Origin of the sequence: Salmonella sp. 5800, assembly GCF_046558195.1 — a bacterium.
Classification (GTDB): domain Bacteria; phylum Pseudomonadota; class Gammaproteobacteria; order Enterobacterales; family Enterobacteriaceae; genus Salmonella; species Salmonella enterica.
Genome location: NZ_JBGDOX010000009.1, coordinates 56253 through 171595, shown reverse-complemented (window position 1 = coordinate 171595; position 115343 = coordinate 56253). Strand labels below are relative to the sequence as shown.

General features: G+C 54.3%; 84 protein-coding genes and 4 pseudogenes (1 of these 88 only partly in view). 57 read left to right on the top strand and 31 right to left on the bottom strand.

Annotated features, from left to right (window positions below; genetic code table 11):
• The 5 genes from dtpD to hmpA form a co-directional block, all read right to left on the bottom strand.
• A protein-coding gene (dtpD, locus tag ACLJZ5_RS17055) for a dipeptide permease DtpD (protein WP_000856793.1) crosses the window boundary here: on the bottom strand, positions 1-565 show its beginning. 896 nt of this gene lie to the left of the window's left edge; the window shows 565 of its 1461 coding nt (coding positions 1-565); the start codon lies at positions 563-565; its stop codon lies beyond the left edge, outside the window.
• Between the two features lie 55 nt (positions 566-620).
• Positions 621-2765, bottom strand: a complete 2145-nt coding sequence (gene cadA, locus ACLJZ5_RS17050; RefSeq protein WP_001100652.1) for a lysine decarboxylase CadA — start codon at positions 2763-2765, stop codon at positions 621-623.
• A gap of 82 nt (positions 2766-2847) precedes the next feature.
• Entirely contained in the window at positions 2848-4179 is a 1332-nt protein-coding gene (cadB, locus tag ACLJZ5_RS17045) for a cadaverine/lysine antiporter (protein WP_000100008.1), read from the bottom strand.
• Between the two features lie 360 nt (positions 4180-4539).
• Entirely contained in the window at positions 4540-6081 is a 1542-nt protein-coding gene (gene cadC, locus ACLJZ5_RS17040) for a lysine decarboxylation/transport transcriptional activator CadC (RefSeq protein WP_001187135.1), read from the bottom strand.
• 181 nt (positions 6082-6262) lie between these two features.
• Entirely contained in the window at positions 6263-7453 is a 1191-nt protein-coding gene (hmpA, locus tag ACLJZ5_RS17035; protein ID WP_000883152.1) for an NO-inducible flavohemoprotein, read from the bottom strand.
• 324 nt (positions 7454-7777) lie between these two features.
• On the opposite strand from hmpA, the gene glyA reads away from it, so the two are divergent.
• The gene (gene glyA, locus ACLJZ5_RS17030; RefSeq protein WP_000919178.1) at positions 7778-9031 is read left to right on the top strand and encodes a serine hydroxymethyltransferase; all 1254 of its coding nucleotides are present in this window, start codon (positions 7778-7780) and stop codon (positions 9029-9031) included.
• A 195-nt stretch (positions 9032-9226) separates the two neighbouring features.
• Positions 9227-10366: a 3-phenylpropionate MFS transporter gene (locus tag ACLJZ5_RS17025; RefSeq protein ID WP_024797667.1), complete on the top strand. Its 1140-nt coding sequence runs from the start codon at positions 9227-9229 to the stop codon at positions 10364-10366.
• Here the strand turns inward: ACLJZ5_RS17025 and csiE are convergent.
• Positions 10361-11638: a stationary phase inducible protein CsiE gene (gene csiE, locus ACLJZ5_RS17020; RefSeq protein ID WP_000982963.1), complete on the bottom strand. Its 1278-nt coding sequence runs from the start codon at positions 11636-11638 to the stop codon at positions 10361-10363. The two genes, ACLJZ5_RS17025 and csiE, sit on opposite strands and share 6 nt — an antisense overlap.
• Positions 11639-11763: 125 nt before the next feature.
• Here csiE and ACLJZ5_RS17015 point away from each other — a divergent pair, with 125 nt between their 5' ends.
• A complete protein-coding gene (locus ACLJZ5_RS17015) occupies positions 11764-12402 on the top strand; it encodes a DUF1007 family protein (RefSeq protein ID WP_001653455.1) in 639 nt (212 codons plus the stop codon).
• A complete protein-coding gene (locus ACLJZ5_RS17010; protein ID WP_000111024.1) occupies positions 12393-13379 on the top strand; it encodes a nickel/cobalt transporter in 987 nt (328 codons plus the stop codon). The genes ACLJZ5_RS17015 and ACLJZ5_RS17010 overlap by 10 nt, the downstream gene beginning before the upstream one ends.
• Here ACLJZ5_RS17010 and asrC read toward each other — a convergent pair whose 3' ends face one another.
• The 5 genes from asrC to suhB form a co-directional block, all read right to left on the bottom strand.
• Positions 13380-14393, bottom strand: a complete 1014-nt coding sequence (asrC, locus tag ACLJZ5_RS17005) for a sulfite reductase subunit C (protein WP_000020685.1) — start codon at positions 14391-14393, stop codon at positions 13380-13382. It abuts the gene before it with no gap.
• A 10-nt stretch (positions 14394-14403) separates the two neighbouring features.
• The gene (gene asrB / locus ACLJZ5_RS17000; protein WP_024797666.1) at positions 14404-15222 is read right to left on the bottom strand and encodes an anaerobic sulfite reductase subunit AsrB; all 819 of its coding nucleotides are present in this window, start codon (positions 15220-15222) and stop codon (positions 14404-14406) included.
• A gap of 3 nt (positions 15223-15225) precedes the next feature.
• Entirely contained in the window at positions 15226-16269 is a 1044-nt protein-coding gene (gene asrA, locus ACLJZ5_RS16995; RefSeq protein WP_024797665.1) for an anaerobic sulfite reductase subunit AsrA, read from the bottom strand.
• 181 nt (positions 16270-16450) lie between these two features.
• Complete coding sequence (locus ACLJZ5_RS16990) at positions 16451-17329, bottom strand: alpha/beta hydrolase (RefSeq protein ID WP_024797664.1); 879 nt, start codon at positions 17327-17329, stop codon at positions 16451-16453.
• Positions 17330-17473: 144 nt separating this feature from the next.
• Positions 17474-18277: an inositol-1-monophosphatase gene (suhB, locus tag ACLJZ5_RS16985; RefSeq protein WP_023214306.1), complete on the bottom strand. Its 804-nt coding sequence runs from the start codon at positions 18275-18277 to the stop codon at positions 17474-17476.
• A 118-nt stretch (positions 18278-18395) separates the two neighbouring features.
• On the opposite strand from suhB, the gene trmJ reads away from it, so the two are divergent.
• From trmJ to sseB, 11 genes are all read left to right on the top strand, one after another.
• Positions 18396-19127 carry a tRNA (cytosine(32)/uridine(32)-2'-O)-methyltransferase TrmJ gene (trmJ, locus tag ACLJZ5_RS16980; protein WP_000940032.1) on the top strand — a complete coding sequence of 244 codons (732 nt, stop codon included), beginning with the start codon at positions 18396-18398 and terminating at the stop codon, positions 19125-19127.
• Positions 19128-19320: 193 nt separating this feature from the next.
• A complete protein-coding gene (iscR, locus tag ACLJZ5_RS16975) occupies positions 19321-19815 on the top strand; it encodes a Fe-S cluster assembly transcriptional regulator IscR (protein WP_001241346.1) in 495 nt (164 codons plus the stop codon).
• Between the two features lie 180 nt (positions 19816-19995).
• Positions 19996-21210 (top strand): cysteine desulfurase, encoded by a 1215-nt coding sequence (gene iscS, locus ACLJZ5_RS16970; protein ID WP_024797663.1) that lies wholly within the window; start codon positions 19996-19998, stop codon positions 21208-21210.
• Between the two features lie 27 nt (positions 21211-21237).
• Positions 21238-21624, top strand: coding sequence for a Fe-S cluster assembly scaffold IscU (gene iscU, locus ACLJZ5_RS16965; protein WP_024797662.1), 387 nt, complete (start codon positions 21238-21240; stop codon positions 21622-21624).
• Between the two features lie 28 nt (positions 21625-21652).
• A complete protein-coding gene (gene iscA, locus ACLJZ5_RS16960; RefSeq protein ID WP_000028952.1) occupies positions 21653-21976 on the top strand; it encodes an iron-sulfur cluster assembly protein IscA in 324 nt (107 codons plus the stop codon).
• Positions 21977-22171: 195 nt separating this feature from the next.
• On the top strand, positions 22172-22687 hold the full coding sequence (hscB, locus tag ACLJZ5_RS16955; RefSeq protein WP_024797661.1) for a co-chaperone HscB: 516 nt from the start codon (positions 22172-22174) through the stop codon (positions 22685-22687).
• Positions 22688-22699: 12 nt separating this feature from the next.
• The gene (hscA, locus tag ACLJZ5_RS16950) at positions 22700-24550 is read left to right on the top strand and encodes a Fe-S protein assembly chaperone HscA (protein ID WP_001196659.1); all 1851 of its coding nucleotides are present in this window, start codon (positions 22700-22702) and stop codon (positions 24548-24550) included.
• Position 24551: 1 nt separating this feature from the next.
• A complete protein-coding gene (fdx, locus tag ACLJZ5_RS16945; protein ID WP_001124466.1) occupies positions 24552-24887 on the top strand; it encodes an ISC system 2Fe-2S type ferredoxin in 336 nt (111 codons plus the stop codon).
• 11 nt (positions 24888-24898) lie between these two features.
• A complete protein-coding gene (gene iscX, locus ACLJZ5_RS16940; protein ID WP_000523621.1) occupies positions 24899-25099 on the top strand; it encodes a Fe-S cluster assembly protein IscX in 201 nt (66 codons plus the stop codon).
• 177 nt (positions 25100-25276) lie between these two features.
• Positions 25277-26560, top strand: a complete 1284-nt coding sequence (pepB, locus tag ACLJZ5_RS16935; RefSeq protein WP_024797660.1) for an aminopeptidase PepB — start codon at positions 25277-25279, stop codon at positions 26558-26560.
• A 109-nt stretch (positions 26561-26669) separates the two neighbouring features.
• Positions 26670-27446: an enhanced serine sensitivity protein SseB gene (sseB, locus tag ACLJZ5_RS16930; protein WP_001522413.1), complete on the top strand. Its 777-nt coding sequence runs from the start codon at positions 26670-26672 to the stop codon at positions 27444-27446.
• A gap of 36 nt (positions 27447-27482) precedes the next feature.
• On the opposite strand, the gene timP is transcribed toward sseB, so the two are convergent.
• Both timP and ACLJZ5_RS16920 read right to left on the bottom strand, forming a co-directional pair.
• The gene (gene timP / locus ACLJZ5_RS16925) at positions 27483-27599 is read right to left on the bottom strand and encodes a small toxic inner membrane protein TimP (protein ID WP_242627550.1); all 117 of its coding nucleotides are present in this window, start codon (positions 27597-27599) and stop codon (positions 27483-27485) included.
• A gap of 415 nt (positions 27600-28014) precedes the next feature.
• On the bottom strand, positions 28015-28683 hold the full coding sequence (locus ACLJZ5_RS16920) for a DUF5066 family protein (protein WP_024797659.1): 669 nt from the start codon (positions 28681-28683) through the stop codon (positions 28015-28017).
• A gap of 42 nt (positions 28684-28725) precedes the next feature.
• Between ACLJZ5_RS16920 and ACLJZ5_RS16915 the strand changes: the two genes are divergently transcribed.
• Positions 28726-28950 (top strand): hypothetical protein, encoded by a 225-nt coding sequence (locus ACLJZ5_RS16915; protein ID WP_165801136.1) that lies wholly within the window; start codon positions 28726-28728, stop codon positions 28948-28950.
• Here ACLJZ5_RS16915 and sseA read toward each other — a convergent pair.
• Positions 28930-29772 (bottom strand): 3-mercaptopyruvate sulfurtransferase, encoded by an 843-nt coding sequence (gene sseA / locus ACLJZ5_RS16910; protein ID WP_000205241.1) that lies wholly within the window; start codon positions 29770-29772, stop codon positions 28930-28932. The genes ACLJZ5_RS16915 and sseA overlap by 21 nt on opposite strands.
• Before the next feature lie 208 nt (positions 29773-29980).
• On the opposite strand from sseA, the gene ACLJZ5_RS16905 reads away from it, so the two are divergent.
• The 21 genes and pseudogenes from ACLJZ5_RS16905 to ACLJZ5_RS16805 all read left to right on the top strand — a co-directional run bounded on the left by ACLJZ5_RS16905 (position 29981) and on the right by ACLJZ5_RS16805 (position 73615).
• A complete protein-coding gene (locus tag ACLJZ5_RS16905; RefSeq protein ID WP_024797658.1) occupies positions 29981-34921 on the top strand; it encodes an alpha-2-macroglobulin family protein in 4941 nt (1646 codons plus the stop codon).
• The gene (gene pbpC / locus ACLJZ5_RS16900) at positions 34922-37237 is read left to right on the top strand and encodes a peptidoglycan glycosyltransferase PbpC (protein ID WP_024797657.1); all 2316 of its coding nucleotides are present in this window, start codon (positions 34922-34924) and stop codon (positions 37235-37237) included. It begins immediately after the preceding gene.
• Positions 37238-37396: 159 nt separating this feature from the next.
• Complete coding sequence (locus tag ACLJZ5_RS16895; RefSeq protein ID WP_024797656.1) at positions 37397-39775, top strand: DMSO/selenate family reductase complex A subunit; 2379 nt, start codon at positions 37397-37399, stop codon at positions 39773-39775.
• Positions 39772-40401 carry a DMSO/selenate family reductase complex B subunit gene (locus tag ACLJZ5_RS16890; protein WP_024797655.1) on the top strand — a complete coding sequence of 210 codons (630 nt, stop codon included), beginning with the start codon at positions 39772-39774 and terminating at the stop codon, positions 40399-40401. The genes ACLJZ5_RS16895 and ACLJZ5_RS16890 overlap by 4 nt, the downstream gene beginning before the upstream one ends.
• Entirely contained in the window at positions 40394-41203 is an 810-nt protein-coding gene (locus ACLJZ5_RS16885; protein WP_024797654.1) for a dimethyl sulfoxide reductase anchor subunit family protein, read from the top strand. The genes ACLJZ5_RS16890 and ACLJZ5_RS16885 overlap by 8 nt, the downstream gene beginning before the upstream one ends.
• Positions 41203-42066 carry a 4Fe-4S dicluster domain-containing protein gene (locus ACLJZ5_RS16880; RefSeq protein WP_024797653.1) on the top strand — a complete coding sequence of 288 codons (864 nt, stop codon included), beginning with the start codon at positions 41203-41205 and terminating at the stop codon, positions 42064-42066. The genes ACLJZ5_RS16885 and ACLJZ5_RS16880 overlap by 1 nt, the downstream gene beginning before the upstream one ends.
• 120 nt (positions 42067-42186) lie before the next feature.
• Positions 42187-42618, top strand: coding sequence for a nucleoside-diphosphate kinase (ndk, locus tag ACLJZ5_RS16875; protein ID WP_000963846.1), 432 nt, complete (start codon positions 42187-42189; stop codon positions 42616-42618).
• Positions 42619-42824: 206 nt separating this feature from the next.
• Complete coding sequence (locus ACLJZ5_RS16870) at positions 42825-43991, top strand: bifunctional tRNA (adenosine(37)-C2)-methyltransferase TrmG/ribosomal RNA large subunit methyltransferase RlmN (RefSeq protein ID WP_000003206.1); 1167 nt, start codon at positions 42825-42827, stop codon at positions 43989-43991.
• A 292-nt stretch (positions 43992-44283) separates the two neighbouring features.
• Entirely contained in the window at positions 44284-45294 is a 1011-nt protein-coding gene (gene rodZ / locus ACLJZ5_RS16865; RefSeq protein ID WP_023219898.1) for a cytoskeleton protein RodZ, read from the top strand.
• A 26-nt stretch (positions 45295-45320) separates the two neighbouring features.
• Positions 45321-46439, top strand: coding sequence for a flavodoxin-dependent (E)-4-hydroxy-3-methylbut-2-enyl-diphosphate synthase (gene ispG, locus ACLJZ5_RS16860; RefSeq protein WP_000551832.1), 1119 nt, complete (start codon positions 45321-45323; stop codon positions 46437-46439).
• A gap of 110 nt (positions 46440-46549) precedes the next feature.
• Positions 46550-47824, top strand: a complete 1275-nt coding sequence (gene hisS / locus ACLJZ5_RS16855) for a histidine--tRNA ligase (RefSeq protein ID WP_001107139.1) — start codon at positions 46550-46552, stop codon at positions 47822-47824.
• A 13-nt stretch (positions 47825-47837) separates the two neighbouring features.
• Entirely contained in the window at positions 47838-48458 is a 621-nt protein-coding gene (locus ACLJZ5_RS16850; RefSeq protein ID WP_024797652.1) for a YfgM family protein, read from the top strand.
• Positions 48459-48468: 10 nt separating this feature from the next.
• Positions 48469-49647: an outer membrane protein assembly factor BamB gene (gene bamB, locus ACLJZ5_RS16845; RefSeq protein ID WP_001177072.1), complete on the top strand. Its 1179-nt coding sequence runs from the start codon at positions 48469-48471 to the stop codon at positions 49645-49647.
• A 116-nt stretch (positions 49648-49763) separates the two neighbouring features.
• Entirely contained in the window at positions 49764-51236 is a 1473-nt protein-coding gene (gene der, locus ACLJZ5_RS16840; RefSeq protein ID WP_023196046.1) for a ribosome biogenesis GTPase Der, read from the top strand.
• Between the two features lie 87 nt (positions 51237-51323).
• The gene (locus ACLJZ5_RS16835; RefSeq protein WP_024797651.1) at positions 51324-51545 is read left to right on the top strand and encodes a zinc ribbon domain-containing protein; all 222 of its coding nucleotides are present in this window, start codon (positions 51324-51326) and stop codon (positions 51543-51545) included.
• A gap of 346 nt (positions 51546-51891) precedes the next feature.
• Complete coding sequence (gene sinH, locus ACLJZ5_RS16830) at positions 51892-54087, top strand: intimin-like inverse autotransporter SinH (protein WP_024797650.1); 2196 nt, start codon at positions 51892-51894, stop codon at positions 54085-54087.
• 57 nt (positions 54088-54144) lie between these two features.
• A complete protein-coding gene (locus ACLJZ5_RS16825; RefSeq protein ID WP_024797649.1) occupies positions 54145-55113 on the top strand; it encodes a SinI family autotransporter-associated protein in 969 nt (322 codons plus the stop codon).
• 119 nt (positions 55114-55232) lie between these two features.
• Positions 55233-60821 carry a DUF823/DUF824 repeat adhesin RatA gene (ratA, locus tag ACLJZ5_RS16820; protein ID WP_071991565.1) on the top strand — a complete coding sequence of 1863 codons (5589 nt, stop codon included), beginning with the start codon at positions 55233-55235 and terminating at the stop codon, positions 60819-60821.
• A gap of 187 nt (positions 60822-61008) precedes the next feature.
• On the top strand, positions 61009-68319 hold the full coding sequence (ratB, locus tag ACLJZ5_RS16815; RefSeq protein WP_024797647.1) for a DUF823/DUF824 repeat adhesin RatB: 7311 nt from the start codon (positions 61009-61011) through the stop codon (positions 68317-68319).
• Positions 68320-68420 (top strand): annotated as a pseudogene (locus ACLJZ5_RS16810) (IS1 family transposase); the annotation flags it as partial. It lies immediately after the preceding gene.
• Positions 68421-68953: 533 nt separating this feature from the next.
• Positions 68954-73615, top strand: a pseudogene (locus ACLJZ5_RS16805) (autotransporter outer membrane beta-barrel domain-containing protein).
• A gap of 161 nt (positions 73616-73776) precedes the next feature.
• Here the strand turns inward: ACLJZ5_RS16805 and xseA are convergent.
• Complete coding sequence (gene xseA, locus ACLJZ5_RS16800; RefSeq protein WP_024798333.1) at positions 73777-75126, bottom strand: exodeoxyribonuclease VII large subunit; 1350 nt, start codon at positions 75124-75126, stop codon at positions 73777-73779.
• Positions 75127-75286: 160 nt separating this feature from the next.
• On the opposite strand from xseA, the gene guaB reads away from it, so the two are divergent.
• The 3 genes and pseudogenes from guaB to ACLJZ5_RS16785 form a co-directional block, all read left to right on the top strand.
• Positions 75287-76753, top strand: coding sequence for an IMP dehydrogenase (gene guaB / locus ACLJZ5_RS16795; protein ID WP_000944174.1), 1467 nt, complete (start codon positions 75287-75289; stop codon positions 76751-76753).
• Between the two features lie 69 nt (positions 76754-76822).
• Positions 76823-78400, top strand: a complete 1578-nt coding sequence (guaA, locus tag ACLJZ5_RS16790; protein WP_000138296.1) for a glutamine-hydrolyzing GMP synthase — start codon at positions 76823-76825, stop codon at positions 78398-78400.
• A gap of 135 nt (positions 78401-78535) precedes the next feature.
• Positions 78536-78855, top strand: a pseudogene (locus ACLJZ5_RS16785) (DDE-type integrase/transposase/recombinase); the annotation flags it as partial.
• Positions 78856-78931: 76 nt separating this feature from the next.
• Here ACLJZ5_RS16785 and ACLJZ5_RS16780 read toward each other — a convergent pair.
• Together ACLJZ5_RS16780 and ACLJZ5_RS16775 are read right to left on the bottom strand one after the other, a co-directional pair.
• Positions 78932-79261: a DUF1493 family protein gene (locus tag ACLJZ5_RS16780; RefSeq protein ID WP_023994424.1), complete on the bottom strand. Its 330-nt coding sequence runs from the start codon at positions 79259-79261 to the stop codon at positions 78932-78934.
• A complete protein-coding gene (locus tag ACLJZ5_RS16775) occupies positions 79246-79707 on the bottom strand; it encodes an STM2901 family protein (RefSeq protein WP_000381628.1) in 462 nt (153 codons plus the stop codon). The genes ACLJZ5_RS16780 and ACLJZ5_RS16775 overlap by 16 nt, the downstream gene beginning before the upstream one ends.
• A gap of 139 nt (positions 79708-79846) precedes the next feature.
• Here ACLJZ5_RS16775 and ACLJZ5_RS16770 point away from each other — a divergent pair.
• Positions 79847-79966 (top strand): annotated as a pseudogene (locus ACLJZ5_RS16770) (hypothetical protein); the annotation flags it as partial.
• A gap of 78 nt (positions 79967-80044) precedes the next feature.
• On the opposite strand, the gene ACLJZ5_RS16765 reads toward ACLJZ5_RS16770, so the two are convergent.
• On the bottom strand, positions 80045-80236 hold the full coding sequence (locus ACLJZ5_RS16765; RefSeq protein WP_000075924.1) for a YfgG family protein: 192 nt from the start codon (positions 80234-80236) through the stop codon (positions 80045-80047).
• Positions 80237-80414: 178 nt separating this feature from the next.
• On the opposite strand from ACLJZ5_RS16765, the gene ACLJZ5_RS16760 reads away from it, so the two are divergent.
• Together ACLJZ5_RS16760 and ACLJZ5_RS16755 are read left to right on the top strand one after the other, a co-directional pair.
• Positions 80415-80552, top strand: coding sequence for a hypothetical protein (locus ACLJZ5_RS16760; RefSeq protein WP_001540598.1), 138 nt, complete (start codon positions 80415-80417; stop codon positions 80550-80552).
• Positions 80553-80648: 96 nt separating this feature from the next.
• A complete protein-coding gene (locus ACLJZ5_RS16755) occupies positions 80649-82862 on the top strand; it encodes a sensor domain-containing phosphodiesterase (protein WP_023240587.1) in 2214 nt (737 codons plus the stop codon).
• Positions 82863-82897: 35 nt separating this feature from the next.
• Here the strand turns inward: ACLJZ5_RS16755 and ppx are convergent, their stop codons facing one another.
• From ppx to purM, 4 genes are all read right to left on the bottom strand, one after another.
• Complete coding sequence (gene ppx, locus ACLJZ5_RS16750; protein WP_023181768.1) at positions 82898-84439, bottom strand: exopolyphosphatase; 1542 nt, start codon at positions 84437-84439, stop codon at positions 82898-82900.
• A gap of 4 nt (positions 84440-84443) precedes the next feature.
• Complete coding sequence (ppk1, locus tag ACLJZ5_RS16745; RefSeq protein WP_000529555.1) at positions 84444-86510, bottom strand: polyphosphate kinase 1; 2067 nt, start codon at positions 86508-86510, stop codon at positions 84444-84446.
• A 188-nt stretch (positions 86511-86698) separates the two neighbouring features.
• Positions 86699-87337, bottom strand: a complete 639-nt coding sequence (gene purN / locus ACLJZ5_RS16740) for a phosphoribosylglycinamide formyltransferase (protein WP_001028589.1) — start codon at positions 87335-87337, stop codon at positions 86699-86701.
• On the bottom strand, positions 87337-88374 hold the full coding sequence (gene purM / locus ACLJZ5_RS16735; protein ID WP_000130477.1) for a phosphoribosylformylglycinamidine cyclo-ligase: 1038 nt from the start codon (positions 88372-88374) through the stop codon (positions 87337-87339). The genes purN and purM overlap by 1 nt, the downstream gene beginning before the upstream one ends.
• Before the next feature lie 413 nt (positions 88375-88787).
• Here purM and upp point away from each other — a divergent pair, with 413 nt between their 5' ends.
• The 3 genes from upp (at position 88788) to ACLJZ5_RS16720 (ending at position 91587) form a co-directional block, all read left to right on the top strand.
• A complete protein-coding gene (gene upp, locus ACLJZ5_RS16730) occupies positions 88788-89414 on the top strand; it encodes a uracil phosphoribosyltransferase (protein ID WP_000706208.1) in 627 nt (208 codons plus the stop codon).
• A gap of 87 nt (positions 89415-89501) precedes the next feature.
• Positions 89502-90791, top strand: a complete 1290-nt coding sequence (gene uraA, locus ACLJZ5_RS16725; protein ID WP_000198344.1) for a uracil permease — start codon at positions 89502-89504, stop codon at positions 90789-90791.
• 94 nt (positions 90792-90885) lie between these two features.
• The gene (locus ACLJZ5_RS16720) at positions 90886-91587 is read left to right on the top strand and encodes a DnaA inactivator Hda (RefSeq protein WP_061835882.1); all 702 of its coding nucleotides are present in this window, start codon (positions 90886-90888) and stop codon (positions 91585-91587) included.
• Between the two features lie 26 nt (positions 91588-91613).
• On the opposite strand, the gene arsC is transcribed toward ACLJZ5_RS16720, so the two are convergent.
• A complete protein-coding gene (gene arsC, locus ACLJZ5_RS16715; RefSeq protein ID WP_000132650.1) occupies positions 91614-91973 on the bottom strand; it encodes an arsenate reductase (glutaredoxin) in 360 nt (119 codons plus the stop codon).
• A 39-nt stretch (positions 91974-92012) separates the two neighbouring features.
• Positions 92013-93476 carry a beta-barrel assembly-enhancing protease gene (gene bepA, locus ACLJZ5_RS16710; protein ID WP_000489631.1) on the bottom strand — a complete coding sequence of 488 codons (1464 nt, stop codon included), beginning with the start codon at positions 93474-93476 and terminating at the stop codon, positions 92013-92015.
• A 207-nt stretch (positions 93477-93683) separates the two neighbouring features.
• On the opposite strand from bepA, the gene ACLJZ5_RS16705 reads away from it, so the two are divergent.
• The 4 genes from ACLJZ5_RS16705 to ACLJZ5_RS16690 all read left to right on the top strand — a co-directional run bounded on the left by ACLJZ5_RS16705 (position 93684) and on the right by ACLJZ5_RS16690 (position 98696).
• The gene (locus ACLJZ5_RS16705; RefSeq protein ID WP_000892056.1) at positions 93684-94751 is read left to right on the top strand and encodes an AI-2E family transporter; all 1068 of its coding nucleotides are present in this window, start codon (positions 93684-93686) and stop codon (positions 94749-94751) included.
• A gap of 276 nt (positions 94752-95027) precedes the next feature.
• Positions 95028-96215, top strand: coding sequence for a sugar diacid recognition domain-containing protein (locus tag ACLJZ5_RS16700; RefSeq protein WP_001533732.1), 1188 nt, complete (start codon positions 95028-95030; stop codon positions 96213-96215).
• Positions 96216-96282: 67 nt separating this feature from the next.
• On the top strand, positions 96283-97551 hold the full coding sequence (locus ACLJZ5_RS16695) for a GntP family permease (RefSeq protein ID WP_000200859.1): 1269 nt from the start codon (positions 96283-96285) through the stop codon (positions 97549-97551).
• Between the two features lie 5 nt (positions 97552-97556).
• A complete protein-coding gene (locus ACLJZ5_RS16690) occupies positions 97557-98696 on the top strand; it encodes a glycerate kinase (RefSeq protein ID WP_000706377.1) in 1140 nt (379 codons plus the stop codon).
• A gap of 46 nt (positions 98697-98742) precedes the next feature.
• On the opposite strand, the gene bcp is transcribed toward ACLJZ5_RS16690, so the two are convergent.
• A complete protein-coding gene (bcp, locus tag ACLJZ5_RS16685) occupies positions 98743-99213 on the bottom strand; it encodes a thioredoxin-dependent thiol peroxidase (RefSeq protein WP_001068686.1) in 471 nt (156 codons plus the stop codon).
• Positions 99213-99785 (bottom strand): glycine cleavage system transcriptional repressor, encoded by a 573-nt coding sequence (locus tag ACLJZ5_RS16680; RefSeq protein WP_000189061.1) that lies wholly within the window; start codon positions 99783-99785, stop codon positions 99213-99215. Before ACLJZ5_RS16680 ends, bcp begins: the two co-directional genes overlap by 1 nt.
• Before the next feature lie 145 nt (positions 99786-99930).
• On the opposite strand from ACLJZ5_RS16680, the gene dapA reads away from it, so the two are divergent.
• The 5 genes from dapA (at position 99931) to tmcA (ending at position 105776) form a co-directional block, all read left to right on the top strand.
• Positions 99931-100809 carry a 4-hydroxy-tetrahydrodipicolinate synthase gene (gene dapA / locus ACLJZ5_RS16675; RefSeq protein WP_000494020.1) on the top strand — a complete coding sequence of 293 codons (879 nt, stop codon included), beginning with the start codon at positions 99931-99933 and terminating at the stop codon, positions 100807-100809.
• 16 nt (positions 100810-100825) lie between these two features.
• Positions 100826-101860, top strand: coding sequence for an outer membrane protein assembly factor BamC (gene bamC / locus ACLJZ5_RS16670; protein ID WP_000331873.1), 1035 nt, complete (start codon positions 100826-100828; stop codon positions 101858-101860).
• A 174-nt stretch (positions 101861-102034) separates the two neighbouring features.
• The gene (purC, locus tag ACLJZ5_RS16665; RefSeq protein ID WP_001171630.1) at positions 102035-102748 is read left to right on the top strand and encodes a phosphoribosylaminoimidazolesuccinocarboxamide synthase; all 714 of its coding nucleotides are present in this window, start codon (positions 102035-102037) and stop codon (positions 102746-102748) included.
• Between the two features lie 130 nt (positions 102749-102878).
• Positions 102879-103742: a neutral zinc metallopeptidase gene (locus tag ACLJZ5_RS16660; protein ID WP_001267523.1), complete on the top strand. Its 864-nt coding sequence runs from the start codon at positions 102879-102881 to the stop codon at positions 103740-103742.
• 15 nt (positions 103743-103757) lie between these two features.
• Complete coding sequence (tmcA, locus tag ACLJZ5_RS16655) at positions 103758-105776, top strand: tRNA cytosine(34) acetyltransferase TmcA (protein WP_024798115.1); 2019 nt, start codon at positions 103758-103760, stop codon at positions 105774-105776.
• Positions 105777-105802: 26 nt separating this feature from the next.
• Here tmcA and ACLJZ5_RS16650 read toward each other — a convergent pair whose 3' ends face one another.
• From ACLJZ5_RS16650 to ACLJZ5_RS16640, 3 genes are read right to left on the bottom strand one after another with little or no spacing between them, the layout of a single operon-like run.
• On the bottom strand, positions 105803-106003 hold the full coding sequence (locus tag ACLJZ5_RS16650; RefSeq protein ID WP_000383839.1) for a YpfN family protein: 201 nt from the start codon (positions 106001-106003) through the stop codon (positions 105803-105805).
• 27 nt (positions 106004-106030) lie between these two features.
• Positions 106031-107158: a succinyl-diaminopimelate desuccinylase gene (dapE, locus tag ACLJZ5_RS16645; RefSeq protein WP_001277825.1), complete on the bottom strand. Its 1128-nt coding sequence runs from the start codon at positions 107156-107158 to the stop codon at positions 106031-106033.
• Between the two features lie 3 nt (positions 107159-107161).
• Entirely contained in the window at positions 107162-107518 is a 357-nt protein-coding gene (locus tag ACLJZ5_RS16640) for an ArsC family reductase (RefSeq protein ID WP_000631923.1), read from the bottom strand.
• A 412-nt stretch (positions 107519-107930) separates the two neighbouring features.
• Here ACLJZ5_RS16640 and ypfM point away from each other — a divergent pair, with 412 nt between their 5' ends.
• A complete protein-coding gene (ypfM, locus tag ACLJZ5_RS16635; protein ID WP_001386977.1) occupies positions 107931-107990 on the top strand; it encodes a protein YpfM in 60 nt (19 codons plus the stop codon).
• Between the two features lie 100 nt (positions 107991-108090).
• On the opposite strand, the gene acrD is transcribed toward ypfM, so the two are convergent.
• Positions 108091-111204: a multidrug efflux RND transporter permease AcrD gene (gene acrD, locus ACLJZ5_RS16630; protein WP_024798114.1), complete on the bottom strand. Its 3114-nt coding sequence runs from the start codon at positions 111202-111204 to the stop codon at positions 108091-108093.
• Between the two features lie 184 nt (positions 111205-111388).
• Positions 111389-113089, bottom strand: a complete 1701-nt coding sequence (narQ, locus tag ACLJZ5_RS16625) for a nitrate/nitrite two-component system sensor histidine kinase NarQ (protein ID WP_000216812.1) — start codon at positions 113087-113089, stop codon at positions 111389-111391.
• 185 nt (positions 113090-113274) lie between these two features.
• Between narQ and aegA the strand changes: the two genes are divergently transcribed.
• Positions 113275-115236, top strand: coding sequence for a formate-dependent uric acid utilization protein AegA (aegA, locus tag ACLJZ5_RS16620; protein ID WP_024798113.1), 1962 nt, complete (start codon positions 113275-113277; stop codon positions 115234-115236).
• Positions 115237-115343 lie beyond the last annotated feature (107 nt).

Here is a 115343-nt window from a genome sequence, read left to right as displayed (position 1 = left end):
GATGACCGCTTAAAAAGATGAGCAGGCCGATGAACATTCCGACGCCCGCCAGCGCAAAGCCGACATGCCAGCCATACCACTGCGCCGCCAGACCACAGGCGATCGGCGCGGCTATCGATCCAATATTCCCGGCGGCGTAGAGCAGCGAGAATCCCCCGTCGCGGCGGTTGTCATCAGGGGCGTAAAGTTCGCCCAGCAGACAGCTAATATTGGATTTAAACAAGCCGTAGCCGCAGATAATAATGGCCAGCGCCGCATATAAACTCAGCGTTGAATCAGATTCTAAGCCCAATACCACATGACCCAGCGTCATCAATAAGGCGCCGGTGATAACCGCCACGCGGTTGCCAAGCAGGCGGTCGGCAAGCCAGCCGCCAAGAATAGGGGTAACGTAAACTAAAGAGGCGTAGGCGCTGAAGAGGTTGATCGCGTGGCTGTCATTAAAACCAAGCTGGTGGGTAAGATAAAGGATGAGTAAGGCACGCATGCCGTAAAAGCTGAAGTATTCCCAAATTTGAATCGCCACGATGTAAAAAATCGCGCGCGGTTGTGAGGGTGTTTTCATAAAGTCTCCTTGCTGCGTGAAAAAAGGGAAGTGGCAAGCCACTTCCCTTTGGTACTTATTTCGTATTTTCTTTCAGCACTTTAACGGTGTAACGTCCGTCTGCCTGACGATAGGCGCCGTGGATATCGGTTTCGAAGCCCGGATAGTGGGCGCCGATTTCGCACAGCATTTGCAGGAATTCCAGTACCGGACGGCTTTCCTCGGTGATCATTTCACCAGGCATCACCAGCGGCACTCCCGGAGGGTAAGGAAGGATCATGTTGGCGTTGACGCGACCAACCATCTCTTCAAGATACACCTCTTCCGTTTCGCCATGCAGCTCTTTCTGGAACGCAGTATACGGCGTCATCACCATTTTCGGCAGCACTTCAAACGCACGGTACATTAAGTCCGGCAGATTATGGTGTTCGACCAGTTTATGAATATTCTGCGCCAGTTCCTGGATGCGCATATTTTCATAAAACTCAGGCGCTTCGCGGTACAGTGCTGGCAGAATGTTTTTGACGCGCAGGTTCAGGTCAAAGGCGCGTTTAAATTCAGTGAGCGCGCGCAGCAGGCTCAGAGCTTTGGTTTTGTCGATACCAATGCTGAACAGGAACAGCAGGTTGTATGGACCGGTTTTTTCTACGATGATGCCACGTTCATCGAGATATTTGGCGACCAGACTTGCCGGAATACCGAACTCATCCATCGTACCGTCTTTTTTCATCCCCGGCGTCAGGATAGTGACTTTGATCGGGTCGAGGTACATGTGTTCGTTATCGATATTTTTGAAGCCATGCCATGCGCTATCTGAACGCAGCGGCCAGCACTCAGCCCCATCGATATGTTCCGGCTGCCATACGTCAAAGAACCAGCCGTCGGATTCGCTTTTCAGGCGTTTAATTTCTTTACGGAATTTAATCGCACGTTCAATAGAACCGTTAATCAGGCGTTTACCCGCATTACCTTTCATCATCGCCGCTGCGGTTTCAGTAGACGCTACGATACCGTAGTGCGGAGAAGTGGTGGTATGCATCATGTAGGCTTCGTTAAAGGTTTCTTCGTTAATGTCGCCTTTAACATGAATCATGGATGCCTGTGAAAACGCCGCCAGCAGTTTATGCGTGGACTGGGTTTCATAAATGATTTTGCCTTCTACACGGTCGCCGCTCATACCGCATTTACCCTGATAAATAGGGGAGAAATTGGTGTAAGGCACCCAGGCGGAGTCAAAATGAATGGACTTCACATCCAGAGTTTTCTTGATGTAGTCAGTGTTATACAACAGACCGTCATAGGTTGAGTTAGTAATAACTGCATGGACCGGCCAGGTTGCGTTAGGCGTCTCTTTTACCCGTTTAGCGATAGTGGCGTGCTGGAACTCGCTTTGCGGAATACCGCCAAGAATACCGTAGGCGTTACGGGTTGGGCGGAAATAAATCGGCGTAATGTCGCTCATCATCATCAGATGGGTCAGCGATTTATGGCAGTTACGGTCAATCAGTACCGTGCTGCCTGCCGGCGCGGAGTACATACCGACGATTTTGTTCGCCGTAGAGGTGCCGTTCGTTACCATGTAGCTACGCTCGGCGTTAAAGACGCGGGCGATATACTCTTCCGCTTCTTTATGCGGGCCGGAGTGGTCCAGCAGCGAACCCAGTTCGGAAACGGAAATCGAAATATCGGATTTCATCGTGTTCGGGCCGAAGAAATCATAAAAGATGCTGCCGACGGGGCTTTTCTGGAAAGCGGTCCCGCCCATGTGGCCAGGCGTACAGAAAGTATATTTCCCTTCGCGCACATATTTGAACAGTGCTTTTGTCAGCGGCGGCAGAATATTGTCGATGTATTCATCGGTATTCTGGCGAATTTTCGCCGCGATATCGGCTGCGGCGCCTAAAGCATATTCAAAGAAGCGAACCTGCATTCTCAGATCGTTGAGGCTGACGTCCAGCGTAGAGTAGCTGTTGGCGAAGGCGTACAGCGGCATATACTCGTTCAGCTTGCTAATCTCTTCGCAAAGCTCAAGGTTATATTTATCCCAGTCGAAAATGACGCCGCAAAGGCGGGAGTTATTTTCAATCAGCTTCAGCAGGTCTTCTCGGTCGTTTGGATAGACGATACGGAAATTTAAACCTTCCAGTGCACGATGCAGTTCACGAATAGGCTCTTCTTTAAAGTAGACGCCCATGTGGTTCATGATAGCAATAACGTTCATAGTCTTGTTCCTGGTAAAGTGGGCCCCTCCCGCTACGCTATAGCAGGTGACGAAAGGGGCTTTGAGAAAAAGGAGTTAGCGGTTAAAGCGCTTCAGCCGTATTGTTGTCGCTGTCGTTGTTCTGGCGCTGGTGCATTTTGCGACCGTAGAACATCAGGATGATCAGACTGACGATAAAGGTGCCGGAGAGTTCGAAGGAGCTGGCGCCCATCAGTGCGATGAAGCAAAATGCGCAGCCCAGTACAGAACAAATCAGGCTTACCGAGTTACGGATGTTGAACCCTTCGAAGCGAATCAGGTCAACACAGGAGTAGAAGTACGGCAGCATGGTAAGCAGTACGGCAATCCCGGTCAGTTCGCCGAACAGGTCGGACGCTTTACCGCCGCTGGAGTTCATGATGGTGATCAGAATCATCAGCGCCGTCATTTTCACCGCAGCCAACAGCAGACCTTTTTTCGGAATACCGTTTTTATCCATTTCGCCGTAAATTTTCGGGAAGTTGCCGTCGTTGGCGGCGCGAACCCCAGCCTGGCCGACCAGCATCATCCAGGAGCCCAGAGACGTCAGGCAGGCGAAAGCGGTAAAGGCGGAAACCAGCGGCGCAGCCCAGCCACCCAGAATCGTGGAGGTACTGATAGCGAACGGCGCGCCGGAAGAGGCCATAACGGAAGCTGGGAACATCCCGGCGATAACCTGAGTCGCAGCGATATAGATGATGCCTGCCAGCGCGGTACCCAGCATGGTTGCCAGCGGTACGGTGCGTTTCGGGTTTTTCACCATGCCGGTGCTGACGGCGGCAGACTCAACGCCAACGAACGCCCACAGGCAGAGCAGAATACTTTTAACAATGGCGTGAGAGTCGGTCGTCGTAGACGTGTTCCAGTTCGCGTGATAGGTCGCGATATCGAACCAATGCCAGCCGGCGACTGCGGTCAAGACTACCGGGATCAGCACCAGGAATAGGCCAATCGTTGTTAAGCGGCTGACCCAGGCCCCGCCCAGCATATTAATAAAGGTGAACAGCCAGACGATAGCAATACAGGCAATACCTGCCGGTATTGGATTATTTAATGCCGGGAAGAATGTAGAAAGATAAGAAACAGCGGTAATGCCGATGGCTAAGTTACCAATCCAGTTTGCGTGATAATAAAGAACACCGGTCTGGAAACCAAACGCCGGAGATATTTCCCCAGCATAAGCGATAGGGCCACCCTGTTGAGGGTTTTTGGTTGCCAGCCTCGCATAAACATAAGCCAGCGACATTGCCCCAATAATAGAAATTACCCAGCCCCAGATGGCAATGCCACCAATACTGGCAAGGTTGGCGGGTAATAATGCAATCCCGCTCCCCATCATATTACCGGCAACGACGCCAGTACAGGCAAATAGCCCGATCTTTTTGACAGAACTCATGTTTATTTCTCCTGAGCTGTATTTTTAAGAACCGGGCTTATGCTTCATATATGCTGCGTGCCCGTTCAACTGTCGACAAGATTAACGAATGGGTTGAGATAAGTCCTAAAGAAAAAGTGAAATAAACACAAACATGAAAAAACTGATAGATTGATTTTTTTGAATTAACATATAAATATCATGAAAAATATCATGAAAGGATAAACATCGTTTAATTACAAAGAGTTATATTTACATTTCTTTGCGATGAATATGTTGCCAAAATTAACATAAGCTATTTTTGGCAACATGTTTTTCACAAAATAAAAGCGAAAAATTTAATATCTTTTCGCTTTTATTCGTCATGGTTCAGCGTTAAATTTAGTCTTCTGCCAGAAAACTATTAAGATAAGGGACAATTTTCTGAACGGATGTCTGAAATACGCCATTTTCGATCCAGTACAGCGTGTTTTCACCTGGACGTAAATTAAAGGCGGTCAGATAGGCATCAGCGGCCAGACGATTCTCACCTTTCATTTCGTAAACTTTCCCCAAAAGGACATAGTTAAACCACGACATTTCAAGCTCGATGCTTTTATTGATTTCCTCATACGCTGCATCGATATCACCTTTGCCTAACAGATCGACGGTCTTGATTTTATAATAAACAGACGTTTTCTCAACGCCCGGAATTTGATCTATTTTTTTAAACTCTTCGTTCAGCGCAGCCACTTGTTCTTTATCAAACGGCTGTTGTGATTGCCGTAATACATCTACCAGCACTTTATATTCATAGGCATAGTTGAAATCAGGCGTTTCCTTAATAATGCCATTCAGAATATCGCTGGCTTTACTTAGCGCCTGCGCATCGCCGCTCAGAATAAGCTGGCGCGCCTCATAAAAACGCATCAGCGCGGTATTTTGCGGCGTTCTGAACAGGGCCAGTTGTTCTCGCATACGATTAGGCCAGGGCTGTGTTAAAACGAAAGACAGGCTATTAAACAGATCATCCTGGATGGACAACTGGTTAGTATTGGTGACGAAATAACGCTTATCCAGCATGGTTGAACCATCGGCGTTATCAATGAGCACCACAGACATAAAGCACTGCTGCGCCCGATAGTGGCGCTGATTGACAAACTGAATGGTTAACGTCTTACCGGAGCTGCTTGGCTCATTGACCCGGTAATTGGTTTTATCGTGCACCATAAAGGTCGAGTAGGTGTTCAGCAAGTCGGTGATTAAGCCGCCCAGACCGATGGCGTAGGACTCCTGCGAGACCCAGTTATTACAGGAATTGCCGCCTTCAAAACGAACATCTATATCTCGTGGGTTAAGTAATAACCGCGTTTTTGTTACCGCGGCATTATGATCTACCACCGACATCACGATAAACACCACCAGCGTCGCCAGCGAGAGTAGGAACATTACCCACGTCCAGAAAGCGGCGATACGCGGCTTTTTCGCCTTTTTAGTCGGCGTTTGCAAAGAGGCGGGCGGCACAGGCGCAGCGGCAGGAACCCCCTCCGTCGGTTCTGCATTCGTCGCTGCGATCGGCGGCGGCGACGTTGATGAATTATCGATCTCATCGCTATTTTCTTCGCACCAGATAACCGGCGCCGTCAGCTTATAGCCGCGTTTAGGTACGGTAACGATGTATTCAGCATTGCTGTCTCCGCCATCTCTTAACGATTTGCGTAGTTCAGAAATGCTTTGGGTGACAACATGGTTGGTCACGATGGTGCGCATCCAGACATGATCAATAATGTTATCCCGGCTTAACACTTCATCCGGATGATGCGCAAAATACATCAGAAGATCGATCAGCCGTGGTTCAAGAGTAATCTGGCGTCCCTGACGACTGATCTGATTAACAGAAGGTGTAACCAGCCACTCTCCAATGCGTACAACAGGTTGCTGCATAAAAAGATGCCCTAACGAGCTAAGTCAAACGTTAATAATAACACGATTTGCACAGACTTTTTTTATTCCCCTTTTTTGTAAAAGAAAGGCATAAAAAGCAGCGCAATAAGCAGGGGAACGGGGAGGAAAACGGGCGTTCGCCTTAACGATAACGCCCATTTTTTCAGAGGATTTCTTGCAATTACAGCACTTTATGCGGGCCGAAGCATTCGTAATGAATGTTTTCGTTATTCACGCCAAGTGAAACCAGTTGTTTTGCGGCAAACTGCATAAAGCCTACCGGGCCGCAAAGATAGAACTGCATTGCCGGATCGCTGATTGCGGCTTCCAGTTTGCTTAAATCCATCAGCCCTTCGCTGTCAAAGACGCGTTGGGCGCGATCGGCCTCAGTCGGCTCGCGGTACCAGGTATGGGCAGTGAAACGCGGCAGTGTACGGCCCAGCTCGCTCACTTCGTCGGCAAACGCATGAACGTCGCCGTTCTCCGCCGCGTGGAACCAGTTCACCTGCGCGGTATGCTGTCCTTTTGCCAGCGTATCGAGCATCGCCAACATCGGCGTCTGGCCGACGCCAGCGGAAATCAGCGAAACGGGGGTATCAGCGGCGACATTCATAAAGAAGTCACCTGCCGGCGCAGCCAGATGCACCACATCGCCCACGCTGGCGTGATGGTGTAACCAGTTTGATACCTGGCCGCCGTCTTCACGCTTCACGGCAATACGGTACCCTTTGCCATCGGGTTTACGGGTCAGTGAATATTGGCGGATCTCCTGATGCGCAAAACCTTCCGGCTTCAGCCAGACCCCCAGATACTGCCCGGGACGGTATTCCGCCACCGTACCGCCGTCGACCGGTTCAAACTCAAAGCTGGTGATCAGTGCGCTACGCGGGGTTTTCGCAACGATGCGGAAGGGGCGCGTGCCTTCCCAGCCGCCATCTTTGCTGGCGTTCTCGTGATAAATCTCGGCTTCCCGATGAATAAAGACGTTAGCCAGTACGCCATAGGCTTTGCCCCACGCGTCCAGCACTTCCTGGCCCGGGTTGAACATTTCGTCCAGCGTCGCCAGCAAATGCGTCCCGACGATGTTGTACTGCTCCGGCTTAATCTGGAAGCTGGTGTGCTTCTGCGCGATTTTTTCTACCGCCGGCAGCAACGCCGGTAAATTTTCGATATTGCTGGCGTAGGCCGCGATAGCATTAAACAGGGCTTCGCGCTGATCGCCGTTACGCTGGTTGCTCATATTGAAGATTTCTTTGAGCTCCGGGTTATGCGTAAACATACGGTCGTAGAAGTGGGCGGTCAGTTTCGGTCCTGTTTCAACCAGCAGGGGAATGGTGGCCTTTACTGTAGCGATGGTTTGTGCGTCAAGCATACGTGCTTCCTTTATGTGAAAATCTAATGATGTATATCAAATGCATCTTATAAAAATACCCTTGCATTGTAAATGGATCTTCTCTGCTTTACGTTATGGATGTAACAACGTGAAAAATCTGCATCACAAAGCTGAAAAGAAATCCGTTGAAATTCGTCAGGCTCTCGTTCAGGAAACCCTTATCTGACGCACAGGTAATCGTTTGCGTAAAAACCTTTGTCAAGACCTGTTATCGAAGAATGATTCGGTTATACTGTTGGCCGAAGTCCCACGGACTGCCTTTTCAGGCACAAATTTTATTGTTAGCTGAGTCAGGAGATGCGGATGTTAAAGCGTGAAATGAACATTGCCGATTATGATGCCGAGTTGTGGCAGGCTATGGAGCAGGAAAAAGTACGTCAGGAAGAGCACATCGAACTGATCGCCTCCGAAAACTACACCAGCCCGCGCGTGATGCAGGCGCAGGGGTCTCAGCTGACCAACAAATACGCTGAAGGTTATCCGGGCAAGCGCTACTACGGCGGTTGCGAATACGTTGATGTCGTTGAGCAGCTGGCTATCGACCGCGCGAAAGAACTGTTCGGCGCCGACTACGCTAACGTGCAGCCGCACTCCGGTTCTCAGGCTAACTTCGCTGTTTACACCGCGCTGCTGCAACCGGGCGATACCGTTCTGGGTATGAACCTGGCGCAGGGCGGCCACCTGACTCACGGCTCCCCGGTTAACTTCTCCGGTAAACTGTACAACATCGTACCTTACGGTATCGATGAGTCCGGTAAAATTGACTATGACGAGATGGCGAAGCTGGCCAAAGAGCACAAGCCGAAGATGATTATCGGTGGCTTCTCTGCCTACTCCGGCGTGGTTGACTGGGCAAAAATGCGTGAAATCGCTGACAGCATCGGCGCATACCTGTTTGTCGACATGGCGCACGTGGCGGGCCTGATTGCCGCAGGCGTTTACCCGAACCCGGTTCCGCACGCTCACGTTGTCACCACCACCACCCACAAAACCCTGGCGGGTCCGCGCGGCGGCCTGATCCTGGCGAAGGGCGGCGATGAAGAGCTGTACAAAAAACTGAACTCCGCCGTGTTCCCAAGCGCGCAGGGCGGCCCGCTGATGCACGTGATCGCGGGTAAAGCGGTAGCGCTGAAAGAAGCGATGGAGCCGGAGTTCAAAGTTTACCAGCAGCAGGTGGCGAAAAACGCCAAAGCGATGGTAGAAGTGTTCCTGAACCGCGGCTACAAAGTGGTGTCTGGCGGCACTGAGAACCACCTGTTCCTGCTGGACCTGGTGGATAAAAACCTGACCGGTAAAGAAGCTGACGCCGCGCTGGGCCGTGCTAACATCACGGTGAACAAAAACAGCGTGCCGAACGATCCTAAGAGCCCGTTCGTGACCTCCGGTATCCGTATTGGTTCTCCGGCGGTTACTCGTCGCGGCTTCAAAGAAGCGGAAGTGAAAGAGCTGGCTGGCTGGATGTGTGACGTGCTGGACAACATCAATGATGAAGCCACCATTGAACGCGTGAAAGCGAAAGTACTGGATATCTGCGCCCGCTTCCCGGTTTACGCGTAAGCGTTTGTGTTGTGTAAATGTCCCGATGGCGCTGCGTCTGTCGGGCATTACTTATGCGCCATAACGTGACGCCGCCGGAAGTCATTATCCGGCGGCGTTGCCGTTTGAACTTCTCCCTCCGCCTGTTAACCTTATGTTACCCTTGCCAGCGCAACCGTTTACCGCCAGACTATCGCCTCCAAACGGGAGGGAATCATGGCATTGCATTCCACGCGCTGGCTGGCGCTCAGTTATTTCACCTACTTCTTTAGTTACGGTATTTTTCTGCCCTTCTGGAGCGTCTGGCTCAAAGGTCTTGGGCTAACGCCGGAAACCATCGGTCTTCTGCTGGGTGTGGGTCTGGTCGCGCGTTTTCTCGGCAGCCTGCTCATTGCGCCTCGCGTAAGCGATCCTTCGCGGTTGATCTCCGCGCTGCGTGTACTGGCATTGCTGACGCTGGTATTTGCGCTGGCATTTTGGGCAGGAACGCATGTCGCGTGGCTAATGGTGGTGATGGTTGGGTTTAACCTCTTCTTTTCACCACTGGTGCCGCTGACCGATGCGCTGGCCAATACCTGGCAAAAGCAAATTACCCTGGACTATGGTCGGGTGCGGCTGTGGGGGTCCATCGCCTTCGTGATAGGGTCGGCGCTGACCGGTAAGCTGGTGAGTTTATACGATTACCAGGCGATTCTGGCGCTACTGACGCTCGGCGTCGCCTCGATGTTGCTGGGTATGTTGTTACGTCCCAGCGTGCCGCCGCAAGGGGAAAGCCGTCAGCAGGAGAGCGCAGGCTGGCCCGCCTGGCGTACGCTGGTGGTACAAAGTTGGCGTTTTCTCGCCTGCGTCTGTTTGCTGCAAGGGGCGCACGCCGCCTACTACGGTTTTAGCGCCATCTACTGGCAGGGGGCTGGCTATTCAGCATCGGCGGTCGGCTATTTATGGTCGTTGGGCGTGGTGGCGGAAGTGATCATTTTCGCCCTGAGTAAAAAGCTATTTCGCCGGTTTAGCGCCCGCGACTTGCTGTTGCTTTCTGCTGTGTGCGGCGTGGTACGCTGGGGACTGATGGGCTGGAGTACGGCGTTGCCGTGGCTGATTGTGATACAAATCCTGCACTGTGGCACGTTTACCGTTTGCCATCTGGCCGCTATGCGCTATATCGCTGCGCGTCAGGGAAGCGAGGTGATTCGTTTGCAGGCCGTCTATTCCGCTGTGGCGATGGGCGGCAGTATCGCGATTATGACGGTATTTGCCGGTTTTCTGTATCAACATCTGGGCGGCGGCGTATTCTGGATTATGGCGCTGGTGGCATTGCCCGCTATCTTCCTTCGGCCCAAAGTGGTTGCCGCGTCATGATTCCAGGATCTTGCGGATCTGCTGCTGCTGGTGCTCTGTGAGGGTGCGATCCGCATGAATTAATGGCGGTGAGAAGAGCGGTAGCGGCGTGGCGTAAGGGGTAACAATCAGCGCTACGCCGCGCGGGCATCCCTCTTTTTGAAACGCCTGGAGCGATATCCGTCTGATATTCAGCGGCAACAGGGTCAGTTCACGCAGTTGCTGCTCAATATGCGTCTCCAGCGCATCATTTTTATCCGCTAACAATACGATCTGTCTCTCATGCAAATCGTTATCCTGCATTAGCCAGGCGCCGAAAATCACTGCCACCAGCCCCGTCTCTTCCTCGGAAAAGTGGATACCATATTCGGCTTCAAACCCGGCGAGCGCCTCACGTGTGGTGCGAACCAGACGCGGATAAAGACGGTTGAACTCTTCCGGAAGCGTATTATCGATGCCAATCGTGAATAAACTTCGGTTCAGCGCCTGGGCGAGATGGACATACAGCTGATCGTTAAGCCCTTGTTCGTCGCTGAAGCGTACGTTCCCTTTTTCTCGAAAGCGCAGCACCAGCCGCGCCACCTCCAGTCGCAGTTGCTGCGCCCGTTGATGCGTGTCGCGAATCGGGTCGGGGAGGCGAATCATTGAAAACAGTAACGCCATAAACAGCGCTTCATTGAGCGGTGCGGCCTGCATCACGTGGCGCTGCCAGTGACGACCAATTTCTTGGGCGAGTGGATATTCCGCGCACGACTGCGCCCAAATCTGCTGCACAGGGTTGAATTCCGGGGTGATGCCAGCATGGTGTTGTAGCAGACAATACTGTAAAAAGAGACGCAGGAACTGCACGTCGCGATGTTCAAATGGTTTTTGCAACCGGCGGGCGCACAGATTGATGAGCGCGTGAAGATTAATATCATCATACAGCGGACGCGCGATACCGCGCTGTTTTAGCGCGTTTTTTAAGGCCGGGGTAAACTGTTGCGTGACGAAGGTCGGGCATAAACGCAGGCCGCGCCTGAGCCAGTGTAAAAGGCAAAGGCGCTGATCGAGTGCTGTACCTTCGATCCGATAGCAACCGTTCTGGCATGTTGTGATGGCAAGGCGATGATAGCGCTGGATCTCCAGGCTTGTCTCAGTGATATCCTCACGGGCAGTATCATCATCAACGCCATTAAGCGCGCTGAAGATTTCCACCGTGGCAATTGGCTCCGGCTGGAAAAGCGTCAGCAATACCTGACAGCGGCGCTGGGGAGCGGAAAGTACAGATGGTGGGGCAATTGTCGGCATCATCTGTCAGGTCTCCCGTTAGTTTGTCTGGTAAGGATAGCTAAAGTTTGCGTGTGAAAAATGTGATAAGCGTGCTTTTAGGCCAGGAATGCTGAGGAACGTCACAGAATTTTTATCGCGAGGAACAGATGAAGCCAGTGAAACGCAGCGCCTTAACACTATTTCTTGCCGTTTTATCTTTCGTGGCGGCGGCGCATCCGCACAGCTTCATCCGTCTGCAAACGCAGGTGGTCAGTGAAAATGAGCAATTTGTGGCGTTAAAAATGCGCTGGACAATGGACGCGCTGACGTCCGCAGATCTGCTGTATGACGCCGGAAACGCGGCACCGGGGTCAGAAATATGGAAAAAGTTGGCGGCGGAAGTGATGGCTAACGTACTTGGGCAGCACTACTTTACAGAAGTGTGGCGCAATGGCGCGAAAGTGAAGTTTAAAAACAGGCCGACAGAATACGGTATGACGCGTGACGTGCATCAGGCGGTATTGACCTTTACGCTACCGCTGGCTGAACCGCAGCCGTTAAGCGGACAGACTTATACCTTTTCAACGTTTGATCCCTCTTATTATGTCGATATGCATTATGACCAGGACAGCGATATCACGATGCCGGAACCGCTGCGCGAAAAGTGTCGGATTCAGGTTTATACTCCTGCGCCCGGCGAAGAGACGCTACGTTTCGCCCAGTCGCTGGATAAAGAGGACGCGCCGCCGGAGGATATGGATTTAGGTAAACAGTTTGCCCAAACGGTGACCTTGCAATGTCAGTAATTTTTTCTCAACGCACTCCGGGGCGACGCTGGCTCTCGCTGTGGCCATTGGCGTTATTCCTGCTGCTGATGCTGGTTGGCGGTCTGTGGATATGGCAGGCCTGGCCGCAGGTGATGTTGAAAAGCGCTCTTTGGCAGCGGGACGTAAATCAGCAGTTGAGCGCGCTGCTTAACGCGGTGGCGACGCATCCCGAGCGGGCGGGCGGATCGTTGCTTCTGCTGAGTTTTATGTATGGCGTGCTTCATGCGCTGGGGCCGGGACACGGCAAAGTGGTGATCTCGACATGGCTGGCGACGCATCCTTCGAAGCTGAAATCAAGTATCGTGTTAACCCTCGCCGCCGCGTTATTGCAGGGGCTCGTGGCTATCGGGTTGGTGGTGGGCGTGCTGACCGTATTGCAACTTCCGGCCAGACAGCTCCATCTGAGCGGCTTCTGGCTGGAAAAGGGGAGCTATGCGTTAGTTGGCGGGCTGGGCATCTTGCTGTGCTGGCGGGCCATAAAAAGGTTACGCGCGCTGCTACGTAAACCTGTCTTTATCGCTTTTACGCCGCGCCATGTTCACCATGAAAAATGCGGCTGCGGACATCAGCATTTACCGACGCAGGAACAATTGCATAGCGGCGATGACTGGCGCGCGCGACTCATGATCGTACTGTCTATGGGGATGCGGCCCTGTTCCGGCGCGATAATGGTGCTGTTATTCAGTAAAGTGATTGGCGTTTTTAGCTGGGGAATGGCGTCGGTACTGGCGATGGCGGCGGGAACCTCGCTAACGATTACCTCGCTGGCGCTGCTGGTACACACTTTTCGTGCTCTGGCGGTGAAACTCAGTGGAAACAAAGCGCCGGCGTTATGGCGGCAGGTAGGCTGGTCAACGCTGGCGCTGGCTGGAGGGGTCATACTGCTTGTCGCGGCGCTGGTCATGTGGTTTAGCGTGCCGCAGCCTGTGGGCGGGCTGCGGCCATGGCGTGGTTGACTAGTGCCCGGCGGGTTTGAGATGCATCCGCGCGACGGATTCGTCTTCGGCCCAGTAAATGCGTTCGGCGACCATCGCTTCCGGATTGAGCTGAACGCCGCGCAGTACCCGTTCTTTAAAACGCAGGTAGCCGCCTTTGTCGATCAGATGGCCCATATGTAGATAGATCGGTTTTCCGCCGAGCATCTCTTTTTCAAATTCATACAGGTTAACGATCACCTGCTTTATCACATCTTCAGTCACCCAGTTGAGGAAGAGCTTGCCGACGCGCGGCGTCTTTTTACTGGTGCGTCCGCCCAGACGGACTTGCCAGAGCTGATCCGGCTTACGTTGCCAGGCCAGCGTCGGACAGGCCAGCACGCACTCGCCGCAGCCGATACAGGCGGACTCTTCTTTGACCGCTTTGCCGTTCTTCAGCGCCAGGCAGCCTACCGCGTGGTGACTACAGGCCTTCACGCAGGCGCCGCAACCGATACAGCGATCGGCAGTGAAGCGCATTTTCGCCACGCCAATAATCCCCAGATCGGCCATTGACGCCTTCGCGCAGTCATTCGGGCAGCCAACGATGACCGTTTTGAGATGATAAGGGCTGGGATAGACCAGTTTTTCAAGACGACGGGACAGACCGGTCGTGTCAGTGTTGGCTTTCTGGCAAATGCGGTTCCCCTGACAGGCGACAATATTTCGCCCGCCAATAGCGAGGTAGCCCGCTTTGGTATCCTCAACCTGGACGTCGCACAGTTCTATTTCAATCTCGCGAAGAAACGGCTCCAGCGCGGCGTTCACGTTGTCGATATCTTCGTAACGGATGCCCGGCATCGCCAGCTTCTGGCGGGTAGTGAGGTGAATTTGTCCGTTGCCCCAGGTTTCGGCGATGTCACGCGCCACCGTTAGCAAATGCGCGGGCAAAATACCGCCGGGAATGCGGACGCTGATCATGGCTTCGCCGCGCACTTTTGACAGGCGATATTCGTTTTTCGCACGGGCTTTAATGATATCAATATCAATGCTCATGATGTTCTCCTTAATCGGCAAAACGTTGCGCGACGGCGTAGTTAAATATCGGGCCGTCGGTGCAGACATACACTTCGCCCATACGGCAGTGGCCGCACTTCCCGACGGAGCAGGCCATCCGGCGTTCGTAGTCCACCCAGATTTGCTCCGGCTTGAGCCCTTTTTGCAGCAGCATTTTTACGGTAAAGGTAATCATTATTGGCGGCCCAACGACGATGGCCTGCATGGTGTCGATATCGCTAAGCGTCATGTCGGCAAGCCGATCGGTCACCCGGCCAATCTGGTAACGGTCATCAGCCTCGCCTTCATCCAGCGTGAGCACCAGATTATGTTTGCCGCGCCACGTCGCCATTTCTTCTTTGTACAGCACGCAATCGCGATTTTTATAGCCGAGAATCATATCCAGTTGACCAATTTCCTGGGGATTCTCAACGAAATAGCGCATTAAGCCTTTCACCGGCGCGACGCCCGTGCCGCCTGCGACAACCAGTAAGGGTTTATGGCGCAGCGTATCGACCGGATAGCCATTGCCATAGCAGCCGCGTAGCCACACGTTGTCGCCTTCTTTCAGCGTAAAGAGGGCGCTGGTCACTTTTCCGACATTACGAATCAGCAGATCTATCCAGCCGTCGCCATAGTCGGAAACGGAGATGGGCGCTTCGCCGACGCGCGGCAGCGACACCTCAACAAATTGCCCCCAGTGCGCGGGAAAATCGACGGCCACGCGGAAATTCCACTCCAGCAGCGTGTGGCGAGTAATACTGAGGATGCGGTACGCCGCAGGCAGCAAACTGTGCTGCGGTTTATCATGACAGGAACAATGTGACATGCGTTATGCCTCCTCTGCCAGCGCCTGCCGAACGGCAGCGGTCATTTTGTTGATAATCAAAGAAAATTTGATGTATTGCGGGCAGCGATCGTCGCAGCGGCCGCAGCCGACGCACATATGTTCAATGCCGTTGCGCGCTTTGTAGTCATTGACCTTATGCAGGGCGCGGTAGCGCAGACGCTCGCCGGGTTTTTCGCGAAAACCATGACCGCCGGCCATGTCGCTAAAGCCCGGCACCATGCAGCTTGCCCACTGGCGACGGCGTTCGCCGCGCTGCGGATTTTCATCATAGGCGACGTCAAAGACGCTATAGCAGGTACAGGTTGGGCACCCGGTAGTGCAGCGGCCACAACTGATGCAGCGGCTGTCGTAGGTGTCCCATAGCGGATGGCGGGTGAGAATGTCGCGAATTTTTTGCGGATCGCGGCAAACGCTGTCCGGCGTGACGACGGTTTCCCGGTTTTCGCTGACGAAAGAGGGGGTATAGTCAGCCTCCTGCCCCAGTCCTTGTATCGCCGCCTCGATAAAGGGATCGCGGATGCTGACAAGCGCGCCCTCATCGTTAAAACGCATGGCGGCGCTATAACAGTCAGTTTTATTGGTACCCATTGAGACGCAGAAACAATTTTCGAAGCTTTCTTCACACTCAATAAGGACGAAACGAATATGCTCCCGTAGCAGTTGATAACTGTAATCGGAATTATTCCCATTTGATAAATACATATAATCCAGCCGCGACATGGCGTTAATGTCGCAGGCGCGGGCAAAGATGATTATCGGGGAGGTGTCTGTCTCGGCAATTTGAATGGTGTCTTTATCGAAATAAAAGAGCGTTTCGGTGATAGGGGCAATTATGGTATTCGGCGACATGTGCGATTTCTCGTGCCAGATGAGATCGCGCCAGCCGCTAATCCGTTGATAAATAATGTTGTCAGTGTCGGAAAAACGCCCGCCGCGAAACTCTGCGGACGGGGCAAACACGCGCCATTTTTTGTTTAATCGCTGGATAAGCAAACTAAACTCGTCAGGCGTAATTTTGATAGCCATCACATACTCCACAGTAATATTCAGGAAAAACAAATGAAAATAAATTGTTATAAAAATCAGTTGAATATTACTGTTACGCTAGCGCTAATCCACCGCCTTCGCTAACGGGAAAAAATGGTTTTTACTATCGGTATAATAAATATATTCTTAATCATAAAATATGCATATATACAGCATCGCGCTATTTAGCGGATAGCGCGGTCTGAATAAAATTAATCATTGCATCGCGGTAAATGTTTGCATAACGTCCGGAAAAAGCATCAATGTGATCGCCGCCAGGAATGAAGATTTTTTGTTTGGGCTCTTGGGCGAGGGCATACAATTTCTCACTGTCCTGCCAGGGAATAACATGGTCTGCCGTGCCATGAAGAATCAATACCGGAATGGGGCTGACGCTGGCGATATTGCGATCCGCGCTATAGCGGTCATCAAGCAAATAGCCGCTGCCCGGGATCATCTGGTTGGCGATGGAGGAATAGGATAAAAACGTTGAGTCGAGAATAATCGCACGTATGCCCGCCTGGTCGGCGTAGCGCATATTTGCGCAGCCTACGCAGTGGCCTACGGCGGCCAGCACATTATTACCGCCCAGGCTCTGCCCCAGCAGTACCAGGCGCTCGGGGTTAACGTCGTCGCGATGCCGCACATAATCTATCGCGCTTTTCGTATCGTCCAGTAGCCCTTCTTGTGATGGGGTACCCTCAGATTCGCCAAAACCACGGTAATCAAACATAAACAGGTTTACGTTGCGTTCTGGCAGCCAACTGACTAACGGCCAGTGCGCCGACATATTTCCGGCGTTGCCATGGACATGAATCACCGTCGCGACGGCGTTTTCCGGCCTGCCGAAAGCAGTGGGAATAAACCAGCCGTGCAGATGCGTGCCATCTTTGGCGGTAAAGGTAATGGATTCAGCTTCGGCAGGGGTTGGCCCATAGACTTTATTGTCCGGGTAATAAAAGGCATTGATCGCTACGCGGGGTAGCAGATAAATACAGACCACAATGATAAACAGAATAAAAAGGGATTTGACGATGCGTCGGGTATGTTGAAGGGTCATGTTCGCTTCCTTGCCGCTTTATGCCAATAGCGGAGCAGGGAGCGATCGTACAAAAACATGCAGGCAAGTAAAGCAATCAGGTTGTGTTTAGGAAAAACGCCTGAAAAGGCACGGCGGATGAGTGGCCCCATCCGCCGAAGAGACTTAGCGCTTCAGCGCATCGCTCAGTTCGTCGCGCATATTCGCCAGCATGGCTTTAACGACGCGCGGATTCCCCGCCACGATATTACCGGTCATCATGTAGTTATGACCGCCGGTGAAATCGCTGACGATACCGCCCGCTTCACGAACCAGCAGTTCGCCCGCGGCGAAATCCCACGGACGAAGGCCAATTTCAAAGAAACCATCGACACGACCTGCAGCCACATAGGCCAGATCCAGCGCGGCGGAACCGGTGCGGCGGAAATCGGCGCATTCGGTGAACAGCTTGCCGATAATATTAATGTAGGTGGTCGCGTATTGTTTGGCTTTGAACGGGAAGCCGGTGGCGAGAATAGTGCCGTCCAGATCGCGCGCGGTACTGCCGCGCAGACGATAGCCGTTCAGTTGCGCGCCCTGACCGCGGGTGGCGGTGAACAGTTCGTTACGCATCGGATCGTAAACGACAGCCACTTCAGTACGGCCTTTAATGCGTACAGCAATGGAAACAGAGAAGTGTGGCAGACGTTTGATGAAGTTGGTGGTGCCATCCAGCGGATCGATAACCCATTGAACATCCTGATCTGTGCCAACGAGCTCACCGCTTTCTTCGGTGATAATAGTGTGTTGCGGGTAAGATTTGCGAATGGTGTCGATAATCACCGCTTCAGCGGCCTTATCTACGTTGGTCACAAAATCGTTACTGCCTTTTTGGCTCGCTTCTACAGCGTCCGGAGTTTCATAGTTTTTGGCAATTACATTACCCGCCTTGCGCGCTGCGCGCACGGCGATGGTCAGCATCGGATGCATCGGTCTCTCTCACTGGATGTTAAAGAACGGGAAAACGGCGCAGAGTATAGCAGCGAGATCGGAATCTGTCTTGGTTTTATGGTAAGATGTCAGAATAATCTTTAGCTGAAGAAAGACAATGCTGCAAAACATTCGAATTGTGCTGGTGGAAACCTCCCACACCGGCAATATGGGCTCTGTGGCTCGCGCTATGAAAACCATGGGCTTAACTAACCTGTGGCTGGTAAACCCGTTGGTGAAACCGGACTCCCAGGCCATCGCTCTGGCGGCAGGCGCCAGCGATGTGATCGGTAATGCGCAGATCGTCGATACGCTGGACGAAGCGTTGGCTGGCTGTAGCCTGGTGGTCGGCACCAGCGCCCGTTCCCGCACTCTGCCGTGGCCGATGCTTGATCCGCGCGAGTGCGGCTTAAAAAGCGTGGCGGAAGCGGCAAATACGCCGGTTGCGCTGGTTTTTGGTCGTGAGCGTGTTGGGCTGACTAACGATGAGTTGCAAAAATGCCATTATCACGTCGCGATTGCCGCTAACCCGGAGTACAGCTCGTTGAATCTGGCGATGGCGGTACAGGTCATCGCGTATGAAGTCCGTATGGCCTGGCTGGCGACGCAGGAAAACGGCGACGCGGCAGATCATGAAGAGACGCCGTATCCGCTGGTGGACGATCTTGAACGTTTCTACGGCCATCTGGAGCAGACGTTGCTCTCCACTGGCTTTATTCGCGAAAACCATCCGGGGCAGGTGATGAATAAATTGCGCCGTCTGTTTACCCGCGCCCGCCCGGAAAGCCAGGAGTTGAATATTCTGCGTGGGATTCTGGCGTCTATTGAGCAGCAGAATAAAGGCAAGTAACCGCGTTAATGCCGGATAAGCGAAGCGCCATCCGGCACATCAATACCGCACGGAACGCTAAATACCTGACTAATTTACTCAAGTAAATAGTTGACCAAATTACTCGGGAATGTCAGACTTGTCCCTGCTATGCAATACCCCCATTTTACAATAAAAAACCCCGGGCAGGGGCGAGTTTGAGGTTAAGTAAGACATGAGACTGACATCTAAAGGGCGTTATGCCGTGACCGCAATGTTAGACGTTGCGCTCAACTCCGAAGCGGGCCCGGTACCGTTGGCTGATATTTCTGAACGTCAGGGGATTTCCCTTTCTTATCTGGAACAGCTATTTTCCCGTTTACGTAAAAACGGTCTGGTTTCCAGCGTACGCGGGCCGGGCGGCGGTTATCTGCTGGGTAAAGATGCTGGCAGTATCGCGGTCGGCGAAGTGATCAGCGCGGTTGATGAATCCGTTGACGCGACCCGTTGTCAGGGCAAAGGCGGCTGCCAGGGCGGCGATAAATGCCTGACCCATGCGCTGTGGCGTGATTTAAGCGATCGCCTGACCGGTTTTCTCAACAATATTACCTTAGGCGAGCTGGTGAATAACCAGGAAGTTCTGGATGTGTCTGGTCGCCAGCACACGCATGACGCGCCGCGCGCCAGCGGTCGTGCGCAGGACGCTATCGACGTTAAATTACGTGCTTAATTAAAATATTACGCCATCTCTTCTGGCGGCCTCATGCGGTGAATGCCGTGGTCGTCTGAAGGATGAAGCGTAAAAAAGAATTCAGAATCAGGCCGGGACGCGGACGTCCCGTCAACACGGTCGTACATCCAGCCGGTTGCCTGATTCCTTGCATTGAGTGATGTACGGAGTTTAAGAGCAATGAAATTACCGATTTATCTCGACTACTCCGCAACCACGCCGGTGGACCCGCGTGTTGCCGAGAAAATGATGCAGTTTCTGACCCTGGACGGAACCTTTGGGAACCCGGCGTCTCGTTCACACCGTTTTGGCTGGCAGGCTGAAGAAGCCGTCGATATCGCCCGCAACCAGATTGCTGAGCTGGTCGGCGCCGACCCGCGTGAAATCGTCTTTACCTCAGGGGCGACGGAGTCCGATAACCTGGCGATCAAAGGCGCTGCCAACTTTTATCAGAAAAAAGGCAAGCACATCATCACCAGCAAGACCGAGCACAAAGCGGTGCTGGACACCTGCCGTCAGCTTGAGCGCGAAGGGTTTGAAGTGACCTACCTGGCGCCCCAGCGCAACGGCATCATCAATCTCAACGAGCTCGAAGCAGCGATGCGTGACGACACCATTCTGGTTTCCATCATGCACGTGAACAACGAAATCGGCGTGGTGCAGGATATCGCGACCATCGGCGAAATGTGCCGCGCGCGCGGTATCATCTACCACGTTGACGCCACCCAGAGCGTGGGCAAACTGCCTATCGATCTGAGCCAACTGAAAGTGGATCTGATGTCCTTCTCCGGTCATAAAATTTATGGTCCGAAAGGCATTGGCGCGCTGTATGTGCGTCGTAAGCCGCGTATTCGCATTGAAGCGCAGATGCATGGCGGCGGGCACGAGCGCGGTATGCGCTCTGGTACTCTGCCTGTCCACCAGATCGTCGGCATGGGCGAAGCTTACCGTATCGCGAAAGAAGAGATGGAGACCGAAATGGCCCGTCTGCGCGGTCTGCGTAACCGTCTGTGGAACGGCATCAAAGATATTGAAGAAGTTTACCTGAACGGCGACCTTGAGCAGGGCGCGCCAAACATTCTCAACGTGAGCTTTAACTACGTTGAAGGCGAGTCGCTGATCATGGCGCTGAAAGACCTGGCGGTCTCTTCCGGTTCCGCCTGCACCTCCGCCAGTCTGGAACCGTCCTACGTGCTGCGCGCGTTGGGCATGAATGACGAGCTGGCGCATAGCTCTATCCGTTTCTCTTTAGGTCGTTTTACCACTGAAGAAGAGATCGACTACACCATTGATCTGGTTCGTAAATCCATTGGCCGTCTGCGTGACCTTTCTCCACTGTGGGAAATGTACAAGCAGGGTGTGGATCTGAACAGCATCGAATGGGCACATCATTAATCGGTATCGGAATCAGGAGAATTTATAATGGCTTACAGCGAAAAAGTAATCGATCACTATGAGAACCCGCGTAACGTAGGGTCGTTTGACAACAACGACGATAACGTGGGAAGCGGCATGGTTGGCGCTCCGGCCTGCGGCGACGTCATGAAGTTGCAGATTAAAGTTAACGATGAAGGTATCATTGAAGACGCGCGCTTCAAGACTTACGGCTGCGGTTCCGCTATCGCTTCCAGTTCTCTGGTAACGGAGTGGGTGAAAGGGAAATCCCTGGACGAAGCGGAGGCGATTAAAAACACCGACATTGCAGACGAACTGGAACTGCCGCCGGTGAAAATTCACTGCTCTATTCTGGCGGAAGACGCGATTAAAGCCGCTATTGCGGATTACAAAAGCAAACGCGAAGCGAAATAAAATAGAACGTTAACATTGAGGTTTTGTTATGTCGATTACACTTAGCGACAGTGCAGCAGCGCGAGTTAATACCTTCCTGGCCAACCGTGGTAAAGGGTTTGGTCTGCGTCTGGGCGTGAGAACCTCCGGCTGCTCAGGTATGGCTTATGTACTGGAATTTGTTGACGAGCCAACGGCGGAAGACACCGTGTTTGAAGACAAAGGCGTTAAGGTAGTGGTTGACGGCAAGAGCCTGCAATTTCTGGACGGTACACAGCTGGACTTCGTAAAAGAAGGTCTGAACGAAGGGTTTAAATTCTCCAACCCGAATGTGAAAGATGAGTGTGGTTGCGGCGAAAGCTTCCACGTGTAACCGTGTTCCGCTGTTATACCGAGCATTCGTGCTGCAGAAAAGCGGCAAGCGAGTGAATCCCCAGGCGCTTACTTGAGTAAATGACTGGGGGAACCCGCGCAGACAACGCATCTGCGGCGCGAAGTAAGAAGGTATAACCCCACCGTGGTCGCCTGCGTGTGGGGTTTGTTCTGACAGGCTATCCCTGAGAATGTTATGGATTACTTCACCCTCTTTGGCTTACCAGCCCGTTATCAGATTGACACCCAGGCGCTGAGCCTTCGTTTTCAGGATCTGCAACGCCAGTATCACCCTGACAAATTTGCCAACGGCACTCAGGCGCAGCAGCTTGCCGCCGTCCAGCAATCCGCCACGATCAACCAGGCCTGGCAAACGCTGCGTCACCCTTTGACGCGCGCGGAGTATCTGCTTTCCTTACACGGGTTCGATCTGGCCAGCGAGCAACATACGGTACGCGACACCGCGTTTCTGATGGAACAACTCACGCTTCGCGAAGAGCTGGACGATATCGAGCAAACAAAAGACGACGTGCGGCTGGAAAGCTTCATCAAACGCGTACAAAAGATGTTTGATGCTCGTCTTCAGCAAATGGTGGAACAGTTGGACAACGCCGCGTGGGACGCGGCGGCGGATACGGTGCGCAAACTGCGGTTTCTCGATAAACTGCGAAGCAGCGCAGAACAACTCGAAGAAAAGCTGCTCGATTTTTAACTGGAATCTAACATGGCCTTATTACAAATTAGTGAGCCTGGTCTGAGCGCCGCGCCGCATCAGCGTCGTCTGGCGGCGGGCATCGACTTAGGCACTACCAACTCTCTGGTTGCGACGGTTCGCAGCGGCCAGGCGGAAACTCTGCCTGACCACGAAGGGCGCCACCTGTTGCCTTCAGTGGTTCACTATCAGCAGCAGGGCCATACGGTCGGTTACGCTGCGCGTGACAATGCCGCGCAGGATACGGCCAACACTATCAGCTCTGTGAAACGTATGATGGGACGCTCGCTGGCGGATATCCAGGCGCGCTATCCGCATCTGCCTTACCGGTTTAAGGCAAGCGTTAATGGGCTGCCGATGATTGACACGGCGGCTGGATTGCTCAATCCGGTACGCGTATCGGCTGATATTCTCAAAGCGCTGGCCGCGCGGGCTAGCGAATCGCTCTCCGGCGAGCTGGATGGCGTGGTGATTACCGTTCCCGCCTATTTCGATGATGCCCAACGTCAGGGGACGAAAGACGCCGCGCGGCTGGCAGGCCTGCATGTACTGCGCCTGCTCAACGAACCGACGGCGGCGGCGATTGCCTACGGTCTGGACTCAGGCAAAGAAGGCGTTATTGCTGTTTACGATCTCGGCGGCGGTACCTTCGATATCTCTATTTTACGCCTGAGCCGCGGGGTGTTTGAAGTGCTGGCGACGGGCGGTGATTCTGCGCTCGGCGGCGACGACTTTGACCATCTGCTGGCGGACTATATTCGTGAGCAGGCGGGAATTGCCGATCGTAGCGACAATCGCGTTCAGCGCGAACTGCTGGATGCCGCGATTACCGCGAAAATCGCCTTAAGCGATGCCGATACTGTTCGCGTTAACGTTGCGGGCTGGCAGGGGGAGATCACTCGCGAGCAGTTTAACGATCTCATTTCCGCGCTGGTTAAGCGCACGCTATTGGCCTGCCGTCGCGCATTGAAAGATGCCGGCGTTGAGCCCCAGGACGTTCTGGAAGTAGTCATGGTCGGTGGTTCGACCCGTGTACCGCTGGTGCGTGAGCGGGTGGGCGAATTTTTTGGCCGCACGCCGTTAACCGCTATCGACCCGGATAAAGTGGTCGCTATCGGCGCAGCGATTCAGGCCGATATTCTGGTCGGCAACAAGCCGGACAGCGAAATGCTGCTGCTGGACGTGATTCCACTCTCTCTTGGGCTGGAGACGATGGGCGGCCTGGTGGAAAAAGTCATTCCGCGCAACACCACTATCCCGGTGGCGCGCGCGCAGGATTTCACCACCTTCAAAGACGGCCAGACCGCGATGTCTATCCATGTGATGCAGGGCGAACGCGAACTGGTGCAGGACTGCCGCTCGCTGGCGCGCTTTGCGCTGCGCGGGATTCCGCCGCTGCCGGCGGGCGGGGCGCATATTCGCGTGACCTTCCAGGTAGACGCTGATGGCCTGTTGAGCGTCACCGCAATGGAAAAATCCACCGGCGTCGAGGCCTCCATTCAGGTCAAACCTTCCTATGGCCTGACCGATGGCGAAATCGCCTCGATGATCAAGGATTCCATGAGTTTTGCCGAGCAGGACGTGAAAGCGCGTATGCTGGCGGAGCAAAAAGTCGAAGCCGCGCGCGTGCTGGAAAGTTTGACCGGCGCGCTAACTGCCGACGCCGCGCTGTTAAGCGCCGCAGAACGTCAATGCATTGATGATGCCGCCGCACATTTAAGCGCGGTCGCACAAGGCGATGATGTTGACGCCATAGAACAAGCCATTAAAAACGTAGATAAACAAACCCAGGAATTTGCCGCTCGCCGCATGGACCAGTCGGTTCGTCGCGCGTTGAAAGGCCATTCCGTAGACGAGGTTTAACATGCCGAAGATTGTTATTCTGCCTCATCAGGATCTTTGTCCGGATGGCGCAGTTCTGGAAGCTGAGACCGGTGAAACCATTCTTGACGTTGCGCTGCGCAACGGCATCGAGATTGAACACGCCTGTGAGAAATCGTGCGCCTGCACCACCTGTCACTGTATTGTACGTGAAGGCTTCGACTCCTTGCCGGAAAGTTCGGAAGAAGAAGACGATATGCTGGATAAAGCGTGGGGGCTGGAGCCGGAAAGTCGACTGAGCTGCCAGGCCCGCGTTACCGACGACGATCTGGTTATCGAAATTCCACGTTACACAATCAACCATGCGCGTGAGCATTAACAGAGGGTAGTATGGGACTCAAGTGGACCGATAGCCGCGAGATCGGCGAAGCGTTATACGACGCATATCCTGATGTCGATCCTAAAACCGTTCGTTTCACCGATCTGCATCAGTGGATCTGCGAACTGGACGATTTTGACGACGACCCTAACGCATCCAATGAAAAAATTCTGGAGGCGATTCTGCTAGTCTGGTTGGATGAAGCAGAGTAATTTTTGCGTCATGATCCTCGCCGCAGGTGCGTTGGCTACGTTCGCTCACCCCAGTCACATAGTTTGCTATGCTCCCGGGGATTCGCTCACTTGCCGCCTTCCTGCAACGCGAATCATTTAGCAAAAGATCTAACGGGCTGCCCTACGGCGGCCCGTTTGCTAATAAGGAAAATAACAATGACAGAAGCCATGAAAATTACGCTTTCCACGCAGCCTGCCGATGCGCGCTGGGGCGATAAAGCCACTTACAGTATTAATAACGACGGTATTACCTTGCATCTTAACGGTAAAGACGATCTGGGGTTGATCCAGCGTGCGGCGCGTAAAATCGACGGCCTGGGAATAAAACAGGTCGCGCTGACAGGCGAAGGATGGGATACCGAGCGTTGTTGGGCATTCTGGGCGGGTTACAAAGGACCAAAAGGCGCCCGTACCGTAATGTGGCCGGATTTAGACGATGCCCAACGTCAGGAACTGGATAACCGCCTGACCATTATTGACTGGGTGCGCGACACCATTAATGCTCCGGCGGAAGAGCTTGGGCCGGAGCAACTGGCGCAGCGCGCGGTGGATCTGCTGTGCAGCGTCGCGTGCGATAGCGTCACTTATCGTATCACCAAAGGCGAAGATCTGCGCGAGCAGAACTATATGGGGTTGCATACCGTAGGCCGTGGTTCTGAGCGTCCGCCGGTGCTGCTGGCGCTGGATTACAACCCGACGGGAGACAAAGATGCGCCGGTTTATGCCTGCCTGGTCGGTAAAGGTATCACCTTTGACTCCGGCGGCTACAGTATCAAACAAAGCGCTTTTATGGACTCAATGAAATCCGATATGGGCGGCGCGGCGACAGTAACGGGCGCGCTGGCGTTCGCCATTACCCGTGGGTTGAATAAACGCGTAAAACTGTTCCTGTGCTGCGCCGATAATCTGATCAGCGGCAATGCGTTTAAACTGGGCGATATTATTCGCTACCGTAATGGTAAGAATGTCGAAGTCATGAATACCGATGCGGAAGGGCGACTGGTGCTGGCAGATGGTCTGATTGACGCCAGCGCGCAACACCCGCAGCTAATCATTGATATGGCGACGTTAACCGGCGCGGCGAAAACGGCGCTGGGTAACGACTACCATGCGCTATTCAGTTTTGACGATACGCTGGCGGGGCGCTTGCTGACCAGCGCGGCGCAAGAGAATGAACCGTTCTGGCGTCTGCCGCTGGCGGAGTTCCACCGTAACCAGCTGCCGTCTAACTTTGCGGAACTGAACAACACCGGCAGCGCGGCGTATCCCGCAGGGGCAAGCACCGCCGCGGGTTTTCTGTCGCACTTTGTTGAAAATTACCGCGAAGGCTGGCTGCACATTGACTGTTCCGCCACTTATCGCAAAGCGCCGGTTGAGCAGTGGGCTGCCGGGGCAACCGGTCTGGGTGTGCGCACCATCGCGAATTTGCTGACCGCCTGAACGGTGTTTTTGTAGGCCGGGTAAGCGAAGCGCCACCCGGCATTTTGCCTGATGGCGACGCCGTGCGTCTTATCAGGCCTACAACCCATATACATAATTTGTGATTCCTATGTCCGAAACTAAAAATGAATTAGAAATCTTGCTGGAGAAAGCGGCGACTGAGCCCGCGCATCGTCCGGCATTTTTCCGTACCTTACTGGAGTCCACCGTCTGGGTGCCGGGCAGCGCTGCCGAAGGCGAGGCGATAGTGGAAGACAGCGCTCTGGATTTGCAGCACTGGGAAAAAGAAGACGGCACGACCGTCATTCCCTTCTTTACTTCTCTGGAGGCGCTGCAGCAGGCCGTGGAAGACGAACAGGCATTTGTGGTGATGCCGGCGCGCACGCTGTTTGAAATGACGCTTGGCGAAACGCTATTCCTCAACGCTAAATTGCCGACCGGCAAAGAGTTTATGCCGCGTGAAATCAGCCTGCTTCTCGCTGAGGAAGGCAGTCCGTTAAGTACGCAGGAAGTGCTGGAAGGCGGCGAGTCGCTTATTTTATCCGAAGTGGCCGAGCCGCCGTCGCAGATGATTGATTCCCTCACTACGCTGTTTAAAACCATCAAACCGGTGAAACGCGCATTTCTCTGCGCGATTAAAGAACATGCGGACGCCCAACCTAATCTGCTGATTGGCATTGAGGCTGACGGCGATATTGAAGAGATCATTCACGCAGCGGGCAATGTGGCGACCGACACGTTACCGGGTGACGAACCGATCGATATTTGTCAGGTGAGGAAGGGCGAGCAGGGTATCAGCCACTTTATCACCGAGCATATCGCACCGTTCTACGAGCGCCGCTGGGGCGGGTTCCTGCGCGATTTTAAACAGAACCGCATCATCTGAAGAAAAGAAAGCCGCCCAACAGGGCGGCCTCCTGGCTTACCTGCTCTGGACGTTGAGCGTTACGGGAACAGAGCTACCTGGGTAGCTTCTGTCTGCGTGAAGACACAACGTGCCAGAAACAAGAAGCACGACACAAAAGCATCGTACCTTCATGTTGCGGTCCTTGCGAAGACCGCATCACGGCAGCACCGCTGGCGATAATGCCGTGATAGCAGGCACTACGGTGTGCCTGCGCTTACGGCCATGGGTTATCCTCTCCTGAAGCCAGCGCCCGTTTGCGAGACGGCGGAAAGGGCCGGGAAAGATAATACCTCAAATGTTGAATAGTTTCCCGGTAAATCATATTGACATTTGCTCCCTTAAAAGGGAGTATTAATCCCCTACGGTGTGCCTGCGTTGCTATGGCAACAAAGCCTGCTGGAAAGGCCGCGAACCGGACCAGCACAAAAAAACCGCTCAATTGAGCGGTTTTTTTGTGGCCTGCTTAAACAGAATTTATGTAGATTCGCTTTAAATCAGCCTGAACGGTAGGCCGGATAAGCGTGAGCGCCACCCGACAGCATGTCGATTAATCGACGAGCGCGTCCAGTTTTGCCCAAAACGCCTCATGATAATCCTCCAGGTCAAGTAAAGCGGCATCGCGTTGTTCATTCATTTTTTGCTGTGCCTTCCATTGCGGAAGATGTAAATCCTCTTCGGTAAAGCCAATGTCTTTAGCGCCCGAAATAATATTATAGAGATATTCCACCAGAGAAGACTCCGCCAGCCAGAATTCATTACGTTCCATGCGGGCAATAGGGTATTCGCCGTTGGCATCCCGTTCTGTGATATAGATAAAAATGGCCTGATCGCCGACATGATCGATACGAATTAATGCCGGAAGACGGGGATCGTTACTCCAGACAGGCATCAGATCTTCAATATCAATACCTGAGCTATCCATGCCAACGCCGTAATACGCCTCTTCATCAGGAGAGTAAGAATGTATTACTCCCTCTTTATCAATAGATCTTTGTAATGTTTCAATCACAGGCATATTATAATTGCTAAGTAGATCGCGGTCGTAGGCCAGTAGCGTCTTCAGGCTTTCAGGTAACTCAGTGGTTTCCGTATTTTGCGGATCGCGATACTTACGCACTCGCAGACGATTTATTTCCTCTGCAGGCATAGGATTAGGCACCTTATTGCGGTTAACCTTTTTAACCAACTCAATTAAATTAGCGAGTGAAATATCCATTTTCCATCCTTAAAAAATTATATTTACAGGAGTTATTTTCCGGTGAAAACCAAAACAGCGGTGATGATACTCCTTATACCCGACGTAAAGTATTTACCGATAAAAAATAGGATTTTATTAAGAGAAAATAATGCCCGTTTGCAGGACAGTGGAAAAGAGCTGAATAAAAGCAATGTCTGTAGATCGTTTTACATCAGCCTGAACGGTAGGCCGGATAAGCGTGAGCGCCATCCGGCATGGCAGATATTAAGCGGGTTCAACCGGTAAATCGGTACGCGCGCCCCATTCGCTCCATGCGCCGTCGTAAAGCGTGACGTCAGGCACATCCAGCGTGGCGAGCGCCAGCACCACGACCGCGGCCGTCACGCCGGAACCGCAACTGGCGATAATTGGTCTGTCGAAACTCACGCCGTGGCTGAAAAAAACCTCATTCAGTTCGTCAGTGGTCTTTAATTCGCCCTCATACACCAGTTCCGTCCACGGGACGTTTAGCGCGCCAGGAATGTGTCCGCGCCTCAGTCCCGGACGCGGTTCATCAGCCTGAGCGTTGAAACGTGCCGCCGGACGCGCGTCAACGATTTGCGCGGTTTTTTCATGGCTTGCCAGCAATACGTCGGTGAGACGCACCACGGCTTGCGGCGCGAATTTCGCCTCAAACTCGCCTCCTTCATGCGCCTCCTCGCCTTCGCGCAATAGCCATTCGTCACGCTGCCAGCCCGCCAGTCCGCCCGCCAGAATGGACACTTTCTCGGCACCGAACGTGCGTAGCATCCACCATGCCCGCGGAGCGGAGAACAGATTGCCTTCATCGTATATGACCAGGTGTTTATCCTGGCGAACACCCAGTTCACGCATGGCCACCGCAAACGCTTCCGGGCGCGGCATCATATGCGGCAGCGGCGATGCGCGATCGGAAAGCGCTTCAATATCAAAAAACAGCGCGCCGGGAATATGTCCGGCGCGATATTCGCCCGCCATATCACGATGTTCCTGTCCTGGCGGCGCCATACGGGCGTCAAGAATCTGTATTTCCGGATCATCAATATGTTCGGCAAGCCAGTCGGCGGCGACAAAAAAGGCGGTGGTCATGGGCATCTCCATTGTTACCTGATTATGGTCAAATTGTCGGACGTTTCCCGAAAAGGGACAAGTAGAAGAGGCTGGTTTGGCTGGCGAAACCACATTTCTGCGTAAAATTTTCGCATCATCACAGTAATACGGACTTACACAATAAAATTTCTCGCGCATAATATCTCATCAACCGTTGCTGACAGGCCGTTAAGGCCAGGGATGAAAGATGAAACATTTACGCGTGGTGGCCTGCATGATCATGCTGGCGCTGGCGGGGTGCGATAACAACGATAAAACCGCCCCGACGACTAAAAGCGAAGCGCCAGCCGTAGCGCAGCCATCGCCTGCGAAAGATCCGGCACAGCTACAAAAGCTGGCGCAGCAAAGCCAGGGCAAAGCACTCACGCTATTAGACGCCTCCGAAGCGCAGCTTGACGGCGCGGCGACGCTGGTGCTGACGTTTTCAATTCCTTTAGATCCTGAACAGGATTTCTCCCGTGTGGTTCACGTGGTTGATAAGAAAAGCGGCAGCGTTGACGGCGCATGGGAGCTGGCGCCAAATTTAAAAGAGCTAAGGTTACGTCATCTGGAACCTGAGCGCGTGCTGGTGGTCACGGTTGATCCCGCCGTTAAGGCGCTGAATAACGCCACCTTCGGCAAGTCTTATGAAAAAACGATTACCACGCGTGATGTCCAGCCCAGCGTCGGCTTTGCCAGCCGGGGATCGCTGCTACCGGGGAAAATCGCGGAAGGACTGCCGGTCATGGCGCTTAACGTCAACCACGTTGATGTGAACTTTTTCCGCGTTAAGCCCGGATCGCTGGCGTCATTTGTCAGCCAGTGGGAGTACCGTAGTTCTCTCTCTAACTGGGAGTCCGACAATCTGCTGAAAATGGCGGATTTGGTTTATACTGGTCGTTTTGATCTTAATCCGGCGCGCAATACGCGTGAGAAACTGCTGCTGCCATTAAGCGATATTAAGCCGCTGCAACAGGCGGGCGTATATGTGGCGGTAATGAATCAGGCTGGACACTACAACTATAGTAATGCCGCTACGTTGTTTACCCTTAGCGATATCGGCGTGTCCGCGCACCGTTACCATAATCGGCTGGATATCTTTACGCAAAGCCTGGAAAACGGCGCGGCGCAGTCGGGAATTGAGATCGTTCTTCTGAATGATAAAGGGCAGACGCTGGCGCAGGCGACGAGCGACGCGCAGGGACATGTGCAACTGGAGGCTGATAAAGCGGCGGCGCTATTACTGGCGCGTAAAGAGGAGCAGACCACGCTGCTCGATCTCACGCTTCCGGCTCTGGATCTGTCGGAATTTAATGTCGCTGGCGCGCCCGGCTACAGCAAGCAGTTCTTTATGTTCGGCCCGCGCGATCTCTACCGACCGGGCGAAACGGTTATCCTCAACGGATTACTGCGCGATAGCGACGGTAAAACGCTGCCCGATCAACCCGTTAAGCTGGAAGTGGTAAAACCAGACGGACAGGTGATGCGTACCGTCGTCAGCCAGCCGGAAAACGGGCTATACCGTTTGAATTATCCGCTGGATATCAACGCGCCGACCGGCTTGTGGCATGTCCGCGCCAACACCGGCGATAATTTGCTGCGGAGTTGGGATTTCCACGTGGAAGACTTTATGCCGGAGCGGATGGCGCTCAACCTGACGGCGCAAAAAACACCGCTGGCGCCTGCGGATGAGGTGAAATTCTCCGTTGTCGGCTATTACTTGTATGGCGCGCCTGCTAACGGCAATACCCTGCAAGGGCAACTTTTCCTGCGTCCGCTGCGCGACGCTGTCGCGGCGTTGCCTGGCTTCCAGTTCGGCAATATTGCCGAAGAGAATCTTTCGCGCAGCCTGGACGAAGTTCAGCTTACGTTGGATAAAGGCGGACGTGGTGAAGTGAGTGCTGTCAGCCAGTGGCAAGAAGCGCATTCGCCGCTGCAGGTAATTCTACAGGCCAGCCTGCTGGAGTCTGGCGGTCGTCCGGTCACTCGTCGCGTAGAGCAGGCGATTTGGCCTGCCGATACGTTACCGGGAATTCGTCCACAGTTCGCCGCCAAAGCGGTATACGACTACCGTACGGATACCACCGTTAATCAACCGATTGTCGACGAAGACAGCAACGCCGCATTCGATATTGTTTACGCCAACGCGCAGGGCGAGAAAAAAGCGGTGTCCGGTTTACAGGTGCGGCTCATCCGCGAGCGTCGCGACTATTACTGGAACTGGTCGGAAAGCGAAGGCTGGCAGTCGCAGTTTGATCAAAAAGATCTGGTGGAGGGTGAGCAGACGCTGGATCTGAACGCGGATGAAACCGGAAAAGTCAGCTTCCCGGTGGAATGGGGCGCGTACCGTCTGGAGGTCAAAGCGCCGAATGAGACGGTCAGCAGCGTTCGTTTCTGGGCCGGCTATAGCTGGCAGGATAACAGCGACGGTAGCGGCGCGGCGCGTCCGGATCGCGTCACCCTCAAACTGGATAAAGCGAATTATCGTCCAGGCGATACCATGAAATTGCATATCGCTGCGCCGGTCGCCGGTAGAGGTTATGCGATGGTGGAGTCCAGCGATGGTCCGCTGTGGTGGCAGGCAATCGATGTGCCGGCACAAGGTCTGGAGCTCACGATTCCGGTGGATAAAACCTGGAATCGCCACGATCTCTATCTCAGTACGCTGGTGGTGCGTCCCGGCGATAAATCTCGTTCCGCGACGCCAAAACGCGCCGTGGGGTTACTACACCTACCGCTGGGGGATGAAAACCGCCGCCTCGATCTGGCGCTGGAAAGCCCGGCTAAAATGCGCCCGAATCAGCCGCTCACCGTCAGGGTGAAAGCCAGCGTTAAACACGGCGAAATGCCAAAACAGATCAACGTGCTGGTCTCCGCAGTCGATAGCGGCGTATTGAACATCACCGATTACGCGACGCCGGACCCGTGGCAGGCGTTCTTCGGTCAAAAACGCTACGGTGCGGATATCTACGATATTTACGGCCAGGTCATTGAAGGGCAGGGGCGGCTGGCGGCGTTGCGTTTTGGCGGCGATGGCGACGACCTTAAGCGCGGCGGAAAACCGCCGGTAAACCATGTCAATATCATCGCGCAGCAGGCGCAGCCGATCACGCTCAATGAGCAGGGCGAAGGCGTCGTAACGCTGCCGATTGGCGACTTTAACGGCGAACTGCGGGTTATGGCGCAGGCATGGACAGCGGACGATTTTGGTCGCGGCGAAAGCAAAGTTGTTGTCGCCGCGCCAGTGATTGCCGAGCTGAATATGCCGCGTTTTCTGGCGGGAGGGGATGTTTCGCGACTGGTGCTGGACGTCACCAATCTGACCGACCGCCCGCAGACGCTGAATATTGCGCTCGCCGCCAGTGGGTTACTGGAACTGCTTAGCCAGCAGCCGCAACCGGTCAACCTGGCGCCGGGCGTGCGCACCACCTTATTCGTTCCGGTACGCGCGCTGGAAGGTTTGGGCGAAGGCGAAATCCAGGCGACCATTAGCGGTCTGAATCTGCCGGGAGAAACCCTCGGCGCGCAGCATAAGCAGTGGCAAATCGGCGTGCGTCCGGCCTGGCCAGCCCAAACGGTAAATAGCGGCATTGCGCTGGCGCCGGGAGAGAGCTGGCATGTACCAGGGCAGCATCTGGCAAACGTCTCGCCAGCCACGTTACAGGGACAACTGCTGTTAAGCGGAAAACCGCCGCTCAATCTGGCGCGCTACATTCGCGAGCTGAAAGCATATCCGTACGGGTGCCTGGAACAAACCGCCAGCGGGTTATTCCCGGCGCTGTATACTAATGCCGCTCAATTGCAGTCGCTCGGTATTACCGGCGATAGCGATGAAAAACGGCGCGCCGCGGTGGATATCGGCATCTCCCGCATACTACAGATGCAGCGTGATAACGGCGGTTTTGCGCTATGGGATGAAAATGGGGCGGAAGAGCCCTGGCTAACGGCCTACGCGATGGATTTCCTCATTCGCGCGGGCGAGCAGGGATATAGCGTCCCGCCGGAGGCCATTAACCGGGGCAATGAGCGACTGCTGCGCTATCTGCAGGATCCCGGCACGATGCTGATGCTGATTCGTTATAGCGATAATACCCAGGCCAGTACTTTTGCCGCTCAGGCTTACGCCGCGCTGGTACTGGCGCGTCAGCAGAAAGCGCCGCTCGGCGCGCTGCGCGAAATCTGGGAGCGCCGTAGTCAGGCGGCTTCAGGACTGCCGCTGATGCAATTGGGCATCGCGTTAAACACGATGGGTGATGCCAGACGCGGCGAAGAGGCCATTACGCTGGCTCTGAATACGCCGCGTCAGGACGAACGGCAATGGATAGCGGATTACGGCAGTTCTCTGCGCGATAACGCTCTGATGTTGTCGCTACTGGAAGAGAACAATCTCAGACCGGACGCGCAAAACGCGCTATTAAGCTCGCTTTCTGAGCAGGCCTTCGGTCAGCGCTGGCTCTCTACCCAGGAGAACAATGCCTTGTTCCTCGCCGCGCATTCGCGACAGGCCAGTGCGGGCGCCTGGCAGGCGCAGACCTCGTTAGAGGCGCAGCCGCTGTCGGGCGACAAGGCGCTGACCCGTAATCTGGATGCTGACCAGCTAGCCGCCCTTGAGGTGACGAACACCGGTAGCCAGCCGCTATGGCTGCGTCTGGATAGCAGCGGCTATCCCTCATCTGCGCCTGAGCCTGCCAGCAACGTTTTGCAGATTGAACGACAAATACTGGGGACCGATGGTCAGCGCAAATCGCTGTCCTCGTTGCGTAGCGGCGAACTGGTGCTGGTCTGGTTAACGGTAGTGGCCGATCGCAATGTGCCGGATGCGCTGGTGGTGGACCTGCTCCCGGCCGGGCTGGAGCTGGAAAACCAGAATCTGGCTGACAGCAGCGCCAGCCTGCCGGAGAGCGGTAGCGAAGTGCAAAATCTGCTTAATCAGATGCAGCAGGCGGATATTCAGTATATGGAATTCCGCGACGATCGGTTTGTGGCTGCCGTCGTTGTCAATGAGGGCCAGCCCGTGACGCTGGTCTACCTGGCGCGCGCGGTAACGCCGGGGACGTACCAGCTTGCGCAACCGCAGGTGGAATCGATGTATGCGCCTCAGTGGCGGGCAACCGGCGCGAGCGAGGGGCTGCTGATTGTGACGCCTTAAATGAACGGTTGGCGTGGTAAACGTGGCCGCCGGCTGTGGCTGGCGGGCGCGCCGCTTTTTATTTTCCTGGCGTTATGGGCAGCGGATAAACTCTGGCCGCTGCCGCTCAATGAGGTCCATCCTGCGCGGGTCGTGGTAGCCCATGACGGTACGCCGCTGTGGCGCTTTGCCGACGCCGGGGGGATCTGGCGTTATCCGGTGACGATTGAAGAGGTCTCTCCCCGCTACCTGGAGGCCTTAATCAATTACGAAGATCGCTGGTTCTGGCGGCACCCTGGCGTTAACCCTTTCTCCGTCGCGCGCGCGGCGTGGCAGGATCTTACCGCCGGGCGCGTTATTTCCGGCGGCAGTACGCTGACTATGCAGGTGGCGAGACTGCTGGACCCGCATTCGCGCACGTTCGGCGGCAAAATCCGCCAGCTTTGGCGCGCCCTCCAGCTTGAATGGCATTTGTCCAAGCGCGATATCCTGACGCTGTACCTGAACCGCGCGCCGTTCGGCGGCACGCTACAGGGTATTGGCGCTGCAAGCTGGGCCTACTTCGGCAAGCCGCCCGCGCGCCTGAGCTACGCTGACGCGTCGCTGCTGGCCGTATTGCCGCAGGCGCCGAGCCGGTTACGCCCCGACCGCTGGCCTGCGAGAGCCGAAGCGGCACGAAATAAAGTGCTGGATCGGATGGCGGCGCAGGGCGTCTGGCCTGCCGAAACGGTACGCGAGTCGCGTGAAGAGCCGGTCTGGCTGGCGCCGCGTCAAATGCCGCAACTGGCGCCGCTTTTTGCCCGAATGATGTTGAGTAAAAGCCAGAACGACAAAATTGTGACCACGCTGGACGCCGGATTGCAGCGGCAACTGGAAGATCTGGCGCGGGCATGGAAAGGGCGGCTGCCTGCACGCAGTTCGTTGGCGATGATCGTCGTCGATCATAGCGATATGAGCGTGCGCGGTTGGGTAGGATCGGTAGACCTTAATGACGACAGCCGTTTTGGTCATGTCGACATGGTAACGGCGATCCGATCGCCGGGATCGGTACTCAAACCCTTTGTGTACGGTCTGGCGCTGGATGACGGCTTGATCCATCCCGCATCATTATTACAGGACGTTCCGCGCCGCACCGGAGATTACCGCCCGGGAAACTTCGACAGCGGATTTCACGGCCCGGTCAGCATGAGCGACGCGCTGGTACGCTCACTGAATCTGCCTGCCGTTCAGGTACTTGAAGCCTATGGGCCGAAACGATTTGCGGCAAAACTGCGTAACGTCGGCCTGCCGCTATATTTGCCTGCTGGCGCGGCGCCCAATCTTTCGCTGATTCTGGGCGGCGCGGGCGCGCGGCTTGACGAGATGGCGGCGGCATACAGCGCGTTCGCTCGTCATGGGAAAGCGGCGAAATTACGGTTACAGCCGGACGATCCGTTGTCGGAAAGACCATTAATGTCGCCGGGAGCGGCGTGGATCATTCGACGGATTATGGCGGATGAAGCGCAACCCTTGCCGGATAACGTGCTGCCGCGCATTGTGCCGTTGGCGTGGAAAACCGGCACCAGCTACGGCTATCGCGATGCGTGGGCTATTGGCGTTAACGCGCGCTATATCATCGGCATCTGGACAGGCAGACCCGACGGCACGCCTGTGGTGGGGCAATTTGGTTTTGCCAGCGCGGTGCCATTGCTTAACCAGGTCAATAATTTGTTACTGGCGCATACGGGACGCCTACCGGAAGATCCGCGTCCGCAGACGGTAAGCCGCGGCGTCATTTGCTGGCCGGGCGGACAGACTCTGCCTGCCGGAGACAGCAACTGTCGCCGCCGACTGGCGACATGGCTGCTCGATGACAGCCAGCCGCCCACGCTGCTGTTACCTGAGCAGGAAGACATCAACGGTATTCGTTTCCCGATCTGGCTGGATGATACGGGGCGGCGTGTCGCTGCCGACTGTCCGCAGGCGCGTGCGCATACGTTTATCGTCTGGCCGCGGCCGCTGGAGCCGTGGCTGCCGCCTGCGGAAAGACGTAGCGCCCGCTTGCCCGCGGCGTCCGCTTACTGTCCGCCGCTACAGGGCAATGATGCCGCGCCGTTAATGCTGTCAGGAGTGAGGGATGGCGCGGTGATCAGGCAATTGCCAGGCCAGGAAAACGTCACGCTGCCCGTCTCGACTACCGGCGGTAAAGGGCGTCGCTGGTGGTTTTTAAATGGCGAACCTGTTAATGGCGAAAATAATCGCCTTTCTTTATTACTCAATATCGCTGGACGTTATCAACTTGTCGTAATGGATGAGTCCGGTCAGGTTGCAGCGGTTAATTTTGAATTAATACGTTAACAACTCTTCAGAATAAATTATGAATTTTATTTAATTTAATTTAAAGTTAATGAGAATTATTAATTTTCCGGAATTACCCTTAATGAGGGAGCTTGATAAATATCAAGAGAACCAGCGCATAAAAACGCGAGAATGGGTTTTTATTTGACGAGTCGGATCATGAAAAATATAAAAAGCCAGGGAAATGGCGAACAGCCCGCTATTTCTCGCCGCCACTTTATCCAGGCCAGCTCCGCGCTTATTGCGTTACCGTTTGTCTCCTCGCCAGCTACCGCTCAGGCGCGTGCTGTGACGGCAACTGAAAACAGGCCTGCGGAAAAAGTCGTTCAGACATGCAGCACTTTTGACTGCGGGGGCAAATGCGATATTCGGGCGCATGTTAGTGACGGTATCGTGACACGAATTTCAACGCGACCGGATAATGCGCTGGATGCGCAAATGCCGGTGATGCGTGCCTGTGTTCGTGGACGCGCATACCGTAAATTTGTTTATCATCCTGACAGACTTAAATATCCCATGAAGCGCGTAGGAAAACGCGGTGAAGGAAAGTTCGAGCGAATTTCCTGGGATGAAGCGACAACCTTAATCGCCGATAATTTAAAATCGATTACTGAAAAATATGGCCCGGCTTCGCGCTATGTTCATGTTGGCACCGCCGTTTCCGGCGGCACCTTTTCCGGCGATAAAATGGCGCGTCGCCTGCTGAATCTGACCGGCGGCTATCTCGAAAGCTACCATTCTGTGAGTATGGGCAACACGGCGGCGGCGACGCCTTATACTTACGGCACTGCCGCCAGCGGCAGTTCGCTGGATACGCTTTTGGAGACCAAACTGGTGATTCTGTGGGGCCATAACCCGACGGAGACCATTTTTGGTCATACCAACTATTTCTTGCAGAAGATGAAGCAGAACGGTACGCGGTTTATCGTGGTCGATCCGCGCTATTCCGACACCGTTTCGTCGCTGGCGGATCAGTGGATCCCGCTGCTGCCCACCACCGACAATGCGCTGATGGACGCGATGATGTACGTCATCATCAGCGAGAATCTGCACGATCGCGCATTTATTGCGCGCTACGCTATCGGTTTTGACGAAGACTCAATGCCGGAAGGCGTACCGGCTAACGAATCGCTGGTGGCGTATCTGACCGGCGCCAAAGACGGTGTCGTTAAGTCCCCCGAGTGGGCGGAAAAGATCACCCATGTGCCGGCGCAAACCATTCGCCAGTTAGCGCGTGATTACGCGAATACCAAACCCGCCGCGTTGATTCAGGGGTGGGGACCACAGCGCCACAACTGCGGCGAGCGCACCGCGCGCGGCTCGACCCTACTGGCGACCATTACCGGTAATGTCGGCATCAAAGGCGGTTGGGCTGCGGGTTACGGCGGCTGCGCTAACCGTAAATTTGCCGCGGGTCCGGAGATGCCGGATAACCCGGTAAAAGCCAAAATTTCGGTGATGAACTGGGTGCAGGCCGCAGACGACGCCAGCAAAGTGACGCCGGATATGGGACTGAAAGATGCCGATAAGCTGGACAGTAACATCCGTATTCTGTTCTCGCTGGCCGGGAACTATCTGGCGAATCAGAACCCCGATCTGCACCAGGCGGTACGCGTACTGGAGGATGAATCAAAGATCCAGTTTATTGTCGCCAGCGATCTGTTTATGACGCCGAGCGCGAAATACGCTGATCTACTGCTGCCGGAAACCAGCTTTATGGAACGCTGGAACATCGGTGAAACCTGGGGCACGGCAAGCTACCTGATACTCTCTGAAAAACTGATCGAGCCTGAATTTGAGCGGCGCTCCGACTACGACTGGCTACGTGAGGTGGCGGCGAAATTAGGCATTGAGAATGAATTTAGCCAGGGGCGCGATGAGAAAGCGTGGATTGAACACATCTGGGAACAGACGCGCCTGGCGATGCCGGACGAAAATCTGCCGGATTTCGCCACGCTGCAAAAGACCCGTCAGCATCTGTTCAAGAGCGCGCCATTTATCGCCTTTGAAGACAATATTCGCGATCCGGAAAATCATCCGTTCCCGACGCCGTCAGGGAAAATAGAGATCTTCTCGAAGCGCCTGTACGACATGCAGCATCCGGAAATCCCGGCGTTATCGCACTACGTTCCCGCGCATGAAGGCCCGGAGGATGCGCTGGCGAAAGATTTTCCGCTCCAGTTAATTACGTGGAAAGGAAAAAACCGCGCCAACTCAACGCAATACGCTAACCCGTGGCTGATTGAAGTGCTGCAGCAGACATTGTGGATCAACCCGCAGGACGCGCAAAAGCGCGGCATTACGCATGGCGACATGGTGCGCATTCATAACTCACGCGGGATTTGCGAAATCCCGGCGGAAGTGACGCCGCGCATTATTCCCGGCGTTGTCGCGATGCAGGCCGGCGCCTGGTGGCAGCCGGATGAGAACGGTATTGATAAAGGCGGCTGTGCGAACGTCCTCAGCTCGGCCCGTATTACCGCGCTGGCGAAGGGAAATTCACATCAAACCATGCTGGTGAAGGTGGCTAAAGCATGAGTCAGTTTACACATTACTCGCCGGTGAGCGATAAACAACTGGGGTTTTTCATCGACTCCTCACGCTGCTCCGGTTGTAAAGCCTGCCAGGTGGCCTGCAAAGACAAAAACAATCTGGAAGTAGGCCGTCGTTTCCGCCGCGTCTATGAAGTCAAGGGCGGAAGTTTCATCCCGACCGGGCAGGGCGGGGTCAGCAATAACGTATTTGCTTATACGCTTTCCATTTCCTGCAACCACTGTGCGGACCCTGTCTGCACCAAAAATTGCCCGACTACCGCTATGCATAAACGCCCGGGCGACGGCATCGTGCGCGTTGATACCGACAAATGCGTCGGCTGTGGCTATTGCGCCTGGTCCTGCCCTTACGGCGCGCCGCAGCTTAACGAGCAGACCGGCCAAATGTCCAAGTGCGACATGTGCGTTGATTTACTGGCGAAAGGTGAACCGCCCGTCTGTGTCGCGACCTGTCCGCTGGAGGCCATCAAGTTTGGTCCGATTGATGAACTGCGCGCGAAGTACGGTAGCGTATGCGACGTTAACGGGCTGCCAGATTCATCCATAACCAAACCTAATCTGGTTGTCAAAGCGCATCAGGGCGCAGAAAAAGAGGGTAAACGCCATGCATGAGTTACCGCTGCTGATTTTTACGCTCTGTTTGCAAGGGTCCGTGGGCGTGACAGTGTGGCTGGCGTTGGGCCGCCAGTACGCCGTAGAGGGACGCGTGCCTGCACGCGGCGCGCTTCCCGCGATGGCGGGGGCGTTTGTACTGGCCTGCGTGGGGCTGCTTGCTTCAGCGCTGCACATGGGCTATCCCCTGAATGCACTAAACGCGTTACGTCATGTCGCCAGTTCGTGGCTGAGTCGCGAAATCGTCTTTGCCAGCCTTTATCTGGCGGCGCTGGGGCTAGGGGTTGTGCTGCTGTTTTTCCGAAAGCCAGGCTGGCAGCCGCTGCTGGCGCTGGCGGCAGCGTTCGGGCTGGTGGATGTATTCTGCATGGCGCAGGTTTATATCCATGCCTCGGTGGCGACCTGGCAGCATAGCAACACGCTGGCGCTGTTCTTTGGCACGTCAGGCATTATCGGTTCGGTAGTCATTGCGCTGGCTTATCTGCGCAACGCTGGCGCCGCAATGCGCTGCGCTGTGGTGGTGGTCGCACTGATGGTGCTGATTCGCCTGATCATGCAGCCGCTATGGCTGGCGGATATTAATGCGGTGGATACGATGGTCGTCACTTTCCCGCATCATCCGCTACAGGCGCTGGCGCAGTTGCGCGACATCTATCTTCTCGGCTGGTGTGTCTCAGCGGCGGGAATGCTCTGCTTTGCCGCAGGCGGTCTGCGAAACGCCAGAGGGACGCTGGTGGCGGGCAGCGTATTGCTGCTTATCGGCGAGATTATGCTGCGCTACGTCTTCTTTAGTATTGGCTGATGGTTAACCTGACGATCGATCCGGCGGTAGACGTGACGCAGGCTTGCGTCCGTCGTCGCTTTCGTTTTTCTTCCTGCCGCGCTTGCGCTGATGTTTGTCCGGCGCAGGCGTTTTCGCTGGCGCAGGGGCAGGTCAGCATAGATACGACGCGCTGCATAGCCTGTGGCGACTGTCTGTTTGTCTGTCCTGTTGACGCCATTACCGGTATCAAACCGGTTAAACGCTTTGTGCAGGGGGATACGTTGGTGGGGCCGTTTTCGCTACAGGCGCCAACGGTCGATGAACTGCTTCTCTGGCACAGCCAGTACGGTATTCGCTTTATTGATATTGCGGTGGAGCGATCGGCGCAGTGGCTGATGGCGCTGGCGGGGCTAAATTTAGCGCTGCGCCGCTATGGCGAGCCGGGCTGGTCTTTCAAACACGTTGTCGGCGCGGAGATTAACGCCTCGCGGCGCACTCTGTTTCATGTTCCGCGCGACGCCACTACCCCGTGCGCCGTCGAGCCGGGGAAACGGCGTCTCAGACAGGCGTTTTCCGCGTTCAGCGAATGCGTACCCGAAATCAGTCCGCAAGAGTGCAGGATGTGCGGCGCCTGCTGGCGAAGCTGCCCGGAGAACGCTATCCAGTTTGACGACAATACCCTGACGATAGCGGCGGCGCGTTGTACGGGATGCGGCGGCTGTGCGGCGGTATGTCCGCATCAGGCGCTGCGGCTACGGTTTGACGTGGAACCCGCCTCAACGCGGCATAGTGCGGTGCATACGCTCACCTGCGAAAGCTGCAAACGTACTTTCCATGCTCTTACGTCTGAACACACGCACTGCGTGCTGTGTCAGTCCCATGAGTTTGCTGTGCGCCTTTAACTTTTGTTGCTAATGCTCATTTTATTTTAAAAAAATGTTACCTGCATCCATAGGCAATTGATGGGATGCTCTTTATAATCCGCGCCTGACATAACAACAGAACATATTTCAGAGGTAAACATGGCTATTGAACGGACTTTTTCCATCATTAAACCCAACGCGGTGGCAAAAAACGTTATTGGCAGCATCTTTGCGCGCTTTGAAGCTGCAGGGTTCAAAATTGTTGGCACTAAAATGCTGCACCTGACCGTTGAGCAGGCGCGCGGCTTCTATGCTGAGCACGACGGTAAGCCGTTCTTTGACGGTCTGGTGGAGTTCATGACCTCTGGCCCTATCGTGGTATCCGTGCTGGAAAGCGAAAATGCGGTACAGCGTCACCGCGATCTGCTTGGCGCCACCAATCCGGCGAACGCGTTGGCGGGTACGCTGCGCGCCGACTACGCTGATAGCTTAACTGAAAACGGCACCCACGGTTCGGACTCGCTGGAATCCGCGCAGCGCGAAATCGCCTTTTTCTTCGGTGAAGGCGAAGTGTGCCCGCGCACCCGTTAATCTCCTTCGTCTTTCACGCTGTAAATGCGTTGGCGATAAATTATCGGTTCAAATATTATTTTCGCTAATGCCGCGTGCAGACGTGGCATCCTTACGCCAGAATTTGTACAATGCAGCGCCCCCGGACGAGCAGTAAGCTTACCGGGGCGTTTCTTTTTTCAACCCTCCAGGGGCCATAACGTGTAATAACGAGGCCGGAATAGCATATGTCTGAACAAATTGTCACACCTGAAAGCAGTACCCCGGTAGTTCTTAACAACGAAACAAAAATCAACCTGCTGGATCTCAACCGTCAGCAGATGCGCGAGTTTTTTAAAAACTTAGGTGAAAAGCCTTTCCGCGCCGATCAGGTGATGAAATGGATGTATCACTATTGCTGCGATAATTTTGATGAGATGACCGACATCAACAAAGTGTTGCGCGGCAAATTAAAAGAGGTCGCGGAAATCCGCGCGCCGGAGGTCGTTGAAGAGCAGCGTTCCTCAGACGGCACCATTAAGTGGGCGATTGCTGTCGGCGATCAGCGCGTTGAAACGGTCTACATCCCGGAGGATGACCGCGCTACGCTGTGTGTCTCTTCACAGGTAGGATGCGCGCTGGAGTGCAAATTTTGTTCAACTGCGCAGCAGGGCTTTAACCGCAACCTGCGCGTATCGGAAATTATCGGTCAGGTCTGGCGTGCGGCGAAAATCGTCGGCGCGGCCAAAGTCACCGGCCAGCGTCCGATCACCAACGTGGTCATGATGGGGATGGGCGAGCCATTGCTTAACCTGACCAATGTCGTACCGGCGATGGAAATTATGCTCGATGACTTTGGTTTCGGCCTGTCCAAACGTCGTGTCACGCTCTCAACGTCCGGCGTGGTGCCTGCGCTGGATAAACTGGGCGATATGATAGATGTCGCGCTGGCTATCTCCTTACATGCGCCGAATGACACTATTCGCGACGAAATCGTCCCGATCAACAAAAAATACAATATCGAAACGTTCCTGGGCGCGGTTCGCCGCTATCTGGAGAAATCCAACGCCAATCAGGGGCGCGTGACGATTGAATACGTGATGCTTGACCACGTCAACGACGGCACTGAACACGCGCATCAACTGGCGGAGCTATTAAAAGAGACGCCTTGTAAGATTAATCTGATTCCGTGGAACCCGTTCCCTGGCGCGCCGTATGGCCGCAGCTCTAACAGCCGTATCGATCGCTTTTCTAAAGTTTTGATGAGTTATGGTTTCACAACCATCGTACGCAAGACGCGTGGCGATGACATTGATGCGGCGTGCGGACAGTTGGCAGGCGATGTGATTGACCGTACTAAACGTACTCTGCGTAAGCGTATGCAGGGAGAGGTGATTGACATCAAGGCTATTTGATAGCAGTTGCGCCACGGGGCATTCATTATACCGTGGCGCAATGTCAGTTGAATAATGTCTGGCGTTGTACTTGTCTGGTCAATAATAACGGTGCGTTTTTGTCGACTTTAAGGCAGTATGTAACGGTGCAACAAGAGTTTAGCCTTGTGTCTTACGCGGTTTTGTCATCTGCGGCCTGACAGGCTTATACTGTCTGACTAAGGTTAACTAACCTGATGTTTCGCGGTGTGGGCGGGCATTACGGCTCGTCGGCGCCTGAATCCTAATTTACACGTACCTGTAGCTGTAGCGAATGAATACTGAAGCCACGCACGACCAAAATGAAGCACAAACCACCGGCGTTCGTCTGCGCAATGCCCGTGAACAACTCGGACTCAGCCAGCAGGCTGTCGCTGAGCGACTTTGCCTGAAGGTTTCTACGGTACGCGATATTGAAGAAGATAAGGCGCCGTCCGATCTTGCTTCAACCTTCCTGCGCGGATATATCCGCTCATATGCGCGTCTGGTGCATGTTCCAGAAGAGGAACTGCTGCCGGGGCTGGAAAAACAGGCCCCGCTGCGCGCCGCCAAAGTCGCTCCGATGCAGAGTTTCTCATTAGGAAAGCGTCGCAAAAAACGCGATGGCTGGTTAATGTCTTTTACCTGGCTGGTACTGTTTGTGGTCGTAGGGCTGACCGGCGCCTGGTGGTGGCAGAACCATAAGGCGCAGCAGGAAGAGATCACGACAATGGCCGATCAAAGTACGGCTGAACTGAACGCAGATAAAGACAGCGGCCAAAATGTACCGCTGGACACCCGTGACGCGACAAGCCAGGATACGACGCCAGCGCAAACGGCTCCGGCTCCTGCGACGCCGGTTGATTCGACAGCGGCGACGCAAACGCCAGCGCCAGCGCCAACGGCAACGGCAACGCAAAATACGGTAGTCGCGCCTTCGCAGGCGAATGTCGATACGGCTGCGACATCTGCCGCGCCAGCGGCAACGGAAACGCCGTCCGCGCTGCCGACCAGTCAGGCTGGCGTAGCGGCGCCTGCTGCCGATCCGAACGCGCTGGTGATGAATTTTACCGCTGACTGCTGGCTCGAAGTCACTGACGCCACGGGTAAGAAGCTGTTTAGCGGTATGCAGCGTAAAGATGGTAATTTAAACCTAACAGGTCAGGCGCCTTATAAACTTAAAATTGGCGCGCCGGCCGCGGTGCAGATCCAGTATCAAGGAAAACCTGTCGATCTGAGCCGCTTTATCAGAACTAATCAGGTTGCGCGTCTGACCCTTAATGCCGAACCGACACCGGCGCAGTAACAGACGGGTAACGCGGGAGATTTTTCATGCATAACCAGGCTCCGATTCAACGTAGAAAATCGACACGTATTTACGTTGGTAATGTGCCGATTGGCGATGGCGCCCCCATCACCGTCCAGTCGATGACTAACACGCGTACCACTGACGTGGAAGCGACGGTTAATCAGATCAAAGCGCTGGAACGCGTTGGCGCAGATATTGTTCGTGTTTCTGTACCGACCATGGACGCCGCCGAAGCGTTCAAGCTTATCAAACAGCAGGTTAACGTCCCGCTGGTTGCCGATATTCACTTCGACTACCGCATTGCGCTGAAAGTAGCGGAATACGGCGTTGACTGCTTGCGTATCAACCCCGGCAATATCGGTAACGAAGAACGCATTCGCATGGTGGTGGACTGCGCGCGCGACAAAAACATCCCTATTCGTATCGGCGTAAATGCCGGATCGCTGGAAAAAGATCTGCAGGAAAAATACGGTGAGCCGACGCCGCAGGCGCTGCTGGAATCAGCCATGCGCCATGTCGATCATCTCGATCGTCTCAACTTTGATCAGTTCAAAGTGAGCGTAAAAGCGTCCGATGTATTCCTTGCCGTTGAGTCTTATCGTTTGTTGGCTAAACAGATCGATCAGCCGCTGCATCTGGGGATCACCGAAGCGGGCGGCGCGCGTAGCGGGGCAGTCAAGTCGGCGATCGGTTTAGGTCTGCTGTTATCGGAAGGCATCGGCGACACGCTGCGCGTATCGTTGGCGGCCGACCCGGTGGAAGAGATCAAAGTCGGTTTCGATATTTTGAAGTCGCTGCGCATTCGCGCGCGCGGCATCAATTTCATCGCCTGCCCGACCTGTTCTCGCCAGGAGTTCGACGTTATCGGCACGGTGAACGCGCTGGAGCAGCGTCTGGAAGATATCATCACCCCGATGGACGTCTCGATCATCGGTTGCGTAGTGAACGGGCCTGGCGAAGCGCTGGTATCGACGCTGGGCGTGACGGGCGGCAATAAGAAAAGCGGCCTGTATGAAGACGGCGTGCGTAAGGACAGACTCGACAACGACGATATGATCGCGCAGCTTGAATCTCGTATTCGCGCGAAAGCAAGTCAACTTGATGAAGCGCGTCGGATTGACGTGCTGCAGGTTGAAAAATAAGAACGTGATGGGAAGCGGCGCGCTTCCCGTGTATGATTGAACCCGCATGGCTCCCGGTTCGTTCGGGGAAGCGCTGAGGGTTCATTTTTATATTCAGAAAGAGAATAAACGTGGCAAAAAACATTCAAGCCATTCGCGGCATGAACGATTATCTGCCTGGCGAAACCGCCATCTGGCAGCGCATTGAAGGCACACTCAAAAACGTGCTCGGCAGCTACGGTTACAGTGAAATCCGCTTGCCGATTGTAGAGCAGACCCCGTTATTCAAACGCGCGATCGGTGAAGTTACTGACGTGGTTGAAAAAGAGATGTACACCTTTGAGGATCGCAACGGCGATAGCCTGACATTGCGCCCTGAAGGTACGGCGGGCTGTGTACGCGCCGGCATCGAACATGGTCTCCTGTACAATCAGGAACAGCGTTTGTGGTATATCGGCCCGATGTTCCGTCATGAGCGTCCGCAAAAAGGCCGCTACCGTCAGTTCCACCAGCTAGGCGCCGAAGTCTTCGGCTTACAAGGCCCGGATATTGACGCGGAGCTGATTATGCTGACCGCACGCTGGTGGCGCGCGCTAGGCATCGCTGACCACGTTAGCCTGGAGCTGAACTCTATTGGTTCATTAGAGGCGCGTGCGAACTATCGCGATGCGCTGGTCGCGTTCCTCGAACAGCATCAAGAGACGCTGGACGAAGACTGCAAACGCCGTATGTATACCAATCCGCTGCGCGTGCTGGATTCAAAAAATCCGGACGTGCAGGCGCTGCTCAACGACGCGCCCGCTCTCGGCGACTATCTCGATGACGATTCACGCGAGCACTTTGCCGGCCTGTGTAAATTGCTGGACGCGGCGGGGATTGCCTACACCGTCAACCAGCGTCTGGTACGCGGTCTGGATTACTACAACCGCACCGTATTTGAATGGGTAACAAACAGTCTGGGGTCACAAGGCACCGTCTGTGCGGGTGGTCGTTATGACGGTCTGGTGGAACAACTGGGTGGTCGCGCTACCCCGGCAGTGGGCTTTGCGATGGGCCTGGAACGACTTGTTTTGTTAGTTCAGGCAGTTAATCCGGAATTTATTGCCTCTCCTGTTGTCGATATATACCTGGTAGCTGCCGGCGCACAAACGCAGTCTGCGGCAATGACGCTGGCGGAGCGGCTGCGCGATGAAATGCCAGGCGTGAAGCTAATGACAAACCACGGCGGCGGCAACTTTAAGAAACAGTTTGCCCGCGCCGATAAGTGGGGTGCCCGTATTGCACTGGTTCTTGGCGAATCTGAAGTCGCCGATGGGACTGTTGTAGTGAAGGATTTGCGCTCCGGTGAGCAAACGGCAGTGGCGCAGGACAGCGTCGCCGCGCATTTGCGCACTTTATTGGGCTAAGGAGAAGGACAGCGTGGAAATTTACGAGAACGAACACGACCAGGTGGATGCGATTAAACGCTTCTTTGCCGAAAACGGCAAAGCGCTGGCTGTCGGAGTGATTTTAGGGGTTGGCGCGCTGGTTGGCTGGCGTTACTGGAGCAGCCATCAGACGGAGTCCGCGCGTGCTGCTTCTCTGGCGTATCAAAATGCGGTGACGGCGGTAAGCGCCGATAAGCCGGATAGCATTCCCGCCGCAGAAAAATTCGCGGCTGAGAATAAAAATACCTATGGTGCGCTGGCGTCTATGGAACTGGCGCAGCAGTTTGTGGATAAGAATGAACTTAAAAAAGCCGAAGCCCAGTTGCAGCAGGGGTTGGCGGCCACCAGCGATGAAAATCTCAAAGCGGTGATTAATCTGCGTCTCGCTCGCGTTCAGTTACAGCTTAAGCAAGCTGATGCCGCGCTGAAAACTCTGGATGCCGTTAAAGGCGAAGGATGGACGGCCATTGTCGCTGATTTGCGCGGCGAAGCGTTGCTGAATAAGGGTGATAAAAAAGGCGCGCGCAGCGCATGGGAAGCGGGCGTCAATAGCGATGCTTCTCCGGCGTTGAGCGAAATGATGCAGATGAAAATCAACAATTTGTCCATCTGAGAGGGACCCGATGCAATTGCGTAAATTACTTCTGCCAGGGTTGCTTTCCGTTACCCTGCTCAGCGGCTGTTCACTGTTTAGCGGCGAAGAAGATGTCGTCAAGATGTCTCCATTACCGCAGGTTGAAAACCAGTTTACCCCGACCACTGTCTGGAGTACCTCTGTCGGTAACGGAATTGGCGAATTTTATTCTAACCTTCATCCGGTAATGGCAGATAACGTGGTCTATGCAGCCGATCGCGCGGGCGTGGTAAAAGCGCTCAATGCGGATGATGGCAAAGAGATCTGGTCTGTGAATCTGGGCGAAAAAGACGGCTGGTTCTCTCGTTCGTCCGCGCTGTTGTCCGGCGGCGTCACGGTCGCGGGCGGTCACGTCTATATCGGCAGTGAAAAGGCCGAGGTTTATGCGCTGAATACCAGCGACGGCACTACAGCATGGCAGACGAAGGTCGCAGGCGAAGCGTTGTCTCGCCCGGTTGTCAGTGATGGAATCGTCCTTATCCATACCAGCAACGGTCAGTTGCAGGCGCTAAATCAGGCGGATGGCGCCATTAAATGGACGGTGAACCTGGATATGCCTTCGCTGTCGCTGCGCGGGGAATCTGCGCCGGCAACCGCGTTCGGCGCGGCTATCGTTGGTGGCGACAATGGCCGCGTCAGCGCCGTGTTGATGCAACAAGGCCAGATGATTTGGCAACAGCGTATCTCCCAGGCCACTGGCCCAACGGAAATTGACCGTCTGAGCGACGTTGATACCACGCCGGTTGTGGTAAACGGCGTCGTTTACGCGTTGGCGTATAATGGTAACTTAACGGCGCTGGATCTGCGCAGTGGTCAGATTATGTGGAAACGCGAGCTGGGTTCGGTCAATGACTTTATCGTCGACGGCGACCGTATCTACCTGGTCGATCAGAACGATCGCGTGCTGGCGCTGACCACTGACGGCGGCGTAACGCTGTGGACGCAAAGCGATCTGCTGCACCGTTTGCTGACCTCCCCGGTGCTGTATAATGGTGATTTAGTCGTCGGCGATAGCGAAGGTTATCTGCACTGGATTAATGTTGATGACGGGCGTTTTGTGGCCCAACAAAAAGTAGACAGTTCCGGTTTTCTGACCGAACCGACGGTGGCGGATGGTAAACTGCTCATCCAGGCCAAAGACGGTACGGTCTACGCGATTACGCGTTAATCGTCACGGTTGTGCGTTTTAAAAAACGGCTCCTGGTGTAGGGGCCGTTTTCCTGTTTTTAACAATGGCGCAAAATGCGCGCGTTGTCTGATGATTTTTTTAATGAGGCTTTAAACATGGTACCTGTGGTCGCGCTTGTCGGGCGCCCTAACGTCGGAAAATCCACGCTATTTAACCGTCTGACCCGCACCCGAGATGCGCTGGTTGCGGATTTCCCGGGTCTGACTCGTGACCGTAAGTACGGTCGTGCGGAAGTTGAAGGCCGCGAGTTTATCTGTATCGACACCGGCGGTATTGACGGCACCGAAGACGGCGTCGAAACGCGGATGGCGGAACAGTCGCTGCTGGCGATTGAAGAAGCGGATGTGGTGTTATTCATGGTAGATGCGCGCGCTGGCCTGATGCCGGCGGATGAAGCGATTGCCAAACATCTGCGTTCCCGTGAAAAACCGACCTTCCTGGTGGCGAATAAAACGGATGGTCTCGATCCCGATCAGGCGGTTGTCGATTTTTACTCGCTGGGATTAGGCGAAATTTACCCTATCGCCGCCTCACATGGTCGCGGCGTATTGAGCCTGCTGGAACATGTGCTTCTGCCGTGGATGGATGATGTCGCGCCGCAGGAAGAGGTGGATGAAGACGCGGAATACTGGGCGCAGTTCGAGGCGGAACAAAATGGCGAAGAAGTGCCGGAAGATGATTTTGACCCGCAAAGCCTGCCGATAAAGCTGGCGATTGTTGGTCGCCCGAACGTAGGTAAGTCCACACTCACTAACCGTATTCTCGGCGAAGAGCGCGTGGTGGTATACGACATGCCAGGCACTACTCGCGACAGCATTTATATCCCGATGGAACGCGACGAACGGGAATATGTGCTGATTGACACGGCGGGGGTGCGTAAGCGCGGAAAAATCACCGATGCGGTAGAAAAGTTCTCGGTGATTAAAACGTTGCAGGCGATTGAAGACGCTAACGTCGTACTGTTGGTTATCGATGCGCGCGAGGGGATCTCCGACCAGGATTTGTCTCTGCTGGGCTTTATCCTCAATAGTGGGCGCTCACTCGTTATCGTAGTCAACAAATGGGATGGCCTGAGCCAGGAAGTCAAAGAGCAGGTGAAAGAGACGCTGGATTTCCGTCTGGGCTTTATTGATTTTGCCCGCGTCCATTTTATCTCTGCGTTACACGGCAGCGGCGTCGGCAACCTGTTTGAGTCCGTACGCGAGGCTTACGACAGTTCCACTCGCCGGGTGAGCACTGCGATGCTGACCCGTATCATGACGATGGCGGTGGAAGATCATCAGCCGCCGCTGGTGCGCGGTCGCCGTGTGAAACTGAAATATGCCCACGCTGGCGGCTATAACCCGCCGATTGTGGTTATTCACGGCAACCAGGTAAAAGATCTGCCAGACTCCTATAAGCGCTATCTGATGAACTACTTCCGCAAGTCGTTGGAAGTGATGGGAACGCCGATTCGCATTCAGTTTAAAGAAGGGGAGAACCCGTATGCGAACAAGCGTAACACACTGACGCCAACGCAAATGCGCAAACGTAAGCGTCTGATGAAACATATCAAGAAAAGCAAGTAATGTTTTTTCAGTAATATTCCAGGCCTGACAAGCTCGCGCTATCAGGCCTTTCGAGTAAAAGTGAGTCACGCGCCTGAGGAGAATGTTATGGAAATAACCTGCCCCGTTTGCCATCACGCGCTGGAGCGCAATGGCGATACTGCGCATTGCGAGACATGCGCTAAAGATTTCTCGTTACAGGCAATTTGTCCTGACTGCCGCCAGCCGTTACAGGTTTTGAAAGCTTGCGGCGCAATGGACTATTTTTGCCAGAACGGTCACGGTTTAATTTCAAAAAAACGGGTTAATTTCGTCATTTCCGATCAATAAAACCGCTGTCGACGTTGCGCCGCAGAGCAGAGGCGCCGACGTCTTATCCGGCTAAAGGCAAAATAGTTATTCGATACTCCCGTAATATCTGCATAGTATTCTGCCCGGCGGCTATTTAATTCTTTTTATTTATTCAACTATTTATAGGGAATATTATTCCCTAAAATTAATATTATAAATAAATAGCAGCTTTCTTTTTTATTTATTATATCAATATTATTAGTCTGTTTCATATTAAACATTTCTTTTTAGGAATATATTTAGGCCTGTTGGTTATGATTCCGTGTGAATCATCCATATAATATCGTTTTATAGAGGCGTATTTATTTAACGACAGGGATATCATATGGTGCGAAGGATTCGCATTCTGGTTCTGCTATTAGTGTCTGGAGTATCAGTAGCGGCTTCCGGCGCAGATAACCCTGTATCTGCAAATAATGATGAAAGCCACTCCTCCCTGCCTGATTTAGCCAGCGAATCCGCGAAAAAAGAAGAACAGGAAAATAAAGGAAAGACCTTTAAAGAACGGGGCGCTGACTACTTTATTAATTCCGCCACCCAGGGCTTTGATAATCTCACCCCGCAAGCGTTGGAATCCCAGGCGCGCGGTTATATTCAAGGGCAAGTCACGTCTTCTGCGCAATCCTATCTCGAAGGTATGCTTTCGCCTTATGGTAAAGTTCGTACCAGTTTATCTATTGGCGAAGGCGGCGATCTGGACGGCAGTTCGCTGGATTATTTTATTCCCTGGTATGACAACCAGAGCACGCTTTTCTTTAGCCAGATTTCGGCTCAACGTAAGGAAGACCGCACCATTGGTAACGTTGGGCTTGGCGTGCGCCAGAATGTCGGCAACTGGCTGCTTGGCGGCAACGCATTCTATGACTACGATTTTACGCGCGGTCACCGTCGATTAGGTCTGGGAACTGAAGCCTGGACGGATTACCTGAAATTCTCCGGCAACTATTACCATCCTCTTTCTGACTGGAAAGATTCCAAAGATTTTGACTTTTATGAAGAACGACCCGCGCGCGGCTGGGATATCCGCATGGAAAGCTGGCTGCCGTTTTATCCGCAGCTTGGCGCTAAATTAATTTACGAACAGTACTACGGCGATGAAGTGGCGCTGTTTGGCACCGATAACCTGCAAAAAGATCCTCATGCCGTTACCGTCGGACTAAATTATACGCCGGTACCGCTGGTCACGGTTGGTACGGATTACAAAGCCGGTACTGGCGATAGTAACGATTTTAGCGTTAACGCGACCGTGAACTATCAGATAGGCACGCCGCTAGCGGCTCAGCTCGATCCGGAAAACGTTAAAATTCAGCACTCCTTAATGGGCAGCCGCACCGATTTTGTCGATCGTAACAATTTCATCGTTCTCGAATATCGCGAGAAAGATCCGCTGGACGTTACGTTGTGGCTGAAGGCTGACGCCACCAACGAACACCCGGAATGCGTGATTGAAGATACGCCTGAGGCTGCGGTGGGGCTGGAGAAATGTAAGTGGACGGTCAACGCGCTGATTAACCACCATTACAAAATTATTTCTGCTTCCTGGCAGGCGAAAAACAACGCCGCCCGTACGCTGGTGATGCCGGTAGTAAAAGCTAATGCGTTAACCGAAGGCAACAATAACAGCTGGAATCTGGTGCTTCCTGCCTGGGTTAATGCCGAGACCGAGGAGCAGCGCACCGCCCTGAACACCTGGAAAGTACGCATGACGCTGGAAGATGAAAAGGGCAATAAGCAGAACTCCGGCGTGGTTGAAATCACCGTCCAGCAGGATCGCAAAATTGAACTGATCGTCGACAACATTGCCGATACCGATCGCAGCGATCACAGCCATGAAGCCAGCGCGCTGGCCGATGGCGAAGACGGCGTGGTGATGGATCTCCTGATCACCGATTCTTTTGGCGACGCCACGGATCGCAATGGTAACGAACTGGCGGACGATACCATGATGCCAGAGTTGTACGACAGCAATGATAAAAAAGTCACCCTGGCCCAGACGCCCTGCACCACGGAAACCCCCTGCGTGTTTATTGCCAGCCGTGACAAAGAAGCGGGGACGGTGACGCTTTCCAGTACCCTGCCGGGAACTTTCCGCTGGAAGGCGAAAGCAGACGCCTATGGCGACAGTAACTACGTTGATGTCACTTTTATCGGCGACAACCTGAGCGCGCTGAATGCGGTGATTTATCAGGTCAAAGCCGCCAACCCTGTCAACCTTATCGGCAAAGAAGATAAGCACCCTACGGTCAATAATACCTACCGTTTCCTGCTGTGGCGCGACAAGAATAAAGACGGCGTATTCCAGATGTCTGAGCAGCTCACGGAAGAAGAGATGTCGCTGTACGACTACCAGTGGGAGTTTACCGGGCAAAGTACAAACGGACATACCGGCGCGCTGGCCAACACCATGAATGAAGATCTTGTCCTGCCAGTAACCAATAAAGAGGCAGCGCAGAAGTTTGCCGCCAATGAGGAAGATGGCGTTCAGGGTTACGGCATACGCGTTACGTATAGCCAGAAATAGCGTCAGCGTTATGGCTGACCAGCCAGCCGCTGAATTTGGAGAAAAAGGAGAGTCTGAATGCAAGCAACAGTAAAACGGCGGCTGACGAAGGTCGCTTTAGCATTAGTGGTTGCCGGATATTGCGCCGCGCCAGCGGTGGCGGCAAACGGTAATCTGAAATCGGGGCAGTGGCAGATTGTCTCTGAACAGACGGGCACCATTCAGGGTACGGTGCCGTGGATTACCCGTGCGGCGGATAAAACCGCGGATACCGACAAAGATCACGTGACGGTAACTATCGATCGCGGCTCAAGGACCATTACGACCGAAGGCGATAAGCAGTTTCACGTTGGCGATAAAGTCACGGTGAACTGGGCGATTGGCGATACGGAAGGCGACCTCGACACCGACAACGCCGCCACGAAACTGACGGTGCAGTGGATGAGATACAGCGACCAGAATGGTAGCAATCCCGAAGAGATTGGCACCAAAGGTAGCGATACCTATGAAATTCAGGCGGGTGATGCAGACCACTATATCGGTATCAAAATCACGCCAACCACCACTACCGGCGACCCTGCCGTGGCAACCGAACTGCTGTTGAAAGACCTGTCGACCAATACGGGCGGTGGTTCGGATGACGACGATATTCCGGAAGGTCCGGTGGTGGATGAAAACGTCCATGTGGTTATCTACGAGTCTGGCTCAACCACCAACCTGCTGGGTACCTCTACTCCGCTCAAAACCAACACAACTTATAAAGTTCTGTTGTGGAAAGATAAAGAGGGTGGTACGGCAGGTAAATACGATACCGGTGAAGAGGTTACCAGCCAGTACGACTACCGCTGGAAATTCGTCGGCACCAGTAAAATTGCAGGTACCGGTACTGGCGGTATCGTCAACGAAAGCTGGAACGATAAAGACCTTGTCATCCCTGTCACCAACGCCGAAGCGAAAACGGCGTTCGAAGGAGCAGACGGCGGCGTTACCGTGGGTAGCGACGGTGTCCAGGGCTTTGGTTTGTCCATCGACTACAGACGCAAATAAGTTGTCCTCAACATACCACTCCCTGCGGGGAGTGGTATTTTCCGCGCACTTTGCTTAGCTGCACGCTAAGCAAAGTGGGTTGAATTACGACAAAGAATGAAAACGGGTGGCTATCGCTCATGGGCAGGAATCGGCAAGTGAATAAAGTTGTACATTTCTTACTGACATTACTGATCATGTTTGCAGTGTTGATCGCACCTGCGCAGGCGTTATTGAAGGGCGGGACCTGGCAAGAGCTGAACTCGACGACCGGCGCGGTTAACGGCACCGCGCCGCTGGCCGACGGTGCCATTATTCCCCTGTATCAGGGAAGTATGCTGCTTGACCCTACCAAAACCTACGATATTGAATTCACCGCCATGCCGCGCGATTTTAGTGCGGATGCGGCTCCAGATTCGATGCGTGCGGTTAACGCCCTCGATACCGAAGGCGATCTTTTTACCGATCCGCCGAGCATCGCTTGGGAAAATCAACAGCCGCCGACCATGAGCCTGGTATGGGCCGATGCCGCCACGCCAGACACGCCCCTCTCGCCACAGCCGATTCTCAACCAGACCTTTTGCGCTCAGAATCTGGCGGGTCGGCAACTGGTTGCCTGGGCGCAGTTGGAAGATGAAACGAACGTTCCCGCGCTGTGGCTTTATACCCGAACCGGCGTGCCAAATAATGCGATCATTCCGCTGCTTAGCCCAAAAGTGACGCTGAATATCAAACCGGCGGTGAACGATCCCGTTTCCGCGAGCGGCGATCATTTTGACGCTAATTTTGACGCCTCGAAAGTCAAAGCCGGGGAGAGCATTACCCTTACCATCTCCACCAAAGCCTGTAATGGCGACGTAAAGGCGAATGCCGCCTTCGTGATCCGTCGCGAGGATGCAATAAATCGCCAGGGCGTGGTTAATAACGCTAACCCGGTACACGTTGGTAATACTGAGCTGACGACCGCGCAGACAGAGTATCATGGCGTAACGGACGAGCAGGGCAACGCCACGGTGGTGGTGACGCAGGATCAAGGCCCAGGCGTAAAAACGCGTCTTATCGTTTCTTCGGCAGACTATCCCACGCTAACGGCGAATGTCGACGTCATTTTCACCACCATCACCAGTCCGGACAGCGATAAGGCCAGTATGTACGGCCATATGGTGGAGAGCACCACGGCAACGCTGAACGGTACGACCTACACTTTTACCCGGCCAAAACTGGCGGCGGAAACCAGCGGAAATAGCACCGTTGTGGATACCAACGAAACCTGGGCGCTGTTCGACTGGAGCGGTGCCGATAACCATTGCAATATTCTGCCGGACGCCGAACAACTGGTGGCGCTAAGGCAAGAGCATAGTACGTTGGAAACCTGGACCGGCTGGCCGGTATCGGGCGATGCGGAATACTGGTCATCTAACAAAGATCAACTGAGCGGCTATCACGCTGCGGTGCATATGAACAGCGCGTCGGTCGCCAGGGTAGCCGACAGCAATACGCTGCTGGTCAGCTGTGTGGATAAGGCCCAGCCTGCGGCGCACCCGCAGATAACCCTCTCTCCGGAGGGGCCCTATAAAGCGCAGGTAGGGGAAGAGATTGATCTGGCGATGACCGTGGTCGACAAAGACACGCAAAAACCGCTGCCTTATCGTTACGTGGAGATATTGATTGATCCGGCGAAGAACCGTAAGGGAGAACATCAGGATGCGTGGGATAATCAGCGGGTAACGGTGAGTAGTGACGATATGCGCGCTTCTTCACCGGAGCACTATACCGGGATGACCGACGCCAACGGCCAGGCGCACCTGACGTTAAAGCACGACAGCGGCCTGGGCGTTGAGACGCCCATCCGCATCGTGATGCCGGATGATGAAGGCGGCAGCGTCGAACTTCCCTTTAGCGTGATTTTCACCGTGGTCACCAGCCCGGACGTGGATGGCGCCAACATGTGGGGCCATATGCAGGGCGTAATAGACGCGGGTAACCTGTATAAACGCCCGCTGCTGGCGGTGGAAGCCAGCCACAAAGACGGCCAGTTCAGCGAAAATAACGAAGAGTGGGCGACATTTAACTCGGTGGCGTCTGCCACCGCGCAGTGCGGCACCGGCCAGGTGCCGGACCAGTCATCGCTGGCACATTTGTACAGCGAACATGCTGGCGGCCAGATAGAAAGCGAACACGGCTGGCCGACCGAAGATTATTTCATCGCCGCCGACAGCGACGCCTCCGGAACGGTACACGTCAACCTCGAAAACGGCGATAGTGGCAAATTTACCAATGAACCGAACTATCTGACCTGCTCGGCTAACGAAATGGTGGCGGTGCTGGACGTCTACTTCAACGACGACCCGGTGATCAAAAACGCCGACGCCAAAGTGGGTGAACAGATTAAGCTGAACGTTCATTCGCGCAACGCCCTCAACGACATGGCGGTCGCCTATACCGACTTCACCGTCACCATGGCGAACGGCAGGCGGCGCGACGGGCTGACGACTGGCTTTACCGATACCAGCAACGGCGAGATGCAGTTTGACGGCGTCGGCTACGTTGCCGGACAGGTTTATCAGGGGATCACCGACGCCAACGGCGATGCGACCATTATCCTCACCCAGCCGAAGGGGGTGGGGCTGCTGACGCCGTTAAGCATCACGCCCGTCGATTCATTAATCAGCTCGCCCATTTCTCGCAGCGTGAAGTTTACTGTCGCCACCAGCCCGGATACGGCAAAAGCCAAAATGTGGGGCCATATGGCCGACACCATCACCGTTGGCGATCTGACCTTTGAGCGACCCAGGCTGGCGGATGAAGTCACGCCGGAACGTACCCAGGTTGAAGCCAACGAAACCTGGGCGCGCGTTCTGCACCCTGACGCGGCAGGCAACCCGGATAAGGGCGGCTGCGTGGCGAACCACCTGCCGCGCATCGACCAGCTTGAGGCGCTGTACAAGGCCAACAGCGACGGCGCGATAAAAAGCACCCAGGGTTGGCCGACATTGCTTAACTATTGGTCGTCCACCTTCCAGAGCGCCAGCACGTGGAAACTGATCTCGCTGTTTAGCGGCAGCGAATTTGCCAACGCCAACGTCTCAATTTACGCCAGTTGTCTGGTCAACGCTAACCCGGCGGCAGCCTCGATTACCATTGAGCCAGTCGATCCATCATTATGGTATGACGGTAGCGGCGTGCACGCGGTCAAAGCCAAAAAGGGCGATACTGTCCAACTGAAGGTGACGGTGAAGGACGCCAGCGGCAACCTGCTTCCCGAAACGCCGTTTGTGCTCACCCGTGGCGACGGTTATGACCGTCGCGGGGAGAAGTACACCGCCCAGGACGGTGAGGATCTGCAAAATATCGTCACGCCCGTGGTGATCGATGGTGAATCACTGGCCTGGACCACCACTAAAATGGGGATGCTGACCGGCGCTGACGGCACCCGCATCATCAGCGTCACCCGCCCGGACACTCACGGCACCCTCACAGCCATTATTGCCACGCTGTATGAAAACGCCGCCGTGAGCGCCAGCATCGACACCATCTTTACCGTCATCACCAGCCCGGATGCCAGCGTCGCCCGTATGTGGGGGCATATGTCGCCGTCGCTGACGGCAGCGGACGGCACGGTGTATCAGCGCCCGCTGCTTTACGAGGAGACGAATAAGTCAAATGTCGTTTCGTACCTGGAAGATAATGAAACCTGGGCCGGTTTTTTCGGGCCGACAACAACGAAAACCAATCCGGCCAATTGCGCCAGCGGCTATTATCCTTCCATAGCATCGCTGGATTCACTGTACAGAAAATACCCCGATCGCACGATAAAAACGGCCCAGGGCTGGCCTGTCGTCCGTTCTTACTGGAGTAATTCGAACGCAGGGTCAATAAGCTCCGCCACTTCCCGTAACTATTATGCCGTCGATCTGAGTGACGATACTCGTCGGGCGGCGGGCGTGGACTCGACTTACAATACGCAATATCTAATTTGCTCCCCGACGCAGCAGGTGCCGGCCATGCAGATTACGTTGACCTCCACGCTGGCGACGGATAGCGATGTACAGGCGGTGAAGGTGAAAAACAGCGAATCGCTCCCGTTGATCGTCACCACCACCGATGCGGCGGGCAACCCGGCGCCTTATACGCTTTTTTCGCTTACACGTGACGCCGGGTCGGCGCGTAAAGCCGGCTATGACTTTACTGGCTACGCCGATATAGGAGTGGCGCAGAGCAGTGGCGCGACGCAACAATTCACTGATACAAATACGCTTTATGGTGTGACCGGGGCAGACGGTACGTTAGCCCTCACGCTGACCGAGCCAAATGGGCCGGGGGTGAAAAACGTGCTGACTGCGGCGCTGACCGATACGCCGACGGTGACCTCATCGCTGCCGGTGGTGTTCACCACTATCACCAGCCCGAACAGCGACAAAGCCAATATGTACGGCCACATGCCGGAAACCTTCACCGCCAGCAACGGCGCGAAGTTTATGCGTCCGCTGCTGTATGACGAACTCTCATCGCAGGAGCACGCGCAGAGTTATCCTGAAACTAATGAAGCCTGGTCTACGGTGAATAATTTTAATACCGGTGATTATGGCGCGTGCTCGATGAATCAGATGGCCACACTGGTGGATCTCCAGGCGCTGTACGGCGATCATCCCAGCGGCAAGGTCACGACCGACCTTGGGCTGCCCATCAAGAAGAAATGGTGGGCGGGTGACAGCCTGATAAAAAATCAAACCCTTTACTGGCAGTTTATTGATCTCAGTACGAATAAAGGCGGCACTAGTCAGGAGACACCGGGTAATTACTATTACCAGCTCTGTCTGACGGAACCGCGCCATATGAATATGGTGTTCTCGGCGGACGTGTGGAACGCGGATAAATCGGCGGCGGTGATGAAAACAGGCGAGGCGATACCGATGACGGTCACGGTAACGAACGCCGCCGGGCAACCACAGGCGGGGGCGACGGTTATGCTGACGCGTGATTACTCTTATTCACGTGGTACGGTGGATAGCGGAGCCATTCAGCCCGGCGTGATTGGTGAGCCGGTTCCGTCCAAAGGTTCGTCATCAGACATGACCCTGACGCCGGTTTCGCCTGCGGGTGCGGCATTGCCGTTTACTAACCAGAAGGGAATCAGCACGAAATGGTATGGCTTTACCGGCGATGACGGTAAGTTGCGGTTCACGTTAAACCAGGATAAATCGCTGGGTTTGAGAACGTCCGTCACGGCGACGCTTGCGGATCAAGCTACCGAGACGACGAGCGTCGATGCGATCTTTACGGTGCCAACCAGCCCGGATACCCCATATGCGTCGTACTGGGGCCATATGCCGGATACCGTGAAGGTTAACGGCGTCACGTTGCGCCGCCCGTATCTGAGAGCCGAACTCGCTAAAAAGGGGCCGGGCATGTGGCCATTTAATAATGAGGTATGGTCGCCGAACTATATCGATTACGCGAGTGGCGGACATGCGGATACATCGCTGGTTGTTCTTTGCGGATCGCAGGAAAACATGGCCTCGCTGGACGATCTGAAGGCGTTACGTGACGTTATTGGCACCTTGCGATGGCCGACGTCAGCGCCAGCGTCAAGTTACACCTATGACTATATGTCGCAAACGGAAGGGAGCCAAAGCGGTCGTTTCTGCTCATTTAACGAAACCACCGGGGTGGAAACCTGTACTCGTGTGAAAAGCGATTTTGGTTTTGGGTCGTGTCGGGTGCAGTAGGTTGGGTGAGGCAAAGCCGAAACCCAACACTGCGGTGCCGGATGTTGGGCGTGAATGTTGGGTTGTGCTTTGCGGCGCCCAACCTGGGTATCCCTTGCGGCTGGCGCTGTTCCGGTAGCGATGTATTTTTACGTTTTTGTATTCATGGAATGAACTGCAACGAAATGGACTTTTCTCAGGTACGTCAGTGAAATTGAAAAAGTGTGTCGGTTTTTTACCCTGGCTGCTGCTATGCGCCCTCAGTTTAACGCCTTTCTTCGCGCAGGCCGTGCGAAGCAGCGGCGCATGGCAGGAACTCACTGAGCAAACTGCGGCTATTAACGGCACTCCGCCTCAGGCCGACAGTGTAACGATCCCGGTATATCAGGGTAGCGTTCAGTTGCGCTCTGATGCGGCGAATCTCGTTGATTACTCCGCGAAGCCCAGCCAGTTCAGCACCAGTGATGCCGGCAGCGCGCTGGCCTTAACCAATCCGCACGACACCGAAGGCGATATCTTCGCCGTGCCGCCGCTGGCCTGGCAGGCTGAACGCGCGCCCGCCGTTACGCTGGTGTGGGCCGATGCCGCCACGCCGGATACGCCGCTTGATCCGCAACCCGTCAGCAATATAAGTTTCTGCGCGCAGAATCTGGCAGGCCGCCATCTGGTGGTCTGGCCGCAACTGGATACCTCAACCGCCATACCGCCGCTGTGGTTGCTTACCCGCACCGGCGTGCCTTATAACACGGCGGTCGAAGTGCTTGATCAAAAGTTTGCCGTGGATATCGCGCCCGCCGTGGGCGACCCGGTCACGCTCGCCGCCGATCATCTGGACGAGTTGCTCAACGCCGCGAAGGTCAAAGCGGGTGAAAGCCTCACGCTGACGGTAACGACCAAAGACTGCGGCGGTGAACCGGAGGGCAACGTTGATTTCGTGATTACCCGCGGCGACGCGCAAAACCGCCAGGGCGCGGTAAACAATACCGCGCCGGTGCGCGTCGGCAATACCGAACTGACCACCACCGTCACGGAATACCACGGTACGACCAACGCCGAGGGCGTGGCGACCGTGGTCGTCACCCAGGCGAACGGTCCGGGCGTAAAAACGCCGCTGATGGCGCACCCGTCGAACGCGCCAGCGCTGAAAGCCAGCGTGGACGTGATTTTTACCACCCTCACCAGCCCGGACAGCAGCAGCGCCAACATGTACGGCCATATGGCAGAGACGTCCACCGCCACGGTAGACGGCGCAAGCTACACCTTTTACCGCCCCAAACTGGCGGCGGAAACCGACGGTGAAGACCGCACCGCCAGCATTAACAATGAAACCTGGGCGCAGTTCAACTGGGGCCACGCCGACGCGCATTGCGATATTCTGCCGGATGCGCGCCAACTGGAAGGGTTAAAAATCGAGCGCGGCGATCTGGCCGCCACTCTCGGCTGGCCGGTGGGGCAGACATCCGGTGACGAAGAGTACTGGTCCTCTTCCCCGGGATCGATTGCCACTGACCATATCAGCATTGATATGCGCAGCCGCAGCCTCACGCAGATGCCGGACGCCACGCAATCACTGGTTAGCTGCGTGGATAAAGCCCCGCCTGTGGTCACGCCGAAATTAGTGATTAGCGCCGATAATGTTGATTCAACGGTCAACGCGGCGAAAGTGAAGGTGGGCGAGGAGATCAACATGAAGATCACCGTCACCGACAGCGCCACCAATAAACCGCTGCCTTATCGCTACTTTAATGTCTACCTGGGCGACGAGCAGAATCGTCAGAATCAAAAGAACGCCGATATTGATAGCGGGCATCAGTGGACGGATGACCCGGTGGTCATCACCAATCTGGAAGGCAGCGACGGCCACTATCATGGCATGACCGACGCCAACGGTCAGTTCTCGCTGGTGTTGACTCAGGACAAGGGTGCGGGCGTATTAACCCCGGTGCGTGTGGTGCTGTTCGACGGTACAGAAGCGACGCAGAACGTGATTTTTACCGTCGTCACCAGCCCGGACGTGGCGCAGGCGCGCATGTGGGGCCATATGCAGGGCGTGGTGGAAGCGGGCAATATCTACAAACGCCCGCTGCTGGCAGAAGAGGCCGCGCAGGATACCGGTTCCGAATTTGAGAATAACGAATACTGGGCGACGTTTAACTCGGTAACGGCGGCGACGAACCAGTGCGGTACCGGCCAGGTGCCGGGGCAACTGCTGCTGGATACGCTGTATCAGGCCCATTCCGGCAACGCGATGGAAACGACCTACGGCTGGCCGACGCAGAAACACAGCTATATCGCGGCGGATACCGAGGGCGCCACCACTGCGCACGTCAACCTGGCGACCGGCGCGGACAGCATATTCAGCGGCGGCGAACCGAACTATCTTTCCTGCTCTGGCAATGAGTTAGTGACCAGCCTGGACGTTTACTTTAATGGCGATGAGTCGTTACGCAATGCGGTAGCCAAAGTCGGCGAACAAATCACAATGAATGTCCATTCCGTCAATGCGCTGAATGGGTTAAGCGTGCCCAACGCCCGCTTTACCGTCACCCTGGCACACGGCAAAAATCGCCACAACGCCACGACGGGCTTTACCGATCCCAGCGACGGAACGCTGGTGATGGGCGGGACGCCGTTTGGCTCTTCCCAGGCGTCAATGACGTACCAGGGCATGACCGACAATGAGGGCAACGCCACGCTGGTGATTGAACAGCCGCAGGGCGTGGGCTTACTGATGCCGCTGAGCGTCCTGCCGGTCAACTCACTGATTACCACGCCCGTCAACCGCAGCGTGAAATTTACCGTCCCCACCAGCCCCGATACGCCGGATGCGCAGATGTGGGGCCATATGGCGGACACGCTCACCGTGGGTGATATGGAATTCCAGCGGCCAAAGCTGGCGGCGGAAGCGACTGCCGCCACCCGTACCCAGGAGCAGGATAACGAAACCTGGGCGCGTGTCAGCCACGCCGACGCGCTGAATAACCCCAACGCCGGGGGCTGCGAGGCCGGCCATCTGCCGCGCGCCGATCAGCTTGCCGCGCTGTATGCCTCCAGCGACGACAATAAAATCCACACCGTATCCGGCTGGCCGACTGAGTATGACTACTGGTCATCCACCTTTGCCAGCGCCGCTACATGGCAGGCGGTATCACTGGCGGCGGGCGGCTATACCGCCTCCGGCGACGCGTCGGACTACGTGAGCTGTCTGGTCAGCAAAAATCCGACGGCGGCGTCCATTACCATTGAGCCAGTGGATGCGGCATTGTGGTATGACGCAAACAGCGAACACGCGGTGAAGGTGAAAAAGGGCGATACGCTCCAGCTTAAAGTGACGGTAAAAGACGCCAGCGGCAATCCGCTGCCGCAAGCGCCGTTCGTGTTAAGCCGCGGCGACGGCTATACCCGCCAGGGGGAGAAACATATCGCCGGTAGCGGCGACGGCATCGTCTCGGCGGTAGTGATCGACGGCGATTCGCTCAACGACAGCGCCACCAAAATCGGCGGCATGACCGGCGAGGACGGCAGCAAAATTATCAACGTTACCCGCCCGGATACCCATGGGACGAAAGTCACGATTACGGCGGCGCTGTACGATAACGCCAGCGCGACGGCCAGTATTGACACTATTTTCACCGTGGTCACCAGCCCGGACAGCGACAAAGCCAAAATGTGGGGCCATATGCCGGAAACGACGACGGCGGCCAACGGCGTGGTGTTTAAGCGCCCGCTATTATCGGCTGAAATCGCCAGCGGCGTTACCCACGGCGACAATACGGAAAACAACGAAGCCTGGGGAATCGTCGATTTTGAAGTGGTGAAAGATGCCTGCGGCGCGGGATTTGTGCCCACGCTTGCCGATCTCCAGTCGCTGTACGACACCTGGCCCGGCGGCGCCATGAATACCCAGCAGGGCTGGCCGTTGGACGGTAAAAACTACCAGGACAGCACCGCCGATTTGAGCAGGAGTACGCAAAACCGCTACGTTAAGTCAATTAATCTGCGCGACGGCGGCATCGGTTCGCTGCTGTGGAATGAAAAGCTCTATTTTGTTTGCCTGCAAAACGCCCATCCGGCGGCGACGCAGATAACACTCACTTCGCCTGTGTATAACGACAGCGACGGCTTCGCTAAAGCGAAAGTCGGCGAGACGATTCCGGTTACTATCACCACGCTGGATGCCCAGGGCAACCCGGTGGCCGATACGCCGGTTATCTTTATGCGCGGCGACAGTATTGGGCGGGCGAATCAGGAGGTGAATAGCTCGGTGGCGGCGGAGATACAGATAAACCATAGTGACGGGCGTAACAGCGGCGTTAAATATTATACCGCCACTGGCGCCGACGGTACGTTGACGCTGGATATCAGCCAGGATGGGGGGGCTGGCTTTAAAACGCCTCTGACGGCGTCGATAGAGCACAGCAACGTCGCAACGACCGCGCCGCTGCCGGTTATTTTCACTGTGATTACCAGCCCGGACACGCCGAAGGCCAACTACTGGGGCCATATGGCGGAAACGTTAACCGACAGCAGCGGCGTGGTGTACAAGCGCCCGCTGCTGGCGAGCGAGTTCAGCGCTACACCCGGTAAAACGCTGACTATCGCCAACGGTTACTACGACAAAGGCGAAACCTGGGGCATGATAACCGTCGATAAAGCCTGGAACGGCACCGGCGGCGGCTGTGGGCGCAACGCGCTGCCTACCGTAGCCAACCTCCAGACGCTGTACGGGACATACCCGGATAACGCCATGCGCAGCCGTAACGGCTGGCCGATGACCAATTCGGGCAACAACAACGTCAGCCGCTACTGGTGGGCGGGGGATTACGTGATATCGTCAGACGGCGCGCAGTCGCTCTACGCGGCGGTCAACCTGTTTAACGACGGCAATGATATCAAAACGACGACCAGCACCTCGGCGTACTACATGCAGACCTGTCTTACCTCGCCGCGCAGCGCCGCCGCCAGCCTGACGCTGACGCTGGCAGGCCAGGATGAAACCACCGGAATTGCAAAGGCGAAGAAGGGCGAGCAGATGACCGCCACCATCGACGTGAAAGACGCCGCAGGTCAGCCGATGAAAAACGTGATGGTAAAATTGAGCCGCGGATCTTCGTACAATCGCGCCAACAGCGCCACATCGTCCTCAAGCGTCACAGACGATATTACGCTGCGTAATGTGATGCCGTCCGGCCTGGCGACATATCTGCTGGATACTTCGGCGAAATATCTGTATGCGCAAACCGATGCCCAGGGGCAGGTGACATTTACCCTTGCTCAGGACAGTACCGCCGGTTTAAAAACCACCATCAGCGCCGCCACGATGGACGGCAGCAACCTGACAGACAGCAAAGACGCTATCTTTACCGTAGTGACCAGCCCGGACAGCGATAAGGCCAAATACTGGGGCCATATGCCGGAAACCTTTACCAACAGTAAGGGGGTTGAATTTAAGCGACCGCTGCTGCGTGCTGAACTTTCTTCAACGGCGGACACGTCGGGTTATACGGAAAATAACGAGTCCTGGTATACCTGGAGCCGTTATCCGAATATGTATCAGGATTCCGCCAGCCCGTGCGATCGGCTGGGGTTGCCGACGGTAAATGATTTACAGACGCTATATACCGATTATCCCAATGGCGCACTCACGACAACGCTTGGCCTACCGGTGGCATCAGGAAAATATTGGGGGGCGGGTAACTCAGTACCGGATGCCACGCACTCAGACAGTCAGTTCCAGTATGTCAGACTCAGTGACAATAATACGCTGACAACCAAAGCCAATACCGCCACGGCGCAGCTTTGTCTGGCAAAGCGCCGGGAATTGTCGATAGAACTCACCTCCAGCGCCATGGATGCGGATAAAGGCGCTCCAGCGGCGAAGAAGGGCGAGAGCCTGCCGTTGACCGTCACTGTGAGGGATGGTTCCGGCACGCCGCAGCCCAATACCGCTATCCGTTTGGGACGAACGCTTTCGATAGATCGGTCTGGTGTCGTTGATGGCAGTTCCGGCGAAGGCATGGTACTCACATCGGTTGCGCCGTCTACGGGCTCAATGACGTTTAACTGCACGGTATCTTCGTGCACAAGTTATTGGTATGGCATTACGGATGAGAATGGTAAAGCGCAACTCGAAGTGACGCAGGATGATTCCCGTGGCCTGAGAACACCGCTGCAGGCGATGCTTGTCGACGATCCGCTGACAGTTAGCAATATGGACGTCATTTTCACCGTCATTACCAGCCCGGACAGCGATAAAGCCAAATACTGGGGACACATGCCGGAAACCGTGACCAACAGCGCGGGCGTGAAGTTCCGGCGTCCGCTGCTGGCGGCGGAGATGACGTCGAATAGCGGTACTTACCTGGTTAACAATGAAACGTGGCCATTAGTCACCGCAGCGAACACTGAAAAAGCGGGCGCAACCGGCTGTGATGCGGAATATCAGCCGTTGTCAGGCGATCTACAAACGTTGTATGGCGACAATCCTGACGGCGCAATCGGTACAAACTATGGCTGGCCGGTGGCGGGGAACAAATCCTGGTGGGCGGCGGATCGTGCGCCGAATACCGGATATTACCAATTTATAAACCTGAATAGCGGCGATAAAGGCACCGCCAGTTCATCGACTGCCACCGGTGCTCAGGTCTGTCTGGTCGAACCGCGTACTTCTACTCCTGCCAGTATTACGCTGACCTCGACGGCGATGGACAGCGCGAAAAATGCGGCGGCAGTGGCGAAGGGAAGCGCGATGCCGTTAACGGTGACGGTAAAAGATAGCAGCGGTAACCCGGTCGCCAACGTCGGTTTTACGTTGTCACGTGGCGATTCGAAAAATCGGGCAGGTACGGTGATAACGGATGGCGACGTGGCAGCGGATGCCGGAGCAGACGATCTCATGCTTAAAGCGCTGACTCCCGTAAGCGCCAGCCAAAGTATGACCACCACTGGGATTGTCTTTACCGGCACTACCGGCAGCGACGGTACGGCAACGTTTACGCTTAATCAGGATAAAAGCCTGGGGTTGAAAACGCCACTCACGGTGAAACTGACGGACAATACGACTCTTCACGCATCGCTGGATGTGATTTTTATGGTACTTACCAGCCCGGATACGGATAAAGCGTTGTTCTGGGGAAATATGTCGGATACGACATCCGTCAACGGAAAAACGCTGCATCGTCCGTGGCTTCAGGCTGAGATGCTGTCAGGCGTGACGCCTGTATTTACCAACGGAGTGCATGCAAATAACGAGTACTGGGCGATAGCGCATACGGTGGACAACACGAAATGGGATATTGCCAAACAGTGCGGTAGCCTTAGCAAAGCACCGGATAATAACGACCTGTTGACGCTGTATCATTCAATTAGTTCGTTAGGCTGGCCGACGCAGGGCTATCCCTATTTATCTAAATCAACCTCGAGCGGCGGCATGTATTGCGGTGTGGATGAGAATACCAGGCAACAAAACTGCGCCATTAAGCCAGCAAGTTCAGCAGGTTATGCGACGTGCGTGGATTAACGTATTAAGCGTCTGGCACGAAAAGAATCTGCTTTTCACGTTCCATTGAGCTTCATGAAAAAGTAATCGGCGCATTCATTGAAAAGTATATGTTCTGCTAACTGGAGTCACCACCGTTTGCCGCGAGTGTGTAAAAGCGCTGTCTCCCTTCTGCAACCCGGCATCTGGCGCTATCCATATACTCTAAATAATTCGAGTTGCAGGAAGGCGACATAAAGTAAGTGACTGGGGTGAGGGAACGCAGCCGCAGCACATGCAACTTGAAGTAGGACGAATATATTTACAATAACACCAGGTGTCGCATGATAAACACACCTTTTTGCCTCGCGAATCTATTTATTCCAATATATGTAATCATTAAATGTTATTTACAGTGTGAATGCTTATAGAATGGATAAATATATTTATATAAATTATAAATCAAACAGAAATTGACCTGCCATTGAAATAATCCTTGAAATTGGTTAATAATTTGGCTTTGATAATATATTGTAACAGGTGGTTGCAATCATTCGTAGCGCCATGTTTTTGTTATTTATTATTTAACTCATTGATATACACCATTTAAACGTTATTTACAGCCCAATCAAAATCAAGCTTGCTTCGTGAACGTTATTAAAAGGAAATTTAAAAATTGAACAGGACCTACAGTATTGTCTGGAGCGCCGTGCGAAATATGTATATCGTGGCTTCAGAACTGGCGCGAGGCCACAGCAAAGTTAAAATACAGGCGCACGCTAATGAAGTCTCCCCTTTTATTAAAAAGCCTGAGTCAGGATGGACAATTAGTGCAAAACACAATGCGCTGACCTTTGCAATTGTTGCCGCGCTTGGGCTCGCCAGCCCGCTGGCCATGGCCGATAATTCGGTGTCCTACATTGACGGAGTTGACCACGACCTGAACGCAGAAACGTCGCCGATGTTCTATTCTGGCGCCGATGAAGGCGCCGCGCTGTACCTCGAAGGCTTACCTACTCAAGGCCAGGGCTGGCAGCCCACTTCAGCCACGGGCACGAATATCGAGATTGGAACGGACGGCGGTGGAGCCCCCCTTTCAAGTGGCGGTGATGCGGTGGCTACAGCGATTTCGCTCTATCGGGGAGCAACACTTGAACTGACCGAGGCAAAAATTTATACGAAGGGAAGATATACCCAAGGTATCAACCTCGACGAGCAAAGCAACCTGACGTTGAATGGAGGAAGCCTTGAGGTTGAAGGCAATTACGGCATTTTGACGCTCTATAAAAATTCACAAGCCACCCTGATTGGCACCGAGGTCACCGCAACGGCGGACACAAGCAGCGACATATCGTTACAGCAAGGCAGCACGCTGAACATCAAGGACGGGAGTAAAATCACGCTCACGAGGGGGCAATTGAGTGTGGTTGGCGACACGAACGGCAACGCCTTCCTGAATGTGAGCGATAGTACGGTGAGTTCTACGGGCGCGGATAGTACGGTTGTTGCCGCCAACCGGGGTATTCTCAATATCAAGAACTCTTCCGTCACGCACAATAACGCCACAGGTGCCGCCATTGAGGCATCAAGCGCGTCGACGCTGAACGTTTCCGGTGATGATAAGAGTCAGATGATCGTCAACTCCAAAGGCGTTGGCGTGAAAGGCATTGCTTCAAGCGTAGAGATTGACGGAGCAACCATCACCGCCGACGACGACGGCATTTTAATGACAAGCCAGGGAAAAAGCGGTTGGTATGACGATACTAACGCGTTAAGCGTCAATAATGCGAACGTCGCCTCCCAAACCGCCGCGCTGCACGTTGACAGCAAAACGAATATTAACGACCCTATCGAGCTCACCAACAGCACATTGACCGGTCCGACCGCCATCAAACTGGAAAGCGCGGTGACCGTACAGGCTAACAGTACAACGCTTGATGGCAACGTTGACGCGGGAATCACCGCATCGTCCTTGTCACTGACCAATTCTTCACTGCAAGGAAGCGTCAACGGCGTTTATAGCTCATTAACACTCGACGCCGACAGCCAGTGGACCATGAGCGGCAGTTCGGCGCTTGGAAGCCTGACCAGCAATGGCGAAATTACCCTCGGAGACGGTAGCGCTTCGGCAAAAACATTACAAATCACTAACGCGCTCACGCTACAAAACGATAGCCAACTGAACATCACGCTATCTGCCACTGACTCCCCGGCGATCACCACCGGTAGCGCCATACTTGATGGTTCACTGACCTTAAATCTCGATTCAACAGCGGCTTTTGGAGACCCGACATCGGATCAACAGTTCAAGTCAATTACCCTGATTGATTCTGATAACGCAATAAGCACCAATGTTGACAGTCTGACAACGAATATCGACACCGACTCACTGCCAGATTACCTGACCTTCGGCGTCGACGTTGACGCTAACGATAACACCAACTTCGTTCTGGAGCAGCAGCTCAGTTGGAATGCTAACGCGACTTCCATTAGCGAAGCGAGCGGCACCTTTACCCTCGGTGATAATGAAACGTTTGAAGTTACCAGCGAGCTGAGTAAGGTTTCCCCCGTACCTGGCGGCTGGGACGGCGAAACGTTGATCAAAGAAGGCGATGGCACGCTCATTCTCAGCAACACGGCGAATGACTATGGCAATACCAACATTAACGGCGGTACGCTGTCTGCGAATGATGCCGCCGCGCTCGGCAGTGGCGACGTGGCCATTGCAGAAAACGCAAAGCTTGAGTTGGGCCAGGGAACGCTGGATAACAACGTCACCGGCGGGGGCCAAATTATCAAAAGCGGTAGCGGTGATCTCATCGTGACCGGCGATAACACTTACTCCGGCGGCACCACCATTACCGGCGGTATGCTGACGGCTGACCATGCGGATTCGCTGGGTACCGGGGCTATTGCCAACAACGGCGTGCTTCAGGTCGGCGAGGGCGAGCTGGAAAATACGCTTTCCGGCAGCGGTTCGCTGGTGAAAACCGGTATGGGCGAACTGACGTTAAGCGGTGATAACACTTACTCCGGCGGCACCACCATTGCCGATGGTGTGCTGATTGTCGCTAACGTTAACGCGCTGGGCGGTGGTGATGTCGATAACGCGGGTACGCTGAAGCTGGACGCGGAGGGCGAATTCAACCTTGCGAATGTCACGACCCAGTCTGGAGCAACGACTGAGCTGGCCAAAGGTACGACGCTCAACGTCGACTCGCTGACTCAGCAAGCCGACAGTACGCTGAATATTGACCTCAGTAAGGCCAACGAAAGCGCCATTACCGCCGACAGCGTCACGCTGGCTGGTACGCTGAATGTTACCGGCATCGGCAGCGTTACAGACAGCTGGACGCCTGAGGCATACACCTACACGCTGATTGACAGCGACAGCGCCATTACGAGCGATTTCGACAATCTGACCGTCGCGGGAATGAGCAGAGAAGATGTTGACTTCCTGACTATCGACGGGAAAGTCGACGAAGCAGACAACACCCACTATGATCTGACGGCCTCCCTCTCCTGGTATGCGGACAGAGACAACGCTTCTACCGACGCTCACGGTACCTTTACCCTTAGCGACCCTGACGGCAGCTTTAACGTTGCGGCTAATCTGACAGACGTTGATGACACGCTGGATCCGGGTAGCAGATGGGACGGTAAATCGCTGACCAAACTGGGCGCGGGTAAACTGACGCTGAGCGGCGCTAACACCTATAGCGGCGATACCAACGTACAGGAAGGCACGCTGTGGCTGACCGGCGCCGGCACGATTGGCGAAGTGGGCAGCCAGCAGGCGGTGAACGTCGCTTCCGACGCGACCTTTGGCGGCAGCAACGGTACAACCGTTAACGGTAAGGTGACCAATGAAGGGACGCTGGTCTTCGGCGACAGCGAGGAGACAGGCGCTATCTTCACCCTCAATGGCGATCTGGTCAACATGGGGGCAATGACCAGCGGCAGCAGCTCCAGCACGCCGGGCAATACGCTTTATGTTGACGGCGATTATACCGGTAACGGCGGCTCGCTTTACCTGAATACCGTCCTGGGCGACGATGATTCGGCAACCGATAAGTTGGTCATTACCGGCGATGCCTCCGGCACCACCGATCTGTACATCAACGGCATCGGCGATGGAGCACAGACCACTAACGGTATCGAAGTGGTGGATGTTGGCGGCGTATCGACCAGCGATGCGTTTGTGTTAAAAAATGAAGTTAACGCCGGTCTGTATACCTACCGTCTGTACTAGAATGAAAGTGACAACGACTGGTATCTGGCGTCAAAAGCACAGTCTGATGATGACGACAGCGGCGGTGATGTCACGCCTCCGGACGACGGCGGCGACGGCGGCGATGTCACGCCTCCGGACGATGGCGGCGATGTCGCACCGCAGTACCGTGCGGATATCGGCGCGTACATGGGCAACCAGTGGATGGCGCGCAACCTGCAAATGCAGACCCTCTATGACCGCGAGGGCAGCCAGTATCGTAATGCCGATGGTAGCGTATGGGCGCGCTTCAAAGCGGGTAAAGCGGAATCCGAGGCTGTCAGCGGCAATATCGATATGGACAGCAACTACTCCCAGTTCCAGTTAGGCGGCGACATTCTGGCCTGGGGTAACGGCCAGCAGAGCGTTACCGTTGGCGTCATGGCGAGCTACATCAACGCCGATACCGTCAGCACCGGTAACCGTGGCGCAGACGGTAGCCAGTTCACCAGTAGCGGCAACGTAGACGGCTACAACCTTGGCGTCTATGCCACCTGGTTTGCCGATGCCCAAACGCATAGCGGCGCGTATGTCGACAGCTGGTACCAATATGGTTTCTACAACAACAGCGTAGAGAGCGGTGATGCGGGATCTGAATCTTATGATTCAACCGCTAACGCCGTCTCGCTGGAAACTGGTTATCGCTACGATATTGCGCTTAGCAACGGCAATACTGTCAGTCTGACGCCGCAGGCGCAGGTTGTCTGGCAGAATTACTCAGCGGATAGCGTGAAGGATAACTACGGCACCCGGATCGATGGTCAGGATGGCGACAGTTGGACAACTCGTCTGGGTCTGCGTGTTGACGGCAAGCTGTACAAAGGCAGCCGTACGGTTATCCAGCCGTTTGCTGAAGCTAACTGGCTGCACACCAGTGATGATGTGTCGGTATCGTTTGATGATGCCACGGTAAAACAGGATCTTCCGGCTAACCGTGCGGAGCTGAAAGTGGGTCTGCAGGCAGATATCGATAAGCAGTGGAGCGTTCGCGCTCAGGTTGCCGGGCAGACTGGCAGCAATGATTTTGGCGATCTGAACGGTAGCCTGAATCTGCGCTATAACTGGTAAGTTAGACAAAACCGGGCGGGCGTTCCCTGCCCGGTTTTGAGGCGAATGACAAACCGGTTGATCGTCAGATTATGGCTACACCTTATCCGACGTGGCGCGTAGGTTGGCTGAGGCGAAGTTGAAACCCAACATCGAGCTACAAAGGGTGGGGGTGTGTTGGATTACGTTCCCGGCGTGACGGATTTGACTTCACTTTCAAGCCAGCCGTCCTCCAGCCGCGTAGTCATAATATCGCCTGCTTTGACCTGTTTGATCTTTTTCAGCACCTTGCCGTTCGTTGTCGTCGAAACCGTATAGCCGCGCGCCAGCGTGGCTAACGGGCTGACCGCCTCCAGATGCGTGACCGCGTTGCCGAAACGCTCGCGCTGTTCGCTTAACCGTGAGCGGATATTCTCCGTCAGACGATATTCCAGCTGTTGGATGCGCGACTGCGCGCGGTGAATGCGCGGCTGCGGATTTTGCTGGCTCAGGCGTTGACTTACGCGCTGTTGGCGCTGAGTGGCCTGCTTAATCCTGGCCTCAAGCGCAAATCCCATCCGTTGGCGTAGACGTTCCAGCGCGGTTTGCTGACGGGCCAGACGCAGTTGCGGATGTTGCTGTTGCAGACGGTGAAAAATCTGCGTGAAACGACGGCTGCGGTTGGCGAGGTAGTAGTCCATCGCCATGCCCAGGCGCTGCTGGGCGGACTGAATCTGACGCAACAACTCCTGCTGGTTGCGGCTGACAATTTCTGCCGCTGCTGATGGCGTCGGCGCGCGCAGGTCGGCGACAAAATCAGCTATCGTGACGTCCGTTTCGTGACCGACGGCGCTGACCACCGGAATGCGGCTGGCAAAAATCGCCCGCGCCACGCGTTCGTCGTTAAAACTCCACAAATCTTCCAGCGAACCGCCGCCGCGTCCGACGATCAGTACATCACACTCGCCCCGTGTGTTCGCCAGTTCGATAGCACGAACGATCTGCCCCGGCGCGTCGTCGCCCTGGACCGCCGTCGGGTAGATAATTACGGGCAGGGATGGGTCACGACGCCTTAGCACGTGGAGAATATCGTGCAGCGCCGCGCCGGTTTTCGAGGTGATCACCCCAACGCAGTGGGCCGGGGAGGGCAACGGCTGTTTATGCTGCTGATCGAACAAGCCTTCGGCCTGGAGTTTGGCTTTTAGCTGCTCATATTTCTGCTGCAAAAGCCCTTCGCCCGCTGGCTGCATACTTTCGGCGATGATTTGATAATCGCCGCGCGGCTCGTACAGCGTGATATTGGCGCGTACCAGCACCTGCTGCCCGTGCTGCGGACGGAACGTCACCCGGCGGTTGCTGTTACGGAACATCGCACAGCGCACCTGAGCGGTATCGTCTTTGAGCGTAAAGTACCAGTGACCCGACGCAGGCTGCGTGAAATTAGAAATCTCGCCGCTGATCCATACCTGTCCCATCTCCTGTTCTAACAGCAGACGAACCGTCTGGTTAAGGCGGCTTACGGTAAAAATTGAGGAAGTTTGAGAGGATAACATGTGAGCGGGATCAAATTCTAAATCAGCAGGTTATTCAATCGATAGTAACCTGCTCACGGGGGATCGCAAGCACTATTTGCAAAAAAATGTAGATGCAACCGATTACGTTCTGTATAATGCCGCGGCAATATTTATTAACCTCCCAGGTGAGATATTGCCCATGCTACGTATCGCTAAAGAAGCCCTGACGTTTGACGACGTCCTCCTTGTTCCCGCTCATTCAACCGTTCTGCCAAATACCGCCGATCTCAGCACTCAGCTGACGAAAACAATTCGTCTGAATATTCCAATGCTTTCCGCTGCAATGGATACCGTGACTGAAGCGCGTCTGGCAATTGCCCTGGCACAGGAAGGCGGCATTGGTTTTATCCACAAAAACATGTCCATTGAGCGCCAGGCGGAAGAAGTTCGCCGCGTGAAGAAACACGAGTCCGGCGTAGTGACCGACCCGCAGACCGTCCTGCCAACCACCACGTTGCATGAAGTGAAAGCCCTGACCGAGCGTAACGGTTTTGCGGGCTATCCGGTGGTGACTGAAGATAACGAGCTGGTGGGTATCATCACCGGTCGTGACGTGCGTTTTGTGACTGACCTGAACCAGCCGGTGAGTGTCTACATGACGCCGAAAGAGCGTCTGGTGACCGTTCGTGAAGGCGAAGCCCGTGAAGTGGTGCTGGCAAAAATGCACGAAAAACGCGTAGAAAAAGCGCTGGTCGTTGATGATAACTTCCATCTGCTTGGCATGATTACCGTAAAAGATTTCCAGAAAGCGGAACGTAAACCAAACTCCTGTAAAGATGAGCAGGGCCGTTTACGTGTCGGCGCGGCGGTCGGTGCAGGCGCGGGCAACGAAGAGCGCGTTGACGCGCTGGTGGCGGCAGGCGTTGACGTACTGCTGATCGACTCTTCTCACGGTCATTCGGAAGGTGTTCTGCAACGTATCCGTGAAACCCGTGCTAAATATCCTGACCTGCAAATCATCGGCGGCAACGTCGCCACTGGCGCAGGCGCTCGCGCACTGGCGGAAGCCGGTTGCAGCGCGGTGAAAGTGGGTATCGGCCCTGGCTCTATCTGTACGACTCGTATCGTGACTGGTGTGGGCGTTCCGCAGATCACCGCTGTTTCTGACGCAGTTGAAGCGCTGGAAGGCACCGGAATTCCGGTTATCGCTGACGGCGGTATCCGTTTCTCCGGCGACATCGCCAAAGCCATCGCCGCAGGCGCGAGCGCGGTGATGGTGGGTTCTATGCTGGCCGGTACCGAAGAATCCCCGGGCGAAATCGAACTCTACCAGGGCCGTTCGTACAAATCCTACCGCGGTATGGGTTCTCTGGGCGCGATGTCCAAAGGTTCCTCCGACCGTTACTTCCAGAGCGACAACGCCGCCGACAAACTGGTGCCGGAAGGTATTGAAGGCCGCGTAGCCTACAAAGGTCGCCTGAAAGAGATCATTCACCAGCAGATGGGCGGCCTGCGCTCCTGTATGGGCCTGACCGGTTGTGCTACCATCGACGAACTGCGTACTAAAGCGGAGTTTGTGCGTATCAGCGGTGCGGGTATCCAGGAAAGCCACGTTCACGACGTGACCATCACCAAAGAGTCCCCGAACTACCGTCTGGGCTCCTGATTTTCTTCGCCCGACCTTCGCGTCGGGCGATTTATTTAATCTGTTTCACTTGCCTCGGAATAAGCGTCAATGACGGAAAACATTCATAAGCATCGCATCCTCATTCTGGACTTCGGTTCTCAGTACACTCAACTGGTTGCACGCCGCGTGCGTGAGCTGGGTGTTTACTGCGAACTGTGGGCGTGGGATGTGACAGAAGCACAAATTCGTGACTTCAACCCAAGCGGCATTATTCTTTCCGGCGGCCCGGAAAGCACCACCGAAGAAAACAGCCCGCGCGCGCCGCAGTATGTCTTTGAAGCAGGCGTGCCGGTATTTGGCGTCTGCTACGGGATGCAGACCATGGCGATGCAGCTTGGCGGTCATGTAGAAGGTTCTAATGAGCGTGAATTTGGTTACGCGCAGGTCGAAGTGTTGACCGACAGCGCGCTGGTTCGCGGTATTGAAGATTCCCTGACCGCCGACGGCAAACCGCTGCTTGATGTCTGGATGAGCCACGGTGATAAAGTGACGGCGATTCCGTCCGACTTCGTGACCGTCGCCAGCACCGAGAGCTGCCCGTTCGCCATTATGGCCAACGAAGAAAAACGCTTCTACGGCGTACAGTTCCACCCGGAAGTGACTCACACCCGCCAGGGTATGCGCATGCTGGAGCGTTTTGTGCGTGATATCTGCCAGTGTGAAGCACTGTGGACGCCGGCGAAAATTATCGACGACGCCGTGGCACGCATTCGCGAGCAGGTAGGCGACGATAAAGTGATCCTCGGTCTCTCCGGCGGTGTGGATTCTTCCGTCACCGCAATGCTGCTGCACCGCGCCATCGGTAAAAATCTGACCTGTGTTTTCGTCGACAACGGCCTGTTGCGCCTGAACGAAGCCGAGCAGGTGATGGACATGTTTGGCGACCATTTTGGCCTGAATATCGTTCACGTACCGGCGGAAGAGCGCTTCCTGTCCGCGCTGGCTGGCGAGAACGATCCGGAAGCCAAGCGTAAGATCATCGGTCGTGTTTTTGTAGAAGTGTTCGACGAAGAAGCGCTCAAACTGGAAGACGTGAAGTGGCTGGCGCAGGGCACCATTTACCCTGACGTTATCGAATCTGCGGCGTCTGCAACCGGTAAAGCGCACGTCATCAAATCTCACCACAATGTCGGCGGCCTGCCGAAAGAGATGAAGATGGGGCTGGTTGAACCGCTGAAAGAGCTGTTCAAAGACGAAGTACGTAAGATTGGTCTGGAGCTGGGCCTGCCGTATGACATGCTGTACCGTCATCCGTTCCCGGGGCCGGGCCTCGGCGTTCGTGTTCTGGGTGAAGTGAAGAAAGAGTACTGCGACCTGCTGCGTCGCGCGGACGCTATCTTCATTGAAGAGCTGCGCAAAGCGGATCTGTACGACAAAGTCAGTCAGGCGTTTACCGTCTTCCTGCCGGTCCGTTCCGTTGGCGTCATGGGCGATGGTCGTAAGTATGACTGGGTTGTCTCTCTGCGTGCCGTCGAAACCATCGACTTTATGACCGCGCACTGGGCACATCTGCCGTATGACTTCCTCGGTCGTGTTTCCAACCGCATCATCAATGAAGTCAACGGGATTTCCCGTGTGGTGTATGACATCAGCGGTAAACCACCGGCTACCATTGAGTGGGAATAAGCTGATAACCCTTCCTGTGTTTTCATGAACAGGTAAAAGTGAATTTAACCCTCTGTTTTTGCAGAGGGTTTTTGTTTATGTGCATAGATGAGTTTTCTGTGTAGCGCACAGCTCCTGACGGCAAATTTGACGTAATTACGAACCCACGAAGGTTGGCTGTATCTTGCCGTGGTCGTTGATTTGTTCTCGCGCAAAGTTATCGGCTGGTCAATGCAACCACGAATGACAAAAGATATTGTCCTGAATGCGCTTCTGATGGCCGTGTGGCGACGTCATCCCAAAAACAGGTGCTGGTTCATTCTGATCAGGATAGTCAGTACACCCGCTATGAATGGCTGAAATCGCACGGACTGGAGGGCAGTATGAGCCGTCGTGGCAACTGTCATGACAATGCGGTTGCAGAAAGCTTTTTCCAGCTACTGAAGCGTGAACGGATAAAGAAAAAGATCTACCAACGACTCAGAAGTGCCCAGGTTATCCGTGGCGATTCAGCCCAAATAAGGGGTATTTAAAATATAATAACTTTATTCTTCAACTATATAACCAACGTCCAGCTTTAGCACTTTCAACGAGCATACCAACCGTTAGTGGCTTACGCGGATCAGGCTCTTTACTTCCAAAGTACTCTGGATTCAGATAGTTGAGTATGTCAAATCCTTCTGGATCTACATTCCAACGCTTGAAGTACTCTTGTAGAAGTTCTTCACTATCTTCAAAAACGAGTTTAAGATCATCCCTAATACTGGTATCAAGCGTGATGGTTCGCTTTGGCCCACAGAGAAAGTACTTTTTAGTGTTATATTCCTGATCGATAAAATCGATAATTTCTTTCTTAATATCTCTCATTAGAAGTACGTCCACTGAATGCGATCTTTAGGAACCGCCACACGATTAAATGTATCTTTAATATCACGCTGGATATCATAAATCGTAGTGAATGTCATAACCCAACCGAGCCAGGGTACATTACGACCAACGAAACGACCTAAATTATTCGTTGAGCTTAGCTGTAATGAGTTGATGGTTTTGCCTGTCAACGTTGGTAATCTGATCCCAGGTGGCAGTTTATAGTTCAACCAATTACTGATGTACTTAGAAGCAATTGATGTTCCTGGAGTTGTCCCACGAGGTTTACCCCTCGTAGGTAGAACTGGTTGCCCTGAGATAACCAGTGCAGCATCGACCGCTGAGATCCCCAGATGATCGCTCACAACGGCGATGGTGATAGCCCACCATAGTTGTTGTGGTGTCAGGTTGGATAACCCGCCGTAGAAGTACGTACCATTCAATGTTTCAGTAGTGTCCATTTACTCACCCCTTCTAACCATGACCAAAAATTATACAACACCTAATCTCTTTGTTCTAACTAATAATTACGGGGTAGTAAGCGATTCACCTCTTTGAAAAAAAAGATCATCGGGGTTGTTTTGCAGTACATGATAGGGGCACGCTGAAGGCTATCGGGTTTTGTATTCGGTCGAGGGAATCTTAGTAACCGCGCATGTGATCTTATCGCCCAGGCTGGATATCCCGCGGTTGCTCTTTAAGCGTCTGATCATGGCCTGAACCCATTGAGTGGGATTGTCTTTTTGCGTTAACGCTAAAGCTTCTTTTTCTTGCGCGGGCTTTTTAACGGATAACAGCTTAACGTTGTCCCGGCGTGGTGACAGAAAGCGATGATTGTTGCGCTTCTTTTTTATCCTGATGGTGCTGCCAGGCGCCGATAGAAGAGTAGACGAAACGTCCAAAGAAGAAGAGAAAACTGATAAGCAGTACGATACGGGTCATGCGAGTGTTAAATCGATGTCGTTTTCGCATACTGTTGGCCTGACTCACAAAGGGTTCCTTAACGTTGGCCCAGCGATATGGGCGGGATCAGGCTGGGTTCTTCAAGGGTATTATCAAGGCGAAGAACGTAACAAGCCTGCGTTCACTCTACATTAAGGCATACTGCGAACCGATGGTCAATTCCTCTTAATGTAAAATTGCGTCAGTTGATTTATCTTATATTGTTATGGAAGATAATTTTAGTATTTACATTAATAATAAATTAATGATAACAAAGAATAAAAAGGCGAATAAAGGCTGCAGGAGAAAGGTAATAATTGACTTAAATCAAATGTTACTTTTGTTTAATAATTACAATCGATGACTATCGTGTGATGTATATCGCATCATCAATTTAAAGTCAGGTGGGATGCCTGTCTGTTAACGCCCCTTTGGGATTGGGGGGTTCTGCTGAGCATCTATGAAACTAAATAAAACTTATATAAATATCAGAGATAAATGGTGGGGACTACCGCTCATTCTCCCTTCGATTTTACTACCTGTTTTAAGTAGCGCAAATACTTATGCGCTTACCAGCACTGGAAATGTGGTTCTTTTTTACCTGCCGTTAGCTTTTATGCTTAGCCTGATGCTCTTTTTCGGCTGGGCAGCACTGCCGGGCATTGTGCTTGCTATCTTCTGGCGCAGATACCCGCAGACAGGGCTGTATGAAACCCTTTCTGTGACGATGCACTTTATCATTACTATCGTGCTAAGTTGGGGCGGCTATCGTGTCTTTTCCCCCCGGCGAAATAATGTTTCCCACGGCGACGCCCACCTGTTGTTTCAACGAATGTTCTGGCAGGTATTTTGTTCAGCAACATTATTTCTGGTCATCTACCAGTTTGCCGCTTTTGTTGGCATGTACGAAAGCAAAGCCAGCCTGATGGGGGTAATGCCCTTTAATATCAACACGCTGATTAATTACCAGGCGTTACTGGTCGGTAACCTTGTCGGCGTGCCATTGTGCTATTTTATTATTCGTACTCTCCGCAATCCGCTGCACCTACGGGGGTATTATCAGCAATTAAAGCTACAGATTGATAGCAAGGCCACTAAAAAAGAGATCGTTATTTGGCTGGCCGTATTGACTACACTAATGTTTATACTGTGTATGCCATTGACTGATAATAGTTCAATATTTAGTACCAACTATACGCTTTCGTTATTATTGCCGGTCATGCTGTGGGGGGCGATGCGCTATGGCTATAAGTTTATTTCAATTATCTGGGCCGTCGTGCTAATTACGTCGATTCATTATTATCAGCGTTATATGCCCTGGTATTCAGGTTATGATACGCAATTAGCGATTACCTCTTCGAGCTATCTGGTTTTTTCTTTTATTGTTAATTATATGTCTGTACTGGCCACGCGTCAGCGCGTAGTGAGTGGTCGCGCACGGCGGCTGGCCTATCTTGACCCGGTTGTACATCTTCCCAATTTACGTGCGTTAAACCGCGCGCTCCAAAATGCGCCCTGGTCTACGATCTGTTTTTTACACGTGCCGGGCCTGGAGCTATTGGGTAAAAATTATGGCGTCATGCTACGCATCCAGTATAAGCAAAAGCTCTCTCACTGGATTACGCCGATGCTGGCCTCAAATGAGTGCGTCTACCAGATGTCAGGGCACGACCTGGTGCTGCGTCTTAATACAGAGGCGCATCAGCAGCGTATTGAAGCGCTGGATAAACATATTAAGCAGTTTCGGTTTATCTGGGATGGACTGCCGCTACAGCCGCCTGTCGGCGTGAGCTACTGCTGCGTGCGTTCTCCGGTTAGCCACCTTTATCTTCTGCTGGGCGAATTAAGCACCAGTTCCGATCTTTCGTTGACGACTAACGCGCCGGAGGATTTACAGCGGCGCGGCGCAATGCACCTGCAGCGCGATTTGAAGGGCAGAATTGCGATGATGAATCGCCTGCAACAGGCGTTGGAGCACGATCATTTTTTCCTGATGGCGCAGCCTATTTTTGGTGTTCGTGGGGACGTTTACCATGAAATTTTACTGCGACTCAGGGATGACAACGGCGACGTTATCAACCCGGACAATTTTTTACCCGTGGCGCATGAGTTTGGTTTGTCTTCCGCTATCGATCTCTGGGTGATTGAAAACACGCTGCGGTTTATGGCGGCCAGCCGGGAATATATGCCCGCGCATCGTTTTGCCATTAATCTGTCGCCAACATCGGTATGCCGCGCCCGTTTTCCTGCAGAAGTTAAGCAGCTGCTTACGCAATATCAGGTTGAACCCTGGCAACTGGTTTTTGAGGTAACGGAAAGCAACTCTCTCACCAATGCTGAGCAGGCACAGTTGACGCTGGGACAGCTACAGCAGTTTGGCTGTCAGATAGCGATTGATGATTTCGGTACTGGCTACGCCAGCTATGCGCGGCTGAAAAACGTTGACGCCGATATTCTTAAAATTGACGGCAGTTTTATTCGCAATATAGTGTCAAACAGTCTTGATTATCAGATTGTGGCTTCTATTTGTCATTTAGCACGAATGAAAAATATGCAGGTCGTCGCGGAGTATGTCGAGAGCGAAGAAATACGAAGCGTCGTGCTCTCGTTGGGAATCGACTATCTTCAGGGATATTTAATTGGCGAGCCGCAGCTATTATCTGAGATTCAGTAAAGGCAGACGCCGCGGCGCGGCGTCTGAACCACAATTTACGCGGCGATCTCCGGCGAGCTTTCTTCCTCAATATTGAGACGCCAGCCAGTTACCGCTTCCCAGTACTGCTGTTCTTTTTCCAGATCAAGCAGTACCAGCGCATTCTGGCTGAACCAGTCATGCGGAAAACATAACGTCCAGTGGCTGTCATCGGTCGTTAGCCGCAGCGTCGGCGGCGTGGTGGTCGCCTGCCGCTGGTTGTTCAGTAATACGCCCAGCCGAAGTAGCTGAATTAACGGCAGATACTGTTTTTTCTTAAACAGCGTAAAGCGGGGCATATCATCCAGTTTTATGGCTTTACGATGGTAACGTACCAGCGTCGCCATCATCATTTGCTGCTCCTGATTAAAGCCGGGCAAATCGCTGTGTTGCAGAATATAAGCCGAATGGCGATGTAAACCGCTGTGATTAATATTCAGTCCAACCTCATGCAGCATTGCCGCCCAGCGGAGCAACGCTTCAAGCTGCGGATGCGCCAGTTTTGGCTGCTGGGCCTGCCACTGTTCGTACATCTGCATGGTGGTTTCCAGCACGCGCCTGGCCTGTTCTCTGTCAATGTTGTATTGATTGGCCAGACTTTTTGCGGTACGGCTGCGAACATCCTGATGGCGGAAGCGGCCTTCCATTTCATACAGCACGCCTTCGCGCAACGCGCCGTCGGAAAGGCGAAGCTCGCGGATAGCCAGAGCATCAAAAACGCCGCACAGAATTGCCAGGCCCGGCACAAAGACCGCTTTGCGTTCTTCAGACAGACCCGGCAGGCTGAGCGCATTAAAGGAGCGGTGCTTCAACACTTCTGACTTCAGTTTATCAAGGCGCTCCGGCGTAATGAAGCCATCTTTCTCACCCAGCGCCAGGAGAACTTCATGAGCGGCCTTAATCGTACCGGAAGCGCCCATCGCCACGTTCCAACCCTGAATACGATACTGCCAGGTTAAGGTTTCCAGTTTTTGCGCCGCCGCCATTCGGGCGCGCTGGAAGTTTTCTTTATTGATAATGCCGCCGGGAAAGTAGAGCTGCGCGAAGCTCACGCAGCCCATACGACGGCTTTCAACCAGCCTGGGTTCGAAGTTTTCGCCAATGACCAGCTCTGTTGACCCGCCGCCGATATCGATCACCAGCTTGCGGCCTTTTTCCGGCTGCGTATGTTCTACGCCCATAAAAATCAGGCGCGCTTCTTCGTTACCGGAAATAATCTCTATCGGGTAGGGAATAACCTTTTCCGCGCGTTTGAGAAAATCAGCGGCATTTTGCGCCTGACGTAACGTATGGGTGCCTACGATACAGACGCTGGAAGGGGAGAAACCTTGTAAGCGTTCAGCAAACAGCGACAGACAGCTAAGCCCCCGTTCCATGGCTTCTTCGCTGAGTTTGTTATCTGCGCCCAGCCCGTCCGCCAGATGGACGCGCTGTTTTAAGCGCCCGATAATCTGCATTGCGCCGTCAACCACGCGGGCAATGACCATATGAAAGCTGTTTGAGCCGAGATCGACCGCAGCGAACTCCTGCGGGCGAGGGGATTTATCGTAAATTGGCATAGCGTTAGTCTGGTTGCTCGAGTGATTTGATGTAGTCATAAATTGCCAGCTGCGCCTGAACTTTACGGCGATTGCCGCGCGGTACGTAGCGGTTGCTGAGTTCTTTATCGATAAAACGCGCTTTTACCGTGTCGCTAAACAGAATGTCAATGATATCCAGGACGCGTTGTTTAAGCCGTGGGTCGAGGATAGGCGTAGCGACTTCGATACGGTAGTCAATATTACGCGTCATCCAGTCAGCTGAAGAGAGCCAAACTTGCTTATCACCGCCGTTTTCGAAAATATAAACCCGATCGTGTTCCAGATAGCGATCCACGATGCTAATCGCGCGAATATTATCGCTAATGCCTTCCAGTTGCGGAATAAGAGAACACATACCGCGCACCAGCAGATTGACCTGGACGCCCGAACCCGACGCGGCGTATAGCCTGTCGACCAGCCCTTTATCGACCAGGTTGTTAAGCTTTAAGGTAATCCCTGACGGTAAGCCTTGCTGGGCATTGGCGATTTCACGATCGATCATCTCATACAGCAGACGCCGTGAGTTTTGTGGAGAAACCATCAAATAATCGAAAGTGACCGGGCGATAGGGGTTTTCAATAAAATTAAAGACCCGGCGCACTTCATTGGTAATGCGCGCATCGGCGGTCAGCAGCGAATAATCGGTATACAGCCGCGCCGTTTTTTCGTTGAAGTTACCGGTGCCGATATGCGCATAACGCACCACGTCATCGCCCTCTTTTCGTGAGATGAGAAAGAGTTTGGCGTGAATTTTCAGCCCAGGCGCAGAGAAAATAACGTGGACGCCCGCTTCGGTTAACCGCTTGGCCCAGTGAATATTTGCCTCTTCATCGAAGCGTGCCTGCAACTCCACCACCACGGTGACTTTTTTGCCGTTATGGGCGGCATGGATCATCGAGTCAATAATGCGCGAGTCTTTCGCTACGCGATAAATATTGATTTTGATCGCCAGCACGCTTGGGTCAAACGACGCCTGACGCAGCAGTTCCAGCACATGTTCAAAGGTGTGATAAGGATAATAGAGCAGCACATCACGTTCACGAATCGCGTCGAAACCGTTACGAAATTTCTCTTTATCAAACCAAAGATGGCGTAACCGCGGTAACGGTTTATTGACCAGGTTGGCTTTACCGACATTCGGAAAATTAATAAAGTCTTTAAAATTGTGGTAGCGCCCGCCGGGTACGATTGAGTCATACCGGGAGATCGTCAGTTTTTCCCGCAGTACGTCGACCAGCGCGGCGGGCATATCGCGTTGGTAGACAAAGCGCACAGGTTCAGCGGTCAGGCGCTGCTTCAGGCTGGAAGACATCAGCTCCATCAGACTGGATTCCATCTCATGCACCAGGTCATATTCGGCATCGCGGGTCATTTTCATCGAATAGGCATTAAGCGCGTCATAGTCGAAGAACCCTTTAAAAATGTCATCCAGGCAGTAGCGCAGAATATTATCCAGAAGGATCATCGGTTTGCGTCTGCGCGGTGTCTCCGGCGGCAGATTAACGAAGCGTGGGACTTTGTCGGACGGTATCTCCAGCAGCGCATAGTTGATGGTGTCGCCGCGGATAATCTCCACCGCCAGATAGGTGTAATCATCCTTTAAAAACTGAACAAGATCCGTCTCCCGGTTAATGAGAATCGGGGTAATATGCTGGCGCAAATAGTGCTTAAAATAGTGGCGCAACCAGCTTTGTTGGTTCACCGAGAGCTGACGCTCGTTGATCAGAAAGATTTGATTACGCGCCATTTCCAGCAGTAATTCGTTGTACAGGCCGTCGAACTCCTGGTCTGCTTTCAACACGCGGGACTGAATTTTGCCTAACAAATGGCGTGAATGAGAATTTGAACCCTGTTCTTCGCTGATAATAATGCGTCGTTTCAGTTCAGCGAAACGCACTTTGTAGAACTCGTCGAGGTTATTAGAATAGATTCCCAGGAACCGCATCCGCTCAATCAACGGGTTGGATTTGTCCGCCGCTTCCTGTAACACGCGTTCGTTAAATGCTAACCAGCTTAGTTCTTTCTCGATATATAGCTTTTCCTGACCCATTACTACCTATACTCCGTTTTATTCACGGGACACTGCCTGATGATTATGGCGAGCATTACGCGTTAATGTCCAACTGCGCCAGAAAAATATGACAATAAACTGATAGCATAAAGGAAGGGAAAAGAGTAGGCCGGATAGGCATTTATGCCGCCATCCGGCAAGCAGACGCAGTCCTGTTCGATGACGTATTATTCGTCAGACGCATAACCTTGCGGCGGCAGACGACGCCCGTCCAGCCAGGCGGCGTTATCGCGCATCTTTAGACGCCCCTGCGCAAACCAGCTAATCACCAGCGGATAAATCGCATGTTCCTGAGTCTGTACGCGTGCGGTGATATCATCTTCGCTATCGTCGGCAAAAACCGGCACCTTCGCCTGGAGAATGACCGGGCCGCCGTCGAGTTCGTCTGTCACGAAATGCACCGAGGTACCGTGCTCCTCATCGCCGTTTTCCAGCGCCTGGCGATGGGTATGCAACCCCGGATATTTTGGCAGCAGGGAAGGGTGAATGTTCAGCAGACGCCCGTAGTAATGCGCGACAAACATCGGACTCAGAATACGCATAAAACCGGCCAGCACGACCACATCGGGCGCATACGCGTCTATCTTGCGAATCAACTCGCGATCGAAGGCGTCGCGGCTGTCAAACCGATCGGCAGTCAGCGCTTGCGCCGGAATGCCGGCTTCTCTGGCGCGTTCAAGGCCGAACGCGTCGGCCTTATTGCTGAATACTGCCCTGAGGGTGCCTTTAATTTTTTTCGCTTCGCAGGCATCGATAATCGCCTGTAAATTGCTTCCATTGCCGGAAATCAGCACCACAATATTCATTATTCAATAACCACACGCTGTTCGGAATCAGAGGCTTTGATGATACCGATTTTCCATGCGTTTTCACCTTTCTCGTTTAGCAGAGCAAGCGCTTTGTCCGCTTCCGGAGCGGAGAGCGCAATCACCATGCCGACGCCGCAGTTAAAGGTACGGTACATTTCATGTCGGCTGACATTACCGGCGGTTTGCAGCCAGGTAAAGATGGCGGGCCACTGCCAGGACGACTCATTAATTACCGCCTGGGTATTCTCCGGCAGAACGCGCGGAATATTTTCCCAAAAGCCGCCGCCGGTGAGGTGGGCGATAGCGTGCACATCGACGTTTTCAATCAGTTCCAGAACCGATTTTACGTAGATACGGGTCGGTTCAAGCAGATGATCGGCCAGCGGCTTCCCTTCCAACAGAGTGGTTTGTGGGTCGCAGCCGCTAACGTCAATAATTTTCCGCACCAGCGAATATCCATTCGAGTGCGGGCCGCTGGAGCCGAGCGCAATCAGCACGTCGCCTTCGGCAACCCGGGAGCCGTCGATGATTTCTGATTTTTCGACTACGCCGACGCAGAAACCCGCCACATCGTAATCTTCGCCGTGATACATGCCCGGCATTTCCGCCGTCTCGCCGCCGACCAGCGCGCAGCCGGATTGCAGGCAGCCTTCGGCAATACCGTTGATCACGCTGGCAGCGGTATCGACATCCAGTTTACCCGTGGCATAGTAATCGAGGAAAAACAGCGGTTCCGCGCCCTGAACGACCAGATCGTTTACGCACATCGCCACCAGATCAATACCGATAGCGTCGTGACGCTTTAAGTCCATCGCCAGGCGAAGTTTGGTGCCTACGCCGTCAGTGCCGGAAACCAGTACCGGTTCACGATATTTTTGCGGCAACGCGCACAGCGCACCGAAACCGCCCAGACCGCCCATAACCTCCGGGCGGCGAGTTTTCTTCACTACGCCTTTGATTCGATCAACCAGAGCGTTACCCGCATCAATATCGACGCCGGCATCTTTATAGCTAAGAGAGGTCTTATCGGTCACTGCCTGGTTCCCCACGTTTTTTCTTGCGGTAAAAGTTAAATTCGGCGCAATTCTAACAGGGAAAGCAAACGTTTGCGAGCGTGGTCTGCGCCCTGGATATCCGGACGATTTTTTTGGCATGGTTTCGGTCGCTGCTTGAAAATTTCTCTGTTGGTAAAAAAGAAAAGGATATCCAGCACTTGGTTTACGACAGGCGGTCGGGACAGGCTATTCACCCTTAAAATTGCTAAGATTCAAACGGTTGTTAGCCTTTATCGCCTGTTTCAACGTGAGTGATTTATACTCACTTTTCCGCTATCTGCGCTTTTGGTTGATCCAGGTCAAGCATACATTGTGTTGCGTCAGAGAGGAAAAGCGGTATAATCCGGCGATTTTTTTTGTGGTTGCCAGTCATCTGAGGATAGGAGAAGAGTATGAAGATCGTGGAAGTCAAACACCCACTCGTCAAACACAAGCTGGGTCTGATGCGTGAAAACGACATTAGCACTAAACGCTTTCGTGAACTCGCCTCAGAAGTAGGCAGCCTGCTGACGTATGAAGCGACAGCCGACCTGGAAACGGAAAAAGTCACCATCGAAGGCTGGAATGGCCCGGTGGAAATCGACCAGATCAAAGGTAAAAAAATTACCGTTGTGCCGATTCTGCGGGCGGGTCTGGGCATGATGGAAGGCGTTCTGGAAAATGTACCGAGCGCGCGTATCAGCGTAGTCGGGATGTACCGTAACGAAGAGACGCTTGAGCCAGTACCTTATTTCCAGAAACTGGTATCGAACATTGATGAGCGCATGGCGCTGATCGTCGACCCGATGCTGGCGACCGGCGGTTCTGTCATCGCGACCATTGACCTGCTGAAAAAAGCAGGCTGTAGCAGCATTAAGGTGCTGGTGCTGGTCGCCGCGCCGGAAGGCATTGCGGCGCTGGAAAAAGCGCACCCGGACGTTGAACTGTACACCGCCTCTATCGATCAGGGGCTTAACGAACACGGATACATTATTCCGGGGCTTGGCGATGCCGGCGATAAGATTTTTGGTACCAAGTAAGTGAATAAATAATTAAAAGCCGACTTTAAGAGTCGGCTTTTTTTTGAATAAAACAACTCATAACAAACACACTTAGAGGAAAACACTATGACGCGCCGTGCTATCGGGGTGAGTGAAAGACCGCCGCTTTTACAGACAATCCCGCTTAGTTTACAGCACCTTTTCGCCATGTTTGGCGCGACCGTGCTGGTGCCAGTTCTGTTTCATATCAACCCCGCGACGGTGCTGTTGTTTAACGGTATCGGAACACTGCTGTATCTCTTTATCTGCAAAGGTAAAATTCCGGCCTACCTCGGATCGAGCTTTGCCTTTATTTCCCCGGTACTACTGTTGTTGCCGTTGGGTTATGAAGTGGCGCTGGGCGGTTTTATTATGTGCGGCGTGCTGTTCTGTCTGGTCTCTTTCATCGTTAAAAAAGCGGGCACCGGCTGGCTGGATGTGATGTTCCCGCCTGCGGCAATGGGCGCAATCGTTGCCGTCATCGGTCTGGAGCTGGCTGGCGTCGCGGCGGGGATGGCCGGATTGCTGCCTGCGCAAGGGCAGTCGCCGGACACGAAAACAATTATCATCTCCATGGTCACGCTGGCGGTGACGGTGTTCGGCTCCGTACTGTTTCGCGGTTTCCTGGCGATCATTCCGATTTTGATCGGCGTGCTGGCAGGCTATGCGCTGTCATTCGCGCTGGGAGTGGTCGATACCACGCCGATTGCCCAGGCACACTGGTTTGCGCTGCCGACCTTCTATACGCCGCGTTTTGAATGGTTCGCGATCCTGACGATTCTGCCCGCGGCGTTGGTCGTGATCGCCGAGCATGTCGGTCATCTGGTGGTGACGGCGAATATCGTCAAAAAGGATTTAGTGCGCGATCCCGGTTTGCACCGCTCGATGTTCGCTAACGGACTGTCGACGATCGTCTCCGGTTTCTTCGGCTCCACGCCGAATACCACCTATGGGGAAAATATTGGCGTCATGGCGATCACCCGCGTTTACAGTACCTGGGTTATCGGCGGCGCGGCGATTTTCGCCATTCTGCTTTCCTGCGTCGGCAAACTGGCGGCGGCGATTCAGATTATCCCGTTACCCGTGATGGGCGGCGTCTCACTGCTGTTGTACGGCGTTATCGGCGCGTCGGGGATTCGCGTCTTGATCGAATCGAAAGTCGATTACAACAAAGCGCAAAACCTGATCCTCACCTCGGTGATTTTGATCATCGGCGTGAGCGGCGCGAAAGTGCATATCGGCGCGGCAGAATTGAAAGGGATGGCGCTGGCGACCATCGTCGGGATTTGCCTGAGCCTGATTTTTAAACTGATTAGCCTGTTGCGTCCGGAAGAAGTGGTACTGGAGGCAAATGATGCGGAGTCTCCGCATCAGTAACGGGTTGCCGGGCAGCGATGCTGCCCGGTTCTATCTCACGGGAATTATGTGGTAAACTCAGCGCGATTTTATGTCATCCTGGGTTGAGGTATCTCTGAACACACCGGCACAGCTCTCTTTGCCACTTTATCTTCCTGACGACGAAACTTTCGCAAGTTTCTGGCCGGGGGATAACGCCTCTCTACTGGCCGCGTTACAAAACGTGTTGCGCCAGGAACATAGTGGATATATCTACCTTTGGGCGCGTGAAGGCGCGGGCCGCAGCCATTTGCTGCACGCCGCCTGCGCTGAATTGTCGCAGCGTGGAGATGCGGTAGGCTACGTCCCGCTCGATAAACGTACCTGGTTCGTGCCGGAAGTGCTCGACGGTATGGAACACCTCTCGCTGGTGTGTATTGATAACATTGAGTGTGTCGCTGGCGATGAACTGTGGGAGATGGCGATCTTTGATCTCTATAACCGCATTCTGGAGTCCGGTAAGACGCGGTTATTGATCACCGGCGATCGTCCGCCAAGACAGTTAAATCTGGGCTTGCCCGATCTCGCTTCCCGTCTGGACTGGGGGCAAATCTATAAACTCCAGCCTCTTTCCGATGAAGACAAACTTCAGGCGCTACAGTTGCGCGCCCGGTTACGGGGGTTTGAACTGCCGGAAGATGTCGGGCGGTTTTTACTCAAACGTCTTGATCGCGAAATGCGCACGCTGTTTATGACGCTGGATCAGCTCGATCATGCGTCGATCACTGCCCAGCGAAAACTGACGATCCCGTTTGTCAAAGAGATCCTGAAACTGTAATACGCCGCGACGGCGGCGTTCAACGGTTAACCGAGGATGTCCAGCACCTGCTCAGGCGGTCGGCCAATGCGCGCCTGACCATTTGCCACCACAATGGGGCGCTCCATCAGTTTAGGGTGTTCAACCAGCGCCTGGATTAACGCCTCTTCACTTAGCTGGCTATCCGCCAGGTGAAGCGTTTTATAGAGATCTTCTTTCTGGCGCATCAGTTCGCGCGCGCTGGACATGCCCAACATACGCAGCAGTTCCCGCACGGTGGCGGCATCGGCGGGCGTATCCAGATAAAGCACCACTTCCGGTTCCACGCCGTTAGATTTCAGCAGGTTCAGCGTGTCGCGGCTCTTCGAGCAGCGCGGGTTATGGTAGATTTTAATCGTGTCGGTCATGAGTTCTCCTTGTGACGCCATCCGGCTAATAAACGGCGATTACATTTTCGTGTATGGCTTGAAGCGTTCCTGTAACTGGCGCAACTGGTCGATACGCGCATCGTAACGCGCCTGTTGCTGGCTACCCAGTTTTGCCTGGGCGCTGGCGCTACTGAGCAGTGAAATTGCCTGATCCAGTCGTCCCGCCAGCGCATAACTTTCAGCGCGCGCCGCCAGCTCCTGATCGCGGTTGTTCAGCGCGGCTTCGGCCTGAGCAAGCAGATCCCAGCCGTTACCGTCATCTTTATGGCTAAAGGTATAGCGATTCAGAATGGTTTCCGCCGCTTTCGGCTGGCCTCCCTGGAGGTACGCATTGGCGAGGTTTAACTGCAGCACAGGATTAACGCGCAGATCGCGGGCATTTTTCAGGCGATTAATCGCGTCGTTGGCTCTTTTCTGCCCCAGGTCAATATCGGTGGCGAGGTCAAGATACCAGGCATTGTTCGGTTCCGCGCTTAACAGCGGCTGCAACGTTTTGCGCGCTTCATCGTACTTGCTCGCTTCCATCGCCTGCAACGCCCGGCCATATTGCGCCGCATGTTGCTGACGCACGTTGCCTTTAGACCACTGATCCAGCAGGTCGCTGGTAAGCTGGTTACGTCCGGAATTGTACATTCCCAGGGCGCGCGCTTTGGCGAGATAGAAGTCGGCGGAAGATTGCACCACGACCGGGCGCATCTGGTTGGCACGGTTGCGGGCATCCGCAAGGCGGCTTTCCGGTAAGGGGTGAGTGAGCAAAATTTCAGGCGGACGCGTGGAGTAACGCGCCTGGTCGAGCAGTTTTTCGAGGAAAGAGGGCATCGCCTGTGGGTCAAATCCGGCGCGTTGCAGTACCTGAATACCAATACGGTCGGCTTCTTGCTCATTTTGCTGGGTGAAACTTATCATTCCCTGGCGCGTTCCCGCCAGAGTACCGGTTAGCGCCGCCATACCGGCCTGTGGGCTGGCCATGGCCAGCAAAATGGAACCCAGCGCGCCCACCCAGGTAAGCGGCGCGCTGCGCTTTTGATCTTCCATCGCGCGCGCCAGGTGGCGCTGCGTCACGTGGGAGATTTCATGCGCCATGACTGAAGCTAGCTGGCTTTCGTTATCCGCGTAGCGAAAAAGCGCCGAGTGCAGCACCACATTGCCGCCAAAGAACGCGAACGCGTTGATTTCGTCATTATTGATCAAGAAAAAATGGAAGGGCGTTTTGACGGAGTCGGCGTGCGAGACCAGACGCATCCCCAGCGCGTTAATGTATTGCACCAGCAGCGGATCGTTGATTAACGGCGCGCTGCCGCGTAGCTGGCGCACATAAAAGTCGCCCATTTGCATCTCTTGTCCGATAGAAAGCGTGCTTCCTGCCGAGGTTCCCATATCGGGCAGCGTGTCGGCAGGGTCGGCAAATGCGGGCGCGACCTGACCGAGAGCCAATGCTGCAATGAGGGTTGCCACCAGGTTTTTTTTCAACTGCCTGAACATAACCTCTATCCTGTTGTTTTGAGATAGCCCTTTGACCAACGTCGTGAAATATCGTTCCACGCTCCGACACTTCATAAGTGCAACTGTGATGAGCACAGACTCACTATTTTAGTTTCCTGAATCAACGATAAAAAGCGAAGTCTTTTTTGTGACATTTCGATACAATTCGGCATCACAATCCCGCAGTTGAGTTCTGGGAAGGGTTTTATGCTCGAAATGTTAATGCAATGGTATCGCCGTCGCTTCAGCGACCCGGAGGCGATTGCCTTGCTGGTCATTCTGGTGGCTGGTTTTAGCATCCTCTTTTTCTTTAGCGGCCTGTTAGCGCCGCTGCTGGTCGCTATCGTACTGGCCTACCTGCTGGAGTGGCCGACGGCGCGCCTGCAGGCGATTGGCTGTTCCCGGCGCTGGGCAGCCTCCATTGTCCTTATCCTCTTTGTCGGCATTCTGTTATTAATGGCGTTTGTGGTGATGCCGATTGCCTGGCAGCAGGGTATTTACCTGATTCGTGATATGCCCGGTATGCTGAATAAACTGTCCGATTTTGCCGCGACCTTGCCGCGACGCTATCCGGCGCTGATGGATGCGGGCATTATTGATGCGATGGCGGAAAACATGCGTACCCGGATGCTTAACATGGGCGATTCGGTGGTGAAGTATTCGCTGGCTTCGTTAGTCGGGCTACTGACGCTGGCGGTATATCTGGTGCTGGTGCCGCTGATGGTCTTTTTCCTGGTAAAAGATAAAGAGCAGATGCTGAATGCCGTGCGCCGCGTGCTGCCGCGTAATCGCGGGCTGGCGGGGCAGGTGTGGAATGAGATGAATCAGCAGATCACCAACTATATCCGCGGAAAAGTGCTGGAGATGGTGGTGGTGGGCGTAGCGACCTGGCTGGGCTTTTTGCTGTTTGGCCTCAATTATTCGCTGCTGCTGGCGGTACTGGTGGGCTTTTCGGTCCTGATCCCCTATATCGGCGCCTTTGTGGTGACAATTCCGGTGGTGGGCGTCGCGCTGTTTCAGTTTGGCCTGGGGACGGAATTCTGGAGCTGTTTTGCCGTTTATCTGATTATTCAGGCGCTGGATGGCAATTTGCTGGTACCGGTACTTTTCTCCGAAGCGGTGAATTTGCATCCGCTGGTGATTATTCTGTCAGTGGTGATTTTCGGCGGTCTGTGGGGATTCTGGGGGGTGTTTTTCGCCATTCCATTGGCGACGCTGATTAAAGCCGTTGTCCATGCCTGGCCGGATGGTCAGGTGACAGATGCCTCATCCTGAGCGGCCTGTACAAAAGTTGTAAAGCGTGAACGACATCATAGTGCCCTGCCGCCATTTTGCGCACGCCTGATGAGGGACAAGCGCTTAGAAAGCCGCTCTTTTTTTTAATGCCGCACCGTGTTGCGGCATTTTTATTGTCGGAACCTACAAAATTCTCGCTGTAAAGCCGCCAAAATTTGGTGACTTAGCCTAAGCATTCTTCTGAGAAATTCGTTAATAAGTGACATCATTGATGCGAGATTGTTTTTTTAATGTGAAGCGATAACGAAACAGGGAATGAGTGTGTTGAGAAAACATTACTTGAAAGGGTATACCGCGCGGCAAATTGTACAGCGAGCCATGAAAATTATTCCTTACTCGGTAAACGTCATGGATGAACATGGCGTCATTATCGCGTCTGGCGAACCTTCGCGGCTTCGCCAGCGTCACGAAGGGGCCATTCTGGCGCTGAAGGAAAACCGTATTGTAGAAATTGATTCCGCTACCGCCAATCAGCTAAAAGGCGTGCGATCCGGCATTAATCTTCCCATCTCTTTTCATGAACAGCTTATCGGCGTGGTCGGCATTACCGGCGAGCCGGAGGAGGTTCGCGCGTATGCCGAGCTGGTTAAAATGGCGGCGGAGCTGGTGATCGAGCATATGGTGCTGATCGAACAGCGACAGTGGGATAAACGCTATCGCGAAGAGCTGATCAACCAATTGATTTTGCGAGAAAATTCAACAGAGTCGTTGCGCTCTATGGCGGCCTATCTGGGCATTGATCTGGCGGTTCCCAGAGTGGTGCTGATTATTGAACTTTCCCAGCCGGATCGCGAAGCGCTGCGCAATGTAATGGATTATTTCGAGAATCACGCGCGCAACCATTTGGTGACGTTTACCGAATTTAATGAATTAATCATTATTAAGCCTATCACGTTAAAAGAGGGAAAGTGGAATACCCGCCAGGAAATGGGTGAATTGCAGATTTTTAAATCATGGGCTGCATCATCGGGCTTTAGCCGTATTTTGGTTGGGGGCTATTTTGCCGGCGAGACGGGATTGCACCGATCTTTGCTCACTGCGAGAGCCACGCAGGCGATGGCGAAAAGACAAAAGCTGCGCAGCCAGTACATTTTTTATCATGACCACGCGCTTCCCGCGCTGCTAAGCGGGCTGTCTGAAAGTTGGCAAGTGCAGGAGTTATCGCGTCTGTGGCTGCAACTGGCGCAACATGACGCGAAAGGCGTATTGCAACAGACGCTGCGGACCTGGTTTGAACATAATTGTGACCTGACGCAAACGGCCAAAGCATTGCATATTCATGTGAATACATTGCGCTATCGCTTACAGCGCTGTGAGGATATTACGCACATAAAAATCAATGAGTTAAAAAGTACGCTTTGGCTTTATATCGGTATGGAGCTCCAGGCCGAATCTGTACCGTCCGACAAGTTACCGCTGCCAGGTCGAATCGAAATTTGTTGAAAGCTCCAGCGGATTTTTAGGCGGGTTTTTCCATACTGCGCGCTCCATGTTAAAGGAGGCGCAGTATATGACGTCGATATCCACCCTGGGAGCCATTGCCGCATTGGTTGTGGCCATCGTATTAATTTTAAGAAAAGTGTCGCCAGCCTACGGCATGATGGCGGGCGCGCTGGTCGGCGGTTTGATTGGCGGCGCCGATCTTCTGCAAACCGTGTCGCTGATGGTGTCAGGCGCGCAGGGCATCGTTAATGCTGTATTGCGTATTCTGGCCGCAGGCGTACTGGCGGGCGTATTAATTGAGTCCGGGGCGGCGAATACGATTGCTGAGACGATTGTCCGCAAAGTGGGGGAAACCCGGGCATTATTGGCATTAGCCATTGCCACACTATGTTTGACCGCTGTCGGCGTATTTATTGATGTGGCGGTGATTACCGTCGCGCCGATTGCGCTGTCGATTGCGCGTAATGCAGGGCTGTCAAAAAGCGCTATTCTGCTGGCGATGGTTGGCGGCGGCAAAGCGGGTAACGTGATGTCACCCAACCCGAACGCTATTGCCGCCTCCGATGCGTTTCATGTTCCTCTTACCTCTATTATGCTGGCGGGCGTGGTTCCGGGCATCGTTGGGCTTATTATCGCCTATCTGTTAGCGAAACGGCTGAATAATAAAGGCGCGGGCGTCGCCGATCATGAAGTGACTCACCATGATGACTCCGTCGCCAGACCCGGCTTTCTGGTGGCGATTAGCGCGCCGCTGGTCGCTATTTTCCTGCTTTCTCTCCGTCCGTTTGCCGGCATTTCCATTGACCCGTTAATTGCCCTGCCCGTAGGGGGATTGGTCGGTCTGCTGTTGATGGGACGCGCGCGCCACTGTAACCAGTACATGGTCGCCGGTCTGATGCGTATGGCGCCTGTCGCTATTATGTTGCTGGGAACCGGTACGCTGGCCGGCATTATCGCTAATTCCGAACTTAAAGATGTCCTGATTCATGGCCTCACCGCTTCGGGATTGCCGTCCTGGCTGCTGGCGCCCGTGTCTGGCGCCATGATGTCAATGGCGACGGCCTCAACCACGGCGGGAACGGCGGTGGCGTCCGGCGTTTTCTCTCCCACGTTACTTGAACTTGGCGTTTCCGCCCTGGCGGGAGCCGCTATGATCCATGCGGGTGCCACGGTGCTGGACCATCTGCCGCACGGCAGCTTTTTCCACGCGACGGGCGGCAGCGTCAATATGCAAATTCATGAACGTTTAAAGCTAATGCCGTATGAAACGCTGGTGGGGCTAGCCATTACCTTTATTTCTACTCTGATGTTCGGTTTCTTTGGTTTTGCAGGATAATCCCTATGAAAATTGTTATTGCTCCTGATTCATTTAAAGAAAGTTTGTCCGCAATGGCGGTCGCTGAGGCGATAGAAAAGGGGTTCCGCGAAATTTATCCTGACGCCGACTACGTTAAAGTGCCCATGGCGGATGGCGGGGAAGGAACCGTACAATCAATGGTGGAGGCCAGCGGCGGGCGTTATGTCGACCAGTGGGTACAAGGCCCGCTTGGGCAACCGGTGGCCGCGCGCTGGGGAATGCTGGGCGATAGCGATACCGCCGTGATTGAAATGGCGGCGGCATCCGGGCTGCATCACGTTTCGCCTGAATTGCGCAACCCGCTTAATACCACCAGCTACGGCACCGGCGAGTTAATCGTCGCGGCGCTGGAGCGTGGCGTAAAGCGTATTATTCTGGGAATTGGCGGCAGCGCGACGAATGACGGCGGCGCGGGGATGATGCAGGCGCTTGGCGTTATATTGCGCGATAAACAGGGGCGCTCGCTTTCTCCGGGCGGCGAGGCGCTGGCGGCGCTGGCCTCTATCGATCTGTCCGGTTGTCACCCATTGCTGCGTAAGGTATCGATAACCGTGGCGTGCGATGTCAACAATCCGCTGTGTGGTCCCCAGGGCGCATCGGCCATTTTTGGTCCACAAAAAGGGGCGACAGCGGAAATGGTGAACACCCTGGACGCGGCGCTGGAAAACTGGGGCCGACATATTTATCAGGCTACGGGGCGTGAGGTGATTAATGCTCCCGGCGCGGGCGCGGCAGGTGGAATGGGCGCCGCGCTTTTAGGGTTGCTCAATGCGGAATTACGCGCCGGCGTAGAGATTGTCGTGGAAACGCTACAGCTTGAGCAGGCGGTTAAAGATGCCGATCTGGTGATTACCGGAGAAGGGCGGCTGGACAGCCAAAGTATTTGCGGCAAGACGCCGATTGGCGTCGCCAGAGTGGCGAAGCGGTATCATAAACCGGTTATCGCGCTCGCCGGTGGGCTGCAACACGATCATCACGTTGTGTATCAGCAGGGTATCGATGCGGCGCTGTCGATTTTGTCGCATATCGTTACGCTGCCGGAAGCCTTACACGAGGCGGAATATAACCTGAGCCTGTCGGCGCGCAATGTGGCGGCGATATGGCGTCTGGCGCGGCAAGCCTGACGGCGCATTCCCTTTCCAGGCCGCACATCAGCGCGGCCTGAGGCTTTTACGCGTTTTCTTTCAGCCAGTTCAGCACCACATCATGGTGATTGCTGGTTTTAAAATCATTAAAGACGTGTTCAATCTTACCATCAGCGTCAATCAAAAAGCTGATGCGGTGAATGCCGTCATACGTTTTGCCCATAAACGACTTTTCGCCCCAGACGCCGAACTGTTCACACACCTGATGGTTTTCATCGGACAAAAGGGTAAAGTTCAGCAGCTCTTTTTCAGCGAAACGGGAGAGTTTTTCAGGTTTATCGGTGCTGATACCCAGCACGTCCACGCCTGCTTTTTTGAGCTCGTCCATGTTATCGCGTAAGCCGCAGGCCTGCACGGTACAGCCGGGTGTCATGGCTTTTGGGTAGAAATAAACCAGAACGCGCTGTCCCTGGAAGTCGGTCAAATTTACTTGTTCCCCGTCTTGATCCGGCAAGCTAAATTTCGGTGCGATATCACCGGCTTTCAGTGGATTCATTACTTAACTCCATCCTGTTCATCATGTTGTGAGTAATTGACGACGTTTATACTGCCTTGCGCATTGAGTTCTGTACATAGTGCTTTAAAGGCTTGCTCAATATTTGCGGAATTTTGCGACGCCGGGCTATGTGCGGTGATTTGAATAAATAATTGCGCAGCTTTATCACCTTCAGCCGGCTGCGTGCGGGAGACCAGCTCCGCAATATTCATTTCATGACTATTAAACAGCGCGGTGAATCGCTCAATTAAATGCGGGGAGTCGGCGACCTCAACCTGAACCCATACCGTCGCGGGCATTGCCGGGCGGGGGCGGTCGGACGTCCGTTTCATCACAATCAGCAGATCCAGCTCCGCGCCTTTTAACGGCAATGTCGATTCAATCAAGGTAATCGCGTTCCACGTGCCGGACAACAGCATAATAAACGTGAATTCATCGCCCAGCATCGCCAGTCGGCTGTCTTCGATATTACAGCCGCAACTGCTGACATGGCGAGTAATGGTATTCACAATACCGGGCCTGTCGGCGCCCAGCGCAGTGATAACCAAATAGTGTTGTGATGACGGTGTCAAACCAGTTATTCCTTTGAGCGGTGAGGTAATCTTAAGGAAACCATAAAAAAAACCTGCATACAACAATCAGAACGGCTTTGGTCGCTTGCTTTTATTGCCATACCAAACGTACCATTGAGAGACTTGTTTGCACAGAGGATGGCCCATGTTCACGGGAAGTATTGTCGCGCTTGTTACGCCGATGGATGAGAAAGGTAACGTCAGTAGGTCTTGCCTGAAAAAACTCATTGATTATCATGTCGCCAACGGTACCTCGGCGATTGTTTCGGTTGGCACTACCGGCGAGTCTGCCACGCTAAGCCATGATGAACATGGCGATGTCGTGATGATGACGCTGGAACTGGCTGACGGACGTATTCCGGTTATCGCCGGCACGGGCGCAAACGCGACCGCGGAAGCGATTAGCCTGACGCAGCGTTTTAACGATAGCGGCATTGTTGGCTGCCTGACGGTAACGCCGTACTACAATCGCCCGACGCAGGAAGGTTTGTTCCAGCATTTCAAAGCCATCGCGGAACACACTGACTTGCCGCAAATTCTGTATAATGTGCCGTCCCGTACCGGTTGCGACATGTTGCCGGAAACCGTGGGTCGTCTGGCGGAAATAAAAAATATTATCGCTATCAAAGAGGCGACAGGGAACTTAACTCGCGTTCACCAGATCAAAGAGCTGGTTTCAGACGATTTTATTCTGCTTAGCGGCGATGACGCGTCTGCGCTGGACTTTATGCAACTGGGTGGTCATGGCGTGATTTCCGTTACGGCTAACGTAGCGGCGCGCGAGATGGCTGACATGTGCAAACTGGCGGCGGAAGGGCAATTTGCCGAGGCGCGCGCTATCAACCAGCGTCTGATGCCGTTACACAACAAACTATTTGTCGAACCCAATCCTATCCCGGTGAAATGGGCATGTAAGGCATTGGGTCTTGTGGCGACCGACACGCTGCGCCTGCCAATGACGCCTATCACGGACCATGGTCGTGACATCGTCAAAGCAGCGCTTCAGCATGCTGGCCTGCTGTAAAGTTTAGGGAGATTTGATGGCTTACTCAGTACAAAAGTCGCGCCTGGCGAAGGTTGCGGGTGTTTCGCTTGTTTTGCTGCTCGCTGCCTGTAGTTCCGATTCGCGCTACAAGCGCCAGGTAAGCGGCGATGAATCCTATCTGGATGCCGCGCCGCTTGCTGAACTTCACGCCCCGGCAGGAATGATCCTGCCGATAACGACCGGCGACTACGTTATTCCGGTCACGAAGGGGAGCGGCGCGGTTGGTAAGGCGTTGGATATCCGTCCGCCAGCGCAGCCGTTAGCGTTAGTGAGCGGCGCGCGTACCCAGTTCTCTGGCGATACCGCTACGCTATTGGTGGAGAATGGCCGGAGCAGCACGCTGTGGCCGCAAGTCGTCAGCGTGATTCAGGCGAAAAATTATCCGATTGAAAAACGTGACGATGCCAGCCAGATCCTGACGACCGATTGGGTGAGCTGGAACCGCCTGGATGAAGACGAACAGTATCGTGGACGTTATCAAATCTCGGTGAAGCCGCAGGGCTATCAGCAGGCGGTAACGGTAAAATTGGTTAATCTGGAACAGGCTGGCAAGCCGGTCGCTGACGCGGCGTCGCTGCAGCGCTATAGCACTGAAATGATGAACGTCATTTCCGCCGGTCTGGATAAGACCGCTACGGATGCGGCAAATGCCGCGCAGAACCGCTCCGCCGCAACGATGGATGTGCAGAGCGCCGCTGATGATACCGGTTTACCTATGCTGGTCGTTCGCGGTCCGTTCAACCTCGTGTGGCAACGCCTCCCGGCCGCGCTGGAAAAAGTGGGCATGAAAGTCACCGACAGCACTCGCTCTCAGGGCAGCATGGCGGTAACGTACAAACCGTTGTCTGACAGCGACTGGCGGGATCTGGGCGCTAGCGACCCGGGCCTGGCATCCGGAGACTATAAATTGCAGGTCGGCGATTTAGATAACCGCAGCAGCTTGCAGTTTATCGATCCTAAGGGGCATACTCTGACGCAAAGCCAGAACGACGCGCTGGTTGCCGTCTTCCAGGCAGCGTTCAACAAGTAATTTAACAGGGCTGGAGTAATCCGGCCCTTTTTTCTGATAAGATACGCAAACGTGTGCGTCGGTACAAAAACGCGATTTAACCGCTATTTCGCACCACAATTACAGGCCGACGTCTCCGGCAGGCGTAGCAGGAAATGAATACTTATCGTTAATTCACACCCAGGAGTGTTAAAGATGCAAAAGCAAGCTGAGTTGTATCGTGGTAAAGCGAAAACCGTATACAGCACGGAAAACCCGGACCTGTTGGTGCTCGAATTCCGCAATGATACGTCAGCAGGGGATGGCGCGCGCATTGAACAGTTTGATCGCAAGGGCATGGTAAATAACAAATTCAACCATTTCATTATGACCAAACTGGCCGAGGCGGGCATCCCGACCCAGATGGAACGTTTGCTGTCTGATACCGAGTGTCTGGTGAAGAAGCTGGAGATGGTGCCGGTTGAATGTGTGGTGCGCAACCGTGCGGCTGGGTCGCTGGTCAAGCGTCTGGGCGTGGAAGAAGGCATGGAGCTTAACCCGCCGATATTCGATCTGTTCCTGAAAAACGACGCGCTGCACGACCCGATGGTGAATAGTTCCTACTGTGAAACGTTCGGTTGGGTAAGTCAGGAAAATCTGGCGCGTATGAAAGAGTTAACCTACAAAGCCAACGACGTACTGAAAAAACTGTTTGATGACGCGGGTCTTATCCTGGTGGATTTCAAACTGGAGTTTGGCCTGTATAAAGGCGAAGTGGTGCTGGGCGATGAGTTTTCGCCGGACGGCAGCCGCCTGTGGGATAAAGAGACGCTGGACAAAATGGACAAAGACCGCTTCCGCCAGAGTCTGGGCGGTCTGATTGAAGCCTATGAAGCCGTCGCGCATCGCCTGGGCGTGAAATTAGATTAATTCCGCTTCTGACCGGGGGGCAACCGCTCTCCGGTATCATCCTTTCCTCATTCTGATAGCGTTTACCTGTGGTAATCCTGCGCCTGACCGCCTACGATCATCTGTATAACAAAGAGAGAATGAGGTGATTATGCGCTGGCAAGGGCGTCGTGAAAGTAACAATGTAGAGGACAGACGTAATCGGCCAGGCGGCCCCTCGCTGGGTGGTCCTGGCTTTCGTCTTCCGCGCGGAAAAGGCGGCATCATTCTGTTGGTGGTGGTGTTGGTCGCAGGGTACTATGGGGTGGATTTAACCGGTCTGTTGACCGGCCAGCCGGTTTCGCAGCAGCAGTCGACGCGTTCGATAAGCCCCAATGATGATGAAGCGGCAAAATTTACCTCGGTGATTCTGGCGACGACCGAAGATACCTGGGGGCAACTCTTTCAAAAAATGGGGCGCGGCTATCAGCAGCCAAAACTGGTGATGTACCGTGGTATGACGCGCACCGGCTGTGGTGCGGGTCAGTCCGTGATGGGGCCGTTTTACTGCCCGGCGGACGGCACCGTCTATATCGATCTCTCATTTTACGATGATATGAAAAATAAGCTGGGCGCGGACGGTGATTTTGCCCAGGGTTATGTCATCGCCCACGAAGTCGGCCACCACGTACAAAAACTGTTAGGTATCGAGCCGAAAGTACGCCAGTTGCAGCAAAACGCGTCGCAAACGGAGGTGAATCGCCTTTCGGTGCGCATGGAGCTACAGGCGGATTGCTTTGCCGGCGTGTGGGGACACAGTATGCAGCAGCAAGGCGTACTGGAGGCGGGCGATCTGGAAGAGGCGCTCAATGCCGCACAGGCTATCGGCGACGATCGCTTACAGCAACAGGGGCAGGGGCGCGTCGTGCCGGATAGTTTTACCCACGGCACCTCAGAACAGCGCTACAGCTGGTTTAAGCGTGGATTTGACAGCGGTGACCCGGCGCAATGTAATACGTTTGGCAAAAACTTTTGATAAACCGGGGCAGGGATGTCTGATATCGATGCGCTACAGGCGTTAACGTCGCAAATGACACAGGAAGGCATTCGCCGTTTACTGGTCATCAGCGGCGATGCGGCGTGGTGCCGGGAGCGGGCCGAGGCGATACGCGCTGCGCTGCCCGGTGACTGGCTGTGGGTCGCGCCTGATGCGCCCGCCCAGCCGTGCTGTACGCCACAGGCGTTACAAACGCTGCTGGGCCGTGAATTTCGTCATGCGATATTTGATGCCTGGCAGGGCTTTGACGCCGCAGCGTTTGCCGCCCTGAGCGGGACCTTGCAGGCCGGAAGCTGGCTGCTTCTGCTGATGCCGCCGTACGAGACGTGGGAAAGCAGGCTTGATACTGATTCACTGCGCTGGAGCGACTGCGCGCAGCCTATCCCCACACCGCAGTTTGCACAGCATCTTAAACGGACTCTTTCCCGCGATCCGCAAACTCTGCTTTGGCGACAGCGCCAGCCGTTTTGCTGGCCATCTTATCCTACCCGTGAACGCTGGCGACCCGCCACCGGCGAGCCGCAGCCGGAGCAGGCGGCTATCTTATCGCGTTTACGTGAAATGCCGCCCGGCGTGGCGACGGTGATTGCCCCCCGTGGGCGCGGCAAATCGGCGCTGGCCGGGCAATTCATCTCCCGGATGGCGGGCACGGCTATCGTGACCGCACCGGCGAAAACGGCAACGGATATCCTGGCAGCGTTTGCCGGTGAGCGGTTCTGCTTTATGGCGCCGGATGCGCTGCTGGCGAGCGGGGCAAGAGCCGACTGGCTGGTGGTTGACGAGGCGGCGGCAATCCCCGCGCCGCTGCTGCTGCAACTGGTTTCGCGCTTTCCCCGCATACTACTCACCACCACCGTTCAGGGCTACGAAGGCACCGGACGCGGTTTTTTACTTAAGTTTTGCGCCCGTTTTCCGCAGCTTCACCGCTTCACGCTTCGTCAGCCTGTCCGCTGGGCGCCAGAATGCCCGCTGGAAAATATCGTCAGCGAGGCGCTGATATTCGACGATGAAGCGTTTGCGCAGGCGCCACATGGCGCGATAGCAATCTCGGCGTTTTACCAACAGGCCTGGGGGGAGACGCCCGCGTTGCCGAGGGCTGTGTATCAGTTACTGTCGGGGGCGCACTATCGTACTTCGCCGCTGGATCTGCGCCGAATGATGGATGCGCCAGGACAGCATTTCTTGCAGGCCACGGCGAATAACCGTGTGGCGGGCGCCGTCTGGCTGGTCGAAGAGGGTGGGTTATCCGCAGAACTCAGTCACGCTGTATGGGGCGGTTTCCGGCGTCCACGTGGAAATCTGGTGGCGCAGTCGCTGGCGGCGCACGGTAGCGACCCTTTAGCCGCGACGCTGGTTGGGCGTCGCGTAAGCCGTATCGCAGTGCACCCCGCTCGCCAGCGTGAAGGCATCGGTCAGCAGTTGATTGCCTGCGCGTGCATGCAGGCGGCGCAGTGTGATTATCTCTCCGTCAGCTTCGGCTATACGCCGGAGCTGTGGCGTTTCTGGCAACGCTGCGGCTTTGTACTGGTACGGATGGGCAACCATCGGGAGGCGAGCAGCGGTTGCTATACGGCGATGGCGTTATTGCCGCTGAGCGACGCGGGAAAACGGCTGGCGCAGCAGGAACACCGACGTTTGCGCCGCGATGCGGATATCCTGACGCAGTGGAACGGCGAGGCGATACCGCTGGCGGCGTTAGATGAACAGGCGCTTAATGATGAAGACTGGCGTGAGCTGGTCGGTTTTGCGTTCGCGCACCGCCCGCTACTGACATCGTTAGGTTGCCTGCATCGTTTACTGCAATACAGCGCATTGCCATTACCGGCGCTGAGAGGGCGGCTGGAGGAAAAAGCCAGCGATGCCGAACTGTGCGCCCGGCTACGCATTTCAGGCCGTAAAGCTCTGCTGGCGTTGCAACGTGCGCAGGCAGCGCAGGCGCTAATTGCGTTGGATGCCGGACGAACGCAGCGTTTGCGCGACGTAATGTCCGGCGGTGGGGAGCATGCCGGATAACGATACCTGTCCGGCATGATATCCGGTTACTTTTTCGGCTGATCTTTCTTCGGCCAGTCGTCTTCATCGTCCCACTTATCGTTAAAATCGCGATGCGGGGGCAGCTCAGGTTTATTGGCAAGGAATTTCTTATGGTCGATGCGTTTGAGATCTTTGATCACATTCAGCAGTACGCCTACCAGAAACACCAATACCAGAATCCACCAATATTTTGCCAGCCAGTCCATGCTTATTTCCTCTTACCGGAACGCTCATCAGGCGACGAGCTGTTCCATAATGCGTTGATACATACGGGCCAGTAGCTGGAGATCGGCGGCATTCACACATTCATTAATTTTATGAATGGTGGCGTTCACCGGCCCCAGTTCTACCACCTGCGCTCCCATACGGGCGATAAAACGTCCGTCGGACGTACCGCCCGTCGTCAGTAATTGCGGTTTAATTTCATTATAGTGCTCAATGGCGTTTACCACCGCGTCCACCAGCTTGCCGCGTGCGGTCAGGAACGGCTGGCCGGAAAGCCACCAGTCTACGGTATAACGTAGCTGATGCTTCTCAAGCAGCGCATGTACCCGCTCTTTGATCATCTCATCGGTCAGTTCCGTGCTGAAACGGAAGTTAAACTGCACGAACAGTTCGCCGGGAATGACATTATTGCTGCCGGTGCCTGCCTGGATATTGGCTACCTGCATACTGGTGGCCGGGAAAAAGTCATTGCCCCGATCCCACTCGATAGCGACCAGTTCATTAAGAAAAGGCGCAGCGCGATGAACAGGGTTATCCGCCAGATGCGGATAGGCGACGTGCCCCTGAACGCCATGAATAGTGAGGTTACAGGTGAGGGAACCGCGACGCCCGTTTTTGACGACATCGCCCACAATTTCAGTACTGGAAGGTTCGCCGACCAGACAGTAATCCAGCCGCTCGTTACGGGCCATCAGCGCTTCAACCACCTTTACGGTGCCATTTTTTGCGCTGGCTTCCTCATCAGAGGTAATCAAAAATGCGAGACGGCCCCGGTGATGAGGATGCTGCGCAACAAATCGTTCAGCAGCCACCACCATGGCCGCCAGTGAACCTTTCATATCCGCCGCGCCGCGACCGAACAACATTCCGTCGCGAATCGTAGGTTCAAACGGCGGATTGATCCAGCGATCGACATCGCCAGCCGGTACGACGTCAGTATGCCCGGCGAACGCCAGCGTTTCGCCACGCCCACGCCATGCCCAAAAATTTTGCGTGTCGCCAAAATCCATATGCTCAATGGTAAAACCGATTTTACGCAGGCGTTCAATCATTAATGCCTGACAGCCTGCGTCATCCGGACTCAGGGAGGGGCGACGAATAAGTTGCTGTGTCAGCTCAATAACCGGGCACGACATAGACTACACCTCATCAAAAAACTGCTGATAACGGGATTCACTGAAACCAAGCAGCATAGGCTTCCCGGGCGCGCAGAGCAATGGGCGTTTGATGATTGCCGGCTGTTCAACCATGAGAGCAGCGGCGGAGTCGGCATCGGTAATCCCGCTGCGATCGCCTTCATCCAGTTTGCGCCATGTTGTGCCGCGCGTATTCAGTAAAGGCTGCCAGCCGAGTTCGGCAATAAAGGTATTAAGAAGAGGGAGGTCTATGCCATCCACACGGTAATCGTGAAAACGATAATCAATGCCATGCTCCTCCAGCCAACGGCGCGCTTTTTTGATCGTGTCGCAATTCTTAATGCCATAGAGGGTAATCATATTGAATCCTTTAACGCGAAATTCGAATAAATAATCAATAGTATCGTCTGCGGGATAATAAGTGTGGCTGTTAATGGTTATTTATCCAGCGCTGATCGGCAATCAATATAACATTGTTGAGTGAATGTGAATAATGATTCCAAAACGTTCCAGATGTGGCTTGTTTATAATTCGCGGGACAAATCCTATTTTGCGTATATGCAATTGATTGTTTTTTAACCCGATTTGATAAAGTAGTAGAAAAGGTATTAATGTTGCTAAATATTGCAGTAAGTCACATAAAATTTACGGCTACAGCGCCATAGTAATATCATAGACAGCATAACCAGAGGATATCGCAACAATCGGTTAAATGAACTTCTCTCTATACCGCTAACTACGTAGAATACCCATAATAATAAGAGAGGCTATTATGATTGAACGTGAACTGGGGAACTGGAAAGATTTTATCGAAGTCATGCTTCGTAAATAAATGTCTGGAAGGCACCGCGCTCCCAAGGGGATAAGAAAAGGCGACTCAACGAAAGTCGCCTTTTTTGTGCCCGACACCTCGTATCAGGCTGGCCGGGAGCTTATTCCGGGCGCGGCTTCAGCGGGAAGCGGCGACGTATCAGCACGAAAAACAGGGGTACAAAGAAGATAGCCAGAATGGTTGCTGAGATCATTCCCCCCATCACGCCGGTTCCGACAGCATGTTGGCTACCCGAGCCTGCCCCGGTGCTGGTGGCCATCGGCAATACGCCAAAGATAAACGCCAGCGAAGTCATCAGTATCGGTCGCAGGCGCTGGCGGCTGGCGTATAGCGTGGCGTCTAACAGCGCGTGTCCCTTCTGATTCATTTCGTTAGCGAATTCCACAATCAGAATCGCGTTTTTCGCCGAGAGGCCGATAACGGTCAACAGCCCCACCTGGAAGTAAACATCGTTTTCCAGCCCGCGCATCCAGGTAGCGAGTAGCGCGCCAATGACGCCGAGCGGCACAACCAGCATCACCGAGAAGGGCACCGACCAGCTTTCATACAATGCCGCCAGACACAGGAAGACGACTAATAGCGAAATAGCGTACAGCGCGGGCGCCTGCGCGCCGGAGAGCCGTTCCTGGTAAGACATGGCTGTCCATTCCAGGCCAAAACCTCCCGGTAGCTGATGCACCAACGACTCCATGACATCCATCGCCGTCCCGGTACTGATCCCCGGCGCGGCCTCTCCGACAATTTCTACCGCCGAATAGCCGTTATAGCGTTCCAGACGCGGCGAGCCGGTTTCCCAGCGCGAGGTGGCGAAGGCGGAGAAGGGGACCATGCCGCCGTCTTTGTTACGGACATACCAAAGATTAATATCATCCGGCAACATACGATATTTCGCCGCGGCCTGAACATAGACCTTCTTCACGCGACCACGGTCCATAAAGTCGTTGACGTAGCTCGATCCCCAGGCTGTTTGCAGGGTGTCGTTGATATCGTCAATCGATACGCCCAGCGCCTGCGCTTTCCGTTGGTCAATATCAATTTGCAGTTGCGGGCTGTCGTCCAGGCCGTTGTGGCGCACGCGGGTCAAGGAACTGTTTTTCCCGGCCAGCTCAATGAGTTGATCTCGTGCGGCCATCAGCGCGTCATGGCCTGCTCCGGCGTGATCCTGTAATTCCATATCAAAACCGGCGGAGCTGCCCAGACCGCTAATTGCCGGCGGGCTGCTGGCGAAGACGCGAGCTTCTTTAATCTGGTTAAACGCTTTTGTCGCTCGCTCAATAATGGCGAACGAGGAGCCGGTGGTGGGATCGCGCGCGTCCCAGTCTTTCAAGCGAACAAACATGCGCGCGACGTTTTGCCCATTCCCGCCAGGGCCGGAACCTACCGTCGAGAAGACCGACATAATGTTGTCTTTCTCATGGGTGAAGTAATAGTTTTCAACCTTTTCAACGACTTTCAGGGTCTGCTGTTGCGTAGAACCGCTCGGTAGCTGGATAGACGTAGTGAACATACCCCGATCTTCTTGCGGCAGAAAGGAGGTGGGGAGGCGCAGAAACAGGAACACCATGCCGCCAAGCAACAGAACATAAATCAGAATCCAGCGCAGGCTGCGATGCAAAATTTTCGCTACGCCTTTCTCATAACGTTCGGCATTACGATTGAAGGTACGGTTAAACCAGCCGAAAAATCCGCGTTGCCCGTGTTGTTCGCCTTTGTGCAGCGGTTTTAATAACGTTGCGCACAGCGCCGGCGTCAGGATCATGGCGACCAGCACCGACAGCACCATTGCCGAGACAATGGTGATAGAAAACTGACGATAAATCGCCCCGGTGGTACCGCCAAAGAACGCCATCGGCACGAATACCGCAGACAGCACCATCGCGATACCGACCAGCGCCCCCTGGATTTGTCCCATGGATTTGCGCGTCGCTTCACGCGGCGTGAGTCCTTCTTCGCTCATGATACGTTCGACGTTTTCCACCACCACGATGGCATCGTCGACCAGGAGCCCGATCGCCAGCACCATCGCGAACATGGTTAATGTGTTAATACTGTAGCCAAACGCGTAAAGCACGGAGAAGGTGCCCATTAATACCACCGGCACGGCGATCGTCGGAATCAGCGTGGCGCGAAAGTTTTGCAGGAACAGGTACATCACCAGGAAAACCAGCGCGATAGCCTCCAGCAACGTTTTGACCACATCGATAATCGAGGCTTTAACAAAGGAGGTGGTTTCATACGCGATCTTGTATTCCAGGCCGTGAGGGAAGTACTGCGCCAGCTCGTTGAGGCGATCCAGCACCAGCTTCGCGGTCGCCATTTCATTCGCGCCGGAAGCCAGCTTAACCCCAAGACCGGAAGCCGGCTTGCCGTTAAAACGGCTGAGGTAGTCATACTTTTCCGCCCCCAGCTCCACGGTGGCGACATCGCCCAGTTTGACCTCGGAACCGTCCTGATTAACGCGCAGGGTAATATCGCGAAATTGTTGCGGCGTTTGCAGCAGTGACTGCGCATTAATGGTGGCGTTCAGCGCCTGTTTGTCGACCGAAGGCGTACCGCCAAGCTGCCCGACGGCGATTTGCGCATTCTGCGACTCAATTGCATCGGTCACGTCTTTCGTGGTCATCTGAAAACTATTCAATTTGGCCGGATCGAGCCAGATACGCATAGAGTACTGTGAACCATAAGCGTCAATATCGCCCACGCCGTTGACGCGGCTGAGCGGGTCCTGAATATTACTGGCGACGTAGTCGGCGATATCCTGCTTGTCCATAGAACCGTCGGTAGAGACGAAAGCGATGGTCAAAATATTGGTATCGCCCGTTTTGCGTACCGTGACGCCTTGATCCTGTACCGCCTGCGGCAGTTTACGCATCGCGGACTGTAACTGGTTTTGCACCTGCTGAACCGCCTCATCAGGATCGGTTCCCGCAATAAAGCTCAGCGTGATGGTCGCCTGTCCGGTTCCGCTGCTTTGTGATGACATGTACATCAGATTATCGAGGCCCGTCATATTCTGCTCAATAACCTGGGTTACGGTATTTTCCAGCGTTTGCGCCGACGCTCCCGGATAATTCGCGGTAATACGTACGTTGGGCGGCGCCAGATCGGGATATTGTTCAACAGGTAAAGAGAAAATGGCTAACGCCCCTGTCAGACACAACAGGATAGCCAGCACCCAGGCAAAAATGGGGCGATCGATAAAAAAATTCGCCATTAAAGGGAAACCTCGTGTTTCTACATATCGTTATAGATTTGAACTGCTTCACTGTAGCGGCAAGCTACGAGCCAAACGTGGAGAAATAAAGGAGATAATGTAAATTATCATGCGCTTTTACAGCATACTTTTTGTGCCAACGCCGGAAAGCCTGACATCTGGCCTTCCGGCGATTTGCCGTTCTTTACGTTAACTGACTCTCTTCCTTGTTGGAGGAGCGAAAACTGATACTGACCAGTGTGCCGCCGCCGGAGGGTTGCGAAAAATTCAGCGTGCCGCCAAGGCGCTCCGCGCGCTCACGCATTATATTCAGACCATAGTGTCCGGCAGGCTCATGCGGTTCGCCGATACCAATGCCATTATCGCGAATATAAACGGTATGATCGCCGTCAGGCGCGGTGACGCAGCTCACGGCGATTTCGCTCGCGTTGGCGTGTTTAATGGCGTTCAGGACCGCTTCGCGCACAATTTGCAACAAATGCACCTGCATTTGCGCATCCAGCGCCAGCGTGGGTAAACGGCAATCCAACGTGAGTTTGGCCGGGGTCTGACTCTGTAAATCTTCCAGCATCTCATGCAATGCGGAGGGTAAATCGGCCTGCTGTAACGTCAGACGGAACGTGGTGAGTAGCTCGCGAAGCTGACGGTAGGCGTCGTTCAGCGCTCTGGAAAAATCCGCCATGATGCTTTGCGCGCCGGCGTTATCCTCAGGAATAGCGCGCTTCAAAAGCGTTAACTGAATACGTAAATAAGAAAGTACCTGCGCCAGCGAATCGTGTAGCTCACGGGCAATCGTCGCGCGCTCTTCCATTAACAAAAGTTGCTGGAAGTGTTTTTGCGCCTGATTAAAGTACAAACCACGCCCCAGCATCGTGGAGACGCTGTTCAGCAGCGGCGTAGAGGCATTAACGTTGGGGCTTTGCCAGTGGAGTTCGCCATAGACCGTGTCCTGCATCGTCACTGGCAGCATTTGCATCGGCAGGTCGGGGCTTTGCATGCCTTCGCTAATCCGCCAGTTATCGCCCACGGTTAACTCCAGATACCAGGCGGCGTCATGTTCACGGACAATTTGCAAAATATGGCGAAAACAGTGGACATCGATTTGGCTGGTATTCAGCGCCTGGGAGCACTGGTATAACACCTCCAGGCGGCGATGCGCTTCGTGCAGATCGTGCGTTTTTTCTTCCACCGAGGCTTCCAGCGAACGGTAAAGTTTATGCAGCTCGCTCGACATCTGACTAAACGTTTTTGCCAACAATCCCAGCTCATTGGGTAAGCTGGTATCCAGCGGCAGCGGGGCGAACTGACCATGTTCAATACGCTGACTGGCGGTGACCAGTTGATTCAGCGGGCGAACGACCTGCTGGCGAATACGCCGTAGGGTAAAAAAGACCAGCGTAAAGATGCCGATACCGCCCGCCAGCGATATGGCGACGACCAGCATGACTTTACGCTCGGCGTAATGCTGTAATGCCAGAACGAAGAGATCAATTTGATCGACGTAATTGTTGATATTGGTCTGATACCAGGCAATGTCGCCGTCCTGTAGGCGGCTATTCATCTCCAGCCAGTTGGCGTGCAGGCGCGCGTAGCGAGTTTTCACCGCCTGCGGCACATACCAGGCGTTGAGATTTTGCAGTACCGGCGAGTTGAGCGCGTGCTGGAAAAGTTGACGATGCGCATTAATCTGCGGGCTACGGCTTTGCAGATCGTAACCCAGCCGATAGCTCTGCATTCGTAGCGAACCGGCGATATTGATCGCTTCGGCATCCCGTAAACTGCTGGTCAGCGTCAGTAATGCGCTGCCGGTGGACAGAATAGACAACAGCACAATATAGAAAAAAGCCTTAGCCAGACTGGCTGAGACCGGGCGTTTAACCGTCACGCTGGCACTCCCCGCATTTAGCTGAATCGCAATCGTATTTGCTTTGAAATAAATTGATCTGCCACAGGTTCTGGACAGATAGTTGTACTTCCTGGGCAGATGAACATTGCCGACCCCGCCTTCGTCAGTTAATAACAATGCTCATATAAAGAATAAGGTTTTTACAACCAAAACAGAAGGATGCCATGAATCGTTTTATTATGGCCAATAGCCAGCAGTGTCTGGGCTGTCATGCCTGCGAGGTCGCCTGCGTAATGGCTCACAATGATGAGCGACATGTCCTGACGTCACAGCGCTATCAGCCCCGAATTACTGTCATCAAACATCAGCACCAGCGCAGCGCGGTCACATGTCACCATTGCGAAGATGCGCCCTGCGCCCGTAGCTGTCCGAACGGCGCGATCGCGCATATTAACGACAGCGTGCAGGTCAATGCGCAGAAGTGCATCGGCTGTAAATCCTGCGTCGTCGCCTGCCCATTCGGCACCATGCAGATGGTATTAACGCCCGTCGCGCCAAACCAGTTCAAAGCCAGCGCGCATAAATGCGATCTGTGTCAGGGACGTGAACAGGGTCCGGCCTGTGTGGAAAATTGCCCGGCGGATGCGCTGCAACTGGTCACCGAAGACTCGTTGACCCGTCTGGCTAAAACGCGACGGCTGCGTACCGCCCGGCAGGAGATTCGCCCCTGGCATACCGTGGATACACAACACAGTGGGGCAGCAAGCAGCAAAGCCGAGCGTATGCAGGCGACGCCGCCGCGCGGCGAACCGGATAAACTGGCGATTGAAGCGCGTAAAACCACCTTTGAGGAAATTTATCTGCCGTTTCGCGCCGCGCAGGCGGAGCGTGAAGCGTCCCGCTGCCTCACATGCGGGGAACACAGTATCTGCGAATGGACCTGTCCGCTGCATAACCATATTCCCCAGTGGATCGAACTGGTGAAAGCCGGCGATATTGATGCGGCGGTAGAGCTTTCCCACCAGACCAACTGCCTGCCGGAAATTACCGGGCGCGTCTGTCCGCAGGACCGGCTATGCGAAGGCGCGTGTACACTCCGCGATGAGTATGGCGCGGTTACCATCGGCAACATTGAGCGCTATATCTCCGATCGCGCTCTGAGCAAAGGCTGGCGTCCCGACCTGTCGGACGTACAGAAGAGCGATAAGCGCGTGGCGATTATCGGCGCGGGGCCGGCAGGTCTTGCCTGCGCTGACGTGCTGGCGCGCCATGGCGTAAGCGCCACCGTCTACGATCGCCATCCGGAAATCGGCGGTTTGCTCACCTTTGGTATTCCGGCTTTCAAACTGGATAAATCTCTGCTGGCGCGCCGTCGGGAGATCTTCAGCGCGATGGGGATTCGTTTCGAGCTTAACTGCGAAGTAGGGAAAGATATTTCTCTGGAGACGCTGCTGGAGAGTTATGACGCCGTCTTTGTCGGGGTAGGAACCTATCGTTCCATGAAGGCTGATTTACCGAATGAAGACGCGCCGGGGGTATATGATGCGTTACCATTCCTCATCGCCAATACCAAACAGGTGATGGGGCTTCCGGCGTTGCCTGACGAGCCGTTTATTGATACTGCGGGCCTTAACGTGGTTGTGCTGGGCGGCGGTGACACCGCAATGGACTGCGTACGTACGGCGCTGCGTCATGGCGCTGCTAACGTCACCTGCGCTTATCGCCGCGATGAGGCCAATATGCCGGGGTCGAAAAAAGAGGTGAAAAACGCGCGGGAAGAGGGCGCGAACTTTGAATTTAACGTTCAGCCGGTTGAGTTGGTGCTGGATACGAACGGGCGCGCCAGCGGTATTCGCTTTTTGCGTACGCGGCTTGGCGAACCGGATGGTCAGGGGCGACGCCGCCCGGTACCTGTACCGGACAGCGAGTTCGTGATGCCGGCAGATGCGGTCATTATGGCGTTTGGTTTTCATCCGCATGGTATGTCGTGGCTGGAATCGCATGGCGTGAAGGTGGATAACTGGGGACGTATTGCCGCCAGCGTCGAGAGCGAGTTTCGTTACCAGACGTCCAACCCGAAAATTTTCGCCGGCGGCGATGCGGTGCGCGGCGCCGATCTGGTGGTGACGGCGATGGCAGAAGGCCGACATGCCGCGCAGGGGATACTCGACTGGTTAGCTAAATAAGCGTATTTGTAGGCCGGTTAAGGCCTGGAACGGTTAAATGATTGAGTGATAAAAAATCTTAAACTTATTGGCTAACCTTACTCCGTTTGCAGAAATGTTGACGCTCG

Coding starts and splice junctions, on each gene's coding strand:
- guaA (WP_000138296.1), top strand. CDS start 76,823: ATGACGGAAAACATTCATAAGCATCGCATCCTCATTCTGGACTTCGGT.
- bamB (WP_001177072.1), top strand. CDS start 48,469: ATGCAATTGCGTAAATTACTTCTGCCAGGGTTGCTTTCCGTTACCCTG.
- cadC (WP_001187135.1), bottom strand. CDS start 6,081: ATGCAGCAACCTGTTGTACGCATTGGAGAGTGGCTGGTTACACCTTCT.
- ACLJZ5_RS16695 (WP_000200859.1), top strand. CDS start 96,283: ATGACGTCGATATCCACCCTGGGAGCCATTGCCGCATTGGTTGTGGCC.
- ACLJZ5_RS16870 (WP_000003206.1), top strand. CDS start 42,825: ATGTCTGAACAAATTGTCACACCTGAAAGCAGTACCCCGGTAGTTCTT.
- sinH (WP_024797650.1), top strand. CDS start 51,892: ATGGTGCGAAGGATTCGCATTCTGGTTCTGCTATTAGTGTCTGGAGTA.
- ndk (WP_000963846.1), top strand. CDS start 42,187: ATGGCTATTGAACGGACTTTTTCCATCATTAAACCCAACGCGGTGGCA.
- arsC (WP_000132650.1), bottom strand. CDS start 91,973: ATGACCGACACGATTAAAATCTACCATAACCCGCGCTGCTCGAAGAGC.
- der (WP_023196046.1), top strand. CDS start 49,764: ATGGTACCTGTGGTCGCGCTTGTCGGGCGCCCTAACGTCGGAAAATCC.
- ACLJZ5_RS16640 (WP_000631923.1), bottom strand. CDS start 107,518: ATGATTACCCTCTATGGCATTAAGAATTGCGACACGATCAAAAAAGCG.
- suhB (WP_023214306.1), bottom strand. CDS start 18,277: ATGCATCCGATGCTGACCATCGCCGTGCGCGCAGCGCGCAAGGCGGGT.
- iscU (WP_024797662.1), top strand. CDS start 21,238: ATGGCTTACAGCGAAAAAGTAATCGATCACTATGAGAACCCGCGTAAC.
- ACLJZ5_RS16690 (WP_000706377.1), top strand. CDS start 97,557: ATGAAAATTGTTATTGCTCCTGATTCATTTAAAGAAAGTTTGTCCGCA.
- pepB (WP_024797660.1), top strand. CDS start 25,277: ATGACAGAAGCCATGAAAATTACGCTTTCCACGCAGCCTGCCGATGCG.
- upp (WP_000706208.1), top strand. CDS start 88,788: ATGAAGATCGTGGAAGTCAAACACCCACTCGTCAAACACAAGCTGGGT.
- iscA (WP_000028952.1), top strand. CDS start 21,653: ATGTCGATTACACTTAGCGACAGTGCAGCAGCGCGAGTTAATACCTTC.
- guaB (WP_000944174.1), top strand. CDS start 75,287: ATGCTACGTATCGCTAAAGAAGCCCTGACGTTTGACGACGTCCTCCTT.
- ACLJZ5_RS16895 (WP_024797656.1), top strand. CDS start 37,397: ATGAAAAATATAAAAAGCCAGGGAAATGGCGAACAGCCCGCTATTTCT.
- ACLJZ5_RS16650 (WP_000383839.1), bottom strand. CDS start 106,003: ATGGACTGGCTGGCAAAATATTGGTGGATTCTGGTATTGGTGTTTCTG.
- hscA (WP_001196659.1), top strand. CDS start 22,700: ATGGCCTTATTACAAATTAGTGAGCCTGGTCTGAGCGCCGCGCCGCAT.
- ACLJZ5_RS16885 (WP_024797654.1), top strand. CDS start 40,394: ATGCATGAGTTACCGCTGCTGATTTTTACGCTCTGTTTGCAAGGGTCC.
- ACLJZ5_RS16920 (WP_024797659.1), bottom strand. CDS start 28,683: ATGGATATTTCACTCGCTAATTTAATTGAGTTGGTTAAAAAGGTTAAC.
- ispG (WP_000551832.1), top strand. CDS start 45,321: ATGCATAACCAGGCTCCGATTCAACGTAGAAAATCGACACGTATTTAC.
- ACLJZ5_RS16755 (WP_023240587.1), top strand. CDS start 80,649: ATGAAACTAAATAAAACTTATATAAATATCAGAGATAAATGGTGGGGA.
- bcp (WP_001068686.1), bottom strand. CDS start 99,213: ATGAATCCACTGAAAGCCGGTGATATCGCACCGAAATTTAGCTTGCCG.
- bamC (WP_000331873.1), top strand. CDS start 100,826: ATGGCTTACTCAGTACAAAAGTCGCGCCTGGCGAAGGTTGCGGGTGTT.
- uraA (WP_000198344.1), top strand. CDS start 89,502: ATGACGCGCCGTGCTATCGGGGTGAGTGAAAGACCGCCGCTTTTACAG.
- timP (WP_242627550.1), bottom strand. CDS start 27,599: ATGAAGGTACGATGCTTTTGTGTCGTGCTTCTTGTTTCTGGCACGTTG.
- acrD (WP_024798114.1), bottom strand. CDS start 111,204: ATGGCGAATTTTTTTATCGATCGCCCCATTTTTGCCTGGGTGCTGGCT.
- ACLJZ5_RS17015 (WP_001653455.1), top strand. CDS start 11,764: ATGAAGCCAGTGAAACGCAGCGCCTTAACACTATTTCTTGCCGTTTTA.
- xseA (WP_024798333.1), bottom strand. CDS start 75,126: ATGTTATCCTCTCAAACTTCCTCAATTTTTACCGTAAGCCGCCTTAAC.
- dapA (WP_000494020.1), top strand. CDS start 99,931: ATGTTCACGGGAAGTATTGTCGCGCTTGTTACGCCGATGGATGAGAAA.
- glyA (WP_000919178.1), top strand. CDS start 7,778: ATGTTAAAGCGTGAAATGAACATTGCCGATTATGATGCCGAGTTGTGG.
- ACLJZ5_RS16890 (WP_024797655.1), top strand. CDS start 39,772: ATGAGTCAGTTTACACATTACTCGCCGGTGAGCGATAAACAACTGGGG.
- ACLJZ5_RS16775 (WP_000381628.1), bottom strand. CDS start 79,707: ATGGACACTACTGAAACATTGAATGGTACGTACTTCTACGGCGGGTTA.
- ACLJZ5_RS16700 (WP_001533732.1), top strand. CDS start 95,028: ATGAGTGTGTTGAGAAAACATTACTTGAAAGGGTATACCGCGCGGCAA.
- rodZ (WP_023219898.1), top strand. CDS start 44,284: ATGAATACTGAAGCCACGCACGACCAAAATGAAGCACAAACCACCGGC.
- bepA (WP_000489631.1), bottom strand. CDS start 93,476: ATGTTCAGGCAGTTGAAAAAAAACCTGGTGGCAACCCTCATTGCAGCA.
- ppx (WP_023181768.1), bottom strand. CDS start 84,439: ATGCCAATTTACGATAAATCCCCTCGCCCGCAGGAGTTCGCTGCGGTC.
- csiE (WP_000982963.1), bottom strand. CDS start 11,638: ATGATGCCGACAATTGCCCCACCATCTGTACTTTCCGCTCCCCAGCGC.
- ACLJZ5_RS16705 (WP_000892056.1), top strand. CDS start 93,684: ATGCTCGAAATGTTAATGCAATGGTATCGCCGTCGCTTCAGCGACCCG.
- asrA (WP_024797665.1), bottom strand. CDS start 16,269: ATGGCTATCAAAATTACGCCTGACGAGTTTAGTTTGCTTATCCAGCGA.
- asrB (WP_024797666.1), bottom strand. CDS start 15,222: ATGTCACATTGTTCCTGTCATGATAAACCGCAGCACAGTTTGCTGCCT.
- iscS (WP_024797663.1), top strand. CDS start 19,996: ATGAAATTACCGATTTATCTCGACTACTCCGCAACCACGCCGGTGGAC.
- aegA (WP_024798113.1), top strand. CDS start 113,275: ATGAATCGTTTTATTATGGCCAATAGCCAGCAGTGTCTGGGCTGTCAT.
- hscB (WP_024797661.1), top strand. CDS start 22,172: ATGGATTACTTCACCCTCTTTGGCTTACCAGCCCGTTATCAGATTGAC.
- ACLJZ5_RS17010 (WP_000111024.1), top strand. CDS start 12,393: ATGTCAGTAATTTTTTCTCAACGCACTCCGGGGCGACGCTGGCTCTCG.
- trmJ (WP_000940032.1), top strand. CDS start 18,396: ATGCTGCAAAACATTCGAATTGTGCTGGTGGAAACCTCCCACACCGGC.
- ACLJZ5_RS16990 (WP_024797664.1), bottom strand. CDS start 17,329: ATGACCCTTCAACATACCCGACGCATCGTCAAATCCCTTTTTATTCTG.
- tmcA (WP_024798115.1), top strand. CDS start 103,758: ATGTCTGATATCGATGCGCTACAGGCGTTAACGTCGCAAATGACACAG.
- sseB (WP_001522413.1), top strand. CDS start 26,670: ATGTCCGAAACTAAAAATGAATTAGAAATCTTGCTGGAGAAAGCGGCG.
- hmpA (WP_000883152.1), bottom strand. CDS start 7,453: ATGCTTGACGCACAAACCATCGCTACAGTAAAGGCCACCATTCCCCTG.
- purN (WP_001028589.1), bottom strand. CDS start 87,337: ATGAATATTGTGGTGCTGATTTCCGGCAATGGAAGCAATTTACAGGCG.
- ACLJZ5_RS16760 (WP_001540598.1), top strand. CDS start 80,415: ATGGAAGATAATTTTAGTATTTACATTAATAATAAATTAATGATAACA.
- asrC (WP_000020685.1), bottom strand. CDS start 14,393: ATGAGCATTGATATTGATATCATTAAAGCCCGTGCGAAAAACGAATAT.
- iscR (WP_001241346.1), top strand. CDS start 19,321: ATGAGACTGACATCTAAAGGGCGTTATGCCGTGACCGCAATGTTAGAC.
- pbpC (WP_024797657.1), top strand. CDS start 34,922: ATGAACGGTTGGCGTGGTAAACGTGGCCGCCGGCTGTGGCTGGCGGGC.
- ACLJZ5_RS16905 (WP_024797658.1), top strand. CDS start 29,981: ATGAAACATTTACGCGTGGTGGCCTGCATGATCATGCTGGCGCTGGCG.
- cadB (WP_000100008.1), bottom strand. CDS start 4,179: ATGAGTTCTGTCAAAAAGATCGGGCTATTTGCCTGTACTGGCGTCGTT.
- ACLJZ5_RS16880 (WP_024797653.1), top strand. CDS start 41,203: ATGGTTAACCTGACGATCGATCCGGCGGTAGACGTGACGCAGGCTTGC.
- ACLJZ5_RS16835 (WP_024797651.1), top strand. CDS start 51,324: ATGGAAATAACCTGCCCCGTTTGCCATCACGCGCTGGAGCGCAATGGC.
- ACLJZ5_RS16825 (WP_024797649.1), top strand. CDS start 54,145: ATGCAAGCAACAGTAAAACGGCGGCTGACGAAGGTCGCTTTAGCATTA.
- ACLJZ5_RS17025 (WP_024797667.1), top strand. CDS start 9,227: ATGGCATTGCATTCCACGCGCTGGCTGGCGCTCAGTTATTTCACCTAC.
- dapE (WP_001277825.1), bottom strand. CDS start 107,158: ATGTCGTGCCCGGTTATTGAGCTGACACAGCAACTTATTCGTCGCCCC.
- cadA (WP_001100652.1), bottom strand. CDS start 2,765: ATGAACGTTATTGCTATCATGAACCACATGGGCGTCTACTTTAAAGAA.
- ACLJZ5_RS16660 (WP_001267523.1), top strand. CDS start 102,879: ATGCGCTGGCAAGGGCGTCGTGAAAGTAACAATGTAGAGGACAGACGT.
- purC (WP_001171630.1), top strand. CDS start 102,035: ATGCAAAAGCAAGCTGAGTTGTATCGTGGTAAAGCGAAAACCGTATAC.
- ratA (WP_071991565.1), top strand. CDS start 55,233: ATGGGCAGGAATCGGCAAGTGAATAAAGTTGTACATTTCTTACTGACA.
- iscX (WP_000523621.1), top strand. CDS start 24,899: ATGGGACTCAAGTGGACCGATAGCCGCGAGATCGGCGAAGCGTTATAC.
- sseA (WP_000205241.1), bottom strand. CDS start 29,772: ATGACCACCGCCTTTTTTGTCGCCGCCGACTGGCTTGCCGAACATATT.
- ppk1 (WP_000529555.1), bottom strand. CDS start 86,510: ATGGGTCAGGAAAAGCTATATATCGAGAAAGAACTAAGCTGGTTAGCA.
- fdx (WP_001124466.1), top strand. CDS start 24,552: ATGCCGAAGATTGTTATTCTGCCTCATCAGGATCTTTGTCCGGATGGC.